We start from the raw sequence: 115,343 nt of genomic DNA on the forward strand, positions 1-115,343 counted from the left end.
CTCCCCCTCCACGCCCCCACCGACGCCTCCTTCCTCCTCCTCGGCGGCGAACCCTTCGCCGAGAAGCTCGTCATGTGGTGGAACTTCATCGGCCGCACCGGCGACGAGATCCTCCAGGCCCGCAACGACTGGGAGGCCGGCACCCGCTTCGGCACCGTCCACGGCTACGACGGCGCCCGGCTGCGGGCCCCAGAGCTCCCCGATATCCCGTTGAAGGCGCGCGGACGAGTGCGCTGACCTGCGACAATGCCTCGATGGCGGCCTCTGTGCCCGCCGCTGCCAGCAGGACTGAGCGGGCATCCAGAGGTCCCTGCTGATGGAGTTCCGCTCCGCGCGCCCTGCCCCCTCGGAAGAGTGGGGTGCGAGGACTGTCGATTCTCAGGTCTGGGTGTCGGCGGCAAGGTCTGCTCGTACAGATGCTGACCCATTGCTGACGCAAACCCCCGCAGGGCATGGAGGACTTCCAGGCTGGCCGCCGCCTCGGCACCCTCTCGGCCGACCGGTAGTTGCACGCGCGGTGCCCTCTGGCGCCCCTACGCCGCCCTGCGGCGCGCAGGTGGCCAGGGCGTGGGGTCGTCTACTGGCTTTCCGTAGTGGATAGTTCGAGCACGCGGCGATGGATCTCGCGCGCATTGTCCGCGCTGCTGCCGGAGACGGTCTCGGTGCCGTTCGGTGGGGACTGTCCCTCGGCTGCCACGGCAACGAACCGGGTGCGCGGATTGGCGCGTGACGCAGCTCCCAGTGCCTGGCCGAATGTCGGACCGATGGTGACCACGAGGTCGCAGCGCTGCGCGGAGAGTCCCGCGAGATACGGCAACGCCTGGTCGGCGGTGGGTGCGGGGACGAAGAACTGCTGGGCGTTCAAGTCGCCCTGCCGGGCCGCGTCCTGGAGGGCCGACCAGATGGCGCCGGCGTCGCTGCCGGTCGCCGCCTCGGTGGCATCGCCGGCGAGGCAGGCCGTCCGGCGCCCCGCGAGGTTGGACGGCGTGACGGTGGTCGGCCGGTCGCCGGTCGCCTCGTCAGGGCCGCCGGTGAACAGGATCGCGGCTCCGGCCACCGCGGCGGCGGTCAGCCCGAGTGCCCAGCGGCGCCGGGCTGTGGTGCGGAACGGCATGGCGACAGCTCCCCGGCTCAGTGGCGATGTGCCCAGTCTGGCCCGCTGGTTGCATCTCCAAGGTAAAGACATTCAAAAATCTCTGGAGATCATTTCCTGACATTGGGTGACTATATCCATCGAATCGTCCCTGGTTCGAGCGGAGTTGATCTGTACGGCCGGACTGATGGGCGATAGGAAGGGTGCGCACCAACGACTTTTTGGTAAGCAGTCATCACATCTGCTTCACGGGGGGACAGGCCGTGCGTCGGACGTTCGCGCTCATCACCACTCTGGTGTTGCTGTTGATGCCCGCCACTCAGGAGGCGAGCGCGTTCACCGCCGCCAATACCCCGAGTCCGACGGTCACGCCGAAGACCCCGCAGCAGCTCGGCGGTGATCCGAGCGGGGGAACCCACACGGTGCCGTCGGACCGGACCGACAAGGACGCCGCTGCCGGTGAGCAGCCGCCGCACCAGCCCGGTCAGGGCGAGCTCGCCGAGAGCCGACCGGTGCCGGGGGACACCACGCCGCACCGGTCCGCCGACACGCAGCCGCGATCGCCGGTGGAGGGCAAGGCCGTCACACCGCCACCCTTGCCGGGGCACCGCCCGGGGGAGCCCTCACCCGGTGGTGCGACGCAGGATCCCGCCGAGACGGGACGACCGGCCGGCGCCCAGAACTCCCCGTCCGCGGCGAACGCTCCGCCGGTCGGCGGCGACGCCCCGGGCACGGGCATCCCCGGTCTGCCGGTCGAGGGCGTCGAGGTGACCGGTGCCCGCACCGACACCACCGCGGTCTTCCGGAACCCGGACGGGACCAAGACCCTGCGGGTCTATCCGCGCCCCGTGCACTACCAGAAGGACGACGGGACCTGGGAGAACATCAACACCAACCTGACCCTCGACCAGGCCGGCCGCTGGAGTGAGCAGGCCAACAGCCAGCGTGCCACCTTCGCCGCCCGGGGTGACGATCCCGCGCTGGTCAGCTGGGTCCTGGACGCCGAGCACCTGGTCTCCTACGGACTCCGGGACGCGGCACCGGTCCTCGGCGTGGTCGACGGCGACAAGGTGACGTACCCGCTCGCACGACCCGCGAGCGACGTGGTCTACAACGGCCTCGCCCAGGGCATCAAGGAGTCCCTCGTCCTCCATGACGCGACCGCCCCGACGAGCTGGGTCTTCCCGCTGCGCACAACCGGGCTGACCGCGGCCATCGGTCCCGACGGTGAGGTGCGGTTCACGGACGCGGCCGGCGTCGTCCGCCTGTCCATTCCCCACGGGTACATGATGGACTCGAAGATCGACCCGGCCTCGGGGGACGGCGCTCTCAGCGACGGCGTCACCTACCAGCTGATCGACGTCGACGGTGCTCCCGCGCTGCGCATGGACCTGGACGAGGCCTGGCTGCACGACACCCGGCGCGTGTTCCCCGTCACGGTGGACCCGTCCACCACCACCGGCAGCGTCTCGGTGGGCCAGTCGACCTTCGTGCGGTCCGACGCGACCGCCAACTTCTCGACCGACCCCCTGCTGCGGATCGGCACGGCCGACGGCGGTGCTTCCAAGGTCAACAGCTACCTCTACTTCCCCGGCGTGGCCACGGCGTTGCCGCACAACTATCTGCACGCCGTCACCCTGAACCTCAACAACGTCCACTCCTACGAGTGCTCTCCCCACCCGGTCTACGTCAACCAGATCACCAGCTGGTGGAACCCGGCGACCATCAACCGGTATCCGGGCCTGGACATCGGCCAGCAGCTGGGCACCAACAGCTTCTCCGCCGGAGACACCTGCGGTGGCCCGATGTGGAAGAGCATCGACCTGGGCAGCGACCACAACGCCCCCGGTGTCCAACTGGTCGAGAGCTGGGCGCGGGGCGGCACCAACTACGGTCTCGCGCTGACCGCCAGCACCACCGACTCCTGGCACTGGAAGAAGTTCTCCAGCGCCAACACCAACTACCCGCCGTACCTGTCGATCGTCTTCAGCGACTGGGCGGCGACGTACTCGCCCTCCGGCTCGTACATGCCCCCGACCTACAACACCCCGGGCTACCAGCAGGTGTCGCTCACCAACATCGCGGCCAACTGGTGGAACGGCTACAGCATGCAGGTCAAGGCCCGCATCTTCGACGAGAACTGGAACGAGCAGTGGTTCAACGCGCCGCTGACCGGGGTGTCCGGGCTGGTGAAGACCTATGAGACGGTGACTGTCAACGGGGTGATCCCACCACTGCCGTTGGGCCGCTCCTACATCCTCTGCTGGGACGGATACGTCAACGGCACGGTCTCGCTGCACGACGGCTACGCGATCCCGTTCGGCACCTGTACCTGGGTCAGCGGAGTCAACACCGCACCGCAGATGGACATGCTCGCGCCGCTGTCCAACACCGTCGTCGGCAGCCTCACCCCGCAGCTCTACGGCACCGGACACGATCCGGACAACTATCCGGGTTGGGGACTGGACTACCTGTTCCGGGTGTACACCAACCCGTCGTCGGGCGATCCCCAGCTGATCGTGGACTCGGGCTGGCAGCCGAGTACCTCCTGGGCGGTGCCTCCGGGAAAGCTGGCCTGGAACACGAGCTACCTGTGGAACGTCAAGGTCGGCGACCACTCCGGCGAGAGTCCGCTGACCAGCAGCGCCTCGTTCTCCACCCAGGTCCAGCAGCCGGTCATCACGTCCCACCTCGGCGCGGCGGTCGGCGACGGCGCGGGCCGGCCGTTCGACGCCCAGGTCGGGAACTACACCACCGCCGCCACGGACGCGGAGGTCCGGAGCGTCGGCCCCGCCCTGGCTGTCAACCGCTCGTACAACTCCCTGGACCCGCGCACCTCGACGCTGTTCGGCAACGGGTGGACGTCGAACTTCGACATGCGGGTGCAGCCGGACAACGACGGAACCGAGTCGGTGGTCCTCACCACCGGGAGCGGACGGGCGGCCCGCTTCGGGGCCGACCCGAACAGCGGGGCGGTCTTCACCCCGCCGCCGGGGGAGTACCAGTCCCTCAGCCGGGTTCCGGCCGGCTTCGACCTGATGGCCAAGGGCGGAACGCGCTACGAGTTCCACGCCGTCTCGGGTTCCGGCTACGCCCTGTCCGCCGTGCGCGACGCGGTCGGGCGGCTCCAGGAACTGGGCTACGTCGACGGCCGGTTGGCGACCGTGACGGACGTGTCGTCCGGCCGGACGCTCCACTTCGAGTGGACCGCCGACCAGCGGCACGTGGCGAAGGTGTACACCGACCCGGTCACCGGGTCGGACTGGAGTACCTCGCTGACCTGGACCTACTCCTACAACGCCACCGACCCGGACCAGCTGGACCAGGTCTGCGCGCCCCCGACCGGCGGCAACACCGCCATGTCCTGCACGACGTACTCCTACATCCGCGGCTCGCACCTGCGGTCCGCGGTCCTGGACTCGGGCCCGGTCTCCTACTGGCGGCTCGGCGAGAGCCAGGGGAACGTCGCCGCCAGCGAGGTCGTCGAGAACCAGGGCAACGACAACGCGTGGTACTCCGGAACCGGGGTGACCCTCGGGACGCCCGGACCGACCGCCTCCGCCGCGACGGCCGCGACCTTCGACGGCTCGTCGGGCTACGTCTCCCTGCCCCAGAGCGTGCTGGACACCTCCTCCTACACGTCGGTCGGGCTCTGGTTCAAGACCACCGGGTGGGGCGTGCTGTTCAGCTACCAGGCCGACACCTTCCCGGGAACCGGGAGCACCCCGGCCAACTACACCCCGGCCCTCTTCGTCGGCCAGTCCGGCAAGCTGCACGGCAAGCTCTGGAACGGCCCGTCGAACACGATCGACTCGGCCAACCCGGTGAACGACGGCCAGTGGCATTTCGCGCTGCTCTCAGCGGCGGGCAGTACCCAGACGCTCTACCTCGACGGGGAGGCGCAGGGCACGCTGTCCGGAGCGGTCGTCGCACCCGGACAGCGCTCCGAGGCCGTCGGCGGCGGCTTCCTCAGCGCCGGGTGGCCCGACAACCCGTACGGCTGGCCCGGTCAGGCGAACTTCTTCTCCGGCAGCATCAGCGATGTCGTGTTCTACAACCGGACCCTGGGCGCCCCGGCGGTCTCCGCGCTCTGGCAGGCGGGCCACCGGTCCTCGGCCGAGCTCTCCGGGCTGAAGCTGCCCTCCGGCAAGACGAGCCTCGCCGTCACCTACGACACGGTCAAGGACCGGGCCGCCAAGGTGACCGACGAGAACGGCGGGACGTGGACGCTCAACGCGCCGACCGTGGCCGGCTCGGCCCAGGAGTACCGCGGCGAGGTCATGGCCTCCCGGCCGGCCGGTTACTGGAGGCTCTCCGAGGGCGCCGGAGTCCAGGCCAACAACCAGATCTTCACCCCGCGGCCCACGCCCAACAACGGCACCTACTCCAACGTCTCACTCGGCGCGGCCGGCCCGATGGCCGGATCGGCGGGGGCCGCGACGTTCGACGGCACCACCTCCTGGGCCGAGCTCCCGGCCTCCTTCGCGCCCCAGAGCGGTCCGGGTGCCATCGGCCTCTGGTTCCGCGCCGACCGGCCGGGAGCCCTGCTCTCCTACCAGTCGTTCCGCATCGGAGGGAGTCCGAACGGGACGACGGACCGTTGGAACCCCGCCCTGTACATCGGTGCCGACGGCAGACTGCGCGCCCAGCTCTGGATGGGTGACGCCGCGAAGACCATGGTCACCAGCGGAACCGTCACGGACGGGCAATGGCACTTCGCGGTGCTCTCCGCCGACAGCCAGACCTCACAGCGACTGTACCTCGACGGTGCGCAGGCCGCCGGGCCGCTCGAAGGCGCCATCACGCCGAACGGAACGGGCCACGTCTTCCTCGGCGCCGGCGCGGTGTTCGGCGGCTGGCCCGATCCGGCGGCCGACCCGGCGGGCCACTTCAAGGGGCAGATCGCCGACGTCGCCGTGTATCCGCACGGCTTGAGCGCCGCGGTGGTCGCCGCACAGCACCAGCTCGCGACCACTGCGGGTGCCGCCCAGTACGACGCTGCCGTCGTGGACGCCAACCCCACGGGGTACTGGCGACTCGGCGACGCGGCCGGCAACCAGGCGGCCGAGCTGATCTCCTCGGCCGCGCTCGCCGAGAACCGGGGCAGCTACCACGAGACCCAGTGCTGCCAACCCGGTCCGTGGGCCTCCGGAACCGGTACGGCGACGGGCTTCAACGGCAGCACGTCCCACGTCCGGCTGCCCGACAACACGGCCCCCAAGCACTGGGGAGCCGCGACCGTCGAGCTCTGGTTCAGGACCAGCGCCCCCGGCGTGCTGTACGGCTACCAGTCCTTCCCGGTCGGCGGCAGCCCGAACGGCTCGACGGACCGCTGGAACCCGGCACTGTACGTGGGATCCGACGGCCGGCTGTACGGCACCCTGTGGACCGGTTCGGCGGACTACGCGCTGGTCAGCCCCAGCACCGTGACGGACGGGGCCTGGCACCACGTCGCCCTCGCCGGTGACGGTTCCGGACAGTCGCTCTACCTGGACGGCGCCGAGGCCGCGACGGTCACGGCGGCGCGGCCCATCAGCTACAACGGATCGGCCTACGCCTACCTCGGGGCCGGCTTCACCGGCGGCGGCTGGCTCAACCGTCCCGCCGATGTACAGGGCCACTTCAACGGTGCCATCGCCGACTTCGCGATCTTCCAGTACCGGCTGGGCAAGGGCGCGATCACCGACCAGTACCGCCGCGCCACCAGCACCCCGGTCGGGGGCCTCGACGCGGCGTCCGCCTACCGCGCCTCCGTCGTCCAGGACAACGCCGTCGGCTACTGGCGCCTCGACGACCCGGCGGGCTCCGGCTACGCCGCGAGCCAACTGGGCTTCGCCAGACCGGACGTCACCGCCGGCGACCTCACGGACGTCACGCTGAACTCCAACGGGCCGTCCGGGGACCCCGCCCAGCGGGCCGCGGAGTTCAATGGCAGCACGTCCCGGATCCGACTGCCGGACGACGCCGCCCCGATCAGGGGGGCGGCGAGCATCGAGCTGTGGTTCAGGACCACCAGCGGCGGTCCGCTGTACAGCTACCAGGACTTCCCGGTCGGTTCGAGCGGCAACTCCTGGAACCCCGCGCTCTACGTCGGTTCCGACGGGAGGATCCACGGCGAGTTCTGGATGGGCCCGGGCGCCACCATGGTGTCCGACCGGACGGTGAACGACGGCCGGTGGCACCAGGTGGTCCTCACCGGGGACGACCAGGGGCAGACCATCTATCTCGACGGCCGGCCCAGCGCCTCCGACAACACCGGGCGGAAGATCACCTTCAACGGGACGCCGTACGTCTACCTGGGCGCCGGTACCACCACCAACTGGCCCGCGGCGGACCGCGACCACTTCAGCGGGGCCATCGCGGAGGTCTCCTACTACGCGTCCAGGCTCGACGCGGAGACGGTGGCCTCCCACTTCGAGTCCATGGGCGACGGCACCGGCGGCGTCCCCGTGACCACCGCAACGGTCGGTGACCCGTCCGGCTACAACCTCGTCTACCGCTACGACACCCGCTCCTCGCGGCTGATCTCGCGCGCCGACGGCTATGGCAACACGACCCGCTACAGCTACGACACGTCCGGCTTCCTCCACGCGGTCACCGATCCCAACGGGCACACCATCACCACCGGGCACGATGCCCGCGGCAACACCGTCTCGCGGACCACCTGCCGCAGCGCCGGAAGTTGCCAGACCAGCTACGCCACCTACTACCTGGATTCCGCGAACCCGTTCAATCCGGCCAACGACAAGCTCCTCAGCTCCAGCGACGGCCGGTCGCAGGCGCCCTGGGACACCACCTACACCACCCGCTACAGCTACGACGCCTACGGGCAGCTGGTCTCCACGACCACTCCCGCGACGCCGGACTTCCCGCAGGGCAGGATCGTCCACACGATCAGGACCGACGCCACCACCCAGGCCGAGGACGGCGGTTCGGTACCCGCCGGGCTGGTCAGGGCGCAGTCCGAGTCGCTGGACGCGGGGGCGTACCCGACCCCTGCCTCCGTCCCCGCCGACCGGCAGACCGTCTACACCTTCCGCCACAACGGCGACGTCGCCGCCGTGCAGTCGCCGCTCCGGCCGAAGACTGAGTACACCTATGACGGCCTGGGGCGCCCGGCCACCAGTTCCTCGGCCTGCGCCGACTGCCCGAACAGCGCGGTCTCCGTCGGCGTCGTCGGCCCCCGGGTCCTGACCACCACCTACGCCTGGGACGGACAGGGCAACCAGACGTCCGGCACGGAGCCCTACACCACGGACGCGATCACCGGGACCAAGCACACCCGGCGGACGGTGCTGGCCTACGACGTGGACGGGAACCCGACCAGCCAGACCGTCTCCGACCTCACCGGCGGGGACCCGCCGCGCACCTTCACCTGGACCTACGAAGCCGGTACCAGCCGGGTGAAGGAGGTCAAGGACGCCGGCGGCCACGTCACCGCGTACTCCTACGACCGCTACGGCAACGTCGTCACCAGGACCGACGCGGCCGGGACGACCTACAACTTCAGCTACTCGCCGATGGGCCAGCTCCAGCAGACCGCGATCGCCAACTACACGGGGAGCACGGCCACTCCGGTCAGCCCGCGGTGGCAGGTGATCGGCTCCCGGGCCTACGACCCGGCCGGCCGGCTCGCCACCGACACCGACGGCATGGGGCGGACCACCCACTCCTACTACTACGACGACAACACCCTCGCCGAGGTCGATCTCGACGGCTACCGCAATGCCGACGGCTCGGTGCGCAACGTGGTGCTCCAGCAGAACACCTACGACAACGCCGGCCACCTGGTCCAGCAGGTGACGGGCGGCGGCCGGACCACCGTCGTCACCGGTTACGACGCGGCCGACCGGGTCACCAGCTCGATCGTCGACCCGGGCGGCCTCAACCGCGGCACCGTCTACACCTACGACGCCTCCGACCGCCCTCTGCGCGTGGTCAGCACCGGCGGCACGGAGTCGGCCGAGGTCGAGTTCGTGTACGACGCCGGCGGGAACCTGGTGAAGGAGACGGCCCGCAACCAGCCCGCCGACTCCGTGACCGTCCACGGGTACAACAGCCGGGGCCTGCGGACCAGCACCGTCAGCCCCAACGGCAACGTCACCGGGGCCGACCCCACCGCCTTCACCAGCACCACGGCCTACGACGAGGCCGGCCGGCCCACCGTGGCCACCGGTCCGCTGGTGAGCGCCGAAACGTTCGATCAGGCTGCCGGGAGCAGTACGGCGCAGCAGGTCCGCCCGATCATGCGCAGCGGCTACAACACCTTCGGTGAGCTGACCGCGGCCACGGACGCGCTGGGTGGAACCGTCACCCACACCTACGACGCGGACGGGAACCGGGTGGGCGTGGCCGGTGTCCCCTACACGGACCCGCAGTCGGGCACCACGACGACGCCGACCGCGACCATGGGCTACGACGCGCTCGGTCGCATGGTGACCGCCACCGTGGACCCGGGCGGCCTGAACCTGACCCGCACCAACCGGTACGACCAGTTCGGCAACGTGGTTCAGAGCAGCTTGCCGAAGACGGGGACGACCGCTGCCCCGGTGATCACCCGCTCCTACGACCTCGCCGGCGAGCTGCTGTCCGCCACCGGCCCCACCGGTGCCTCCGTCCAGTCCACCTACGACGACCTCGGACGGCGCATCACCAGCACCCAGCTGGAGCGCTTCCCTACGCCCACCGCCCACACCACCACCTACACCTGGGACGACGCGGACAACCAGCTCAGCTCGACCTTGCCGAGCGGGGCGACCACCCGGTCCACCTACAACGCGGTCGGCCAGGTGCTCACCACCACCGACCCGGCCGGCCTGACGGTGCGGACCGACTACGACGGGCTCGGCCGCACCGGCCGGGTGACCGGGGCCGACGGCACGGCGACCGTCAGCAGCCACGACAGGCTGGGTCGGACGCTGAGCACGACGGACCTGGACACCACGGGGGCCGTCACGGGTGTGCAGTACTCCACGTTCGACCCCGAGGGCCAACTGCTCACCGCTACCGACAAGGTGACCAACGCCGCGGACGCCGCCGCCCACGCGACCCGGTTCGGCTACGACCCGGCCGGCCGACTGGTGCAGCAGGTCGAACCGGTGGCCGCCGGCCAGACGATCACGACGTCCTTCGGGTACGACGCCGGAGGCCGCAAGACCCGCTGGACCAACGGCAAGGGCGTCCCGGTCCACTACACCCACAACACGCTCGGACTCCAGGAGTCCACCATCGAGCCGGCGACCGCGGCGCATCCCGCGCAGGCCGACCGGCGGTTCACGGCGGGCTACGACGTGGCCGGTCGGGCCATCACCCTGACCGAGCCTGGTGGGGTGGTGCGCCACCGCGTCTTCGACGGCGTCGGAAACCTCCTCCGGGAGACGGCCACCGGCGCGGAGGCGGCGACGGCGGACCGTGTCCTCGGCTACGACGCGGCGGGCCGGCTGACCTCGGTCGGCACCCCGGGAGGCACGTCCGACACCTATACCTACAACGACCGCGACCAGCTGCTGACCTCCGCCGGGCCGGGAGGGTCGTCCGCGTACGGCTACGACGCGGACGGCCGCCTGACCGCTCGGACCGACGCGGCCGGGACCACCGCCTTCGGCTACAACACCGCCGGACAGCTGCGCAGCACCACCGATCCGCTGACCGCGACGACGGTCGGGTACGACTACGACGCGACGGGCAGGCTGACCACCGAGCGGTACGGCTCCGGTGGCGGCACCCGCTCGTACACCTACGACAACAGCGGCAGGCTGCGCGACGACATCGTCAGGAACTCCGGTGGCGGGACGGTCTCGTCGATCGGCTACGGGTACGACCCCAACGGCCGGGTCACCTCGAAGACGACCACCGGCACGGCCGGCGCGTCGGTGAACGCGTACACCTACGACCTGGCGGGCCGACTGACCTCCTGGAACAACGGCACCGCCGACACCGCCTACGGCTGGGACGCCGCCGGCAACAGGACGTCGGCCGGCGGTCGGACAGCCACCTACGACGAGCGCAACGAGCTCTTGACCGAAGGCACCACGAGCTACACCTACACGGCCCGGGGCACGTTGTCCGGCAGCACCGTCCAGGGTTCCCAGCCCAAGGAGGTCCGCTTCGACGGCTTCGGCCGGATGGTCAAGGAGGGCCCGTCCACCTTCACCTACGACGGGTTGGACCGGGTCGCCCAGGCAGGGGCGGCCTCCTTCTCCTACGACGGCGGCTCCAACGACCTGGTGTCGGACGGCGCCGCCGTCTACAGCCGCAGTCCGAGCGGGAGGCTGCTCGGCACCGCGGCGGTCGGTGCCGTCCCCGCCCCTCGACTGCTCGTCAGCGACCGGCACTCCGACGTGGTCGCCGCCCTCGACCCGTCGACGCAGGGTCTGACGGGCTCGACGGCCTACGACCCCTTCGGCAAGCCCGCCGCCTCGGCGGGCACCACCGGTCCGCTCGGCTACCAGGGGGGCTGGACGGACCCTGCCAGCGGTGACGTCAACATGGCCGCCCGCTGGTACCGGCCGGGCAGCGGCACGTTCGCCTCGCGTGACTCCTGGCAGATCGGCGCGACCCCGTCGGTCCAGGGCAACCGCTTCACCTACGGCAACGGGGACCCGGTCAACAGCACCGATCCGTCGGGCCATTGCGGGTGGTGCCATGCCGTCGCCGCGATCGTCGAGGCCATCGTCTTCGCTACGCCGGCGGCGGCACCGACCTGCTCGGCGAATCCCGAGAAGTGCTACGGCAGGCAGCAGACGGCGCAGGAGGCCTACTGCGAGTCGCACTCGTACCTGAGGAGCTGCGGCGGAGAGGGGTACTCCCCGCGTCCGCAGCCGGCCCCCCAGCCCCCGCCGGGACCGGTGGTCATCCCCGATCCGGCTCCGGCGCCCCCCGCCGGCGGGGGCGGCTCCAAGCCTCCCCGGACGAAGCCGGCACCGCCGCGCACGAAGCCGGCACCCCCGCGCAAGGGTCCCCCGCCGCGGAAGGCTCCTCCGGGGCCGCGGAAGGACCCCGGGCCGTACAAGCCCCCGGTCGGTCCGACCCTTCCCAAGCCCCAGCCCAAGCCACCCGTCAACCACCGCCCGATCAACGACAACGACCGGCCGTTCGCCCAGCCGAACCCGATCGACTTCTTCACCGACACCATCGTCGCGGTCGGCACGGCGGCCGTGAGCACGGTGGTGGTGGAGGGCGCCGCCGTCGTCGCCGGTACCGCCACCACGGTCGGCGCCGGGGTGGTGGCCGGCACCGCGGCACTCGTCGAGATCGCGGACGACCTGCTCACCGAACCGCAGGCCGAACCGGACCCGCGAGGAAAGCCGCTGCCGGGGACCGATACCAGCGGGGACTGCCGGAGCGGCTTCGGCGGGGGCTGGCGCCGCTACTCGCCGGTCGATGTGGCCAACGGCAGTCGTGCGACGGGAGCCGAGGCCTGCCTGACGAAGGAGTTTGTCGAGGCCAACAAGGGAGGGAAACCGGAGGTGCAGCCGCCTGCCTACATCTGGGCGGCGATCTACGCGTCCGACCTCGGCGACAGGCCGGCGAAGATCTGGCGGAACGCCTGTCACCTACTGGCGGCTTCGCTTGGTGGTGAGGGAACCGTGTATGAGAACCTTGCGACGTGTTCCCGTACAGCGAACGCCTGGCGGCTGGCCGGGCCGCCCCATCACACCGAGAACATGGAGGCCTACGAGAAACAGGTACGTGATGCGTTGAAGCCAGGAGTGGTCGTCCACTACACCGTGGAACCAAAGTACGACGGTCAGCGGGTGGTTCCGACGGAGTTCCACATGAAAGCAACGAAGTTCACCCCAGGCGTTGGTACGGAGCCGCTCTTTGACGCATCCGTCCCCAACGACATCTTCAGTCTCAAGGATCAGCAATGGCACAACATGGGCAAGGACGCCCCGACCGAGTGGGTGCCCTAGCGTGAATGACGAGAACGGCCAGATACCAGCCGGGCTGGCGGATCTGACGAAGGTGCTACGGTCCATCGGACCGACGCACGGGGATGTCGTCAACTGGAAAGCGGCCGAGGAAGTCTACGGTTGCCCGTTTCCCGCTGACTATCGATCCTTCGTAGCGCTGTTCGGACACGGGAGTATCGAGGGAGTGGTGGCTGTCAGGCTTCCCTCCGTCACACCCGGGGAACCGCAGTGGAACCGGGTCTCCCGGTTGGAGGATCACGCACTCGCGGACCCGTCGGTGAACAATTGGGATGCCGCCTCCAGCGGCGCCGGACACCGGCTGGAGGACCTGCTCCTCTGGGGCGAGACCGCTGCGGCTGATGCGTTCGCGTGGATCACGGTCAGCCCGGACCCGGACCGATGGCCGGTCGCGGTGTATTCGCGTGAGGCGGTCACCTGGTCCGTCTTCCCGTGCGGCATGGCCGAGTTCCTCCTCCGGTTGCTCGGTGACGACTTCGACGAGTGGCCGATCGGTGAGACCTCGCTCCGTGATGTCGCGCAACCGCGTTTCCTGCACGACCAGGACGAGGAGGCGGTATGGGCGTCGGGGACCGATCCCTGGGAGTGAGCGTGAGGTTCCTGGCAATGAACCTTGGTGCGGGGAACCGGCCGGCTGACGACAAGCCCGTCAGGGCGTCCGCACGTGTGGTGTGGGAGCACAAGCGTCTGCTGCTCCTACCCAGCGGGGCCTGGGTGCTTCAGGCGGCGCTGGTCGCGGTCGGGTCTGCGTTCTGGTCAGAGGCTGGCGCCGGTGCGGTGGATGTCGCGCTGGCCGTCGTCGGGGTTGTCCTGGTGACGCTGGTCGGGACGTACGCCAACGCCGCCCTGATCCTCGCGGCGGACCAGGCCTTGCAGGGGCGGCCCGTGAGGATTGGCCACAGTTGTGTCGCTGCCGCCGGGCGGCTGCCGGTGATCGCCCTGTGGGCCCTGGTGGGTGTGGTGGCGGTGTCGCTCGGGGCGCTGCTGGACCGGGTGCCGCTGGTCGGGCCGCTGCTGGAGCGGCTGTTCGGGATCGGCTGGGTCGTGGTGACCTACCTGACGCTGCCCGCGATGATGATCGACGGCCTCGGAGTGCGTGACGCGATGCGCCGTGCGCGGCAGCTCTGCGGCAGCGACGGCCGGCGGATCGTCCGGGGCTCGATCTGGATCTCGCTGCCAGGCCTGGTGGCGATCGCGCCGGTGCTCACGATCCTCATTCTGGGGCTGAGTTCCGACGACCATCTGACGGCCGTTCTCGCCGTCGTGTGCGCCGGCCTGCTGGCAACCGTCGCGGCCACGGTCAGCACGGGCCTGTCCGGGGTGTTCAGGACGCGCCTGTACCGGGAGGTCGAGGGGTGAACGCCGCTGGACCCGTGGGACGTACTGGTGTCGAAGCCGAGTCCCTTGGCACTTGCGCGGTTCGCTGATGGTCCTCTCGGAGGGCTCGGCTACGCGTCCCGCTCTCGCCTTCGCGGACCGGGGTAGGGCCTTCGTCTTCGCGATCGATCCAGGAAGCCGCCGTCCCTACGCCTGCAACGACCTTGCCGGGGAGGTCGTCCTCGACGAGTCGAGCTGGGCCCCGGCCCGAGGCCCGGTGGATCGCTGACCGAGGCGAGGGCGAGTGCTGCGTGTCAGTGGCAGGCCCTACTGTGCGTACAGGATCTTCGGGTGTGAGGGCGGGAGCGGGGCGTGGAGGACGAGTTCCAGGAGTTCGAGTTGCGGTTGCCCAACGGCGGGCCGGTCGCGCGCGGGCGGCTGCTGTCGGAGAAGGGGAGCAACGGCAGTCAGAAGTTCCTGGTGTACGCGGGGGCCCCGGCGCGGGGCACGGTCGTTCCGTCGTACTCGGAGCGCCGGGCGTCCTCCAGCCGTCTGCGGACGCAGCTTGTCGAGGAAGGCAGGCTGCGTCCTTCCGAGCGCTGGCCCGGGCATCTCGAACTGACCGAGGACGTGGAGTTCGGCTCTCCTTCGGCCGCTGCCGAGGTGATGATGGGCCGTTCGGCCAACGGCTGGACCCGGTGGCGGACGAAGGACGACCGGCCGCTGTCGGAGTTCATGCCGGGCGTCTGGGCCGGGCCCAACCGTGCCTGGTTGATCCGCGGTTCCAACGTCTCCGGCCTCGACCTCGTCCAGCACCTCTGGCTGCCCGAGGGCCGGGTCACTCTCGCGGCGTCCCGGCTGCGGCAGGGCGTGGGGCAGGGCACGAGCAAGGAGCAGCTGAGCGCGTTCGTCCGGGACGACTACGAGTCCACGGCGACGTACAGCCAGAAGCAGGATCTCGTCGAGGAACTGCACGCCTTCCTTTCCCGGATCAAGCCCGGCGACACCGTGTGCACCATCTCCGGTGGGCTGCTGTACGTCGGCGAGGTGACCGGGCCGGTGGGACAGACGTCCTCCGAGGACGGGCGCTCCAACCTGCGCCGTCCGGTGGACTGGCAGAGTGAGGGGCACTCCTACTCCGACCTTCCCGAGGAGCTTCAGCAGAAGCTCTCGGTTCAGCACGATGTCGTGGATCTGACCTCCGTGCAGACCCTGATCAAGGGACTCGGGCTGAGCGACCAGGAGTTGGAGGAGGAAGCCGAGGCCATAGAGCGTGATCCCGGCGCGGCGATCCTCGTGGCAAGGCGCGAACTGGCCCTGCCCGAGCCCACCTCCGAGCTCGCCGAGGACCTGCTGGTCCACGACGTGAAGTGGCTCCAGGAGGTCCGCGATCTGCTCTGGGACGAGCGCCAGTTGGTCCTCTACGGCCCTCCGGGGACCGGCAAGACGTACCTCGCGCAGAAGCTGGCGGAGTTCCTGGGCGGCGGTCCCGAGCAGGTCAAGCTCGTCCAGTTCCACCCCTCCTACGCCTACGAGGACTTCTTCGAGGGATTCCGCCCGAAGGAGGAGCCGGAGACCCGCGAGGTCGCCTTCCGTCTCACCGCAGGACCGTTGCGTGAACTCGCCGACCTGGCCTCCCGCGAGGGCAACCGGCACGTGCCGCACTTCCTGATCATCGACGAGATCAACCGGGCCAACCTGGCGAAGGTCTTCGGCGAGCTGTACTTCCTCCTGGAGTACCGCAACAAGGCCGTCCGGCTCACCTACTCCGGCGACGACTTCGCCCTCCCGCCGAACCTGTTCATCATCGGCACCATGAACACCGCGGACCGTTCCATCGCCCTGGTCGACGCGGCGATGCGGCGCCGGTTCGCGTTCGTGGAACTGTCGCCGCGGACGGAGCCGACCAGCGGTCTGCTGCGGCGCTGGCTCGAGGCGCAGGAGCGCGACGACGAACCGGCGGAGTTGCTGGACGCCCTCAACTCCCGGATCGACGAAGCGGACTTCCGGATCGGCCCGTCGTACCTGATGAAGCCGAGTGTCTACCGGGTGGGCGGTCTGGACCGCACCTGGCGGACCAAGATCCTTCCCCTGCTGGAGGAGCACCACTACGGCGAAGGCCTCGACATCGAGAAGCGCTACGGTCTCGAAGCGCTGCGGGCCGAAGTGGCCGCGAAACGATCCGGGTTCGTCCTGCAGCCGGGCGACATCGTGTGGGACGACGACCGGTCCCAGGCCGAGTCGTGACCGTCGTCCAGTTGACCGAGTACGCCGCGGCGGTGTCCGTTCCGCTCCCGGACGCCGCCGGCCGGGCCATCGCCGCTTCCCGCGTCCTCGACACCGCGGCCCCCGATCCGTACCGGTCGGGCCACTGGACACTGCGGGCCGGCAGCAAGGTCGGCGCGGTGAGCCTGGTGGTGCCGGGCGGCGATTCCGTCACCGTGCGGATCACCCCCAAGGTGCCGGTCGCCCGGCTCTTCTTCCTCATCGGGTACAGCCTGGACCCTCGCGGTTGGCGGGACGGAGACGTCGAGGTCGGCGACCACGACGACCTGCTGCCGGCCCTCGCCCACGCCGTCGAGCGCCAGGTCGACCGGGCCCTGCGTCAGGGACTCCTGCAGGGCTACCGGATGGTCGAGGACAGCGCCCTCGTGGTCCGCGGCCGTCTCCGCGAGGCCGAGCAGATTCGCCGCCGGTTCGGTGCGGCCCTGCCGGTGGAGATCACGTACGACGAGTTCACCACCGACATCGCGGAGAACCGCATCCTGCGGGCTGCGGTCGAACGCCTGCTCCGCCTGCCCGGAGTACCCCAGGACGTGCGCCGCCGCCTGCTCCACCAGCGGGTACGTCTCGCCGATGCCACCCCGCTCGTGAGCGGCCAGGAACTCCCGACCTGGCACGCCACCCGCCTCAACGCCCGCTATCAGCACGCACTCCGCCTGGCTCACGCCGTCCTCGACAGCACGTCGCCCGACCACACCGTCGGCGAACTGCGGATCGGAGGCTTCCTGTTCAACATGAACAAGCTCTTCGAGGACTTCGTGACGGCGGCCCTGCGCGAGGCGTTCCGCGGGACGGACCGCACGTGCCGGCTCCAGGACCCGCACCACCTCGACGAGGCGGGCGAGATCCGGATGAAGCCCGACTTCGTCCTCTACGGTCCGGAGGGGGCACCGCGGGCCGTTGCCGACGCCAAGTACAAGGCGGAGAAGTCCGGTGGCTACCCCGACGGCGACCTCTACCAGATGCTGGCCTACTGCACCGCCCTCGGCCTGCGGGAAGGACACCTCGTCTACGCCGAGGGAAGCGCGCCGCACGCCGCCCACCGGGTGCGGCACGCCGGCATCGTCATCCACCAGCACGCGCTGGACCTCGATCGGGAGCCGGCCGACCTGCTCGGTGAGATCCGCTCCCTGGCCCGGCGGGTGAGTCCGGGCGTGACGGTGTGATCACGGGCGGAACAGCCGCCAGGGGGTGGCGAGTCCGTGGGTCGGACAGGAACGCCGGAGGTGGTGGACCCGCGCGCATCGACGGGGCGCGCCCTACACGGTCTCGTCCGCCGTGCGCGCCGTGCCCGCCGTCACGGATGCGAGGTGCCTCCGTCGGAGCCGGTCGCGTTCGACGTCGGGGATCGTCATCGACTCGGCGAGCACGGCGGCGAGCGCGTCCACGTGGGCGATGTCCATGTCGGGGTGGAAGAGCCACCGGAGGTTGTCGTCGCGGGTGATGAGGTCGATCGCCGAGCGCCCGCCGCTGCCCTGTGCGGTTGCCACACGGACGTACCGTACCTGCTCGACCGGGATGTCCTGACGGATCTCGCCCTGCCCGAGGAAAGCGTTCGTCCTGGCGATGAGGATGCGGTGATTCGTGACGGCGACCAGGGACGTCGGCGCGGCCTTGTCCCTCGCGGCCGCCAGCTTCTCCTTGGCCCCGCCGAGAATCGCGGAGACCGGACCGCCGGGCCCCGGGCCGCCACCGCCGGGAAGTCCGAGGCGGCGCGGGGTCAGGGCTCGCCGGTGAGGTCGCGGACGAGGGTGGCGCTGGGCTGGGGGAGTTCGCCGTACTCGGGGTCGTCGCCGGCGACGGGGAGTTGGTGGATGACGGCGGCGAGGCGGGGCGGCAGTTTGACGTCGAGGCCGTAGTGGCAGCGGGCGAGGATGTCGGTGAGCACCTTGGCGGGCAGCAGGGCGCGGGTGGATCCCAGGACGCGCTGGGGGGCGCGGGGGGTGATGGCGAGGGCCTCGGCCTGCTGGCGCCAGACCTCCGCGTCCAGGAACTCCCCGAGGCTGCGGTGCAGCAGGCTCAGGAACGACGCGGAGGTGTAGGAGCCGCCGCCGGCCGCGAACTGCCACCAGAACTGGGCGCCGTCGCGGTGGCCCGCGACGTACAGCAGCGCGCCGAGGACGAGGGCGCCCTCGGGGTGGATCTGCTCGCCGTCGACGAGCAGGGTCAGGGAGGCCGCGGCGGACGGCATCGCGAGGACCAGGGAGACAGCGAGGTCGAGTTCGTGGGCGGCCTGCTGGTGGTCGGAGGAGAGCGGGTTCGGGGCGGTCAGCAGCCGGTCCCAGGAGACGCCGGCGCCGCCGGGCTGCGGCCGGGGGGCCCGGGCGGGCAGTTGGACGCCGGTCATGTTCGGGTGCAGGGCGCGGTCGTGTTCGGTGGTCACCGGCCCGCTCCCCGCCGTCCGCCGAGGGACGCGGCCAGCCGGTCGAGGGCCTGGCTCACGGTCGAGCGGACGTTGGCCTGGGTCGTCCCGAGGTAGTCGGCGATCTGCTCGTCCGACAGGTCGAGCAGGTACCGCAGCACGATGACGTCGTGGCGCCGCTCCGACAGCCGCCGCAGCGCGGCGTACAGCTGGTCGTTGCCGCCCTGGGTCTCCATCAGGTGCTGCGCCCGCTCGGCGGCGGTCCGCACCGAGTGGACCCACCCGGGGACGCTCGGCTGGGTGGGCAGCGGCTCACCGTTCATCATCATGCCCGCCAGGGAGGCGCCGATCTCCTCCTTGAGGATCGCCCAGGCGTGGGACGGCGGGATCTTCGCGCGAAGGATGCGGGTCCACTCCTCCCAGACGCGGACCTTGGCGAGCTCCACCACGGCGTGGGCGGCGGCGTCGTCGCGGAGGCGTGCGCGGGCGAACCCGATCCAGGCCTTCTCGTGCGTGTCGCAGAACGCGTCGAACGTCAGGCGGTCCCGGTCTCCGACCACCCAGTCGCTCTCAGTCACGTCCCATTCCTCCCCCGCGGCGCCCCTGTCGGTCGCCGCCCGGCGCAGGCCGCCGACTGCGGGGAGCCCGCGGTCGTGCGGCGGTCACAGCGGGAACTCGCGTCCCCGGTAGGAACATTAAGGCGTATTAGGTGCCGAGATGTTAAGGCGGGGCAAAGGGATTCAAGATCAGGCAGAACGAGTGGCGGATCGAGACGTGATTCTGCTCGAACACGGTCAGAGTCGGCTGCCATATGATCGGGTTCGGTCCCGCTTCTGCGCGGTCGCGCCGCTGCCGGTGGTGGCCCTTGATTGGCCGTTCAGGCGTGTGGGCATAGTGGACGGGGCCGCGCCAGGGGTTCGCCACCCGTTCGCCACGGCGGCGCGGACGCCGATCAGTCCTGTCCCGAGCGGGACGGGCCGATGACCTACCAGGGGGAGACACATGACGGACGGCAACGCCCGGAGCGACGACGTGGAGGTCAACCTCGACATCCACCTGGCGCACTCGGCGCGGATGTACGACTACTACCTCGGCGGCACGACCAACTTCCCCGCCGACCGCGAGGCCGCCGGCCGGGCCCTGGCGGTCTTCCCCTACGCCCCGACCGCCGCGCGGGCCAACCGCGCCTTCATGCGCCGGTCGACGCGCCTGCTCGCCGAGGCCGGGATCCGGCAGTTCCTCGACATCGGCACCGGCATCCCCACCTCGCCGAACCTGCACGAGGTCGCGCAGTCGGTCGCGCCGGACGCCAAGGTCGTCTACGCCGACAACGACCCGATCGTGCTGCTCCACGCCCAGGCCCTGCTGCGCGGCACCGAGGAGGGCCTGACCGCCTACGTCCAGGCCGATGTGCGCGAGCCCGGCGAGCTCCTGGACGCGGCCCGCTCCGTGCTGGACTTCGGCCGGCCGATCGCGCTCAGCATGAACGCCCTGCTGCACTTCGTGCCGACCGACGCCCACCGGATCACCGAGGGCCTCAAGGCGCAGCTGCCCAGCGGCTCCGCGCTGGTCATCAGCCACGTCACCCCCGACTTCGCGCCGGAGGAGACTGCCCGGCTGATCCAGGTCTACACCTCCGCCGGCACCCCCGTCGCCGCCTGCACCCGCGACGAGGTCGCCCGGTTCTTCACGGGCTGGGACCTCATGGAGCCGGGCGTCGTCGCCACTCCGCGCTGGCACCCGGAACCCGCCCAGGACGCCGAACAGATCACGGACGCGGAGGCCTCCTGCTACGGAGCCGTCGCCATCCGCCCCTGAGCCGTACCGCCAGTCTGGCAGGTCCGGCGCCCGGATGTTCAAGCGGATGGAAAGCACCCGACGGAAGAGGCCCGAAGAGGGCGCCCGAGGAAAGAGGAACGGATCGGATGACTGACCCGGTACGCGTCGGCCTGGTCGGGCTCGGCATCATCGCGGACACCCACCTCGCGGTCCTGACCGAACGCGACGATGTGGAACTGGAGTTCACCGTCGACCCGCGGCCGGTCGGGCCGGTCGCCTTCCGGGGCGCCGCGCCGCCGCACTACGACGGCCTCGCCCCGGCGCTCGACGTGCACCGGCCGGACCTGGTCGTGCTCGCCACGCCGACCGTGACGCACGCCGGGCTGGTGACCGAGGCCCTCCTCGGCTCCGGGGCCAGGGTGCTGGTGGAGAAGCCGCTCGTCCACGACCTCGCCTCGCTCGCGGCCCTGCGGGAGCTGGACGCGAAGGCCGACGTCCGGGGCCGGCTGTTCACCGCCCACCACTTCGCGTTCTCGCCGGAGGTCGACTGGGCGGCGGAGCTGCTCGCCGCCCACACCGAGTGGGGGCCGGTGACGGCCCTCACCTCGGCGTTCTACGACCCGTACGCCCAGCGGCTGCCCGCGGCCTTCGCCTCCTACGGGTCCAGCTGGACGGACTCGGGCGTCAACCAGCTGAGCATGATCACCCGCTTCGTCGACGACCTCACGGAACTCACCTCCGTCCAGCAGGCGGACGAGGGCGCGAGCGCCTGGTGCACCGTGGACTTCCGCTCGCGGGGCGCGGTGGGCACGGCGCGGCTGCGCAGCAGCTGGCTGACCGGTTCCAGCAGCAAGGAGAGCAGCCTGGTGTTCGGCCGGTCCGGGGTGGAGGTCTGGATCGACCACACGGCCATGACCGGATTCGCGGCCCGCGGCGGCGAGTTGCTCGCCGCCTTCGGCAACGACGGCCGTACCCCGCGCAAGGTGGCCCACTACCGCCCGCTCTACGCGAGCCTGCTGTCCGCCCGCCCCGACCGGGTCCTCGGCTTCGACGCGGCCGCGACGATCACCGCGATCCACCGGGCGGCCCCCGCGGCCGGGTAGCCGGGGGAAGAACTCTTGGGGGGCAGGGTGCGGCCAGGGCCGGATGCCTGCTGGTCGGAGGCGTGAACTCGGATGTGAACACGGCGGGTTGAAGGTCGAGCGGCGTTGCCGCGCGGTGGTCGGGTGGTGACGATGGGCGCACCTCCGGCCGGTGGGGCCGGGTGGGTGGATGCCCGGGAGGGATCTTCGATGCGTTCGACGGCTGCCCGTGTGATGACGGGTCTCGCGGCTGCGGTGTGTGCGGTGGGGGTGCTGGCGCCGGCGGCGGTGGCCGACCCGCCGTTCGGGGTGGTGCCGGCCGCCACCGACCTGGTGGGGGTCGGGGCGGACACCACGCAGGGCTTCATGAACCAGACGTCCAACGACTACGACGCCACCGTCACGCCGGGGCAGCCGCGGCTCTACAGCTGGGACGCGACCGGGCCCAGCCCGATCACCCCCAAGACCGGATCGACGTCCATCGCGCGCCCCGACGGCAGCCTGGCCGGGTTCAGCGCGCTGGGGCTCTACACCGCCTCGACCGTGGACTACCTCCGCTCCGCGCGGCAGCCGGTGGCCGACCTCAACCCCCAGCCGTACATCTTCGTGCCGTTCGCGCGCGACGCGGTCACCTGGGCGGCCAAGGCCGGCGGCCACGCGCCGGCGAACCTGAGCACCAACCAGCTCAGGAGCATCTACCAGTGCACCGCCACCGCCTGGAACCAGCTCGACCCGTCGTGGAGCAGCGCCACCATCAAGCCGGTGCTCCCGCAGTCGAACTCGGACACCCGGGCGGCGTTCCTGAAGGCGATCGGCGGGGGTACGGCGGTGACCCCGGGCGCCTGCGTGACCTCCGGTCCGCGCAACGACCGCGGCACCGACCCGCTGCTCAACGACGACGACGTGGTGTTCCCGTACTCGGTCGGCGTCTACGTCGACCAGGTGTACCGCGGCCACGGCACCGCGGTGGAGTCGCCCGGCCCGCTCACCGTCCGCGCCGTCAACGCAATCGCATCCGTCGACAGCGCGACGAACAGCATCAACCCCGCCTTCGCCGCTACCGTTTACGGCCGCGTGCTGTGGCACGGCTTCCGCACCGCCGACTACACCGCCACCACCCCTCGCGGCATCGCGCTGCGCAAGGTCTTCGGTCCGGCCTCCGCCACCGGCTGGATCTGCACCCACCCGGCCGTGATCACCGGCTACGGATTCCTCACGGTCCCCAACTGCGGCGCCACCGTCTACGCCACGGGCATCAGTCTCTGACACCGGCGGGCGCGCCGCCCGCGGGAGGACCGGGCCGGTGGGGGTCGGCTCGGTCCTCCCGCGGGAGGGCGCGGTCAGCGGCGGAGCGGACCCTCGCAGGTGTAGTCGGCGCTGCCGGCCTGGCCGGTGGGCCAGACGTCGACCTTGCCGAACCAGCAGTTCATGTCGGCGAGGTTGTTGGCGGCGGTACCGGCGCGGGTGAGCAGGTAGTAGTCGACGGTGTCGGCCATCGACTCGCGGATCCGGCCGGAGTCCAGGGAGTTGTTGAGGTTGGCGGTGATCCGGCCGATGCAGGTGAAGCGCATGGTGTTGTTCCAGTCCGCGTTGTCCTTGCAGACCGGGGTGTTCTGGGTGGCGCGGGCGAAGGCGTCCTGCACCTCGGAGGCGTAGGCGAAGCGGAGACTGCCGTTCGGGGTGAAGCCGGTGTCCGGCACGTAGAGGTCGTCGGCGCGCGGGATCTCGGCGCCGAGGTAGGCGGTGTACGCGAGCTGGAGGCCCTCGTCCTTGCCGAGGCGGTCGCGCCAGGCGTTGTAGCCGTCGAGGTCGTCGGCCCGCAGCAGGCGGTACATCTCGGCGAGCTGGTCGGGGCGCTGCTCGCCGAGCAGGTTGAAGAGGGTGGCCGCGTACGGGTAGACGCGGAAGCCCAGGGCGCGCTGGGCGTGCAGGATCTGGTCGACGGTCAGGCGCGGCTTGCCGTCGCGCTCGTCCCAGCCGATCTGGCGGACCATGTACTTGCGGGCCTTGACGCCGTCCTTGGCGGTGGCGCCGGCGAAGTACTCGGCAGTGCCCTCGTTCATGGCGAAGGTGGTGTCGGCCGGCCAGCGCTCGGTGTAGCCGCTCTCCGGGATGGCCCAGCGGGCGTTCAGGTAGTGGGTGTACTCGTGCCGGAAGAGCTCCTCCAGGCTGAAGTACGACTCGTCGGAGGTGCGCTGGTAGGTGTAGAAGGTGGAGTTCTCCTCGATGAACATGCCGCCGTTCTCGACGTCGCCGATCCCGAACAGCAGGTACTGCAGCCACTTGTAGTTGGTCTTGGTGTCGTACAGCTGCACGGTGAGGACGGGGTGGGTGTCGTCGGCGAGCGGCTGGTCGGTGCCGATGGTGCGGAAGAACTGGCCCTTGACCTGCTTGGTGGCGTAGTAGAGCTGGTCGGCGGTGGCCTTGTCGAGGGCGGTGCGGATGACCAGGGTGCCGTTGTCGTAGTTGAAGGTGTTCGGGAAGTAGTGCCGGATCAGGTCGGCCCGGCAGGCCTCGTACGGCTGGCAGAGGCCGAAGTCGTTCACCGGGACGGCCACGTTGAGCCACGGGCGGCTGAGCCGGCCGAAGTTGTTCCGGAGGGTGGTGATGATCCCGCCGACCTCGGCCTTCATCTCGGGCTTGAGCGCCTCGACGGTGGCGAGGCGGGCGTACTCGTTCATGGCGTCGCCGACGGCCCACTCGGTCTCGGTGCCCTTGAGGTGGGTGTAGGTGGCGAAGTCGCGGATGGCGTGGCGGTAGCCCGGGTTGTCGGCGGCGTCGGTCCGGAACTTGCCGCCGTCCTCGCTGACGTTGTTGACGCCCTGGAAGTTGATCTGGAGCGCGCTCTGCAGGGCCCAGTTCCAGCCGCGGCTGCCGATGTACGGGCTGGCGGCGTCGGTGTACTGGCGCAGCACCCGCTCGGTGAGCGCGAGGCGGCCGGGGCGCAGCTTGGGGGCGGTGGAGGTCTGGAGCAGCTCGCCCATGGCGTAGCCGGCGGCCTCGGTGGGGTCGAAGGCCCGGGGGTTGGCGGTGTGGGCCGCGATCGCGTCCTCGACCGCCGTCATGGTGGTGTCGTCGTTGATGTCGAGTTCGGTGTGGTCGAAGTCGAACAGGACGGCGACGTGCAGGAAGTACCAGAGCTCCTGCTGGTTGAGGTTGTTGGCGCTGTCGAAGCCCGGTGCGAGGGCGGTGATCCGCTCGGCGACGGAGCGCACGTGGGCCGGGGTGATGACCTTGGCGAGCTCGGGGCTCCAGTTGCGCAGCAGCGGGAGCAGGCAGCCCTCATAGGTGTGCGACCGGTCGGCGAGGAAGTCGGCCAGGGCGCTCGGGGAGAGGGCCGCGAATTCGGCGAGGGAGCAGGTCGCACCGGCGGCGAGCGGGGTCGGCGCCGTGGTCGCGGTGGTGAGGTCGGACGGGTCGGCGACCGGCTGCCCGGCGGTCGTCGTCGGCTGGCGGGTCTCGTTGCCCGGCGCGCCCTCCGGGCCGGGGAGGCCTGCGGTGGACGCCCCGTGGGCGACGTCGCCCGTCGGGCCGGCCGGGTGGCGGGCGGCCTCGCCGAAGGTGGACGAGGCGGCGGACGCCGCGGCGACGGGGCCCGGCGCGGCTGCCTGGGCGCTCTGTACGAGCGGGGCCGCGAGGGTGGCGGCGAGGGCCACCGAGAGCAGGACTGTGCGCAGACGTGGGGTTGCTGACACCAGTTCTCCAGTGAGGGTGTGGAGGTACGCGACACTGGGCGCGGTACGGGCCGAGGGCGTGGGGGAGTGCCAGGACCGCTGAGCCGCGCGGGAGTTGGGTGTGCGGCGGGAACGGCGTGGGTAGTCTCGATCCCGTCATCAGTAAAATAGTAATGTCAAATTGCATTACGCAAGAGGCCTTCGGTCGGACATCTGGTGGGCATCGAGGAGGTGTCGGCCGTGGATAACGAGAGGGTCTCGACCGGGCCGTTCCGGCCACAGAGGTCTTGACGCGGACTCGACCAGAGGCGTTTGCTGGCTCCCGCTCGTTCGGTGTTGATCGGTTCTGTTTGTTTGTGTGTGATTTGAACGTTCAAATCGCCCCAAGGGTGGGGGAGAGTCATGCGTGATTACCTGGCGCAGTTCGCCGAACCGTTCGGCTACCTGGACTTCGCCCGGTTCGGGCCGGTGTCGGAGGTGGTCCGCCGGGTGCTCGTCCGCGAGGCCGACCGGCTGCACCGCCGTGGCTGGGCCGCGCTCGACCGCCTCGACGCGGAGGCGGTGACGGCCGCCGCGACGGCGGGTGGGCTGCTCGGCTGCGCGCCCCGCGAGGTGGCCTTCGTGAGCTCCACCTCGCACGGGCTCTTCGCCGCCGCCCATGCGCTCGGCCGTGGGCCCGGTGGCGCGGACGGCACCGTGCTGGTGGCACGGACCGACTTCCCGGGCGCCCTCTACCCGTGGCTGCGCGCCTCCGGGAACGGCGGCCTGATGATGCGTCAGCTGGACGGGCCGCTCACCGTCGACGGCGTCCGCGCCCACCTCGACGACCGGGTGCGGGCCGTGGCGGTCTGCGCGGTGGACGCCGCCACCGGCTTCCGGGCGCCGCTGGCCGGCCTCAAGGAGCTGATCGGCCCGGACCGGGTGCTGGTGGTGGACGCGGTCCAGGCCCTGGGTGCCGTCGATCTCGACGCCGGGGCGGCCGACGTGCTCGCCGCCGGCGGCCAGAAGTGGCTGCGGGCCGGCTGGGGCGCGGCCGTGCTGATGGTCCGCGACCGGGTCGCCGAGCGGCTCGCGCCCGGACTCGGCGGCTGGTCCGGCGTCCTCGACCCGATCGACGCCCCCGACCACCCGTGCCCGCCCCGGCCCGGTGCCGTCGCCCACACCCTCACCAACCCGGACGGCCCCGCCGTCGCCGCCCTGGGCGCGGCGCTCGCCCTGGTGCGGGACACCGGCGCGGACCGGATCGAGGCCCGGATCGGCGAGGTGCTCGGCGGGCTGCTCGCCGCCGCCCGCACGGCCGGCGCCGAGACCGTCGGCGGGCCGGAGGGGGCGGAGGGGTCGGAGGGGTTGCGCGGGCCCGGTGCTGCGGCGGGCGGCAGCGGCATCGGCCGGCTGCGGCTGCCGGGCGCCGACCCCGCGGCCGTCCACGCCGCGCTCACCGCCGCCGGCCTCGCCACCACCCTGCGCGGCGGCTGGATCCGGCTGTCGCCGCATGCCAGTACCGACCCCGAGACCGCCGAGCCGCTCGCCGAGGCGCTCGGCCGCGTCCGCCGGGGCGTCCGCGCCGCCTGAGCGGACGCCCCGCGCCCTCCCGCACCGCCCGTACCGCCCGCACCGCCACGACGTCCCGTCGGCCCTTCACCCCCCTCGGAAAGGCATGCCATGTCACACCTCACCCGTCGCGATCTGCTGCGCGCCTCCGGCGCCGGCCTGCTGGCCATGGCCGCCGGCGGAGCCCTCTCCGCCTGCGGCGGCTCCGACGGCACCGGCTCCTCCGGCGGGGACGCCGCCACCGGCACCATCACCGTCTGGTCCTGGACCAACGCCGCCGAGGCGCTGCGCGGCGTGGTCCCCGCCTTCGAGAAGGACAACCCCGGCATCAAGGTCGACGTCCAGGACGTCGGCAACCCGGCCATCTGGGACAAGATCACCGTCGGCCTGGCGGCCGGCGGCCAGGGCCTCGCCGACGTGCTGCACATCGGCTGCGACTACCTGCCCGGCTACCTGGAGAAGTTCCCCAACGGCCTCGCCGACCTCTCCGCCCTCGGTGCCGACGCCCACAAGGACAAGTTCACCCCCGGCCTGTGGCCGGTCGTCACCGACAAGGCCGGACGAGCCCGAGCCCTGCCCTGGGAGGTCAACGCCCAGGGCTTCTTCTACCGCAAGGACATGTTCGACAAGGCCGGCCTCGACCCGACCACCTTCGCGACCTGGGACGACGTGATCGCCGCGGCCGACGCCTTCAAGGCCGCCAACCCCGGCGTCGGCCTGGTCGGCCTCAACCGCGCCGGCACCCCCGGCCCCGACGTGGACTTCCTGCAGGCCCTGATGCAGCAGCAGGGCGTGTTCTTCTTCGACCTCCAGGGCGACATCACCCTCACCGCGCCCGAGTGCGTCCGCGCCCTCACCATCGTCAAGCGCCTCAACGACGCCGGACTCGTCCTGGAGACCCCCGGCTCCACCGTCTGGCGCGCCCAGATGAAGGAGAGCAAGCTCGGCGCCGGCCCGCAGCCCTCCTGGGCGGCGCACTTCATCGAGACCAAGTTCCCCGACCTCAGCGGCAACTGGCGGCTCACCCGGCCCCCGGCCGTCACCCCCGGCGGCAAGCGCACCGCCCTGGTCAACTCCACCCACCTCGCCGTCGCCGCCTCCAGCCCGCGCCGCGCCGCCGCCTGGAAGTTCGTCGAGTACGCGCTCACCCGGCCCGACGCCGTCAACGCGATGTTCAAGGCCGGCAGCGTCTTCCCCGCGCTCACCGCCGCCTACCAGGACCCGGTCTACAGCGAGCCGAGCGCCTACTACGGCGGCCAGCCGGTCCTGAAGACCTTCACCGAACTGCTCGCCGAGGGCGGCGACGCCACCAACTACTCCGGCGACTTCGCCCGTGCGCTCAAGCTCGTCAGCGACGCCCAGAGCAAGGTGCTCACCAAGGGCACCGACCCGGCCGAGGCGCTCCAGGAGGCCGCCAAGCAGCTGGCCCAGCAGACCGGGCGCAAGCTCAAGTGACGTCCGCCGCCCCCTCGGTGGCCGACCGGGCCCCGCTCGCGAGCACCCCGCTCCCGAACGCCCGGATCCGCCGCGCCCGGCTGCGCCGCCGGGCCGTGCCCTACCTGCTGCTCGCGCCCGCGCTGCTGCTCTTCGGCGTCTTCAAGGCCTACCCCGTCGTCTCCTCGATGCTGCTGTCGCTGACCGGCGGCTCCGGGAACGCCACCCACAGCCCCGGACTCGCCAACTACCGGCGGCTGATGGACGATCCGCTGTTCTGGACGGCGCTGCGCAACACCGGCCGGATCCTCGTCGTGCAGGTCCCGGTGATGCTCGCGCTGGCCCTGCTGCTGGCGGTCGGCCTCAACGCGGCCCTGGTCCGCTGGCGCACCGTGTGGCGGCTCGGCGTCTTCATGCCCTCCGTCACCGGCCTGGTCGCCACCGGCGTGCTGTTCGCGTTCCTGCTCAACACCGACAACGGCGCCGTCAACAAGGCGCTCGCCGCGATCGGCCTGCCCGCCGTCAACTGGTTCGGCAGCGGCTTCTGGTCCCAGATGGCCATCGTCCTCGTCCTGACCTGGCACTACACCGGCTACAACGCCGTCATCTACCTGGCGGGGCTGCAGGGCGTTCCCAAGGAGCTGTACGAGGCCGCGATGGTCGACGGCGCCGGGCCGGTGCGCCGGTTCCTCTCGGTCACCCTGCCCGCGCTGCGGCCGGTGGTGCTGTTCACCGTGGTGCTCTCCACCATCGGCACCCTCCAGCTGTTCGACGAGCCGTACGTCCTGACCCGCGGCGGCCCCGACAACGCGACCCTCACCGTCTCCATGTACCTGTACGACAACGGCTTCCGGTACTTCGATTTCGGCTACGCCTCCGCCATCGCCTACGCGCTCACCCTGCTCGTCGCGGTGCTCGGAGCGGCCCAGATGCGCCTGATGGGAGAACGCGAATGACGACCGCCGCCCCCGCCGCGCCGGTCACGCCCGCCCCCGCCGCGGGCCGCCGCCGCCGGCTGCGCGGCTGGCCGACGACCCTGCTGCTCGCCGCCGTCGCCGGCCTGTCCGTCGCCCCGTTCTACTGGCTGGTGATCGCCGCCACCCACAGCGACACCGAGATCTTCGACTGGCCGCCCCACCTGCTGCCCGGTTCCCACCTCGGCGAGAACCTGCGGCACCTCCAGGACCGGGTGGGCATCGGCCGGGTCGTGCTCAACTCGATCCTGGTGTCCGGGATCCAGACCGTCGGCGCGCTCGTCGTGGCGCTGCTCGCCGGCTACGCCTTCGCCAAGTTCCGGTTCCGCGGCCGCACGGTGCTGTTCGCCGTGCTGCTCTCCACGCTGGTCGTACCGGACCAGGTGATGCTCGTCCCGCTGTTCAAGATGATGATGTCCTTCGGCCTGCTCGACAGCTACCAGGGCCTGATCCTGCCCGGCCTGTGCGTGCCGTTCGCCATCTTCCTGATGCGCCAGGCGCTGGCGAGCATGCCCGACGAACTGCTCGACGCCGCCCGGGTCGACGGCGCCGGGGAGCTCCGGGTGCTGTTCGGCGTCGTCGTGCCGGTCATGCGGCCGGTGCTGGCCGCGCTGGGGATCTTCCTGTTCCTCGGCTCCTGGAACAACTTCGTCTGGCCGCTGATCGCCCTGCGCACCCCCGAGATGCACACCCTGCCGGTCGCGCTCGCGACCCTCCAGGGCATGAAGGCCAACACCGACTACGGCCTGATCCTCGCCGGAACCGCGCTGTCCACCCTGCCGATGATGGTCCTCTTCCTGGTCCTCCAACGGCAGTTCATCTCCGGCCTGCTGGCCGGCGCCACGAAGGGCTGAACCGAACCATGACGGAGAACGCCGAAGGCACGGCGGCCGCGGAGATCTGGGAGCCGCACGCCGCCGCCACCACCGCCCGCCCGCGCCCGCTCGCCGTGCCCGGCCCCGCCGCCGGCCGGCTGGAACTGCTGGTCACGGGCATCGCGAGGGTGCACACCGTCGCCGCCGACGTCGTCGAGGTGACCGCCGAGGCCACCGCCGAGGACGCCGGCCACGACGGGCCGGGGGACGTCCGGATCGAATGGCGGGTCCCCTGCACCGACGTCACCTCCTTCTGGACCCCCGAACCGCGCGGCACCGGCTGGCTGCCCGCCGCCTGGAGCGCCCCGCGCCGCACCACCCTCACCCGCGGCGCCCCCGTCGCCGCCCTGGTCGGCACCGGCGACACCACCCGCTGCGCCTTCGCCGCCGACCGCGAGGACGCCCTGGCGAGCGCCGGCGTCGTCGAGGAGAGCGGGGAGTTCCGCTTCTGGGTCCAGGCCGCCGGACGGCTCACCGTCCGGATCGACACCTCCGGCCGGCACTTCGCCCGGAGCCTCGCCGACCTCGCCGACTGGTGGGCCGACTGGGACGACCGCCCGTCGCACGTCCCCGCCGCCGCCCGCCGGCCCGCCTACTCCACCTGGTACGCGCTGCACCAGAACATCACCCCCGAGGCCGTCGAACGGCAGGCCGCCCTCGGCAAGGACCTCGGCCTCGACACGATCATCGTCGACGACGGCTGGATGACCACCGACCGCACCCGCGGCTACGCCCACTGCGGCGACTGGGAACCCCGCTCGCTGCCCGACACCGCGGCCCACGTCGCCCGAGTCCACGACCTCGGCGTGCGCTACCTGCTCTGGTACGCCCTGCCGTTCATCGGCAAGGACAGCGCCGCCTGGGACGCTCTCTCCCCGTACGCGCTCGCCGACGCCGGCCACCTCGGTGCCGTCGTCGTCGACCCCCGCTACCCGCAGGTCCGCGCCCACCTCGCCGACCGGCTCGCCCGCGCCGTCGAGGAGTGGGGCATGGACGGGCTGAAGGTCGACTTCGTCGACTGGTTCGGCGTCCAGGACCCGCCCGCCCCCGGCCCCGAGGCCGACTGCGCCACCGTCGACGAGGGCGTGCGCCGGCTGCTCGGCGAGATCCGCCGCCGGGTCGACGCCGCGTGCCCCGAGGCGATGATCGAACACCGCCAGCCCTACGTCAGCCCCGGCCTGTGGCCCTACGCCACCATGGTCCGGGCCACCGACTGCCCGCTCAGCCCGCACGAGAACCGCCAGCGCATCATCGACACCCGGCTGGTCGCCGGGCCGCTCGCCGTCCACTCCGACATGCTGATGTGGCACCCGACCGAACCGGCCGAACAGGTCGCCTGCCACCTGATCAACGTCCTGTTCGGGGTGCCGCAGATCTCGGTCGACCTCGCCGCGCTGACCGCCGGGCAGCGGGAGGCGCTCGCCTTCTGGCTGGGCGTCGCCCGCACCCACCTCGACACCCTGCAACTCGGCGCCCTGCGCCCGGCCCGCCCGGACCTCGGCTACCCGATGGTGACGGCGGTCGGGGACGGCGAGGTGGTCACCGGCCGCTACGCGGCGCTGCCGGTGGCGGCCGCCGGCCGGTGGCGTAGCCTGCTGGTCGCCAACGCCGACGCCGACCCGGACGTCCTCCTGGCCGGCGGGCACGGCACGGCCGAGGCCACCGTCCAGGACGCCCGCGGCCGGACCGTCGGCACCTCGACCGTCGACCTCGACGGCGGGGCCACCGTCCACGTCCCCCGGGGCGGCCTGCTGACCCTCCGCCGGGTCTGAGCGGCCCCGCCCCCGTCCGAGGAGCGCCGATGACCACCCCGGCACCGCGTCCGGCCCGCCGCGCCACCACCGTCGCGGACGTCGCCCGCGCGGCCGGGGTGTCCCGGCAGACCGTCTCCAACACGCTCAACGCCCCGCACCGCGTCCACCCGGACACCCTCGCCCGGGTCGCCGCCGCCATCGACCGGCTGGGCTACCGGCCCGACCAGTCCGCCCGGTCGCTGCGCACCGGCGAGCGCCGCACCCTCGGCTACCTCGCCCCGGTCGACGACCCGCACGACCCCAACCCGCTGATGGCCGGCTTCCTCGAAGCCCTGGTCGACGCCGCCGGCGCCGAGGGCCACCACGTGCTGCTCCTCCGCCCGGCGACGGGGGAGCGGCACGTCCGGGCGGCGATCGACGCCGTGGTGGCGGCCCGCCAGGTCGACGGGCTCGTCCTCGCCGACGTGCTGCCCGACGACGCCCGCGCCGCGCACGCCGCCCGGCTCGGCATCCCCTTCGCCGCCTTCGGCCGCACGGGCCCCGAACTCCCCCCGTACTGGGTCGACATCGACAACGCGGCCGCCACCGCGGACGCCGCCCGCCACCTCGCCGAACGCGGCCACCGCCGGGTCGCCTTCGTCGGCGCCCCCGCGCCCCTGCCCTGGCTGGCCGCCCGCCGCGAGGGCTTCCACCGCGAGGCCGCCCGGCTCGGCCTCACCCTGGTCCCCCCGCCCGCCGACGGCGACCTCCGCGCCCTGCTGCGGTCCGCCGGCCGGCCCACCGCCCTGGCCGCCGACAACGACCTCGCCGCTCTCGACATCTACGAGGCCGCCCGCACCGAGGGCCTCCACATCGGCCGCGACCTCGCCGTCACCGGCTTCCACGACACCCCGCTCGCCCGCCACCTCCGCCCGCCCCTCACCTCCCTGCGCCTCCCCCTGCGCCCCATCGCCACCGCCCTGGTCACCCGCCTCCTCGCCCAGGTCCGCGGCGAAGGCGCTCCCGCGGAGGGGCTCGAACTGCGGGCGGAGCTGGTCGTCCGCCCGAGTTCGTCGGAGGGGCTGCGGCCTTTGTGACGGGGGGAGTGGCGGGGTGGGTGAGGTCGGGACTCGCCTCCTCGCCCGGGTTCGTGGCGGTCCCGTCCGCGCAAGGGGTGTGGGGCTGTGGACGGAGCCGATCGTCCGTGTCGGCTCGTCGCGCCGCTTGCCTCCTGTCCGAAGAAGGACGGCCGTGGGCGGTGGTTGGCCGTCCCGCGGTGTTCCGCCGCCCGTCGGCCGCCTGTGCGGCGGTTGGGCGGGGTGTGGTGGTCCGAGGGACGGCTCGGGGGTAGAACTGACCTTTCGTCAAATCCATGAGCGGAACCCGGAGGGTGTGCTGTGCGGCGGATCGCGGTGGTCGGGGCGGGGCAGGCGGGGTTGCAGGTGGCGCTGGGGCTGTTGGGGGCGGGCGGGTACGAGGTCACGGTGGTGGCGGCGCGGACGCCGGCGCAGGTGCGGGGCGGGGCGGTGACGTCGACGCAGGCGATGTTCGGGCCGGCGTTGCGGGTGGAGCGGGCGGCGGGGCTGGATCTGTGGGAGGGGGAGGCCCCGGGGGTGCGGTCGGTGGACGCGGTGCTGGTGCCCGAACCCGGGGTGCGAGCGCTGGAGTTCACCATGACGCTGGACGAGCCGGCGCAGTCGGTGGACCAGCGGCTCAAGATGGCGCGCTGGCTGGAGCTGGTGGAGGAGCGCGGCGGGCGGGTGGAGTACCGGGAGCTGGACCTCGCCGGGCTGCGGGAGCTGGCGGCGGCGAACGAGCTGACGGTGGTCGCGGCGGGGCGGGGCGAGCTGGCCGGGATCTTCGAACGGGACGCCGCCCGTTCGCCGTTCGAGGCGCCGCAGCGGCGGTTGGCGGCGCTGTACGCGCACGGGGTGGGGGCGCCCGATCCGGCGGCCGGGCCCCGGGCGCGGATGCACGCGGTGCCCGGGGTGGGGGAGTTGTACCTCCAGCCGGCGCTGACGCTGTCGGGGCCCTGCGACATCCTGCTCTGGGAGGCGGTGCCGGGCAGCCCGTTCGACTGCTTCGGGGACCGGCCCGGCGGCGCGGAGCAGCTGCGCAGGATGCGGGAGTCGATGGCCGCGTACCTGCCCTGGGAGGCGGAGCTGTGGGCCGGGGCCGAGCCCACCGACCCCGGCGGTTCGCTGTACGGCGCGCTGACGCCGGTGGTGCGGCGGCCGGTGGCGGACCTGGGCGGCGGGGTGGCCGTGTGGGGCATCGGGGACGCCGTCGTGGTGAACGACCCGATCACCGGGCAGGGCGCGAACGGTGCCGCGCGGGCGGCCGACGCGTATCTGCGGGCGATCGTCGAGCGCGGGGACGCGCCGTTCACCGCGGTGTGGATGACCGGGGTCTTCGAGGAGTTCTGGAAGCGGCACGCCCGCCACGGCGTGGAGCTGACGGCGGCGCTGCTGACGATGCCCGACCACCTCCAGGCGGTGTTCGCGGCCGCCGCCGCGCACGAGGCGGTGGCCCGGCGGCTCGCCAACACCTACGCCGAGCCCGCCGATCACGCGGCCTGGCTGGCCACCCCGGAGCTGGTCGGCGCGTACCTCGCCTCGATCGGCTGAGTCCGCGCGAGCGGCACCAGGCACCAGGCACCAGGCGCCGGACACCAGGCACCAGGCACCAGGCGCCGGACCCGCCGGGCGGCCGGTGGCCGGCCCGGCCGCCGTCAGGGTGCGTCGCCGACCCGGAGGTCGGTGGTGACCTGGCGGCGGCCGGTCAGCAGGGCTTCGGCGAGCACGCCGCCCGTGACCAGGGCGGTGAGCGCGAGGGCCGGCGGCAGGACGGCGGCGGGGCTCGGCGGCAGGCCCGGGGGTACGGGGGTGCCGATCAGGGCCGACAGGTCGAGCGCTGGGCCGAGCAGGGCGGCGGCGGCGAGGGCGGCGAGGCCGCCGCCGGCCGCCGCCAGGAGGGTCTGCGGCAGGGCCTCGACCAGGATGAGCGCCAGCCCCTGGCGCGGGCGCAGGCCCATGGTGCGCAACCGGGCGAGGGCGGCGGCGCGGTCGGGGGCGGCGCGCAGCAGCGTGAGCAGGGCGGCGATCAGGGCGAACACGCCCGCGCCGGTCGTGGTGGCCCGGAAGACCCGGAGGGCGGCCCGTTGGAGCGGGTCCTCGGCGAGGGCGGCGGTGAGGGCGTCGGAGGCGGTCAGCAGGTAGCCGTCCGGGATGTCCTCGGGGCGCGGTCCGACGACCGGGACGCCGGTGAGCCGGGCGGTGTCGGCGAGCAGCGGGTGCACCGGCAGGTCGTGCAGCAGCCGCCGGACGGCCGCCTCGTCGATGTCGCCGACGGCGAACCAGTGGCCGTGGTCGCGCAGTTCGGGCAGCCGGGCGGTGGCGGGGCCGGCCGGGAGGACGATGAACGGGTGGGTGGAGCCGCGCAGCGCGGGGGTGGCGTCGATCGTGCCCGCGTACTGGGCGCGCAGTTCGCCGGTGCTGGTGAGGTAGATCCGTTCGGCCCCGGCCCGGCCGCCGAGCTGTTCGAGGAGTCCGCGGGAGTAGAGGGCGGGGACGGGGACGTCGCGCCCGTCCGGCCAGGCCGGTCCGTCGGGGGCGGCGAGCCGCGCCGGGTCGAAGGCGCCGCGGCCGACGGAGCGGGAGATCTCGGCGTAGGCCGGCGGGTCGACGACGACCAGGCTGATGGTGAGGTGGCGTTCGCCGGGGCGCAGCACGGCCGCGTCGGTCAGCAGGGTGACGGCGGTGGCGGCCCGCACGCCCGGCAGCCGGCCGGCCGCCTCGGTGAAGGAGGCCGCCAGGCCGAAGCCCTTGGGGGCGCTCACCATGACGTCGCCGCCGGTGGCGAACGCGGACTCCCGGGTGCGGCCGGCGTCGACGGCGGCGGTCACCTCGGCGCCGAACCCGGCCGTGGTGACGGCGAGCAGCAGCGCGAGCATCGGCAGGACGGCCGGGCGCGGGCGGCCGCCGGCGCCCCGCGCGGCACCGGCGAGCCCGAGGAAGCCGACCGTGCCGCGCCGGCGGCCGACCGCCCGGGCGAGGGCGCCGAGCAGCGGCGGCTGGAGCCGGGCGAGCAGCAGGCCGGTGCCGAGGGCGGTCAGCAGCGGGGCGGCGACGAGCAGCGGGTCGATCCCGGCGCCGGGCGGGGCGGCGCCGCGGCGGCGGACCTCGGCCACGGCGGCGGCGGTGAGGGCGAGCACGGCGAGTTCGCCGACCACCCGGCGCGCGCCGCCCCGCGCGCCCCGGCGGGCCCCCGCGCGGGGGCCGAGCAGCAGGAGTGCCCGGGCCGGGAAGGCGAGCAGCGCGAACGCGGTGGCCGCGCTCCCGGCGAGCAGGGCGGCGCCCCAGCGCGGGGTGGGCAGCAGCAGGAGGGCGAGCAGGGTCCCGAGCGCGGCGCCGGGCAGCACCAGCGTCGCGCCCTCGCCGATCAGCCGTCGCAGCACGCCCCGGCGGGAGCCGCCGCGGGCCTGGAGCAGCAGGAGTTCGGGGCCGCGCCGGTCGGCGGCCAGCGCGGCCGCCAGGCACAGGACGACCACGACGACGCCGGCCAGCCCGGCCGGGCCGAGCGCCGCCAGTGGCGCGGCGGCGTCCCGGCGGGCGGTGGCCAGGGCGAACAGCTCGGGCAGCGAGGAGAAGGTGCGCAGGTCGGCGCGGCCGGTCTCGGTGGCGAGCCGGGCGGCGGTGGGGCCGGTCAGGTAGCTCGCGAGCTCCCGCTCGGCCTGCGGCAGCCGGTCGGCGCGCAGCGAGTCCGGGTCGACGGGCAGCCGCCAGGAGAGCTGTCCGCCGCCGGCCCAGGTGAGCAGTCGGGGCAGGTCGTCGCCGCTGGTCAGGCCGGTGGCCTCCCAGTGCCGCTTCCACTCGAAGGTGTCCGGGATCCTGAGGCAGGGCCGGGTGAGGCAGGCGATGTCCGTCCAGTACGGGTCGGCCTCGTCGAGGGGGCGGAAGGTGCCGACCAGCTCGGTCCCCGGGGTCGGGGCCAGCCGCAGCAGGGGGTCGGTGTCCTCGGGCAGCACGTCGCCGACCCGGAGGTCGAGCTTCTCGGCGGTGGCCTGCGACACCACGATCTGCAGCGGCCGGTCGGGGGCGGCGGGGGCGGGCCACCGGCCGTCGACGAGGGCGGCGTGCTCGGAGAGCCCGGCGAGGTGGCGCAGGGCCAGGTTCGGTGGCACGCCGTCGGGCCGGGACAGGTGTGGGGAGGTCAGGATCCGAGGCCGGTCGCCCCGCACCCCGTACACCGGTCCGCCCGGCGAGACGCGGAACTCCCCGCCGGTACGGGCCGTCAACCGCTCGGCGACGGCGTCCAGTCGGGCGGCGGTGTCGTCCGGGCGGAGCTCGGCGTGGGTGACCAGGCTGGTCGCGCCGATGCCGCGGTCGCGCAGGAAGCCGCGCAGGGCGGCGTCCTCGCCGCGGTCGACGCCCCGGGGCAGTCCGGTCGAGAGCAGCACGACGGCGAACACCAGGACGGCGTTCAGCAGCGCCGTCCAGGGCGCGGCCCGCAGCCGGGTGCGCACCCAGCGCGCGGGCCGGTGGCCGCGGGGCGCGGCAGGGGCGGCGGCTGGCGCCGGGTTCTGCATCCGTCGGCTCCCCCCGGTCCCCGGTGCCTGGCGACCGGACAGCGGACGATGCTGTCAGAGCGGATGCCCGCGGGGGAAGGTCCGTTCGGGCAGAGTGCGGCGCACCCCCGGCCCGGTCGGGCCGCTGTCGGTGCGGGCGGCTAGGTTCTGAGGTGTCGCCGGGCGCCTCGACGCGAATCCGCCCGCCGCGTCATCCCCACCACGTCACCGCCGTGCCCGGAAGGGGCCCACGCCATGTCAGCCACCGCCACCGACGAGCAGTCGACCTACCTGGAGCTGTCCGAGGACAGCGGCAGCGCGCACAAGTTCTACGAGGTCCGGGTCAGCGGGGTGGAAGTGACCATCACCTACGGGCGGATCGGCGAGGGCGGCCAGACCAAGACGACCAGCTACCCCTCGGTGGAGAAGGCCGCTTCGGCCGCGGCCAAGAAGATCGGTGAGAAGGTCCGCAAGGGCTACGCCCCGGCGGTGCGCGGGGTGCGGCAGCGCCGGGCGGTGACGCGCCGGGCGATCGTCAGCACCCGTTCGACGGCCCGGCAGGCGCCGGTGCTGTGGCGCTTCCGCTCGGGTGCGGCGGCCTTCGGCATCTTCGTCGGCGAGGAGCACGCCTGGGTCGGCAACGAGAGCGGCGACGTCTACACGCTCACCCACGACGGCGTGGTGACGGGCCGCTTCGGCCTGCCCGACGGCGTCAAGTGCATCGTCGCCGACGACTGGTGGATCTACGCGGGCTGCGACGACGGCAAGGTGTACGACCTGGGCGGCAAGGTGCCGCGGGTGGCGTACGAGATAGCCGAGGACGTCGACATCTACTGGCTGGACATCCACGACGGCGTGCTCGGCGTGGCCGACGAGCGCGGCGGGATCACCACCGTCGACCACGAGGACGAGTTCCAGTGGCGCCGCAAGGCCGAGGGCACCGACGGCTGGATGGTGCGCTGCGACGACGACGGCGTCTACCACGGCCACACCCGCGGCGTGGCCCGGTACGCGGCGCGCGGCGGCGCGCCGGTCTGGCACACCGCCACCGACGGCGCGGTGCTGTTCGGCTGGCAGGAGCGCGCGGAGGTGTTCGCCGGCACCTCGCGCGGCTCGGTGCACCGGCTGCGCAAGGCGGACGGCTCCGAGGTGGCCCGCTACCGCTGTGACGCCGCGGTGTTCTCCTGCGCGGCCTCGCCCGACGGCCGCTACGTGTTCGCGGGCGACAACCACTCCTCGGTGTACTGCTTCGCGGCCGACGGCACCCGGCTGTGGAAGCTCGGCACCGGCTGCGGCTCGGCGTACAGCATGCAGTACCGCGACGGCCGGCTCTACCTGGTGACCACGGACGGCTCGCTGGTCTGCCTGGACGCGAGCGAGGAGGCGGTGCGGGCGGCCGAGGAGGGCCGGCTGCCGCAGGCCGCCGAGGTGGACGGCAGCGGCTGGACGGCGGCGGTGGCGGGCGCCGAGATCGAGTCGGTGACCGTCGGCTCGGCGGGCGCGGCGGGCGGCATCGAGGTGGAGTGCGTGCAGGACGGCACCCGGCTGCGGGTGCGGGTGGTGTCGCCGGGCTTCGACGCGACCCGCCGGGTGCAGTTCCCGAAGGACATCCGGGTGCCGGGCGCGCGCTACCTGGTGGCGGAGGTCCTGGAGTCCGGCAGCGGCTCGTTCTACCGCGCGCGGGGGGACATCAAGCGGCTGCTCTGAGTTCCCCTGACGGACGCTCCGTCCACGTCTGATGACCGTTGACAGCCCGGAGCGGGCCTCGGTGTAATGCGGGGGCAATGCGCACGCACCGCACACCGACCGTTTCGGGCCGTTCCCGGGGAAGCAGGGCGTCATGAGCGTGGACACCGCGGCCGTCGCGGACTCCGGCGAGTCGGCGGGAGCCCCCGCCCCGCAGTCCCGGATGGCCGCGCTGTACGAGCGCGACCGGACCTGCCAGGGGCTCGGCATCGCGCTCGACGAGGTGTCCACCGGGCACGCGGTGATGCGGATGACGATCGGCCCGGCCATGGTGAACGGGCACGGCATCGCGCACGGCGGCTTCCTCTTCCTGCTCGCCGACGCGGCGTTCTCCTACGCCTGCAACAGCTACGGGCCGGTGACGGTCGCCCAGGCCGCGCAGGTGACCTTCCTGGCGCCGGCGGCGGTGGGGGACGAACTGACCGCCGAGGCGGTGGAGCGCACCCGCGCCGGGCGCACCGGCGTGTACGACGTGACGGTGCGCAACGCGGCCGGGAAGGCGATCGCGGAGTTCCGCGGCCAGAGCGTGATGCTGGCCGGGACGCCGGGCTGACCGACGACGCGGGGCCGACCGGCGCCACCGGGCCGACCGGCGGGACGGGGCCGACCGCCGCCGCCCGGGCAGGGGGACACCCCCGCCCGGGCGGCGCGCCGCGTCAGGCCGGCGGGCGCTCGTCGATGACCTGCTGGAGCTTGCCGGTGCGCGGGTTGGTGACCAGCTCCGAGCGCGGCACCCACTCCACCACCAGGTCGTGGATCACCCCGGCCGCCACGTCGTCCGGGTAGAGCGGCCGCGCCTTGTACACCGCCGCCACCAGCCGCCCGGCCAGCCCGGCCGGCGGCTCCTCGGTGTGGCCGAGCCGCAGGATCAGCCCGTCCTTGCCGTCCCAGCGCCGCTGCACCAGCTGCATCCCGGAGATGATCTGCTCCGGGTCGTGGGCGAGCAGCACGGCCCGGATCTCCTCGGTCGGCATCGCCACCGTGCCGACCCGGGCGCCCTCGGTGGACCGGCCGACCAGCCGGAACCGCCCGCGCTCCACGTCGACCCACTCGGCGCGGTCGCCGGTCGGGTAGCGCAGGATCGGCATCAGGGTGCGGAACAGGTTGGTGACCACGACCCGCCCGGGCACCCCGGCCGCGGTGATCGGCTCGCCGGTGTCGTCGTCGACCAGCTCCACCACGGTCCGGTGGGGGAAGGCCTCGTGCACCCGGACGTCGTCGCCGGGCACCGGGGCGCCGACCAGGCCGGCGTCGACCGAGGCGTAGCCGATCGAGGAGACCGCCGCGTTGGGGAACGCCCGGGAGAGGATCGGGCGCAGGTCGGCGAAGAGCAGGTCCCCGCCGAACAGCAGCAGCTCGACCCGCTCGGCGACCCTGCCCTCCTTGACCAGCTGCTCGGCGACGGAGCTGAGCTTCATCGGCTCGCCGGCCAGCACGTCCACGCCGAAGTCGTGGATCAGCCCGGCCACGTAGGCGTCGGGCGCGGCGCCGACGGGCAGCCGGACGTTCTCGACCGGGGCGTGGTGCAGGGCGTTCTCGATGTAGAGGAAGCCGCCGTACAGCTCGCCGGCCCAGAACAGGTTGGCGACCCGGTGGCCGGGCTTGAGGCCGGCCTGGACCAGGCCCGCGCCGAAGGCGGTGACCGAGTCGGCGTGCTCGGTGCGCGACCAGGGGGAGAACTTGGGGACTCCGCTGGTGCCGCCGGTCTTGTAGACGCCGGCGTCCGTCAGCGGGCCGGTGAGCAGGCGGTTGTCCGGCCAGGAGTTGGCGGCCCAGAAGGCGGTCTGCTCGATCAGCGGCAGCTGGGTGAGGTGCTCGACGCGCGGCGGCAGGTCCCGGTACAGCTCGGCGTAGAAGGGGGAGTTGCGGCGGGCGAAGTCGACCAGCTCGGGGAGGGGCTTGGCGGGCATGCGGACTGCTCCTGACGGGTGCTCGGCAATGGCTCGGCATTGGCTCGGCCATGGTTCGGCCATGGTTCGGTGATGCCGCGGCGGTGGCTCACCGGTGGTCGGCGCGGCCGATCCAGGTACGGGCGAGGGTCTGGACGGCGGAGCCGTCCGGGTCGGCGAGCTTCTGCGCCAGGTGGCCGGCGGCCCAGGCGTTGGTGGGGACGCGGAAGGCGGGCCGCTCGGCGCGCAGCGTCCGCACCACCACCTCGGCCACCTCGCGGGCCGGCTGGCCGGCGGCCTCCCAGCCCTGGCCGCCGACCCAGGCCAGGTAGTCGGCGAAGGTCGGCGCGTACGGGCCGGAGGCGGCCGCGATGGTGCGGCGGTCGATGTCCGGGAAGACCCCGAACTCCGTGTCGGGCACGAAGCCGGGGACGACGACGGAGACCCGCACGCCGTGCGCGCCGGCCACCGGGGCCAGGCTCTCCATGAAGCCCTCGACGGCGAACTTGGCGGCGCAGTACGCCTCGTTGAACGGCTGGCCGACCAGGCCGTGCACGCTGCCGATGGTGACCAGCCGCCCGCCGCGGGCGCGCAGCAGCGGCAGCGCGGCGCGGCTGACGGCGATCACGCCGAAGAAGTTCACCTCCAGGTTGGCGCGCAGCGCGGCGTCGGTCGACATCTCCAGGGTCGGGTCGAAGTTGGAGACCCCGGCGTTGTTGACCACCGCGTCCAGCCGCCCGTACGCGGCTGCCACGCCGTCGACGCAGGCGGTGACGGAGGCGGGGTCGGTGACGTCCAGCCGGCGGACGTCCAGCGTGACGCCGGCCTGCTCGGCGGCCTCCCGCAGGGCCCCGGCGCGGTCCGGGTCGCGCAGGGTGGCCACCGTGGTGAACCCCGCGCGAGCGGCGGCCACGGCGGTGGCCAGGCCGATGCCGGAGGAGCAGCCGGTGATCAGCAGGACGCCGGGCGCGCTCATGACGGGCTCTCCGACAACTCGGGCGCCGCATCGGAGGGTTGATCCTTCTCCGCGCGGGCGGCGGCGTCCAGCCGGGGCTGGATGCCGAGCGCGGGCAGGAAGGAGCAGGCCGCCAGCAGCGTGCCGCCGGCCATCACCCAGCGGGCCGCGTCCCGGATGCCCAGCGGCTCGGTGAGCACGGAGACGGCGAGCCCGCCGATCAGCGCGGCGAGCGGGATCACGCCCCAGGTGACGGTGCGGAACGCCGCGTGCATCACGCCCTGGTGCTCGGCGGACATCCGCGACTGCCGGGTGGGCGCGCTGCACACGTTGATGCAGGACATGAAGAAGCCGTAGCAGCCCATGGTCACCGCGATCACCGGCCCGGACGGCAGCGCGGGCGCGGCCAGCACGCCCAGCCCGACCAGGCAGTGCAGCAGCAGCGACCAGGCCAGGGTCCGCCCCAGGCCGAGGCGCGCGCTGATCCGCGGGGCGACCACGGCGCCGATCAGGGCGCCCACCGCGCCGACCGACATGGCCGCGCCGAGCACCCCGACCGACAGGCCGAGGCCCCGGTATGCGAGCACCGGCAGCACCGTGACGAAGATCGGCCCGCCGGAGTTGAGGGTGACGGCCGCCAGCACCACCCGGCGCAGCACCGGGTCGGCCCAGTTCATCCGGAAGCCCGCGGTCAGCCGCTCCCACACGGTGCCCTCGACGACGGTCCGCCCGCCCCACGGCGGCATGGACCGGAAACAGGCGGCGGACACCAGGTAGCTGGCCGCGTCCACCAGCAGCGCGCCCACGCCGAGCGCGCTGTACAGCCCGGCGGCGATCGACGGGCCGGCCACCTCGGAGACCGAGTTGCTGCCCTCCAGCCGGGAGTAGGCGCGCACCATCCGGTCCTCCGGCACCACGGCGGGGACGGCGATCAGATAGCCGACGTTGAAGAAGATGGTCGCGCCGCTGATCACCGCCACGCAGGTGAACAGCAGCGGGGTGGAGAGGAAGTCCAGCCAGTACGCGAGGGGGATCACCAGGACGGCGGCCAGCCGCAGCAGGTCGCAGACGAGCATCGTCAGGCGCTTGTCCCAGCGGTCGACCAGCACGCCCGCGACCGGGCCGAGCAGCGGGATGCCCAGGTACTGGGCCATCGCCACCACGCCGACCTGGAGGGCGGAGGCGTGCAGGACGAAGATCATCAGGGTGGGGACGACGAACACGGTGATCCGGTCGCCGACCACGCTGACCGTCTGGCCGGCCCAGAACAGGTTGAAGCCGCGCCCCAGGTCCTCCGGCCGCCGCGGCTTCACGAGGCCTCCCCGGGCGCCTGGGCGCCGGCCGCGGCCTCGCGCACCACGAAGGAGGCCGTCTTGCCGGTGCGGTCGTTGCTGACCAGCGCGTCCGCGACCCGGACCGCGACGTGCTCCGGGTCGTGCTGGAAGGCGGTGCTCAAGGTGAAGGTGGCGGAGAGGAGTTCGGCGCGCAGCGCCGCCGCGTCCACCGCCGCGCCGGGGTCGGCCAGCAGCAGGACGTCCACGCCGGTGGCCCGGCCGCCGTCCTCGGTGACCACCACCTGTGCCCGGGAGACGCCCGGTTCGCGCTCCGCCCGGGCGACCAGCTCGTCCACGTGCAGGCCGAGGCCGCGCACCTGGACGACGTTGTCCCGCCGCCCCAGCACCCGCATCGCCCGGCCCGGCCGCCCGCACGGGCAGTCGGTCAACCCGCCCGCGTCGCCGGTGCGGTAGCGCAGCACCGGATTGAGCATCTCCGGGTTCAGGGTGGTGAAGTCCAGCAGCCCGTCCGGGCCCGCGTGCACCAGCTGCTCGGGCAGCGGGTGGAAGGTGTCGGCGGGGCAGTCGGGGGTGTTGGTGCCGACCACCCAGGTCTCGGTGGAGCCGAACATGCCCCAGCGGCGGGCCCGCGGCGCGACGGCCGCGAGGTCCTCCTCCAGCTGCGGCTGCCAGGCCTCGCCGAGCCAGAGCACCTTGCGCAGGGCGGGCAGCTTCATCCCGGCGGCGCGGGCCTGCGCGAACCACAGGCGCAGCACGCTCGGGGTGCCGCCGATCGCGGTCACCCCGCGGTCGGCGAGGAAGGCCAGCCAGTCCGGGTACTCCTCGCGGGTGATCGAGCCGAGCGCGATCACCCGGCAGCCCGCCCGGTCGGCGAGCGCGGCGGCCAGGAAGTGCGCGCCCCACATCCGGCCCGCGCCCCAGGCGTTGGCGAAGACGTCCGCGCGGTCGAGCGCCTGCCAGTGGTCCTGGACGGCGGCCATGTAGAAGCCGGTCGGCGCGTAGCCGACCTTGGGCGCGCCGGTGGATCCGCCGCTCTGGAACAGCCAGGTGGCGGCGGTCTCCGAGCGCGGCTCCAGGTGGGCGAGGGCGGTGTTCAGGTCGTCCTTGAGCAGCGGTGGCAGGGCGGCCAGCTCGTCGAGGCCGCGCAGGCCCTCGGGCAGGCCGGCGTACCGCGGGGCGAGCGCGGGCACCGTCCGCAGCAGCGCCAAGGTCCGTGCGGCGACGGTCAGTCGGGCCTCGGCCGCCTCGGGCGGCAGGGAGAAGGCGTCGGTCATCGGGTGTCCGATCGGGGGGCGGGGGAGAGGGGGCGGTTCGCGAGCCACTTGGCGTGGGCGTCCCGGTAGGCGGTGAACCGGGCCCGGGTGATGTCCCGTTGCAGGGTGCGCCCGGGGTCGTCGAAGTCCGGGGCGATCACGCCGTCCGGCTCCAGCTCGGAGAACCAGTACCGCTCGCCGTCGTACAGGAAGTCCACGCAGAAGAACGGGATCGCCAGCTTCTCCGCGAAGTACGCGGTGGCCTCGGCCAGTTCGGGCGGCACCGGCGGGAACTCCATCGAGCCGCCGCGGCTGGCGTTGGCCACCGGCGACCCGGGCTCGGGCACCCGCCGCAGCGCCGCGTACGGCTTGCCGTCGATCACGTAGACCCGGTAGTCCACGGTGCCGTCGCCGAGGTAGGGCTGGGCGACCAGCGTGGTGTCGCCGCCCTGGGCGAGGCTGGCCAGGCCCCGGACGTCCTCCGGGCCGCGCGCCAGGTTGATCCCGCCGCCGCCGCACCAGCCGGCCGGTTTGACGATCGCCGGGTAGGTCAGCGAGCCGAGCGCCACCTCGTAGTGGTGCTTGGCGACGTCCCGGCCGGTGCCGATCCGGATCGAGGGGATCGGCGGCACCGGAGAGTCGGCGAGGTGCAGCACGGTGGCCAGCTTGTCGTTGCCGATCAGCGAGACCTGCGGCGGGAACGGCAGGTAGAAGCCCGCCTGCTCCAGCACCGCGTACAGCGCGTACTGGTTGAAGACGTCCATCGACTGGTACGGCAGCGAGTAGAGCGCGGTGATGAACAGGGTGTCCTGCGGGGTGACCGGCTCCTCGTCGACGTACACCAGCGGCCGGGCCGGGTCGGTGGCGTCCACGGTGACCGCGTCCGGCGCGTGCCGGCACCAGGCCAGGCCCAGTTCCCCGGCCACCTCGGCGTAGAGGTCCCAGAAGTAGTGGCGCCAGGTCGCGGCCGTCCGGGTGGACTCGCGGTCGGGGAAGATCCAGCACATCCGGCGCAGCGGGCCGGGATCGTCCTGGGCTGCCGGGTCCTGCGGGGCGGCGGGGTTCACCGTGCTGCTCCTTCCTGGGGTGCGGGGTGCCCGGCCCGCTCGGCCCACCAGCGGCGGCCGGCTTCGGGGAGGGTGTCCACCGGGTCGTAGTAGGGGTGGAGGCGGTCCAGCGCGTCGTGCCCGGCCGGGGCGTCGCCCGAGGCGCGGACCTCCGGGCCGGTGCGGTAGTTCTTCGTCCAGTACGAGATGCCGCGCTCGCGGTCGTACGCCACCACCTGGTGCACCCAGCGCTTGCCGAGCCGCGGCACGTCGCAGACCAGCCGCGGGGTGGCGTAGCCGGGCAGGTAGCCCATGATCGCCTCCTGGAGGCGCTGCGCCTGGTGGAGGCTGGTGCGCCAGTGCTCGGCGTTGGGGATCATGTCGCAGAGGTAGAAGTAGTACGGCAGGATGTTGGCCTCGCCCTGGAGGGCGAAGCAGAGGTCCAGCAGGTCCTCGGGGGTGTCGTTGACCCGCCGCATCAGCACGCCCTGGTTGCGGACGTCCCGCACGCCCGCGTCGAGCAGTGCCCGGGCCGCCTCGGCGACCAGCGGGGTGACCGAGCGGACGTGGTTGGCGTGGGTGTGCACGGCGAGGTTGACGGCCCGGCCGGCGGCGAGCGCCGCCACCCGGTGCACGCCCTCCAGCACCTGCGGCTGCAGCCAGTGCTGCGGCAGTCCGACGACCGCCTTGCTGGCGAGCCGGATGTCGCGCACCGACTCCAGCTCCAGCAGCCGGCGCAGGAACGTCTCCAGCTGCGGCCAGGGGACGTTGGCGAGGTCGCCGCCGGAGACCACCACGTCGCGCACGGTCGGGGTGCGCTTGAGGTAGTCGAGCATCTGCTCCTGGCGGTGCTCCGGACGCAGCGTCAGGCGGGTCTTGGCGACCTGGGGCGTGGAGGTGCCGACCAGGTCCATCCGGGTGCAGTGGCCGCAGTACTGCGGGCAGGTGGCGACCAGTTCGGCCAGCACCTTGGTGGGGTAGCGGTGGGTGAGGCCCTCGACCACCCACATCTCGGCCTCGTGCAGCGAGTCGCGCTCGGCCTTGGGGTGGCTGGGCCAGTGCGGCAGCCGGTCGGCGTGCACCGGAAGCATGTAGCGGCGCACCGGGTCGGCCAGGAACGCGGCGGTGAACGCCTCGGGGGTGGTCGGGGCGTGCGCGGCCATGGTGTTCAGCAGCTGCGGCGGAACCAGCAGCGGCATGGTCGCGAACTGCTCCTGGTCGGCCTCCAGTTGGGCGTAGAACCCGGGGGTGAGCAGGTCCCCGGCGACGGCCCGCAGCTGGCGGGTGTTCTTGACGCAGTGGGCGCGCTGCCACTGGGCGTCGCGCCACTGGGCCTCGGTCACGTCGCGCCAGCCCGGCAGCCGGCGCCAGTCCGGTTCCACCAGGGGCGTGCGGACGTACTGGTAGGGCTGCGCGGGCGCGGGGTGCGCGGCGGCAGCGTGCTGGTCGTCCATCGCGGGGCTACTGGCCGGTGAAGAGGGTGGCGAAGCGGGTGCGCAGTTCGCGCTTGAGCACCTTGCCGGTGGGCCCGAGCGGGAACTCCTCCGCGGTGCGGGCGATCCGGACGGCGGCGAGCACGGCCAGGCCCGCCCCGGCGAGCGCCTTGTTGGCGGCCTCCTGCACGTCCGCCTCCGCGGCGTCCGCCGCGTCCTGCTGCAACTGGACGACGGCGATCGGGCGTTGGCCCTCCCCGGCGGCCCCGGGCACGCCGACCACCGAGCAGTCGCGGACCAGCTCGGCGCAGTCCGCCAGCAGCACCTCCTCGATCGGCAGGCTGTAGACCGGGCCGGCCGCGGTGTCGATGACGTCCACCGTCCGGTCCAGGTGGTAGAACCGGCCTTCGGCGTCGCGCCGGGCGACGTCCCCGGTCAGCCAGTACCCGGCCAGCTCGAAGCTGCGGGTCAGCCGCTCGTCGTTCCAGTAGCCGGGTGTGCGCGAGGGCGAGTCGATCGCCAGCAGCCCGACCGTGCCGTCCGGCACCTCGGCGCCGTCCTGGTCCAGCACGGCGGCCCGGCGCACCACCTCCAGCGGTTTGCCGACGCACCGGTCGTCGCGCTCCGACTCCGGTGTGGTCACCTGGCCGAACAGCGCCATGCCCATCTCGGAGGAGCCCAGGCCGTCGACGAACTGCGAACCGGGAAGGGCGGGCTGCTCCGCCTTCTCCCGCGGCAGCAGCCAGGGCCGGACGAGTCCGGCCGGGCGCTCGCCGAGCCGGACGAGGCGGCGGATGTGCCCGTAGTGCGCGCTGTCGCCGGTGTTGAACCAGGAGTGCACCTTGGCGGCGGCCTCCACCGGTGCCTCGCCGGTGGCGAGTTCGACGAAGGTGCGCGGGAAGGAGGCCACCATGGTCGGCCGGAAGGCCTCCATCACCGGCTCGACCACCGCGCGGCGCCAGTCGGCCATCACCACGGTCGGCAGGCCGAGCAGGGTCGCGGTGAGGAAGTAGCTCAGGCCGCCGGCGTGGGTGTGCGGCATCAGCGACATCAGCCGGTCGTACGGCTCGGCCGGGAAGCGCACCATGCGCGGCTGCTTGCCGTCCCAGAACTGGCGGTGCCCGAGCATCGTGGACTTCGGGGTGCCGGTCGTCCCGGAGGAGTGGATCAGCGCGACCACGTCGTCCGGCGCGTGCCGGTAGGGGTACTCGGCGGGCAGGGCGCCGGAGGCCTCGGCGTCGAAGGCCTGGACCTCGGCGGCGAGCGCGAGGAACCGGGGCCGGCGCTGCGGGTCCTGGCGGTAGGCGGCGGCGAGCCGGGTGGTGTCGTCGGCGACCACGCCGACCACGCCGACGTGGTTCAGGTAGCGCACCATCACGTCGTGCCGCATGGCGTCGTTGACCAGCGCCGGGACGGCGCCCAGCGCGGAGAGCGCGAGGAAGTGCAGCAGCGGCTCCAGGCCCTCGGCGATCACCACGGCCACTGGCTCGCCGGGGCGCACGCCGTTGGCGTGGTACCAGGCGGCGTAGCGGTCGCGCAGCGCGGCCAGGTCGAGCAGGCTGTGGCCGCGCAGCACGACGGCGCCGCGGTGGTCGGTGTGGTGGCTGTAGGCGAACGGGACCGCGCGGTTCGGGTTCACCGCGAGGGCGTGGTCGAGGAAGTTGCCCGCCCCGAGGCCGGGTTCGGCCATCAGCCGCTCGCGGGCGGCGAGCGGTGCGATCGGGGTGGGCGGGGTGCTGCTCAGGGGGGAACTCGGGTCGCTCATGGCGTCTCCTGAGAGGGGGTGGCCCGCGGTTCTTGTGGAACGGAGCACGGGCGGCGGGGGGAACGGTGCCGGGTGGTGCTGGTGCCGGGGCCGCGGATCAGGCCTCGCGGTCGAGGATCTCCGCGACGACCCGGTGGCCGGAGCGGATCGCGCCCTCCAGCAGGCCGAAGAACTCCGTGCTGGTCTCGGTGCCGGCCCAGTGCACCCGGCCGTGCGGCGCGGTCAGCGTCGGGCCGAGCCGCAGCCAGTCGCCCGGACCGAACAGCGCCGCGTAACAGCCTTTGCTGTACGGCTCGTTGACCCAGTCGGTGAGATGGAAGCCGATCGGCTCGGGGAGCATCGGGAACAGCCGGGCGGCCTGGGCGACGGCGGTGGCGCGCTGCTCGGCCGGCTCCAGCGCGGCGTAGCGGTGTGCCTCGGCGCCGGTGACGAAGCCGGTCAGCACGCCGACCTCCGCGCCGGCCGGGGAGTCGTCCACCGTGGAGAGCAGCGGGCCCTCCGCGTTGACCGACCAGCCGGAGAGGCCGTGCTCGCGCCAGACCGGCGCGGGGTAGACGAGGTTGACCTTGACCGCGCAGCCGCGCCCGGTCCGCCCGCCCGCCCGGCGGGCCGGCGGTTCGGGGCCCAGGTCGAGGGCGTCGGCGAGCAGCGGTGGCAGTGCCACCACGGCGGCGTCGGCCCGGTAGGCCGCGCCGCGCCCGGTGTGCACGGTGACCCCGTCGGCGTCCTGCGTGATGGAGCGCACCTCCTCGCCGAGCCGGACGGTGCCGTGGTGCCGCTCGGTGATCCGGGCGGCGAGCCGCTCGCAGAGCAGGTGCGCGCCGCCCGCGATCCGGTCCTGCTGGGCGCCGCCCTCGAAGGCGTTGAGATAGCGCAGGCCGCCGCCCGAGCGCAGGTAGAAGGCCATGTGCAGGACGGAGATGTCGGCCGGGTCGGCGGCCATCATCTCGCCCAGGAAGAGCGGGAAGAACAGCCGGGCGTCCGGGTGGGTGAGGTACTGCTCGGCCCACTCGGCGGCGGTGAGGGTGTCCAGCCGCTCGGCGTCCGGGGTGCGCCAGGGCGCCTCGGGCCGGACGGCGGCGGTGAGTTCGGCGAGGTGGTCGAAGAGGTCGCCGAGCGCCACCGCGTTGAGCGGCGGGAAGCGGCCGTCCCGGGTGGCGTGTTCGGTCCCGCCGCCGCCGTCCCGGTGGCCCCCGAGGGCGAAGCGGCTCGCGCCGAGCATCGTGGTGGGGGCGGTGTGCAGGCCCAACGCCTTGATGAGGTCGAGGAGTTCGGTGTGCCGGGCGCCGAGGTAGGCGGCGCCGGCGTCGACCCAGGCGCCCGGGGCGACCTCGATCCCGTGGGTCCGCCCGCCGACCCGCTCCCGCGCCTCCAGCACGGTGACGTCCACCCCGCGGGCCGCCAGCCCCTCGGCGGCGGTCAACCCCGCCGGCCCGGCCCCGACGACGACGGCGGAGCGCGCTCTGCCGCCCGTCATCTCGTGCCCGCGATCAGCTCGGCGAGACCGGCCGGGGTCGGCGCGAGCACGAAGTCGTCGAAGGCCAGTTCGATGCCGTACGTCCGGGCGAGGGCGCTCAGCACGCGGGTGGCGATGAGGGAGTCACCGCCGAGGAGGAAGAAGTCCGAGTCCGCCGCGACCTCGTCCGTCTCCAGGACGCGGCGGAAGATCGCCGCCACGCCCTCGGCGTCGGCGGGGGTGGTGTCTACGCTGCTCAAGGGGGTTCTCCTAGAACCGTCGGGTGGTGCGGTGCGCCGGGGCGGCACCGGTGAGGGAGGGGGGAAGGTGTCAGGGGTGGGCCGGTGCCGGGGCGGGGGCCGAGTGGCGGCGGTGCGAGGCGGCGCGGTCGACCTTGCCGCTCGCCGTCAGCACCAGCTCGGGTACGACGGTGATCCGGCCGGGTACGAGATGGCCGGGCACCCGGTCGCGCAGGTACGCGCGGACCTCGGCATCCAGCGTCGCGGCCGCCGCCCCGGCGCGCGGGACCACGTACGCGACCAGCGCGGAGCGGCCGGCGACGGTCGCCCCCGTCACCGCCACCGCCTGCACGCCCGGGTGCCCGCCGATGTGCGCCTCCACCTCGGCCGGGTCGACCCGGATCCCGCGGATCTTGAACTCGCCGTCCAGGCGGCCCCGGTGGGTCAGCACGCCGTCCGGCGCACGGCTCACCCGGTCGCCGGTGCGGAACCAGCGCACGCCCTCGGCGTCCTCGCCGAAGCGGGCCGCGGTGGCCTCCGGCAGGCCCAGGTAGCCGAGCGCCACCGCGGGCCCGCCGATCAGCAACTCGCCGCTCTCGTCGATCCGTTCGTGCACATGGGGCAGGGCCCGGCCGATCGGCGCCCGGTCCCCGGGCGTCCAGGGCCGGTCCCGGGCGGCGGCCAGCGGTCCGTGCAGGTCGACGGCATGGGTGATCAGGGTGGTCTCGGTCGACCCGTAGGTGTTGAGCAGCCGGATCCGCCCGGTGTCGAGGGCGGCCCAGTCGCCCAGCCGCGCCGGGTTGGCGGCCTCGCCGCCGATCACCACCAGCCGGACGGAGCCGGGCAGCGCGGCGCCCTCCTCGGCGAGGTGGAGGACCAGTTCGTGCCAGAAGGCGGTGGGCAGGTCGAGCACGGTGATCCGCTCGCGCTCGATCATCCGCAGCAGGCGCGGGAAGGACCCGCTGTGGGCCTCGGGGTCCAGGACGAGGGCGGCGCCGGTGGTGAGCGTCGGCAGGATCTCCTCGAAGCAGGTGTCCCAGTTCAGCGAGGCGAACTGGAGGACCCGGTCCTCGGGGGTGAGGCCGAACAGGGTGCGCAGTGCGTCGACGGCGGCGGAGATCGCGCGCCGGGGGGTGACGACGGGTTTCGGCTGCCCGGTCGAACCCGACGTGAAGAGCAGGTAGGCCGGACGCTCCGAGGCGTCCTCGGGGGGTTCGACTAATCGCGGTAACCCGGCTGTTTCCGGGACGAGTTCGGGGTCCAGCCCGAGGGTCGTCCGGCAGCAGGCCGCCGCCAGCATGCCCTGTTGCCGCTGCCGGGGGAACGCCGGATCGACCGGGCAGTACGCCCCGCCGGCGGCCAGGATGCCGAGCAGCCCGACGACGGTGTCCGGCGCGTGTACCGCCGGAACCGCCACCACGCCCGGCGAGGCGCCGATCCGGTCGGCCAAAGACCGCGCCAATTCGTGCAGTTGGCGATAACTGAGGTCCTGTCCTTGGTGGACGATCGCCGGTCGTGCGGGATATCGGCGCACGGTTTCCGTGAACGCGTCAATCAGGTCGGAAGTGGCCCCGTGGATGTTGCGGTTATTTGTCATGCCCGCCCCAAAGAATGCCGTGCGAGCACGTGTTCGGTGCTCGGCGGACCGGGACTCTACCCGCCGAGCCTGCGGAGCCACAATGGTTGTTGAGGATGTCGCTTCAAGGATGTGTGGTTGACATGTGAACGGGGCTGCCGCTATCCCGGCGGCCTCCTGTGGCCCGAGTGACTGCGCGGGGTGTCGGTTCACTCACTCTGCGCCACGGGGCGGCGGCGCTCTTTCGCGCGGAGATCGTGCACCATCCAACTCCTTTGCGGGTTCCCTTGGTTCAGGGAAATCCCGGCGAATTCGGCGCGTCCCGGCGGGCCGGGCGCGCGGCGGCGGGGGTGTTCCCGCTGTTCGCGGCCCTGCCGCCCGGCCGCGCCGGGGCGTCCGGGATTCCGCGCCGCGCGGCCCGGAACCGGCCGATGGGGCGCCGACGGTTCGTCCGCACTCGATCACCGGCCGCCGCCGCGAGGGTGCGGCGGTCGATCCGGCCTTCGCGCCCGGCCTGAGCAGGCGTCACAATTGCGCCACCGCCGTCCGGTTCAGGCCGCCGAGCGCGACACTCGCGCCCCGCGCCGGCCGGGATCCGACGGCGGGCGCACCGCGGAACTCCTCGTCCGCTTCGGCCGCCGGGGCGAGCGGGCCCACCCGCGGCCCGGGCCGGCCGGGCCGCGGGCCCCGGGGCCTCAGGACAGCAGCGCGCCGGCGGCCGCCAGCAGGTCCTGGTTGTGGCCGAGGACGTCGCGCCTGGTCAGCCGGTGCAGCGGGTCCGCCGCGACGCCAAAGTCCTCCAGCGGGACGCCGGCGTTGCCCCCGGCCCGGGTGGCGCGGCGCAGGGCGACCCGGAAGCCGGCGCCGCGCGGCAGCGGGGCCGGCAGATCGGGCAGCCAGACGCCCAGCAGGTCGTACGTCCAGACGTTGGCGCCGCCCGCGCCGGTGGTCGCGGCGGTCCCGAGGACGGGGCCGAGCCCGTTGTCCGCGAAGCCGGCCGCGAAGATGTCGGCGGCCGAGTAGGTCAGCGCGTCGACGATCAGCACCTTGGGCCCCGGGTAGCGCGGCAGCCCGTCGGCGACCGCCTCCGGGTCGGTCAGCGGGAACGCCTGCGAGTACGGCTCGCCGCTCTCCACCGCGTCCCGGATCGAGTGCGCCCACGGGCGGAACGCCGGGTTGGCGCGGGCCAGGGCGAGCGCGGTGCGGGTGGTCGGTAGCGAGAACCGGACCGGCTCGACGGGGCCCGCGCCCAGCACCCGCAGGGCGGCCTCGGCGGCCAGGATGTTGCCGCCCGGGTTGCCGCGGACGTCGATGATCAGGCCGTCCGCCGGCGCGCCCGCCGCGATCGCCGCCACCTGCTCGGCGAACCGCCGCGCGCTCGCCACGTTGAACGAGAAGACGCGCAGGTACCCGTACGGGCGGCGGCCGCGTGTCCTGCGGTACGCGAGGACGTCCCGGGGCGTCCGGGCGGCCGAGCGGCGGGCCGGGGGTGGCGCGAACAGCGCCCGCTTGGCCTGGCGGGTCGCCTCGTTGCCCGCGTCGATGCCGAGGTGGGTGCCGAGCGTGGGCACCGGGTCCTGGTGCCGCCCCCGGCGCCGGTCGGCCGCGCGCACCCGCCACGGCACCCGGGTCTCGCCCGGCCGCCCGTCCGGGGTGCGGTAGGTGAGCAGGACCCAGCGCTCGTCGGGCGGGGGAGCGGTCCGCAGCGGGCGCAGCGTCAGCGACTCCAGACCGCGGGCGAGGCGCGCGTCCGGGCTGCAGCCCACCTGCGCGGCCGCACTGCGCTCGATGGCCCGCTCCACCGGGACCCCGTTCCACAGCTCCAGTTCGACCCCGGCGTCGAAGTCCGCGTGCCGCAGCGAGTCGTCGATCCGGGAGACCGGGTAGTGCGGCACGCCGTCCTCGTCCCGGTAGGTCTCCACCAGGAAGCCGAGCACGGCGACCTGCCCCCGGTACGGGTCGGGGAGCTGGTAGCCGGTGTGCAGATCGCGCAGGTCCCGGAAGACGGCGGCGAGTTCGCCGTGGAACTGGAGCTCGCTGAGGTCGGGCACCCGCCGCTCCAGCAGCCGCAGCCGCTGGACCGGGTCGGTGGCGTAGCGCGCCCGCTTGAGCGGGAGGTGGACGTACAGCTCCTCGATCAGCACCCGGGCGGCGGCCAGCAGCCGGTAGCGGTCGGCGGTCGGCAGCGGGTCGGCGGCGGCCCCGGCCAGGAAGGCGTCCAGCCCGGTGGAGTCCGGCAGCGCGCGGACCGGGGCGAGGACCCGCGCGCTCACGGGTAGCGCGCCTTCAGACGCTGCAGCTCGGGGATCCCGCTGCGGTCCAGGGCGGCGAAGAAGGCGGCGTCGTGGGTCAGCGCGTCCGGCTCCGGGACGACCAGCCCGGCCGGGAGGTCGTCGGTGCCGGCCAGCGCGGCCGCCTCGCCCTCGGGCATGTCGCCGAACAGGGCGAGCGGCGCGTCGGGGTCGTCGAGCGGGCCGCCCCAGGCCGCCAGCGCGTCCTGGGCGTCGCGCCAGGCGGCCTGCGGGTCCTGGCGGACCCTGGCCAGCGCCCGCTTGACCGCGGGCCAGTCCGGGCCGTCCAGGGCCACCCGGCGGCGCAGTCCGGGCGCGGGCTCGATCGCGCTGGTGGCCGCGGCACCGGCGGCCGTCATCAGCGCCCGCGTCCCGTAGCGCGGCCGGCCCCGGACGACGACCAGCAGGACGTTCCGCTCGGTCGCGTCGACGACGGCGCGGTACACGTCCTGGCCGGCCTGGCGGCGCTCCAGCACCAGCAGGTCGGCGGCGCTGCCGGCCGCCAGGCGCCCCACCTGCGGCCCCCAGGCGGTGGCCAGCGCGTCGCCGGGGTTGGCGGTGACGAGGTCGCACAGCGCGCGGTCGTCGAAGTGGCCGCCCAGCTCGTGCTGGTTGAGGCCGTCGGCCACCTTGAGCTCGCCCAGCACGTGCTTGGTCCCCGACGGCGACCAGTCGGAGCCGAGCGCGATCCGCAGCCCCTGCGCGGCCGCCGCGACCACGTCCGTCGTCTCGCGGTAGAGCCAGAGGTTGGAGAACGGCGACCACACCACGGTGCCCCGCTCGGCCGGGTCCACCGCCGTCACGGCGCCCTGCCAGGCGGCGAACTCGGCGGGCGTGAGCGCGGTGCCGTGCACGCAGACCAGGCCCGGCCGCAGGCACGGCGCGAGGTCCGCGAACTCGCGGTGCACGTGCGACACCGGCTTCGCCGGGTCCGGCTCCGCGGCGCGCCGCCCCTCCGCGACGTGGTAGATCAGCACCCGGGTGCCGTCGAGCTTCGACGCCGTCTCCGCGCGCAGCACCTCGGCGTCCTGCTGGAGCGCCGAGGTCAGCACCATGTCGCGCCCCGCCGGCAGCTTCTCGGTGTCGACGATCCGCACCGGCCCGCCGTCCAGCGGACGGGTCGAGCGCGGCGCGCCCTGGACCGAGGTCGTCCCGCCGACCAGCGCCTTGACCCCGACGTACGCGAGCAGCTCCGCGGGCGCGGCGTGGCCGAGCACCTTGGCGGGCCAGGTGACGGTGCTCGCGTAGTCGGGCGCGTGCCGCTCGTCCACCCAGCGGTCGTGGTGCAGGTACGGGACGCCGACCGCCTCCCAGAGCGGCAGCGTGTGGTAGGCGAGGTGGCCGTGCAGGTCGACCAGGCCGGGCAGGACGAGCGCGCCGGTCGCGGTGAGGTCGACCACGGGGGCGGCGGCGAACCCGGTCGGCGCCGGCTGCTCGGCGGGCTGGACGGCGGCCAGCCGGCCGTCGTCGCCCACGTACACCGCGCCGGGGTCCAGGACCCGGTGCTGCTCGTCGAAGGTGACGACGGTGCCGCGCAGGACGAGGGCCATCAGTCCGGCGCCTTCCAGACCAGGGTGTGTCCGTCGTCCGGAGTCGGGCGGCCGACCGAGTTCTGCAGCCCCGTGCCCTTGGCGCGCACCCACGCGTCGTCCCCCAGGAACGCCGGCGCGCCGAACGGCAGGTCGCGGCGGGGGATCGGACGGTAGTCGGCCTCCGCGAAGGCGTCACCGTAGTTCGGGCCGGTGTTGTCGCCGTCCTCGTCCGGCCCGACGGCGGCGCGCAGCGTCGTGACCGCCGCGCGCCAGCCGTCCAGCAGCGCCACCGGGTCGTGGCTGGACGGGTGCGGCACCTTCACCAGGACCGCCTGCTGCGGCCGGCCGTCCCACAGCCGCACCGCCTCCTGCGCCATGAACCCCATCGCCACCACGGCCTGCAGACCCGGGCCGACCGCCGAGCTGAACACCTCGTTGCGCCACTGAAGTTGGGCGGCGTCCGCGAGCCGGTCCTTCATCGCCTCGGCCCGCGAGGGGTGCACCGCGTACGCCCACCCGTTGAGGCAGACGTAGGAGCGGGTCAGGCCCAGCTTCCCCAGGAACCCCTGCACCCGCTGCCCGGCGTCGCCGACCAGGCTGCGCCCGGCGATCCGCTCGGTCGGCCCCGGATCCGAGGCCACCACCAGCACCCGCGCCGAGCCGTCCAGCCGTCCCCGGTAGAAGACCGGCCCCCAGTCGAACCAGAACGCCTGCGCGTCGGGCGGGTCGGGCACCCGCCCGAACAGCTCCGCGAACACGTCGGAAGGCCCCCGGTCGAACTCCGCCATCGCCCACCACCTCCTCAGCGGCGGCCACCCGGGCACCGGCGCTCACGGGGCACGTCGGCCGTTGCGGTGTCCCTCCCAATGCACCACACCACCCCCGCCCCCGCAAACGGGGCCCCGCCGCCGGGGGCGCCGGCTCAGGGCAGGTCGGTGCGCGGGTCGAGGGCCCAGTGGTTGGAGCGGAGGACCCGGTCGCCGAAGGGGGTGTCCTGCGTGCCCAGCAGGCGGAAGCCCAGGCTGCGGCAGATGCCGTTGGACGGGGCGTTGGTCGTCGCCGGGTAGGCGTGCACGAGGCCCCAGCGGCCGTCCCCGCGGGCCTGCTCCAGCAGTGCGCGCACCGCCCGCTTGCCGAGGCCCCGGCCCTGGAACTCCGGCAGGACCATCCACCCGATCTCGGAGTCCGGCTCGTCGCCCTCCCCGGCCGGCCACAGGTTGACGGTCCCGGCGACCACCTCGGGCCGCGCCGGGTCGGGCACGATCATCCTGATCCAGTCCGTGCCAGCCGCCACCCGCCCGATGTCGCGGCCGACCCTCGCGGCCATGCCCTCCCGGGGTTGCGGCCCGCCCAACTCGGCCATCATGACCGGGTCGCACCGCATCCGGACGTACGCGTCGACGTCGCCGTACCCGACATCGCGAAGCAGCATCTGTGATCACCCTTCACTCGTGGCCGCACAGGTGTTTCCTCCGATCATGGCCGATTCCGCGAGCGCGGGGCAGACGGCCGGGAGGCGGATCCCTACGCTGGGCGTCCATGTCCACCCCCACATCGGCGACCAGGCCTGCGCGCCTCGTCGCGGCACTGATGCTGTTCCTCGGCCTGATGGGCTTCGGCGGGCAGGCCTTCGCGGTGTCCGACCCCACGCCGCCGTACTTCGCGCTGAGCGTCGACGACACGACGCTCACCCCGGGCCAGGGCGCCACGCTGTCCGTGACCTTCACCAACCGCCAGGCCACCCCGGTGACCTTCCTCTACGCCACGGTGTTCGCCTCCGAGTGGGGCTCGCCGCCCTCCACGGCGGTCCACCGGGAGATCACCGGATGCTCCGGCGCGAGCTGGTGCGACTTCGGGCCCACGAGCGTCCGTTTCAACCTGGTCGCACCGTCGGTTCCCATCGCCCCCGGAGACAGCCGCACCGTGACCCTGCCCTTCCGGTTCACCGCGGATTCGGACTGCACCGCCGGGGCCCTCGTGGGCTTCCACGTCTACTACTTCTACTACGAGTACGCCCAGGGCACCTACCAGGGCGGCGAGGTCCCCAACCCGCCCGCCGTCAGCTCCCTGGTCTGCCCGCCCGCACCGTAGCGCCGCGGCCGTCGGGGGCGGGCGCGCCGGAAGGCCAGCGCACGCCCCCGTGCGGGTCGTTCAGCCAGGCGAACTGGCCCTCCCCGGTGACGGTGAGCCCGTAGGCGCCCGGCTCCGGGCGGCCGAGCGACTCCCACTGCGACCAGGCGAGCAGCACCTCGTCGCCGATCCGCCGCGCACCGCCCTGCCGGAGGACGGACCGGCCGCCGTCCACGGCCGAGAAGGACGCCCACGAGGCGGCGCCGTCGTGGAGCCAGGTGGTGGCCGCCCCGTGCTCGTCGTGCCCGGTGGCGAGCACCGCGTCGGGCACGGCCACCCGCAGCGCGAACCGCAGGTCCCGGTCGTCGTGCAGCGGGGCGGGGTCCCGGGCGACCAGCTCGCGCACGTCGGCCGGGACCCGCCGCTGGGCCGGGAGCGCCGCCGGCGAGGGGTCGTTGCGGTCCGCCATGAACCGGCCGAGGCCCAGCACCCGCCCGGACGCGCTGCGCCCGTCGGCGGCGACGGTGAGCGCGACGTGCCCGAGCCGCCCCCACGGGTGGACGATCCGTCCGCCCGGCCGGGTGGCCGCGATCCAGGTCCACGGCACGCGCTCGACGGCGTACCCGGCGATCACCCGGTCGAAGCGGCCGCCGTCGGGCGGGGTGGTGGTGGCGTCGGCGGTCAGGACCTCGACGCCCAGGCCGACGGTCGCCAGCCGGTCCCGGGCGAAGGCGGCGAGGCCGGGGTCGATCTCGGTGGACACCACCCGGCCCGGTCCGGCGCGCCAGGCGGCGAGTGCGGCGTTCCAGCCCTGCCCGCCGCCGACGTCCCAGACCCGGTGCCCGGGTTCCAGCCGCAGCGAGTCCAGCATGTCGACCACCACGCCCTGGGCGGAGAGGCTGGAGGAGGGCAGCCCGCCGGAGACCTGGGTGACGGCGGCCGCGTCCTGGCTCCCGTACAGCTCGTCGGCCCAGCCCTCCGGGTCCGTCCGCCGGTCCACGGGCGCGTACGCGCGGCCGTCCCAGCGCCACAGCCGCGTCGGCGCGAAGAGGTCCCGGGGCAGGTCGGACACGGCCTCGCGCAGCCACGGGGCCCGCTCGGGCCAGTCCCCGCGGACGTCCATCGCCTCGTCGAGCGACGCCCGCCGCTTCGCCAGATCCACGGGCCCATCCTCGCCGCCGGGCCCGGTGGGCGGCAGAGGAGTGCGGAAGCGCGCCCGGGGCGCGCGGGGAGTCGGCCGCCGTCCGGCGTGGGAAGTCGGCCGGTCCGACGTTCCGCTCCGGGCGGTGCTCACCGCGTGTCCTGCCCGTGGCCCTCGGGCAGCGCCGGGGTGGAGGTCCGGATGCGGAGGGGCCTCGGTGGGAGGACGGGGCCGGTCGGTCCGTACGGCAACGGATCGACCGGCCCCGCCGGCCGGGGCCGGGAGGTGTGCGCCTCCCGGCCCCGGGGTTCACGGGTTCACGCGTGCTCGGGTCAGCAGGGAACCGGGGTGCTGACGGAGACCGGGGACGGGAACCAACCGAACTTGGACACGCTGAAGGTGCCGCTGACGACGTTGTTGCACGGGACGGTGCTGCTCGGGCCGTTGACGGTGACCGTGCTGGCGAGGAAGTTCACGTTCTGGTTGACCGAGCCGAGCGAGGCGCCGCCGACGACCTGGCCGGAGATCGTGGTGGAGAGGGTCTGCCACTGCGGCGGGAAGTCGGGGGTGGGCGGGCCGGCCAGCGCGATGCGGCCGAGGAACTGGACGCTGGTGCCGGTGATCGCGGCGCAGACCTGGGTCATCAGACCGCTCTGCAGCGACCACGGGCTACAGGTCTCGGTGGTGGCGGTCGTGGTGGCGGTACTGGTGGTGGCGGCCTGGGCGGGGACGGCCATCAGCAGGCCGGCGGTGGCCGTGCCGGCCGCGATCAGGGTCAGCCCCTTGATCGAACGTCGGTTCATCGGGTGTGCTCCTTCACTCGGTGGTGACCCGGCGTGGGGACATCGCCGGGACGAGTCCTGCCATTGCATAAGTGATATTTCACATGTGCAATGGCATGAGTGTGCCTCAGGTTCGAGTGTCAGGTGAGGTTTTTGGGGTGGAACTGGTGAGTCGGGCCTGAATATGACATTGGATGGCGAGATCGCGTCGTGCCTGTCGGTGGCCGTGGGCGGCCGTGGGCGGCGGGGGGCCGGCTCGGCCGACCTCCCGCGCCGCCCGTGGGGGCCGGGCGGCGTCAGTCCCGGATGACCATCACGCCGCAGGCGGTCATGAACAGCCAGCCGAGGGCCGGGATGGCCAGGAGGGCGGCGACCGGCAGCTGCGCCGTCATGATGACGAGGCAGCCGAGCATCGCGGTGCCGGCGGTGAAGCCGCCCATGACGGTGGCGAAGGAGAGCACCACGGAGCCCTCCTGCACCCAGGTCAGGGCCGTGATCGTGAGGGCCGCTCCCAGTCCGGCCAGGAGGGCCACCTTGAGGGAGGAGAGCCAGGGCGTGCCGGGGTTCGGGCTGCGGTGCCCGCCGGAGGCGACCTCGACCACCCGCCCCCGGAAGGTCGTCACGGCCACGTCCGTGCCGACCTTCGCGGCGCGGTAGAAGTCCCGGTCGACCTCGTAGCGGTGTCCGGGGGCCGTCTCGCGCGCCACCGTCACGTAGTAGGTGGTTCCGTCGCCCTCCACGGTGTGCCGGTTCGTCACCTTGCCGGTCTCGCGCCGTGCGCAGTCCGTGCCGGGGGTGTGCTCCGCCGAGCCGCACACCGGCGCGGAGCGGTAGGCGTTCGCCACGTCGTTGGCGTCGAGGAACCAGCGGAAGCCGAGAACGGTGGTGGCCAGTCCGGCCGCGAGGAGCAGACCCGCCACCAGCAGGCGGGCGGCCCTCGCCCTGGTGGGCCGGGACCGGGCCGACGGCTTCGCGTCCATGATCAGAGCGTTCATCGCAACCCCCATCGATCGTGTCCACGGGCACCTCCCCGGTGCCCAGGAGGGATGGTTTCAGGCGGCGGCCGGGAGGGGCAGGGCGCGAACGCTCCTGTAGCGAAGTTGTGGATGTTCCGCCCGGAGGGGCGGCCGGCCCGCTCATGAGGGGCCCGCTCATGAGGGTCTGGTCACGCACCCGGCGGTGGTGCAGACTGGGCGTCGCTTCGTGCGCATCCCATTCCGGATGTGCACATTCTGTTGAGGGGGGCCTGATGGAACGTCGTACGGTTCTGCGTGGTCTGGTGGGTCTGCCGGTCGGGGCGATGGCGGTCGTCTCCGCCGCCCGGCCGGCCTGGGCGGACTTCACCACGACGGTGAAGCCCCAGACGCAGTGGGGGACTTGGGAGGGCTGGGGCACCTCGCTGTCCTGGTGGGCCAACCAGCTCGGCCCCCAGACGGACCTGGCCGATGTGCTGTTCAGCCGGAACACCGTCCAGTTCCTGGGGCAGGCGGTCCCGGGGCTGGGCATGAACGTGGTCCGCTACAACGCCGGCGGCTCGGGGACGAACAGCATCGGCGGCAGGACGATGCAGCCCGTGGCGACGCTGGACGGTTTCAAGCAGATCGAGGGCTACCAGCTCGACTGGTACTCGGCGGACCCGGGGTCGTCCAGCTGGAACTGGAACGCAGACGCGCACCAGCGGGACATGATGTGGCTGGCCCGGGACCGCGGCGCCGACAAGTTCGAGCTCTTCAGCAACTCGCCGATGTGGTGGATGCTGACCAACGACGATCCGCGCGGCGCGGCGAGCGGCGGCGTCTGCAACCTGCGGGCCGACAACTTCGGCCGCCATGCCGCCTACCTGGCGACGATCGCCCGGTACGCCCACGACCACTGGGGCATCGACTTCACCTCCGTCCAGCCGGTGAACGAGCCGGGCGCCCAGTGGGGCGGGTACGCGCCGGGGCAGCTCGGCGGGCAGGAGGGCTGCCACTACGACGCGGCCCAGGTGGCCGAGCTCATCCGGCTGACCCGGGGCCAGCTGGACGCGCGCGGCCTGCAGTGGATGATGGTGGCGGGCCTCGACGACTGGGGCGTCGGCGCCGCGGCCCACAACTGGAAGAACACCTCCGTCTTCGACGCCGCCACCCGGGCCGCCGTCGGCCGGGTGAACGTCCACGGCTACGACTTCGACGGCGACCGCGACGCGCTGTACCAGGCCGTGGCGGCGGACGGCAAGAACATCTGGATGTCCGAGTACGGCGACGGCGACATCAGCGGCCTGACGCTCGCCCGGAACCTCAACTACGACCTGCGCTGGCTGCACCCCACGGCGTGGGTCGCCTGGCAGATCCTCGACTGGGAGAGCTACGGGCCGATCACCCTCACCAGCGGGGTGATCAAGTCGGTCAACCCGAAGTACTACGTGCTGGCCCAGTACATGCGGCACATCCGCCCGGGCATGACGATCATCGACGCGGGCCACCCCGACGCCGTCGCGGCCTACGACCCGGTGAACCATAAGCTGGTCATCGTCGCCGTGAACTACGGCGAGGGGCAGTGGCTCAGGTTCGACCTGTCCCGCTTCACCAACCCCGGACAGGACGGGTCCCTGATCCCGCGGTGGGCCACCGGGACGGACGCCGGCGGCGAGCGCTACCAGCACCACCCCACGGACACCGTGCTGCACGGCAACGCGTTCTGGTCCTACTTCAACGCCCGCACCGTGCAGACCTTCGAGCTCTCCGGGATCTACCTGTAGGTCCGCCTCCGCTGACCTCCGCTGACCTCGGCCGGCCTCTCCCGGCCTCTCCCGACCCGACGCGGTGCCGGCGCGGCCCGTACAACCGGGCTCCGTCGGCAGCGCAGGGGGACTCCGGCCGACCCCGGAGTCGTCTGGGTGCCTCCGGTCAGAAGTCCCAGGTGATCGCCGTGGCGGCGGCGGTCGCGGTCAGCCAGAGGAGGATCGGGAGCACCAGGAGGAGGGCGGGCGGCATCGGCACCGACACGAAGGTGAGGGAGGAGATGAACGCGAGGGCGAGGACGGGTCCGCCGGCGCCCGCGAACCGGGTCAGTCCCGGGCCCAGCCGTGACCAGGTCAGGCCGTGGGTGACGAGTGCCGATCCCAGGGCGGTCAGGAAGGGGACTCCGAAGGAGACCAGGTAGGACACGTCCAGGTTGTCCTGGCGGTGCCCTTCGTAGGTGAGCGCGGCCACCCGCCCCCGGAAGACCGTCAGGTCCACGTCCGCGCCGATCCGCACCCTGTCGTAGAAGGCCTCGGCGACCTCGTAGCCCCGGGCCGGGGCCGCCCGCCGCGCCACCGTCACGGTGTGGCCGCCCTCCGGGTCGGCCGAGCCGGGCCCGGCTCCGGGGTGGACGTCCTTGGCCGTCACCCGACCCGTCTCGTGCCGCACGCAGTCCGTGCCGGGCCGGTGCGCCGCCGCACCGCACGCCGGGGCGTTGCGGTAGGCGTACACCCGGATGTCGGCCTGGGCGAACCACACGAAGCCCGCCACGGTGGCGGCCAGTCCCACCAGGACGAGCAGCGCCGGCGCCAGCCACGGGGCGCCCGCCCCGAGAAGCCGCACCCGGCCCGGCGGCATCGCCCTCGAACCCCGAGCGTTCATCGCAACCCCCTGCGAACGCCGTCCACGGACACCTCCCCGATGCCCAACGGAAATGCTCCCAGGGCGGCGACCGACGAGGGAGCAGGACGCACGAACCTGTCGCGAAGCCGTCGACGTTCCGGCCGGCCCAGTGGACCGGAACGCGCCGACGGCCCGGCGCGGGGGCGGCGGGCCGTCGGTGGGTGGGGGAGGGGGTCAGCGGACCTCGCGGTGGCGGATCAGGAGCCAGGTCGCGGCGACGAGGGTGAGGGCGAGGGCGGTGATGGCGAGGGTGGCGGGCCAGGGGGCGAGGATGGCGGAGGCGTCCTCGCAGAGGCCGTCGGGGGTGCACGTGGGCGGGGCGGGGGGCTTCAGCTCGGTCGCGGAGGGGAGCAGGACGGTCAGGGTCCAGGGCTGGAGGGCCTTCAGGCTGTTGCGGACGACGGCCTCCGCGAAGAGGACGTAGACGAACACCGTGGCGAAGGGGATGACGGCGCTCCGTGCGGCCCAGCCGAAGGAGGTGCCGAGCGCGCCGAGGGCGGCCACGACCAGGGTGCCGCGCAGTGCCGCCTGGAGCATGTCGGCGACCCAGGCGGCGGTGACGCCGTCGGCCGTTCCGCGGGTGAGTGCGGTGACGACCGCGGCGGTTCCCACGATCGCCATGACCGCGAGGGCGAGGAGGACGCCGGCCAGTGCGACCACGGAGACCCGGGCGAGCAGGAGCCGGTGCCGGCGCGGTTCGGCGAGGATCCAGACGTTCGCCGCCCGGCTCTGCCAGTCCGCGCCCCCGAGCGACGCGCCCAGGATGAACAGGATGCAGGCGGTCACCGAGGTCGCGACCGTCAGGTCGTCGGGCAGGGCGTCGGTCAGGAGGTAGCGCGGGTCCGTGTAGAACTGGCCCGCGTCGACGAGGGAGCCGTCCACGCCCATCCGGGCTATCAGGTCGGCGCGCCGGCGTTCCGCCGCCGCCTGCGCGGCTGCCAGGTCCGTGTTGTGCGTGAGCCAGAGGTGGACGCCGTAGCAGACGGCGAGGAGGGGCCCGACCGCGGCGGTGATCCTGAAGACCCTGGCGCTGCGCAGCCATTGGCCGGACACCGCGAGGAGTCGGCCTGCCGGCGGTGCGCCGCGGACGGTCGCCGGCGCGGGGGGGCTCGGGTGGGTCGTCATCATGCTCCGCTTTCCGGCTTCGTCCCGTCGCCCGAGACGCTGGCGAGGAACAGTTCTTCAAGGCTCGGGCGGTGCCGTTGGACTTCCAGCGGCGTCCGCCCGGCGTGGACGAGCACCTCGATGGCCTTGTTCACGGGAATCCCGCGAACCTCCAGGACGCCGTCCTCGGAGGCCTCGGCGGTCGCGCCGGCCTCGCGCAGGACGCCCGCGCTGCTGTCGGGGTCGAGGCAGCTGATCAGGGCCCGGTCGTGCTGCGGCGTGATGAGCTCGTCGACGCGGCCGGACAGCAGGGTCCGGCCGGCCTCCACGACGACGACGCTGTCGCACACGAGTTGTGCCTCGGAGAGCAGATGGGAGGAGAGGATCACGGTGCGGCCCTCGTCCCTGAGCTGCCCGAGCAGGGAGCGGAGCCAGCGGATGCCCTGGGGGTCGAGGCCGTTGGCGGGCTCGTCGAGGACGACCAGGGCGGGATCGTGGACGAGGGCGAGGGCGATGCCCAGCCGCTGGCGCATGCCCAGGGAGTAGCCCGTGATGGACTCGTCCGCGCGCCCGGCCAGGCCCACGCGTTCCAGGGTGTCGGACACGCGGTGGCCGGGCAGGCCGGCCAACGAGGCGACGTGGTGCAGGAAGTGCCGGGCGGTCAGCCCGCGCGGAACGGGGGAGGACTCGATCAGCGCCCCCACCGAGCAGGAGATCTCCGGTAGTTGCCGCGGCACCTCCCGGCCGAGCACCGTGATCGTCCCGCTGTCGGCGCGGGTCATCCCGAGCAGGCAGCGCAGGGCCGTGGTCTTGCCGCTGCCGTTCGGCCCCAGCAGTCCCAGGACCTCGCCCGCCCGCGCCGTCATGCTGAGCCCGTCGAGGGCCGCCCGGCGCCGCCCGCCGCGGCCGTAGAACTTGGTGAGCCCGTGGAGTTCGACCGTCATCCAGTCGCTCCGCCGCCCGCGGTCTGTCCCTGGGCGGCGAACAGCGGAGCCCCGAGCGGCCGGCGGTCCCCGCTGAAGACCGCGCAGACCACGCGCCGTTCGCCGGAGGCCCAGGCCTCCTCGCCGACGGGCGTGACAGGGAAGAGGCTCAGGCGCCCGGTGGGGCGCTTGTCCTTGAAGACGGCGTTGGCGAGCTTGTCGCTGCAGAAGGGCACGAGCGACTTGACCATGGTGTCCTGCTTGCCCGGATAGGCCCCGCCGGCCGCGGCGTACTCCAGGGCGGGCGAGAGGACCTCGTACATGTGGGGGCTGTCGCAGGGCACGGTGGCGACGTTCTTGCCGTCCTTGAGCTCCTCGCCCGAGAAGCACTGCCCGGGCGTGAGGTCGTACCAGGCGATCAGCTTCGGCTCCGCGGTGGCGGTGGTCGTCGCGTAGGGCATCGTGTCGGCCGCCGGCGGCTCGGACTGCTTCGTCTCCCCTCCCGAGCAGCCGGACACCGCCGCGACGAGCAGCCCCGTTGCACACAGGAGGCCTCGACGGTGGCTCTTTTTCAAAACCTTCACAACTCACCCCACTTGACGACCGGGTCACACGAAAAGAAGGTTCGGGACGCAGGGGTGGTCGTTTCGCCCCCGCGCCCCGAACCTTTCACACCTTAGGCGATTCGGGGCGCGGCGACAGTCGTTTCGTCGTCGAATCCCGAATCGGTCACGCTTTAGCGGAAACGGCTAGCACTGCTTGATGCCGTAGAAGGTGTCCCAGGTGTCCCCGTCGCTGCCGCCGTCGTTGTCGGCGTACCAGTACCAGACCTTGGCGGTGTCGATGGCGCCGACGTAGTGCCTGCCAGTGTTGTGGGAGTGGCCCTGGGCCTGGCTCGGGGCCTCGGCGCCGGAGCCCTTGTTGATGGTGATGGTGGTCGCGTTGCAGGCCGTGCTCGCCGACGCGGTGGGGGCCGCGGCGAGCACGCCGCCGGCCGCCATGCCGACGGCCAGGAGCACACCCGAGGCCTTGAGCTTCATTCCCATAGTTTCCCCTCGAATTGAGTCGGAACTCGTATCGCTGTCGCGACATCAGGAACGTTAACGATCGATGTCGCGGAAAGTAAAGCGATTACCAACTCTGGAATTTCGATCACGATCATGTTTTTCCGCAGATATCGGAACTGTGGTGATGAAGTGCCATGAGGCGGCATGTTTCGGGCGCGACAAAACGGTCAGCCGTCCCACCAGCCCCTTCGTCAACTCCGGGATGTAACCTTTCGGCCACCTGAGCGGTTTCCAGACTTTCCCTTGCCTTGGTTGAACCGGGGGGTGGGGGGTCGGGTCCGGCGCGGCATCGACGGGGGGCGTGCATTCGGGATCCCACGGCGGAACGCCGAAGGCCCGCCGCAGGGAAGCGGCGGGCCTTCGGTGGATGCCGTATTTGGATGTCGCGGCGCGCGGACGGGACTTCGCCGCCCCTGCGTCGTCCGAGTCCGTCGGTCAGTCGTTCCAGGTGGCCACAGTGAAGGCGGCGGTCGCGGTCAGCCAGAGGAAGGCGGGGAGGGCCAGGAGGAGGACGGGTGTCAGCGGAAGCCAGACGAGCGCGAAGCAGCCGAAGAAGGCGAAGACGACGGCGAGGGCGCCGACGGCGGCGAAGCGGGCCGCTGCCGGGCCCAGCCGGGGCCAGCTCAGGCCGTGGGAGGCGGTCGCCGAGCCCAGGCCGACCAGGAGGGCCACCCCGAGGAGGACGGGGAAGGACGCGTTCGGGTTGTCGGCGCGGTGTCCCTGGTAGGTGAGCGCGGCCACCCGCCCCCGGAAGATCGTCAGGTCCACTGTCGTGCCGATTTCCACGTCCTGGTGGAAGGCCGCGCCGACCTTGTAGCTCCGGGTGGGGGCCGCCTCGCGGGCCACGGTGACGGTGAGGCTGGCGGCCGGGTCGCCGGCGGCGGGACCGGCGCCGGCGTGGACGGCCTTGGCCGTCACGGTGCCCGTCTCGATCCGCACGCAGCCTGTGGCGGGCTGGTCGGCCTTCGCGCTGCACGGCGGGGCGGAGCGGTAGCCGTACACACGCAGGTCGGCACCGGCGAACCAGGTGAAGCCGAGCACGGTGGCGGCCAGTCCGGCGAGGATGAGTAGGGCCGGTATCAGCGCGCGGGCGACGGCCTTGGGGGGCCGGGGTCGGTTTGGCGGCCTCGCGTCCGTGATCCGAGCATTCATCCGGTGGATTTGGCGAAGTCGACGAAAGCCTGCCAGGCGGGAGCGTCGAAGGTGAGGTGGGGTCCGGTCTTGTTTTTGGAGTCGCGGACGTGGATCGTGCCGAGGGTCTTGGCGATCTCGACGCAGGCAACATCCTCGTTGGTGCTGTGGCTGCTCTTGAACCAGGTCAGCTCGGTCATGGGATCAGGATGCGCCGAGGGCCCGTCGCTGGGAAGCGGCGGGCCCTCGGGGTGGTGGTGTTTCAGACGTTGGCGTTCGCGGCGAACTTCACGAACGCGTGCCAGGCGGCCGGGTCGAAGGCCAGCTGGGGGCCGCTCTTGTCCTTGGAGTCACGGACGTGGACGGTGCCGGGGGTCTTGGCGATCTCGACGCACTGGGCGCCCTCGTTGCTGCTGTAGCTGCTCTTGAACCATGCGAGTTCGGCCATGCCTACCGCTCTCCCAGAATCTGCTCGATCAAGGCCAGGGACTCCCTCATGGTGAGCGCCTGCCCCCTGAGGGTGCCGTACCGTGCCGCCATCTTACGGATTTCATCCGGATCCGTGATCAGCCTGTTCACGTGCTGCACCTCGACGTAGGCGATCTGCGGGCGGCCGTTCGGCGTGAGGAGGGCGAACGAGCCACCCATGCCCGCGTTCTCGGTTCGGTCGAGCGGCATGATCTGCAACTCCAGGCCACGGATCTCGGCGACCTTGAGCAGGTGCTCCAGCTGGGCGCGGTGGACGTCCCACCCGCCCAGAGGTCGGCGCAGGGCGCTCTCGTCGATCACCCACGTCATGACCGGTAGCGGCCAGCGGCTGAGGATCTCCTGCCGCGCCATCCGCGCAGCCACCCACGAGTCGACCTGTTCGACGGAGAGCCACGGCCGACGCATGTCGTACAGTGCCCGAGCGTGCGCCTCGGTTTGGAGTAGTCCCGGAATGTGCAGGCTGCTGTACTCGTGGATCTCGATGGCCTTCGACTCCTCGGCCGTGAAGGCCTTGGAGAAAGCCGGGTGGCGCTCGCTGATCCGGATCTTCGCCTTCATCACGTCGTCCGCGACGACCTTCAGCGCCCCGCCTGCACCCACGGCGTCGTCGACCTTCGCCAGGATCTCGATCCTCGGCGTCCGCTTCCCCCGCTCGACCGCGCCGAGCATGTCCTCGCTGTAGCCGATGATGTCGGCCAGTTCGCGCTGCGTCAGCCCCGCCCGCTCGCGGAACATCTTCATCAACTTCCCCACGGCACTGTAGAACTCGGCCACCCCGTCCGAGTTCTCCGCCGTCTCCCCGTCGTCGAAGACCGTGCGCTCGACGCCACCCGCCATGGGAATCACCCCTGCTCATACGTGCTTGCGACCGAATGATCCGAGCCGCCCCGACCGGACGACCCTCCGCGTCCGCACAAGCACGCTCCGTGCCTGCCCGACTCGTGGTCAGCGTACGTCCGGGCCGCCAGGATTTTCCCCATGACGACCGAAATCCCGCTCGACAACCCCCGTCGGCACACCGTCACGCTCGCCGCCACGCCGAAGGGTGCCCGCCTCTGTCGGGGCATCGCCAGAAGCCAACTCACCGTCTGGGGAGTCGATTCCGCGTTCGGGGAACCGTTCCACTCCGCGCTGATCATCGTGGCGGAGCTGGCGTCGAACGCGATCCGGCACGGTCGCGTCGCGGGGCGCGGATTCGAGCTGCACCTCTGCCTCACCACCCTTGTGCGCCGGGGCGCCACCCTGCGGATCGAGATCTCCGACTGCCGGGGCGACCGCTTCCCCGTCCTCCCTACCCTCCCGCCGGCCCGCAGTTCGGACGCTCAGTCCGGCCGGGGGCTCGTCCTGATCGACGCCCTCGCCGACCGCTGGGGCGCGGTGCCCCGCCACCCCAGCGCCAAGACCGTCTGGGCCGAGCTCGACCTCGCAGATGCGCGCTGAACCTCGCCACAGCGGGCCGCCGCCGTCCGCCGTCGCCGGAAGCGCCGTGTTCGGCACCGTGCTCCCGTTCGTGCTGCTGCTCGCCCTGCTGGCGTGGGCCTACCCCCTCACCGCCCGCCACCACGGCCATCACCCGCACCCCGCGCCCCTCCCCGTCTCCACCGTGACCGCCGCCACGCCCCGTTGACTCCGGCCGACCGCGCACGGGCGCGTCAGTGGCTGGGAGGTGCTCACCCGATGGGGTGATCGGGGTGTGGAAGAGTGCGCCCCGGAGGGCGGGTTGGGGCAATCTCGTGGCGTCCTAACTATCTGCCTACAAAAGGAAGTTCATCATGCGTCGACGTCTTCGCAGAGCCTCGGTCGCAGCGGCCGCCGCAAGCGCGGTGATCGCCGCGACCGGGGCGGTGACAGCGCCCGCGGCCTACGCCGGGACCGCCGCTCCGGCGGCCGCGGAAACCAAGGTGTTCAGCTCTTCCGGCACGGTCGACTTCCCGGTTCCGCCCGGGGTCACGAAGATCGCGGTCGCCGCCCTCGGCGCGGGCGGTGGCGGTGGCGGTGGCGGCGGCGCGAACGTCGGCGAGTGGGGCCGCGCCGGAGGGGGCGGTGCGGGTGGGGGCGGTGGCGCCCTGGTGAGCTGCGTGCTGGACGTCAACAAGGCGAAGACCCTGAGGATCACCGTCGAGGCGGGCGGCCCCGGCCGGGGCGGCGGCAGGGGCGGGCTGTTCCCCACGGGCGGGACGAACGGCAAGGGCGGCGACCCGTCGACGGTCCGGGTCGATGGCTCCAAGAAGGTCTCCGCCGACTGGGGCGGCGGAGGCGGAGGCGGCTGGAACGGATTCACGGGCGGCGGGTCCGGCGGCTCTCCCGCCAACCCCGGGGTGAAGGCGGACAGTCGGTGTGACGGCGCCGGCGCGAGCCTCCAGGACGGCGGCCGGGGCGGCAGCGGCGAGGACGGTGCCTCGGCGAAGAAGGGCGGCCACGGCGGCCAGGGCGGCAACCCCGGATCCAGTCGGCCGCCCGCGGGCTGCCCCGGGACGGCGGGCCGGGGCGGACACGGAGGCAGTGGCGGCACTGTCGCCGACGGCAGCATCAACGACGGCAGGTCGGGACTCGCCGGTCACGCCGGCTGCGTCGTGCTGACCTACACCGCCGGTCCCTCCTGAGCGGTGGACCCCGGTGGAGCGGGAAGTCGGCCCCGCCGACTCCCGCGCTCGCTTGCCGGACGCAGGTCCCGCGCCCGACGTGCGCTGAACGGGGTAAGCCTCGGCTCCCAACCGGGTGACAGAACAGGCGAGTTGCGTTCTTCCCGTGGCGGTTCCGCTGTCGAATGGGCACGAAGCCCTACGCATACGAAAGGTGTTGCGGCAATGACGCAGCAGTACACCCTCCGGGTCAAGAACGGCAATCCGCACGCGACGGGTCAGATGTTCGGCATCTTCACACTGCCGGTGCTGGACTCCGGCCCCCAGGACCCCTTCGCCGTCGCGTGGATCGCGCAGCAGATCGAACCCACGCATGAGTACTCCTGGAACTGGGACCTCACCTGGGCACTGACCTTCGCCCAGACGGGATTCGAGAGCGGCGTGGCGTTCACCGGGGAGGGCAGTCAGGCCGTCGATCCCGACGACGACAAGAAGTGCCGCTGGGTGTTCGACACGGCCCCGCCCCCGCCCGGTGAAAACGCCCCGGACTACGAGTTCGCGGCCCAGCAGGGCCAGCACGACAAGAAGACGATCTGGGTCTCGGACACCGGGAACGTGCTGTACGACCCGGCGGTCTCCGTCGGCATCGGCCTGTCACTCAACAGCGCCGACCCCACCCCGGTGATCGCCGCGCAGGCCGGGCCGCACCTCTCCCAGACGTTCACGCTGACCCCCACCTACTACGTGAAGGCGGGCAACTACAAGCAAGGGGCGATGGCGAGCGTGGCGGACGTCACCACCGAGGCGGCCGTGGTCGACTTCGAGAAGCTCGGCTGCTACGACGCCACCGTCACCCTCAACCCCGACAACACGTGGACCGTCGAGTGCACCCAGGACATCATCACGTGAGCAGTCCGGGCCCCACAGGCAGCACGGTCCTCCAGTGGATGGTCTACGACGGCAGCTCGTGGAGTGATCCCCGGCCCGTTCCGGGAGTGACGAACCCGGGCTGCTACGCCCTGGCGGACTTCAACGCCATCGGACGGCTGGTGTGCGTCTACGCCGGTGAGGGCTCGGAACTCTCCTGGGTCCGGTACAGCGTGGTCGACCAGGAGTGGAGCAAGCCCCACACCGACCCTCGGCACGTGATCGGGTCGCACTGCGGGGCGGCGGAGTACCGGCAGAACCTCTACGTCTTCCATGACGGCGAGGGAGACTTCGCCCTCCAGGTGACCAGGACCTCCGACGGGCAGAGCTGGGGCCCGGACGAGCCGGTGGCCACGCACATCGGATTCGGGCCGGCGGCCACCGCCGTCGGCGATCGCCTGTACTGCGTGTACAGCAGTCCCTACGACGTCCAGTGGACCAGCTTCGACAACGCGTCCTGGTCCCCGGGCCAGTGGCTCGGCCAGGGGTACGACCTTGCCAACCCGCCCGCGCTCGCCCGGTTCCGGAACAAGCCGTACTGCGTGTTCGACACGACGGAGAGCAGTCTCTCCTGGGGCAGCTTCGAGAACGGCACGTGGAGTCCACCCCAGCAGATCCCCAACGGTCCCGACATCGCGGTTCCGGCCCTGGCCAGGACCTACGTCGGAGATCGGCTCGTCTGCGTCTACTACGAAAGCCCCGGAAAGCTCCAGCAGCTGGAGTTCGACGGCGCCGCGTGGAAAGGGCCCCTCGCGATCCCCGGCGTGACCGACGCCGGGGACCGGCCCGCGCTCGCGCTGCACGGCGACAAGATCTACTGCGTCTACCGGTCCTGGTAGTACTCCGCACTCGGTCGTCCGGCGTAGGTCCTGCGCCCCATGTGCACTGTGAGAGCGCTGGCTAGGGTCAGTTCTTATGCAAAGCACAGGAATTGTTGGCCGCGAGGTGACGGAGCGCAAGCGGGAAACTCTGGAGCGGCTCGTGGCCGAGCGGGACGTCTGGGTCTCGACCTCGCACCCCGACCACGGGCCGCACCAGGTGCCGCTGTGGTTCCTGTGGGACGGGCGCGCGGTGTGGATGTGCACCAGTGCCGGCTCCGCCACCGCGCGGAACGTGCGCGTCGAGCCGCGCGTGCGCCTGGCGCTGCCCCACACCCTCGACGTGGTGCTGATCCAGGGCGAGGCGGAGGGCTTCCAGGAGCAGGACGTGCCCGCCGAGGCGGCGGAGGCGTTCACCACCAAGTTCGGGTGGGACCCCCGGACGGAGGAGGGGTCCTTCGTCTACCTCCGCGTGGTGCCGACGGTCGTGCGCGCCTGGCGCGGCGAGCCGGAACTGAACGGCAGGCTCATCATGCGCGACGGGGTGTGGCTGGATCAGCGGCTGACGGTGCGCCAGGAAAGCTGAATCCCTACCTCCGCGAGGGGATGACAGCCGGGCGCGCCGTCCCTATGGTCCAGACCTATGTTGAAGAGATCACGCGTGACCGGCCCGTTGAGAACCGCCGGTGCCGCACTCGCCCTGGTGCTCGCGGGCACCGGGACCGCCCAGGCCGCACCGGCGCCGTCCGCCCAGCGCCTGGTCTGGGCGGACTGCCCTGCCGACCCGTCCGGGGCGCCGGTGGACCCGCGGCTGCGCTGCACCACGCTGCGCATGCCGCTGGACTACCGCGCCCCGCACGGGCGTTCCATCGAGATCGCGGTGTCGAAGCTCGCCACCGCCAAGCCCGGCCTGCGGCGCGGGATCCTGGTGCACAACGGCGGTGGGCCCGGGGTGGCCAGCCTGCACCTGCCCAGCGCGCAGGAGGCCGGCTATCCGCAGGACGTGCTGGACCAGTACGACCTGGTGAGCTTCGACCCGCGCGGCGTCGGCCGCAGCACCCCGCTCACCTGCGGGCGGACGGCCGCCGAGGTGCCCTACGAACTGGTCTTCCCCTTCCCCGCCGCGGACGGCTCGATCGCCCCCAACGCCCGCTACGCCCGCGACCTGGCGCGCGACTGCCTGGCCCGCAACGGCGAGCTGGTCCGCCACCTGACCACCGCCAACACGGCGCGCGACCTGGACCGGATCCGGGCCGCCCTCGGGGAGTCGAGGATCTCCTACCGCGCCGCCTCGTACGGCGGTTACCTGGGCGCCGTCTACGCCGAGCTGTTCCCGGGGCGGACGGACCGCTTCGTGCTGGACAGCAACACGGACCCGAACGTCACCTGGCAGGAGCGGCTGGCCACCTGGGACCGGGCGGGCGAGCTGCGCTTCGCGGACTTCGCCGCCTGGGCGGCCGAGCGGGACGCCGACCTGGGACTCGGCGCGACCCCGGCGGCCGTGCGGGCCAACTACCTCGCGCTGGCCGCGCAGTTGGACCGGACGCCGGTGACCCACCCGGTGGCCGGCCTGGTGAACGGCAACCTGTGGCGCACGCTCTACCGGCTGGACTCCTACCACAGCGCGCTGTTCCCGGAGATCGCCGACTGGTGGCGCTTCCTCGCCTCCGGCGGCGCCGGCCCGGTCCCGTACTGGTGGCTGTCCAAGGGCACCCCGGGCATCCCGGACGACAACGACGTGGTCGCCCTGACGGCCGTGCTCTGCGGGGACACCCCGGCGCCGCGCGACCTCGGCCGGTACCAGCGGAACGTCACCGAGAGCCGGCAGCGCAACCCGATCCTGAACGGGATGGGGGCCAATGTGTGGCCCTGCGCCTTCTGGCCGGCGCCCGTGGAGCCCGCCGTCCGGGTCACCGACCGGGGGCCCGCGAACATCCTGCTGCTGCAGACCGAGCGGGACCCGGCCACGCCGTTGGTCGGCGCGCTGGGCATGCGGGCGGCGCTCGGCAAGCGGGCCCGGATGGTGACCGTCGACGGCGGCAACCACGGCGCCTACGACCGGTGGACGCCGTCCTGCGCGGTCACCGCCGCCGACCGGTTCCTGAGCACCGGCGTGCTGCCCGCCCGGGACCTGTCCTGCCGCCCCGACCCCGTCCCCGTCGCGGACCCCGCCGCCCGGGCGGCGGCCGTCAGCGGACCAGCCGGACCTCAGGGTGTGCGGGGGACGGCGTGGTGAACAGCGGCGTGGGCCGGTGGCGCAGGTGGAGGTCGAAGAACGCGGCCAGATAGGCGCGTTGGGCCGCCAAGGCCCGGGCGGGGTCGATCGTGCCGAGCAGGTGGTCGACCTCGTCGGCCGGCCAGGGGATGACCGGCCGGGCGGCGGTGAGCAGGACCTCCAGGTCGGCGAAGCTGCCGTGGCCGGAGCCGTCCAGCCGGAGCTGGCGGCGCCAGGAGGTGAGGCGCGGCCAGAGCGCGTCCCACATGGCGTCGCGGGCCGGGCGCACGTCCGAGGCGCCGAACAGCAGCAGCGGGCGGTCCAGGCCGTCGGTGGCGACGGTGCCGAAGACCGGGCCGTCGAGGGAGGCGCCGGCCAGCACCCGCGGGTCGTCGTGCAGGGTCTGGACGGCGGTGGCGCCGCCCATCGAGTGCCCGGCCACGCCGACGGCACCCAGGTCGAGGGCCGCGCCGAGACCCGGCGGGAGGGGGCGGTGCTCGGCGTCGGGGTTGGTGCCCGCGGCGAGGTCGGTGAGGCGGTCGAGCACGAAGCGGGTGTCGGCGGTGCGGTAGGCGACGATCTCCTCGTCGGTCATGGCGAACACGGCGGGCTTGTTCCGGACCTCCAGGCGGCCGTCGGGGAAGGCGACCTCACCGGCGTCGAAGGTGTGGTCGAGGACGACCACCACGTAGCCGCGGGAGGCGAGGTCCTCGGCGGCGAGGGTGCCGAAGGAGCGGTCGGCGCGGGACCCGGGGGAGTAGAGGACCACCGGCCGGCGGGCCGTGCGGTCGACGGGCGCGTCCTCGCGGGAGTGGGTGGCCGGCCAGACGAGCCGGCCGGGGGCGACGCCCAGGTAGTCGGCCTCCAGCCGGGCCCGCTCGGCCGCCCCCGTCCACGGCGCGAGCCGGTGCGCGGGCGCTCCGCAGGCGGCGGCGGGGTACCAGAGCTGTGCCATCAGCTCGCGCGGACGCGGGGTGGGCGCCCAGCGGTCGGGGCGCCGCGGGTCGACGAGGTGGAGGGCGGTGGTGCCGACGGGCAGCGGGCCGGTCGGGGCCGGGAGGGTGATCGGGACCGGCGCGGTGGCGGTGGCGGTGGCGGCGGGTGCCTGAGCGTGGGCGTGGGCGGTGGCGGCGGTGCCGCCGGTGAGCGCGCCGGTGGCGAGCAGTACGGCGAGCGCGGCGACGGCCGGGCGGGAACGGTGGTGCGGCATAAGGGAGTGCCTCCGAGGAGCGGATCGGTCGGTGCGTGCCCACCCTGGCGACCGGACGGTGACCGGCGCGTCCCGCCGTGGGCATACGACCGTGGTCGGATGCCGGCCCGCCCGGCCGTGGCTAGCCTGGCCGGGTGCTGAACGACGAGCGGGTCGCGCCCGTCCCGTGGACCAAGCGGCTGGCGCCCGCGCACCGGCGGTGGACCGACCCGCTGGCCGCGCTGGCCGGCACGGCCGTGACCGCCGCCCGGGTGCTCGAAGCCGCCCGGCACTTCGATCCGCACGGGCGCGGCAACCCGCCGCCGGACGGCCCCGCCGCCGTGGCCGTCGCCCTGCTGGCCGCCGTGGTGCTCGGTATGGCGCTGGCCGCCCGGCGCCGCGACCCGGTCGGGGCCTGCGCGCTCGCGCTGTTCGCCTGGGCGGGGACGGTGGCGGGCTGCCGGCAGCCCGCGATCGGGGTGGTCGTCGGCTTCTGGGCGGTGCTGGTCGGGGTGCTGGTGGCGTACACGGCGGCGGCCCACGACCGGCGGGCCGCGCGGGTGGCGCTCGGCGCGGCCGCCGCCGGCTGGGCGGTCACCCTCGCGGCGCCCGCCGAGGTGGCCGGCAACGTGCTGCTCGCCGTGATCGGGCAGACGGTGGGCTGGGCGGTGGGGGACGCGGTGCGCCGCCACCGCGCGCACACCGCCGCGCTCGCCGCCCGGGCGGCGGCCCTGGAGCGCGCCGCCGCCTCGGAGGAACGGCTGAGGCTGGCGCGGGAGTTGCACGACGTGGTGGCGCACAGCCTGGGGGTGGTGAGCGTCCAGGCGGGCTACGGGCAGTACGCGCTGGAGCGTGCCGCGCAGCAGGACGGGCCGGCCGCGGCCGCGCTCGCGGCGATCCGGACGGTGAGCGCGGAGGCGCTGCGCGAGATCCGGGCGCTGCTGGCCGTGCTGCGCGAGGACGCGGAGCACGGGGCGCCGCCGGCCGCCCCGGCCCCCGGTCTGGCGGCGGCGGACCTGGCGCGGCTGGCGGAGCGGACGGGCGCCGCGGGGGTCGCCGTGCGGGTGCGGATCCACGGCCGGGCGCGCGAACTGCCGCCCGGCGTCGGCCTCTCCGGCTACCGGATCGTCCAGGAGGCGCTGGCCAACGTGGTCCGCCACTCGGGCGCGGCCGTGGCCCGGGTGGAGGTCGAGTACCGGGACGACGCGCTCTGGCTGGAGGTCACCGACGACGGTCCCGCTCCGGGGCGCGCCCGCCCGGCCGCGCCGCCCGGCGGCACCGGCCTGGCCGGAATGCGGGAGCGGGTGGCCCCGTACGGCGGCTGGTGCGCCGCCGGGCCGACCCCGGCGGGCGGGTTCCGGGTCGCGGCGGGGCTGCCCCTGGAGGCGGCGGAGGTCCCGCGGTGTGCGGCGGAGGCGGTCCGGCCGTGACGATCCGCGTCGTGGTGGCCGACGACCAGGCCCTGGTGCGGGCCGGGTTCGCCGGCATCCTGCGCCTCGCCCCCGGGTTCGCGGTGGCCGGCGAGGCGGCCGACGGTGCCCAGGCCGTCGAACTCGCCCACCGCGAACGGCCGGACGTCGTCCTGATGGACGTCCGGATGCCCGGCCTGGACGGCATCGAGGCCACCCGCCGGATCACCGCCGGGCCGTCCGGCAGCCGGGTGCTGATCCTGACCACCTTCGAACTCGACGAGTACGTGCGCGGTGCGCTGCACGCCGGGGCCGGCGGCTTCCTGCTCAAGGACGCCGAACCGGCCGAACTCCTCGCCGCCACCCGGGCGGTGGCCGCCGGCGAGGCCGCGCTCGCGCCCAGCGTCACCCGCCGGCTGATCGCCGCCCTGCTCGCCGGCGGCCCGCCCGCCGCCGCCGAGGACCCGGTCCGGGCGCGGGCCCGCGCGGCCGTCGCGGCCCTCACCGGCCGGGAGCGCGAAGTCCTGGCGCTGGTCGGCGACGGCCTCACCAACGCCGAGATCGCCGCCCGCCTGCACATCACCGAGGGCACCACCAAGACCCACATCGGCCGCCTGCTCCACAAGCTCGCCGCCCGGGACCGGGTCCGCCTCGCCATCCTCGCGCACCACGCGGGGCTGTCCCGGTGACCTCGCGGCGGCTTGACACGCTTCTTCGTATCGAGAATATTAGATGCGTCCTGAGGGGTTCGCGAGAGGAGTGGCGGTGGATCCGCTGGCCGTTCACAAGGCGCTCGCCAACCCCGCGCGGGCGGAGTTCCTGCGCTGGCTGAAGACGCCCGAGCGCTACTTCGACGAGGAGTACTACCGCGAGCGCGGTGTCGGCTTCCACATCGGCGTGTGCGTGACGGACATCCGGGAGCGCTCGGGGCTGGCCCAGTCGGTGGTCTCGGGCTACCTGCAGATCCTGCGGGACGCCGGGCTGCTGGTCTCGGAGCGGGTCGGCAAGTGGACCTTCTACCGCCGCGACGAGGAGACGATCGCCGCCTTCGCGGCGTACGTCCGCGACGAACTCTGACGCCCGTGCCGGGCTGCGCCCGGGTGGGCGCGGCCCGCTCGCGAGGGCGTTTTTTTGCGGGAAAATCCATCTAACTATCTAGATTTGTAGGTTGGTCTGCCATGGGAAAGACCGGTCCTGTCGTCCTGACCCTCTCCCTGGGGGTGTTCGGGATCATCACCACGGAGATGGGCGTCGTCGGCGTCCTGCCCAGGATCTCCGAGGAACTCGGCGTACCGCCGTCCACGGCCGGCTGGCTGGTCGGCGTCTTCGCGCTGGTGGTGGCCGTGGCAGGCCCGTTCGCCACGCTGCTGGCCTCCGGCGTACGGCGCAAGACGGTGCTGGCGACCGCGCTCGCCGTGTTCGCCGCCTCCAACGCGGTCTACGCGCTCACCGACCGGTTCTCGGTGATGCTCGTCTTCCGGATCGTGCCGGCCGTCTTCCACCCGGTGTTCTTCGCGGTGGCGCTCACCGCCGCCGCCCGGCTGGTGCCCCCGGAGAAGGCGACCCGGGCCGCCACCACCGTCTTCGCCGGGGTGACGCTCGGCTTCGCCTTCGGTGTGCCGATCACCTCCTACCTGGCCGAACACCTCTCCCTCGCCGCCGCGTTCTGGTTCGGGGCGGGCGCCAACCTGCTCGCGCTGCTCGGGATCCTGGTGCTCTTCCCGGCGATGCCCACCGAGCGGCGCCTCTCCTACGGCAGCCAGCTGGGGATCCTGCGCCGCCCCCGGCTCTGGCTCGCCCTGGCGGCCGTGGTGCTGGTCTTCGCCGCGATGTTCTCGGTCTACGGCTACTTCGCCGAGTACCTGGAGCGCGTCACCCGCCTCGACGGGTCCGTGGTCGGCGCCCTGCTGATGGCCTTCGGCATCGTGATGGTGCTCGGCAACCTGCTGTTCGGCCGGCTGCTGGAGCGCGACCCGGTCCGGACGGTGACCGTCTTCCCGGTGCTGTACGTGCTCGTCTACGCGCTGGTCCGGATCGTCGGCCCGTGGCCCGCGCCGATGGTCCTGGGGGTGCTGCTGTGGGGGGCGGTGCACTCGGGCGGGCTGGTGGTGAGCCAGACCTGGCTGGCCCGGGACGCCCGGGACGCGCCGGAGTTCGGCAACAGCCTCTTCATCTCCTTCTCCAACCTGGGCATCACCCTCGGCAGCGCGGTCGGCGGCCTCGTCGTGGCCACCGCCGGGACGCGGCAACTGCCCTGGGCCGGGGCGGCCTTCGCGCTGGCGGCGCTCGCCGCCGTGCTGCTGCGCCGCCGGCTCGGAGCGGGGCCGGGGCCCGAGCCAGAGTCAGAGAGGTTTTACCGAACGGTCGACCAATCGGACCGGGTGCTCGGGTAGCGTCCGGGACATCCCTTGCGAACACCACCGCGTGTCCCGACCGCCTTCCCGGCGGTGCGGGGCGCGCCGAGGAGGCCTGCGATGAACCCGGTCGATCTGTTCGAGGCGGCGTCCGCGCGGCCGGAGCCGTGGAGCTCCGCCGTGCTCGGGCGGGTGGGGACGGCCGCCCTGAAGGTCCTGCGGATGGACGGGCGGGAGCTGCCCGTCGAGGTGCACGAGGAGGCCGAGCTGCTGCTCGTGCTCGACGGCCGGCTCGAACTGCTGGTGGACGGCGCCGAGGTGACGGTCGGCCCGGGCGGACTGTACCGGGTGGCGGCGGGCGTGCGGCACGCCGTGCGGCCGGGCAGCACGGGGACGCTCGTCCTGGTGGAGGCGGCCGCCGAGGGCGATGTCAGTGGCGCGGAGTAGCGTGCCCGGTATGGACGATGCCGAACTCGCCTCCCTGCTGGCCGGACGCGCCGACTGCCCGTACCCGGGCACGTGGCCGGACACCCCGTTCGAGGAGCGTTCGGTCGACGGCGTCCGCTACGCCCTGGTCGCGGTCGACCCGGGGCTGAGCGTGCTCGGGGTGCGGCGTGACGACGGTTCGCTGTGGTGCCTGGCCGAGGACGGCCGGCGCGACCTGCTGAACAGCGGTGTGACGGCCTTCGTCGCGTTCACCCGCGCCTACGCGGAGGCCGTCACCGAGGCCGACGCGTACGACGGCCCCGGTGACGACCTGGACGACGAAGCCGCCCTGGAGGCGGAGGAGGAGGCGGCCGACGCGTTCACCGAACGGCTGCTGGTCCGCTTCCGCGGCCTCGACGCCGCCGCCGTGGCCGACGAGAACGCGTTCTGGAGCGTCGCCGCCGAGGAACTCGGTTACGGCCTGGGCGGCTGAGCGGCGGGCGGCCGGGCCGGAAGGACGTGCCTCACGGACGCCAGACCACCGTCAGGTGCGAGGGGTAGAGGCTGCCCGGCGAGCGGAGCAGGAGGAGGCCGACCACCAGGCCGGCGTTGTTGACGAACAGGGCGGTCCGGTCGGCGCCGGTGGGGTCGAGGCTGGTGACGGTGTTGTCGGGGGCCCAGATCCGGCCCGACTGGTACTGCCGCGCCGGGATGCCGTCCCAGGCGTAGCCGATCGCGGTGCCGGAGTCGTTGATCCCGACGGCGGACGAGTTGCCGCCGGACGCCGGGTTCCGGGTCAGCGGGGTGAGGGTGCCGTCCGCGCTCCAGCGGGCGGCGTGCGAGTTGAGCTGGCCCGGGTCCGGCTGGTAGGTGCCGACGACCGTGCCGGAGGCGTTGATCGCGGTCGGCGAGGTGTAGGCGCCCAGGTCGCGCAGGGTTCCGCCGGGCGAGCGGACCAGGCCGTGGCGGCTGCTGCCGATGCCCTGCGGCCGGTCGGCGACGCCTATCACCGTGCCGGCGTCGTTGACCGCCACCGGCCAGTCGCCGCTTCCGGCGGTCGGGCCGGTCTGGAACCGGACCGGGGTGCCGTCCGGGCGCCAGACGATGCCGTGGAAGGCGTCGATGCCGCTGGAGGAGCGGCCGATGACGAGGCCGGCGCTGTTGACGCCGATGACCTCGCTGCTGGTGTCGCCGGGCAGCGGGGCGAGGGTGACGGTGGTGCCGTCGGGGCGCCAGGCCACCGCGTGGGTGCCGGCGGAGTTGCTGTAGGAGGTCCCGACCACGATGCCGCTGCCGCTGACCGCCTTGGGCCTGCTGTACAGGTCGCCGGGCAGCGGGGGCAGTGCGGTGGGGGTGCCGTCGGCGGCCCAGCGGACGGCGGTGGACTCCCAGGCGGTGCGGCCGGTGGGCCAGGAGATGCCGATGGCGAGGTTCGCGTCGTTCACCCCCAGGGCCTGGGCGTAGGCCTGCCCGGGCAGCGGCGGGAGGGTGGCGGGGGTGCCGTCGGCGGCCCAGCGGATCGCGCTGGCCTCGGCGCCCTGGCTGTAGGCGTAGGCGTAGCCGACGACGACGCCGGCGCTGTTGACCCCGGTGGGGTCGCTGTACGACTTCCCGGGCACGCCGGTCGACAGCGTGGTCATGGTGGGCGGTGCGGAGACGGCGGAGGCGGTGGGGGCGGCGCCCAGGAGCGCCCCGGTGCTGAGCGCGGCGGCGACGACGGCGGTTGCCGCCCTCCGGCCGGGTCGGACGGTCATGGCACGGTTTCCCTGTCTGCTCGGCGGCATGTCGGCCCGTTCGCGGAGGTGTTCGTGGTGGACGGGCCGCTGGTGCGTGCGGGTGGTACGGGGTGCGCCGTGTGCTCCGCCGGCGGTCAGGGCGGCGGTCGTTACGGGCGCGACTCTAGCCGTGCCGCCTCGCCTTCGCAGGTGAATCGGGGACTCCGGATGCGTTCCGCAGGTGCCTGGGAGGCACCGCCGTGAGAGGTGAGGGAGACGGGGGAGCGGTTCAGCAACACTCGTCCAGATAGAGGAGGGTCCGGCCGTCGGCCGAGGCGAACTCGAAGGGGCGGTAGGTCGGGGACTCGCCCGCGTCCTCCAGCCGGTCCTTGACGGCCTGCCAGGTGTCGGCGCGGTCCGCCGGGGCGATGTGGCGGTAATCGAAACCGGCGCCGACACCGATGATCACCTCGTCGGCCGTGCTGAGCAGGCGCTTCGCCAGCCGCGGGTGGAGCGGTCCGCGGACCTTGCGCCAGCGCTGTCCCCGGTCGTCGACGAACTCGGCGCGGCCGGCGGACGACAGGACGCCCTCGCGGTAGGGGTGCTCGACCGGGGGCAGGGCGGCGGTGACGTCGGCCAGGGTGGCGGCGCGCGGGCGCTTCTTGCTCATGGCTCCAGCCTCTCAACCGTCCGGGGGCGGACGTGAGCCGGGGGAGGGGGCGGGGTGTCAGCGGAGCCAGGCGCGGTCGCGGACGACCGGGAGGGCGGCCCAGCGCCGGGCGAGGCCCCAGGTGCGGCCGGCGCCGGTGGCGGCGAGGGCGACGAGCAGGACGGCGTAGAGGACGTGGTCGTCCAGCAGTGGGTTGGTGGAGCCGCTGGCGGTGCCGTCGGCGAGGTGGCGGGCGGGCGGCCACTCGGCGGCCCACATCAGGGCGAGCAGGACGGTGCCGCCGGCGGCGGCGATCCGCAGGGCGACGCCGCCGACCAGGGCGAGGCCGATGCCGAGCAGGCCGAGCATGAACAGCCAGTCCGCCCAGGCCTGGCCGGCCATGGAGTGGAAGGTGTCCTGGAACGGGCCGGCGGCGACGTGGCTGAGGAAGCCCTTGGTGGGTGACGCGCCGTCGAGCCAGGCGCGGCCGTCGGCGGTGGAGTAGCCGAGCCCGAAGGTCTTGTCGGCGAAGGCCCAGAGGAACACCGCGCCGAGGGCGATCCGTGCGGTGGCGAGGGCGGCGCCGCTCGCGGTGAGGGCGGTGGGGACGGCGTCGGCGGTGTGGCGGGCGGCGGAGCGGCGGGTGCCGGTGCGGCGGAGGGCGGTGCCGGAGGTGTGGGCGGCGGCGTGCTGAACGGCCATGGCGGGGCTCCTCGTTGGGGGGTCCTCGGGCGGGACCGGTGCGGTTCATCTGCGGACAAGCCTGCCGTGCCGCGGGTGGCCGGTCTGCGGGCCGTTGGTCCCGGCCGGGGGGAGCGAGGGTCCCGGGCCCGGGCCGCGGCGGATCCGGACCGCGAGGTGCTCGCCCCGGGGGCCCGACACCCGCGTGGTTCAGGGGCCCCGCTCCTCCGGCCGGGGGAGCGGGGCCACTCGCGTCCTCGGGCCCTCCCCCGGCGGCCGGACGGGGCGGGTTCCGGCAGGCGATAACCTTGGGTGCCCGGACGCGGGCGGACCGACCCCAGAGGAAAGACGCGTGGCGCACGACAGGCAGGACCCGGCCCTGATCGGACGGCAGCGGGAGACCGGGTTGCTGGCCGGCGCCCTGGACCGGGCCCAGGGCGGCACCGGCGGCGCCACCGTCCTGCTGCGCGGCGACGCGGGCGTCGGCAAGAGCACCCTGCTCGCCTGGACCGAGCGCACCGCGCGCGGGCGCGGCTTCACCGTGCTGCGCGCCGTCGGCGCCGAGGCCGAGACCGACCTCGCGTTCGGCGCCCTGCACCAGGCCCTCTGGTCGCTCTGCCAGCGCTCCGACGCGCTCTCCGCCCACCAGCGGGACGCCCTGGAGAGCGCGTTCGGCGCCCGTTCCGGCACCCCCAGCGGCTTCGCCGTCGGCGCCGCCGCGCTCGCCCTGCTCGACGACGCGATGCGCGCCGCCCCGGTTCTGCTGGTCCTGGACGACCTGCACTGGATCGACTCCTCCAGCGCCACCGTCTTCGGCTTCCTGTACCGGCGCTGCGCCGAACTGCCACTGGTGATCGTCGGCGCCACCCGCCCGGACGGCCAGGCCGCCCAGGCCTGGGCGACCGAGCCCGTCGACGTCCGGGCACTGCCCCGGGCGGACGCCGCCGCGCTGCTCGGCAGCCGCTTCCCCGAGCTGGCCGACAGCACCCGCGACCGGGTGCTCGTCGAGGCGGACGGCAACCCGCTCGCCCTGGTGGAGCTGCCCCGGCAGCTCGCCGCCGCCCAGCAGCGCGGGGTCGCCCCGCTGCCCGACCGGCTGCCGCTGGGGCGCCGGCTGGAGCGGATGTTCGCCGAGCGGCTGGACGCGACGAGCCCGGAGGCCGCGCGGCTGCTGCTGCTCGGCGCCCTGGCCACCGGGCCGGACCTCAGCAGCGGCACCTGGCTGCGCGCCGTCCCTGACGGCCGGGTGCGGGAGAGCCTGGAGCGGGTCGAGGCGGACGGTCTGGCCCGGCTGGACGCCGCCGGGCAGCTGGTCTTCCGCCACCCGCTGGTCCGCACCGCCGTGGTCGCCGCGGCCTCCGACGCCGCGCTCCGGGAGGCCCACCAGGCCCTGGCCGACACCCTCGCGCCGAGCGACCCCCGGCGGCTGGCCCACGAGGCCGCCGCCGCGCTGCTGCCGGACGCCGATCTCGCGCGGCGCCTGGAGACGGCCGGCCGCGACCTCGCCCGGCGCGGCGGCGGCGCCGAGGGCGCGCTGCTGGTCGAACGCGCCGCCGTGCTCAGCCCCGACTCCTGCGACCGCGTCCGCCGGCTCACCGCGGCCGCCGTGATGGCGGCCCACGGCGGGCAGCTGCGGCACACCGCCGCCCTGGTGGAGGAGCTCAAGACCGCGAGCGTCCCGCCGGACGTCGCACCGCTGTTCGCCTACGCGGTGGTCTACGCCGACCAGAGCCACCACGTCGAGTTCACGTCCTCGGCCGCCCTGCTGCCGGCCGCCCTCGACACCCTGGCCGCCTCGGCCGCCTCGGGCGCCGACACCTTCGGCGGGCTGGTCCAGCAGGTCTTCTTCAAACTGCTGCTGGCCGCCACCTACACCGACGACCCCTGGGCCTGGCAGGCCCTGCAGCGGCACCGGGACGCCGTCTCCGAGGTCGGCCGGCTCTGCCTGCGCGCCTGGACGGAGCCGGGCCCCGGCGTCGCCGACGCGCTGCGCGCGGTGGCCGCGGGCATGACCGAGGAGCAGGAGGCCGGGTCGGCCTGGCTGCTGCTCTGGACCAACTCGGCCCTCGACTGCCCCGAGATCGACCTGTGGCGGCGCTTCACCGGGCTGCACGGCTACGCCAGCGAGGGCTCGGTGGCGAAGGCCAAGAGCCACCAGGACTTCCTGCTCGGCGACTGGGACCGGGCCGAGGACTGCCTGCGCGAGGCGGAGATCGCCGACGAACTCGGCTACCACACCAACGCCCTGCTGTTCCGCCAGTACCACGCGGCCTTCCTGGCCGGCCGCGGCGACGAGGCCGGGCTGGAGGCGGTCGACCGGGCCGTGCGGCCGGCCGCCACCCGGGCCCGGATGCGCTCGGTGCTCGACCGGCTGACCCATCTGCGCGGGCTGGCGGCGCTCGCCCACCAGCGCCACGAGGAGGCGTACGCGCACCTCTGCGAACTCCTGGAACCGGAACGGCTGCCCGGCGGCAGGCCCTGGCACCACGCGCTGGTGTTCGACCTGGTCGCCGCCGCCGTGCACGCCGGCCGCCGGGAGGAGGCGCTGGCCCACCTCGCGGCCGCCCGGACGGCCCGGACCGCGGAGATCTCCGGACGGCACGCCTTCCTGGTCGCGGCCGCCGCCGCGGTGGCCGCCGAGGACGACGACGCCGACGAGGCCTTCCGCGCCGCCGCCGAGCTGCCGGGCGCCGAGCGGTGGGCCTTCGACCTCGCCCGGCTGCGGCTCGCCCACGGCGCCTGGCTGCGCCGCCGCCACCGCTCCGGGGCCCGCGAGGTGCTGCGCGCGGCCCACCACGTCTTCCGCCGGCTGGAGGCCCGCCCCTGGGCGGCGCAGTGCGAGGAGGAGCTGCGGGCCGCGGGCGACGCCCTGGTCCCGCCGCAGCGCGGACCGGCCGAGGCGCCGTCCGCCCCGACCCTGCTGACCGGCCAGGAGCTGCGGATCGCCCGGCTGGCCGCGACCGGCCTGACCAACAAGGAGATCGGCCAGCGGCTCCAGCTGTCGCCGCGCACGGTAGCCGCGCACCTCTACAAGATCTTCCCCAAGCTGGGCATCACCTCGCGGGCCGCGCTGGCCCACGCGCTCAGCCACCCCGGCGCCCGCTGACCCGGCCGCTCCCGCCGCTCCCGCCCCCGCCGCCCCCGCCGCCCCCGCCTCAGCCTCCGGCCCGCAGGACGGCAGTCAGATGACCTAACCCACCGCTTGCCCCATCGGCCAGGCTGAAGGGGCAGGGATTCGACGGAAGGGCGGTCAGATGGGCGTACGGGTGTCGACCGCGTCGGTCCCGGACGGCGAGAAGGCGGCCTACCTGGGCGGGGCGGTGTCGCGGACGCTGGTGCCGCTCGAACTGCACCCGCTCGGCGGGCGGCCCTTCGACGGGCAGCTGGTCTCGCACCGGCTCGGCCACGTGCGGGTCTCCACGCTGGAGGCGGACGCCGCCCGGTTCTCCCGCACGGCGGCGCTGATCGCCCGGGCGCCGCGCAGCGAGCCGCAGGTCGGCGTCGGCGTCCAGGTGTCGGGCCGGGCCGTGCTGGAGCAGGACGGCCGCCGGGCGGAGGTGCCGGCCGGCGGGCTCGTGCTGTACGACACGGCGCGCCCGTACGCCTTCGACTACCCTGAGCGCTTCCGCACCCACCTGTTCCACCTGCCGCGCCGCCTGCTGGGCGTGCCGGAGCGGGACCTGCGGCAGGCCTCGGCGACGGCCGTCGGCCCCGCGGACGGGTGCGGACCGGTGCTGCTGCCGTTCCTCGACGGCCTCGCCGCCTCGGCGCACTCCTACCCCGCGCCGGTCGGCGACCGGCTGGCCGGAAGCCTCGCCGACCTGCTCAGCGCGCTGATCGCCCAGCTCACCCTGGACCGGGCGGCGGCGGAGCCGGACACCCCCAACGCGCACCTGGTCCGCGGGGTGCGGCGGTACATCGACCGGCACCTGGGCGATCCCGGACTCGCCCCGGAGCGGATCGCGCAGGCGCACCACATCTCCGTCCGGTACCTGCACCGGCTGTTCGAGGGCGAGGGAGTGACCGTGGGCAGGCTGATCCAGCAGCGCCGTCTGGAGGCCTGCGCCCGCGAGCTGGCCCGGCGCGGCGGTACGGCGCCGACGGTGTCGGCGGTCGCCCAGCGGTGGGGGTTCGTCAACCCGGCCCACTTCAGCCGGGCCTTCCGCGCCGCCTACGGCGTACCGCCGCGGGACTGGCGCGCCGGGCGCGGGTCGGGCCCGGACGTGAGCGGCTGACGGGCCGGCGCGCCCGCCGGATCCGGATCACCGTGCCGCCGGGCGGCGCCGCAGCGCACCACCGATCGAAGCCAGGAGCGAAGAGTTGTCCGACCCCATCCCCCTTCCCGACCACGGACCGGTGCTCGACCGGGCGCTCCAGGAGTTCCTGGCCGCCCGGGCCGCCGGGTCCGCGGCGGAACCGCCGGACCTCCTCGCGCTGCCGCCCGCCGCCGACGCGCCCGGCGGCGGCCCGGGCAGTGGTCCTGACGGCGGGTGCGGGCCGGAGGATCCCTACGGCACCACCACGGAGTGGCTCGCGCTGCCCTGCGGTCCCACCGGGCGGGTGGCCGTCCAGGTGACCAGGCCGGCCGGCGCCGCCGAGCCGTGCCCGGTGGTGCTGTTCCTGCCCGGCCTCGGCTGGTCGCCCGGCGACGCCGCCGGCCACCGCCGGCTGGTCCGGGAGCTCGCTCTGGGCACCGACGCCGCCGTGGTGTACGTCGACTACGCGCGCTCGCCCGGCGCGCGCTACCCGGTGGCCGTGGAGCAGTGCCACGCCGTGGCCCGGTGGATCCAGGCGCACGGCGGGGAGATCGGGCTGGCGGGGGAGCGCATCGCGGCCGTCGGCGACTCGGCGGGGGCCAACCTGGTGGCGGCCGTGACGCTGCTGGCCCGCGAGCGCGGGGACGTCCGGCTGGTCCAGCAGGTGCTGGTCTGCCCGGTGACGGACGCGGACTTCGACACCCCGTCCTACCGCCGCTTCGCGACCGGGTACTTCCTGCACCGCGACCACATGCGCCGGTACTGGGACCAGTACCTGCCGGACGAGCGGCGGCGCGGGGAGGCGACCGCCGCGCCGCTGCGGGCCACCCTGGAGCAGCTGGCCGGACTGCCCCCGGCGCTGGTGGTCACCGCCGAGGCGGATGTGCTGCGCGACGAGGGCGAGGCCTACGCGGCCCGGCTGCGGGCGGCCGGGGTGCCGGTGGTGGCGACCCGCTACCAGGGCACCGTGCACGGCTTCCTGCTGCTGGACGCGTGCTGTCCGACCGGGACCGCGCGGGCCGCGCTGATCCAGGTCGTCGACACCGTGCACGTAGCCCTGCACCGCCGTCCCTGGTAGCGGCGGCGGTGCAGGGCGGGCGGGCGCGGGGGGAGGAGCCGCCCCCGCGCCCGCCGGTCCGGTCGGGCCGCTCAGGCCGTCGGCGGTGCCCAGTGGGCGTCCGGGGCCGAGAGCCGGAGCGCCGTCACGGCGGTGGCCAGCAGCAGCAGCGCGGCCAGGGCCAGGGCGACGGCCAGGTGGCCGTGCAGGACCAGCACCGCCCCCGCGAGGCCGCCGAGCAGCATCGCGAGCGCCGACAGGATCCGGCGGCCCGTGCGGGGCCCCGGGCCCCCGGCCGCCGGGGAGTCGGCGGCCAGGCCGGTCAGCGTGAGGGTGAGCACGGTGGTGGTGAGGTCGGGTACGCCGAGCCGGCGGGCCACCGCGTTCTGCAGGCCCATGGCCAGGCCCAGCAGGACGATCAGCGGGTACTGGACGCCGCCGCCCCCGACGGCCGCGGCGACGACGGCCGCCGCGGCCGTGAGGACGGTCTGGACGCCGCCGGCCAGGGCCAGCAGCCGCCCGCGGTGGGCCGCCGTCAGCCCGGCCAGCCGCCCGCCGGCGAGCGCTCCGGCCAGGAACGCCCCCATCGAGACGAGCGAGGCGGTCGCGGACAGGCCCGGGGCGCCCGCGAGGGCGAACCCCAGGAAGACCACGTTGCCGGTCATGTTCGCCACGAACACGTGCCCGAGGGCGAGGTAGCTCACCGCGTCGACCACACCGGTGGTGACCGTCAGCAGCAGCATCAGCGGCGGCAGCGGTCCGTGCCGGTCGGTGCGGAGCGGGACGAGCGTCCGCAGCGCGTCAGTCAGCAGCGCGCGCACCGGTCGGCGCTCCCGCGATCGAGTCGGTGCGGTGCAGGACCACCCGCGTGAGCAGCCCGCTGACCGGGCCGAGCACCACGGTGGCGAGCACCAGCCAGAGCGGCCAGGAGGTCAGGCCGACGGCGTGGTCGAGGGAGAAGCGCCCCGCGCCGGTGAGCGCGAGCGAGCCCGTGACCACCACCAGCACCAGCGGGTACTCGTAGCCGTCGTTCTGAACCCAGAGGCCGTGCGGCACCTTGACGGTGATCGCCACCGTCATCACGCCCATGGCGACCATGGCCGCCAGCGGGGTGAGCGCGCCCAGGGCCAGGAACAGGCCCGAGCCGATCTGTCCGGCGCCCGCGGCGAGCGCGGTGAGCGTCCCGCCCCGGAAGCCGTCGTGCTGGAACTCCGCCGTTCCGCCGGTGAGGCCGTTGCCGCCGAGGTGGTAGCTGACCTTCTGTACGCCGTGGCCGGCGATGAGCAGTCCCACCACCACCCGGATGATCAGCAGTCCGGTATCCATCGTGTCCTGTTCCCGTCCCTGTTCCTGTTGTCCTGGCTGTTCTGGTCGTCCTGGCCGTCCTGGCCGTACGGGGCGGGCGTGTCCGCCCGCCGGGGCCGCGGCGGCCTCAGAGGACGAAGCACGGGTCGAACGGCAGCTCCCGCTCGACGTTCCGGCCGCGGGAGACGCGCCAGGCGCGGTGCAGCTCGGACTCGGCGACGACCTCGCCGAGCAGCTCCGCCTGCCGGGCGCCGGCGGACTGGTAGCCGCCGAAGCGGGCGACCGGGCTCCACTCGGGGCTGATCGGCGGGAGCTCCTCGTCCAGGCCCTCGTACTCGGCCGCGGCGTGCACGATCCGGCCGCCGACGACGGTCAGCACGGACTCGATGTCCGGGATGTCCTGCTCGGGCACGGTGAAGAAGTCGTCGGACAGCACCGCGAGGTCGCCGTAGCAGCCGGGGCGCAGCACGCCCTTGACGTCCTGCTCGCCGGTGAGCGCGGCACCCGCCGAGGTGTACATCGCGAGCGCGGTGGCCCGGTCCACCCGGTTCTGCGGCGGGCGCATCGCCAGGCCGCCGACCGTGCGGCCGGAGACCAGCCAGTGCAGGGCGACCCACGGGTTGTAGGAGGAGACCCGGGTGGCGTCGGTGCCGGCGGCGACGTTCAGGCCGCGGTCCAGCATCGCGCGGATCGGCGGGGCCTCGGCGGCGGCGCCGACGCCGTAGCGGCGGGTGAACGTCTCGCCCTGGAAGGAGAGGCGGTTCTGCACGGAGAGCGCGCCGCCGAGCCGGGCGATCCGGTCCAGGCTCTCCCCGGAGACGGTCTCGGCGTGGTCGAACAGCCAGCGGTTGCCCTGCGGGAAGAGGCCCTCGGCGGCGAGCTTCTCGAAGACGGCGAGGTCGCGCCGGATCGTCTCGTCGTACGTGGCGTGCAGCCGGAAGCCCCAGCCGTTCTCCATGAGCAGCCGGACGGCCTTCTCGAACTCGTCCTCGTAGGAGCCGAGTTCGGGGCGCGGCTCGGCGAAGTTCTCGAAGTCGGCGGCGGCCCAGGTGAGGTTCTCGCCGGCGCCGTTGAGCCGCAGCCACTCGTCGCCGTCCTCCGGGCGGACCATCTCGATCCAGCGCTTGAGGTCGTCCAGCTCCTGCCCGCCGGTCTGCGGGAACAGGTGGTAGGCGATGCGCAGCGAGAGCAGGCCCTCCTTGGCGAGCTCGGTGACCGTCGCGTAGTTCTCCGGGAAGTTCTGGAAGCCGCCGGCGGCGTCGATCGCGGAGGTCAGGCCGAAGCGGTTCAGCTCGCGCAGGAAGTGCCGGGTGGAGGACTTGCGGTCCTCCGGCGGCAGGGCGGGGGCCTTGGCGAGGGTGGAGTAGAGGACCAGCGCGCTGGGGGCGGCCAGCAGCATGCCGTTGGGCTCGCCGCCGCGGCCCCGGACGATCTGGCCGCCCTTCGGGTCGGGGGTGGTCGCGTCGTAGCCGACGGCCTTCAGCGCGGCGCGGTTGAGGATCGCCGACTGGTAGAGGTGGAGGACGAACACCGGGGTGTCCGGCGCGGCCTCGTTGAGCTCGGCGGGCGTCGGCAGCCGGCGCTCGGCGAACTGCTCGGCCGACCAGCCGCCGACCACGCGGACCCACTGGCCCTTGGGCGTGCGGGCGGCCTGCTCGCGCAGCATCGCCAGCGCCTGGCGGAGCGAGCGCACGCCGTCCCAGCGCAGCTCCAGGACGTAGCTGAGGCCGCCCCGGATGACGTGCAGGTGCGCGTCGTTGAGGCCGGGCACGACGCGCCGGCCGAGCGCGTCCACCACGGTGGTGGACGGGCCGACGAACGGGGCGACGTCGGCGTCGTCCCCGACGGCGGTGATCACGCCGTCCTTGATCGCGAGGGCGCCGGCCTGCGGGCGGCGGGCGTCCCCGGTGTGGATCTTCGCGTTGCGGACGACGACGTCGGCGACGTTTCCGGCGACATCGTCCCCCGTGCGGGGGACGATCCCGCCGACCGGCATAACAGACACCTCGAAAGCCTCCTGGACTGGGTTCCGGCCGCCGCCCGGCGCGGGTGGCGGAGAGCGTGCCGGCGGTCGAACGGGCCCGGAGAACGGGCCCGTTCCTCCACCGACGCCCCGACGGTAGGTCGGCGGCCCGGTGCCGAATGGGCCCACAGCGCACCGGTACCGGCCCGCCAGCGCACCCCGGTCGACGGCGCCCGGCCGGGGACGGCGAAAGCCCCGGCCCCCTCCGTCGGGGCGGGACGGAGGAGGCCGGGGCAGCGGTCGTCCGGACGGCGTCCGGAGGTCGGCCTCAGCCGGGGCGGACGGGGGTGCGGGCCGCGGTCCGGCGCTGGGCGGGGACCACGGCGACGGCCGGGCGCAGCGGGCGCAGCGCGAGCACGGCGCGGGCGATGGCGTCGGAGTCGCCGAGGATGACCGAGTTGACGCCCGGGCGGATGCCGGCCGCGGTGACCCAGTGCACGGACTCGGTGGGGATCCCGTAGGCGAAGCGGCGCGGGTGGGCCCGCCCGGCCCGGTCGAGCAGCCGGGACGGGCGCTCGGTGACCGCCAGCCCGCCCGTCTCGTAGCCGGGTCCGGCGGCGTCGGGGATCCGGTAGGCGCCGGCCTGGCCGTCGTCGACCAGCCCGCGCAGCAGCCGGTCGCCGGTGCGCCGCAGGTCCGGCTCGGGCAGCCGGGCCTCGACGAGGACGGCGGCGCGCACCGGCGGTGCGTCGATCGCGGGCGAGTGGGCGGTGAAGGCGGGCCGGTCGCCGCGCGGGTCGAGGGTGATCCGGACGTCCGGGCCGAGCAGGTCGACGACCCCGGCCTCGACCAGGGCGCGCAGTTCGTCGATCCGGGAGGCCGGCGGGCCGATGGACAGGAAGGCGTTCAGCGGGGTGTACCAGGACTCCAGGTCGTCGCGGTAGGAGGAGCCCTCGATGCCGCCGTGGTCGACCGCCAGCCGGATCTCGTTGCGCAGGTCGCGCAGCACGTCCAGGGCGGCCTTCAGCGGTCCGCTGAGGTTGCCCGCCCGGGCCTCCCGGACGTCGTGCTCCAGGCGGTCGACGATCCAGGCGCGGTGCTCCGCGCGGGAGGTGAAGCGCCGGCCCGCGTAGGGGCGGGCCAGCGCCTGCCAGTCCCAGCGCTGCCCGGCGGGGATCCCGTGCCGGTCGAGGACGGCCGCGGCGCGGTCGGTGCCGGGGGCGGCCAGGTACTGCTCGGCCAGCCGCTCGCCGTCCTCCGGCCGGCCGGCGGCCGTGAGCAGGGTGGCGTAGTAGACGGCCTCGACCTCGCGGGCGACCAGCGGCCACAGGTCGCGGACGAAGCGCACCGGCTCGCCGGCGGCGGCCCGTTCGCGCAGCCGGGCCGTGTACGCCTCGGTGAGCAGCCGGGGGTGGTAGCGGCCGTGCGCGCCCTTCTCGTTCTCGCCGCGCGCGTGGTACGGGACGCCGCGCCGTGAGCCGGCCAGGATCAGCGGCTCCTGCCCGGAGGGGTGGTAGACGAGCCGGCCGCCGCGTTCGGCGAACCGGCCGCCGCGGCCGCGGGTGAGCAGGGCGAGGTGGTCGAAGAAGTTGAGGCCGAGGCCGCGGACCAGGACCGGTCGGCCGGGCAGCAGGGCGGAGAGGTCGAGGTCGGCCGGGTTGGCGGGCGGCAGGTGGACGAGGCCGTGCGTGGCGGCGGCCCGGGTCAGGTTGCGTTCGGCGGTGGTCGGGCCGGTCGCCAGGTGGCCGAGCGCCAGCACCACCGCGTCCAGGTCGGCGATCCGGCGGCCGTTGGCGAGCACCAGCACCTGGGCGGCGCCGGGCAGCGGGTCGGCGTCGGTCAGCCGGACCGCGCGGGTGCGGTGCTCGACGATCCGGCAGTGCGCGGGGGCGCCGGCGCGCACCCGGCGGTGGACGTCGCGCAGGTAGCGGCCGTAGAAGGCGCGGGTCGGGTAGGTGTCGGGCGTGAGGGCGCGGGCCTCGGCCCGCACCTGGTCGTCGTAGTCGCCCGGACCGCCCTGCGGGACGGCCGACTTGGCCCACTCGTAGAGGCTGGGGCCCTCCTCGACCGGGCCGTCGATGGTGACGCTCGGGTCGGTGTAGGCGGTGACCTGGGAGGCCACCGTGTTCATCAGCAGCAGCCGGGACTGGTTGGTGCGCCAGACCCGGCCGGCGCCGGGCGGGTAGGGGTCGACGAGGTGGACGGTGAGGGCGGCGGCCGACGGGCGGGCGCGCTCGTTGGCCAGCAGGCGTTCCAGGACGGACAGGCCGCGCGGGCCGGCGCCGACCACGGCGATCCGGCGGTGGCGGGCGGTGGTCGGGCCGGGGGAGTGGGGCGCCATGGGTGATGTCCTCCCGTACTGGGCGTTCGGACCTGTCATCGGGGTGACGCCCCGCCGGCGAAGGCGGAGTCCGGCGGGGCGTCGGTCGGGTGCGGCGGCCGGGTCGGGCCGCCGCGGGTGCGTGCGGGTCGCTCCGAAGGCTGCCGGTGCTGCCGGGCGCTTCCGGCGGCTGCCGGGCGCCTACGGGTGGCGCAGCAGGATCTTGCCGAGGCTCTCGCGGCGCTCCAGCCGGGCGTGCGCGGCGGGGGCGTCGGCGAAGTCGTAGGTGCGGTCGATCCGGGCCCGCAGGGTGCCGTCGAGGAGTCCGGCGAAGAGGTCGCCGGTGCGTGCGGTGAACTCCTCCCGGGTGAGCACGTGGTGGGTGAGGCTGGGCCAGGTGAGCTTGAGCGAGCCCTTCTGGACCAGCGTGAACGGGTCGATCGGGTCGGGCTTGCCGCTCGCCCGGCCGTAGGCGACCAGGGTGCCGCGCGGGCGCAGCGAGTCGAGGCTGTCGAGGAAGGTGTCCTTGCCGACCGAGTCGTAGACGGCGTCGGCGCCCGCGCCGTCGGTGATCCGGCGGACCGCCTCGCGGAAGTTCTCCCGGTCGTAGCGGACGACGCTGTCGGCGCCGAGGCCGAAGACCAGCTCGGCCTTCTCGTCGGTGGAGACGGTGGCGATGACGTTCGCCCCGGCCCGCTTGGCGAACTGGACCAGGAACTGCCCGACCCCGCCGGCGGCGGCGTGCACCACGACCGTCTGGCCCTTGGCGATCGGGTGCGCGTCGTGCGCCAGGTAGTGCGCGGTGAGCCCCTGGAGCATCGCGGCGGCGGCCGTTCCGGAGTCCAGACCGTCCGGCACGGTGGTCGTCAGACGGACCGGGACGGTGACGAACTCGGCGTAGGAGCCCGGGAATTCGCCGTAGGCGACGCGCTCGCCGACGGCCACCTCGGTGACGCCGGGGCCGACGGCGTCGATCGTGCCGACGGCGTCCAGGCCCGGGACGAACGGCAGGGCGACGGGGAAGACGCCCTGGCGGTGGTAGACGTCGACGTAGTTGACGCCGATGACCTCGGTGCGGATGCGGACTTCGCCGGCCGCGGGCTCGGTCACCGGGACGTCGTCGATCTGGAGCTGCTCGGGGCCGCCGGGGGCGTGGACGCGGATCGCCTTCATGGGGTGGTACCTCGGCTGTTCTGGTAGGCGGGTCGGGGAGTGGTGGGAAGGGGCGGCGGCGGGTTGCCGCCGCCCGGGTCGTGGGGCGGCACCGGGGCCGGTCCGTCGGCCGCTGCCCGGTCGCGGGCCGGTTCCGGTGCTCGGTCGTGTTCTGGTGCTTCGTCGTGGGCCGGTGCCGGTGCCGGTGCCGGTTCGGGCCCGGGACGGTTGGTGAGCAGTCCGCCGCCGATCATCAGCACGCCGCCCAGCCATTGCAGCGGCGTCGGCGCGAGGCCGAGCGCCAGCAGGGCGACGAGTACCGTGAACGCCGGCTCCAGTTGGAGCACGCTCGCCGTCTCCCACGGCCGCAGCCGCTCCAGGGCCAGGTGCAGGGTGACGTAGGCGAGGCAGAAGTTGGTGACGGCCAGCAGGAGTTGGAGGCCGATCGTGCCGGCCGTCGGGTGCCGGCGCAGCTCGCCGGGCGCGAGCAGCAGGACCGGCAGCAGTACCACCGCCGCCGGGACCAGCCGCCACAGCGCCAGTTGCAGCGGTGGCACCTTGGCCATCAGGGACTTGGCGGGCAGGAAGGCGAGGCCGGCCAGCACCGCGCCCGCCAGCACCAGCGCGTCGCCGGCGCCGACGGCGGTGAAGCCCGCGCCGGGGTCGCGCAGCACCACCAGCACCCCGCCGCCCAGGGTGACCGCGAGACCGGCCGACTGCCACCCGCGCAGCCGGTCGCCGAGCAGCAGCACCGAGGCCAGGACGGCCGCCGGTCCCTGGAGTTGCATGAGGAAGCCGCCGTTGACCGGGCTGGTCCGGCTCAGCCCGCTGATCACCAGGACCAGCGAGAGGCCGGTGCCGACCACCGAGACGAAGCCCAGCCGGAGCCGGTCCCGGACCGTCAGACCGCGCGGGACCAGCGGTCGGCGCTGCGCCGCCAGCCAGGCGGCCAGCAGCACGGCACCGATCGACAGGTTGAGCTCGGTGGTCAGCAGCGGGTCGATCTCGCGGGTGACCCGGTTGGCCAGCACGGCGCCGGCGCCGAAGAAGGCGGCGGTCAGCAGTGCGAAGGCGTACCCCTGCGCGCGCACGCTGGACTCAGCGCGCCTTCACGCGGATCGCGTGCCCGCGCTCCACCCCGTACCGGGCGGCGAAGTCGCCCTGGTTGAGCGCGAGTCCGAGCTGGTCGCGGCTGGCGATGTAGGCCAGCGGCTCGCCCTCGCCGGTCTCGCCGAAGGTGCGGCGCAGCGGGGTGGTGAGCCGGGCGCCGCCGATCTCGATCTCCAGCTCGGTGTCGAAGGCGATGCCCCGGGCGTCCAGGAATTCCCGGGTGATGCTCGTCCAGACGTTCCCGTAGTTCTTGTCGAGAATCGCCACCTCGCCGATTATCCAGTCGCCCTCGACGACCGGTTCGGCGACCTCCAGGAGAGTGATGTCGGCGACCTCGATTTCCTCGCCGATTTCGCTGAACGGCACCCCGTTGGCAATGTGCGCGGCAGCCGAAATCACGATGTCGCGCCCGTAGAACGTCGGGTCGACGACGGGTCGGCGGACCTTCTCGGCGGTGATCCGGCGGACCTCGGCGACGCCCGCCTCCCGGACGATCCGGGTGAGCAGGCCGTTGTTGGGGGCGAAGTAGGTGTGCCCCTGCGGCGTGCGCACCCCGATCGCGTTGTCCTGGACGCCGGTGTGCGGGAAGGTGACGCAGGCGAAGACCGCGTCGGCCGGGAAGTAGCGGAACGAGTCGCGGATGTAGAGGCCGGCCTCGTAGATGTCGAACGGCGTGACGTCGTGCGTGACGTCGACGATGTTGGCGTGCGGGGCGATGCTGAGCACCATGCCCTTGCAGATGCCGACGGCGTCGTCGACGAGGCCGAAGTCGGTGAGCAGCCCGACGATCGGCCGGGGCGTGAGCAGGCCCGGGCCGGTCGAGGTGGCGGGGGCGCTGGCGGAAGCGGACATGCTGAACCCTTTCAGGATTACCGAAACGGGGTGGCGTGCATGGCGGTCCGGGATTTTCCGGCGGTGAATCGCCCGGGTAAAGGGCGTTCCAAGCGGCGCGAGATTGAAGTGAGGCTAGCACCCGATCGGTTGCGAAAAAAGCGTGTGCTGTTGCGGTCGTATGAAGTCGTTTTTAAGAAGCGGAACGATACCGCCCGTTTGCCGGAAAAGGTCCGCCCGTCCGGGTGTTCGCACGCGGGCGGAATCGGTGGGGTGTGAACCGCCGCGGACCGGGCCGGCCGCGGCTCCGTGCCGGGCCGACGGCGCGCCTCGTCGGTGTCGGCGCGGTGGAGGGCCGTGAAGTCCCCTGTGAAGGCAGCTTCATGATGGACCGTCGGGCAGTCGGGCGGCCGATTTGCGGCCCGGTGGTGCGGCGTGATTGGCTGCCGCCCGGTCGCTCTCGTGATCATCCTCCGGGATCCGCTCCAACTCGCCCCGCCCCGGCGGTGGGATGCCCTGACAGGGTCGGCGGGGGGCGCTACGGTGGGCGGTGACGAGAGGGCCGCGCGAGGCCACCGGTCACCGGGGCCCGAAGACCTGCTGGTCGGCGTCTGCACAGGCCGGAAGGCCGTGCTCGCAGACGGCCAACCCGCGCGCGGTGGAGGGACGGGCGGCGCTCGTCCGCCTTCGAGCGGGCGTGACCAGTGGGCCGAGTGGGGCGGGCGGGTCCGCGCCGGCCGCCCCATTCGGTTGGCCCCGCGCGCCGGTGCCCGCGAGCATGCCCGTGATCGGCCGAAACCGGGGACAACGCGGCTCCGGGCGGCTACCGTCGTCGGGCGGCCGGACAACCTGGGGGGCGGGGCGTTGCGATGAGTCTGTCCATGACGGTGAACGCCCGCCCCGACGCGGGAATGCCGGAGCCGGAGCCCTTCGCCCAGCGCCCCCAGAAGGCCTCGCCGGTGGTCGGCGGAGGCAACCCGCACACCGAGCAGCGGACGGTCGTCCTCACCCCCGAGGCGGAGGCGGCCGCCCGGAGCATCGCGGCCCCGCCCGGCTCGCACAACCTCCCGCCGAGTCCGACCGCCGAACTGGTCGGGCGCGCCGAGGCGTTGGAGGCGGTCGGGGACGCGCTGGCCGGCGGCGGGGGGCTGGTCACCCAGGCGACGACCCTGCACGGGCTGGGCGGCGTCGGAAAGACCGCCCTGGCCCTGCACTACGCCTATGCGCACCTGCCCGAGTACGACCTGGTGTGGTGGATCACCGCCGAATCACCGGAGCAGATCGCCGAGGCCTTCGCCGACCTCGCCGTCCACCTGAACCGGGACCGGGCGCTGGCCGAGTCGCCGAACCGGCAGGTCGAATGGGCGCTGGCCTGGCTCCGCGCCCACGAGCGCTGGCTGCTGGTCTTCGACAACGTCGAGGACCCGGTCCATCTGACGCCCTTTCTGGGCAGGCTGCTCGGTCGGGGACACCAGCTGGTGACCAGTCGGCGGGCCGACGGCTGGCACGAGGGCATCGACCCGATCCGCGTCGACGTGCTCGACGCGCCGCTCGCTGCCCGGCTGCTGCACCGGGCCGCCGGGCGGGCGGAGGAGGGCGACGAGGACGAACACGCCGAGGCCCGCGGCCTCGCCGACGAGCTCGGCCACCTGCCGATCGCCCTCGCCCAGGCCGGGGCCCACATCCGGCAGACCGGGACGAGCTTCCGGGCCTTCCGTGAACTGCTGCGCACCGTGGCGCCGTCGAGCTCCGGCGCCATGCCGAGCGCCCTGGACACGGTGTCCCGGCTCTGGCGGACCACCCTGCGCACCGTCCAGGAGACCGCCCCGTTCGCCGTCGAGCTGCTGCGGACGCTGGCCTGGTACGCCCCGGAGGCGCTGCCGCGCGAGGCGCTGCTGCCGTTCGGCTCCCGGCGCCCGGAGGAGGTGGACGCCGCCCTGGAGGTGCTGGCGGACTACAGCCTCGTCACCCTCGGCCCGCGCACGGTGGCCGTGCACCGGCTGCTGCGCAGCACCCTGCGGGCCGGGGACGAGGACGGCAAGGTGTGGGCGCGGGCGGAGCGCAACCTCGCGGGCGCGGTGGCGCGGCTCTGGCCGCAGGCGGACCAGGCCGTCCGCCGGGCGCTGCTGCCGCACGTCCGGGAGCTGACGACGGCCGGCCGCGGCTCGCCGGACCCCACCCGGGAGACCGTGGAGCTCTACCGGCTGGCGGCGGCGGAGCTCGCCGCACCGGAGCAGCGGGTCTTCGTGATCCCGCTGGTCACGGCGGTCATCATGTACTTCTGGTGCCACGGCCAGTTCGTCTCCACCGGGGCCGCCTACGCCCAGCTGACCGTCCGGCTCTCCGACCCGATGCACATCGACGCGGAGCTGGTCCGCCGGCTGCGCGAGGACCACCAGGACGTGCCCGAGGCCCTGTTCCGGCCCTTCGTGCTGCTGAACGCGTGCTTCGCCGGGCAGTCGGCCGAGGCCGAGCTGGAGCACCTCGGCCGGGCCCTGGTGGAGCTCGGCGCCAGCGGCGTGCTCGGCCCGCAGATCGAGATCCCGCAGGTGTTCGGGGCGGAGTACGCCTTCGCCTTCCTCGACCTGTACCTGGCGGGGCAGGCCACCGCGGGGGAGATCACCTGGCGGCTGGCCCGCGACTTCGCCGACGTCCACCGCAATCCGCTCGCCCTCACCTACTCCCTGCACTGCGGGATCGACAGCATGCTGGAGCTGACGCCGTGACCCATGCCGTGGTGGACCTCGACGAGAACGGGCGGCTGCTCGTACCGGGCACCCGGACGCCGGTGCCGCCGGCGCGGGTGGCCGAGCACCTGGCGCGCCACCTGAAGGTGCCGGAGCGGGCCACCGACCTGTACGTGTACGTGCACGGGTGGCAGACCGGTGCGCAGGCGGCCGAGCGGGCGGCGGAGGCGCTGATCGCGCGGGCCGTCGAGCTGCGGCGGACGGCGCCGACGGCGTACCCGGGGCTGGCGGGGCGCGGGTACCGGCCCTGGTGCGTGGTGGTGCGCTGGCCGTCGTCGAGCCTGCCCTCGCCGGCCGGGTACCGGCGGATCCGGGACCGGGCGCACGCGATGAGCGGACCCGGGCACGGGCAGGCGGGGCTGGTGATCGGGCACCTGCTCGGCTACCTGGACGCGGAGCGCGGGCACCCGGACGCCCCCGAGGTGCTGGCGAACCGCTCGGGCCAGTACCTGCACCTGGTGGGGCACTCGTTCGGCGGCCGGTTCCTGTGCGAGGCGGTGCAGTGGGCGGCGGAACGGCCGGCCGCGGAGCCGCGGGTGCTGGGGTGGAGCGGTCCGGCGGATCCGGCGCGGCCGTTCACCGTGGACAGCGCGCTGGTCTTCCAGATGGCCGCGCCGAGGGACGCCTTCGACCGGCTCTTCCCACGGCTGTTCCCGGCGCCGGGGCGGCCGGGGGCGCCGCTGCGCGGGCCGCTGGTGCTCACCCACTCGCGCTGGGACCGGGCCACCGGCTTCTGGCACCTGCGGGCCGAGGGTGCGCCGGGGATCGGGCACTCGGGGGTGGGGACGGCGCCGGTCGGGCAGTTCTCCACCGCGCTGCTGGCGACGGACACGCCGTACGCCAAGCAGACGCTGGACCACCCGATCGTCAACGTCGACGCGGGGCGGGTCTTCCGGGGGAGCGCGACCGGGCGCCGGCTGGCACCGGCGGGCGCCCACTCGGACTTCCAGCACCCGGAGTCGGCGCACCTGTTGCTGAGCCTGGCGGCCTTCTCCCGCTGAGCCGGAGGGGCGTTATCGTCCGATTGCCCGATTCGGCGGGTGTCCTCATCTGATGATCACTTGTCGGCCGGGGACGCGATGCCCCCCGTACCGCGCGGCCCAGTCCAATCCCCTCCGTACACGGCCGGTGTGCCCCGCCGGTCCAGCCCCAGCGTACGGAAGGCAGTCCAGACCATGGCTCGCACAGACGACCAGGCCTCGCACGACCAGCAGTTCCGGGAGGCCGCGAACCGGCTGGGGATCGGCCGCCGCCGCTTCCTGACCGTCACCTCGGCCGCCGCCGCGCTGGCGTTCACCACCAACCTGCCGAGCGCCCACGCCGCGGACGCCGAGATCGCGCCCCGGACGCTGACCGAGAACCCGTTCACCCTGGGCGTCGCCTCCGGCGACCCGCTGAGCGACGCCGTCGTGCTCTGGACCCGCCTCGCCCCCCGCCCGCTGGAGCCCGGCAACGGCCTGCCGCCCACCGGCGTGGTCAAGGTCGACTGGGAGATCGCCCGGGACGAGAAGTTCCGCAAGATCGCCCGCCGCGGCACCGCCAAGGCCCACGCCGAGTTCAACTACACGGTGCACGTCGACGTCGACGGCCTCGACGCCGACCGCGTCCACTGGTACCGCTTCAAGGTCGGCGGCTGGGTCAGCCCGGTCGGCCGGACCCGCACCTCCCCGGCGCGCGGCCGCAACATCGACGAGGTCCGCTTCGGCCTGGTCTCCTGCCAGGCCTACGAGGACGGCTACTTCACCGCCTACCGGCACCTCGCGAACGAGGACCTCGACGCCGTCTTCCACGTCGGCGACTACATCTACGAGTACGGCATCAACGCCGTCGGCGGCGACCGCAAGTACACCGACCGCACCCTGCCGTCGCTGTTCAACCACGAGACCACCACCCTGGAGGACTACCGGCTGCGGTACGCCCTCTACAAGGCCGACCCCGACCTCCAGGCCGCGCACGCCGCGCACGCCTGGTACGTCACCTGGGACGACCACGAGGTCGAGAACAACTACGCCGCCGGCATCCCCGAGAAGAACCAGTCGGTGGAGGCCTTCGTCGCCCGCCGCGCCGCCGCGACCCGCGCCTACTGGGAGAACATGCCGCTGCGTATGCCCAAGCCGGACGCCACCGACCTCAAGCTGTACCGCCGCCACCACTACGGGAAGCTGGCGCAGTTCGACATCCTCGACACCCGCCAGTACCGCTCCGACCAGGCCAACGGCGACGGCTGGCAGTACCCCACCGCGGAGTCGGCGGACCCGGCCCGCACGCTGATGGGCGCCACCCAGGAGCGCTGGCTGATGGACGGCTTCCGCAAGTCCAAGGCGGTGTGGAACGTCGTGCCGCAGCAGGTCGTCTTCTCCCGCCGCAAGAACACCACCGCGGCGGCCTCCAAGCTGTCCATGGACGCCTGGGACGGCTACCCGGCCGCGCGGGAGCGGTTCCTGGCCGGCGCCGAGGACATCGGCGTGGAGAACCTCGTCATCCTCACCGGTGACGTGCACGTCGCCTACGCGATGGACGTCAAGCGCGACTTCGACGACCCGGACTCGCGGACCGTCGGCGTCGAGATCGTCGGCACCTCGATCGCCAGCGACGGCGACGGCGAGGAGCACCCGGGCAACTGGGCGACCCTGACGGCGGCCAACCCGCACATGAAGTTCTACGACGGGCGGCGCGGCTACACCGCGATCACGCTCAACGAGGAGCACGCGCGGGCCGACTACCGGGTGGTCTCGCACATCACCCGCCCGGGCGGCACCGTCAGCACCGCCGCCTCCTTCGTCAGCGAGGCCTACAACCCGGGCATGCAGCGCGCCTGACGCCCCGCTCCCCGATCCCCGGCCCGGTCGTACCGTTCCCCGATGCGGTACGCCCGGGCCGGTCCATGTCCCCGTCCGGTCCATGTCCCGGGCCGGTTCCGGGAGGGTTCGTGGACGATGCGGAGGTGTCGTGAACCTGCGGTGATCGGCCGTTGATCGGCCGTAGAGCAGGGCCGTGGACCATCTGCGGCAGGGGAAACCCGGGGCGACGGTCACCACCGCTCGGCACCGCCCTCGGCGCGCCGCACGGCCGCCCGAGCCCCTGGTCCCCGGTAGTTGGCCAACCCACGGAAGGCGGACGGAGCATGGACGGCGTTCACACCCTGCAGTCGACGGCGGGCTTCGGAGAGCTGCTCAGGATCCGGCGCGAGCGCATCGGCCTGACCCAGCAGGTGCTGGCCGATCACGCGACCCTGAGCGTCAGGGCCATCCGCGACATGGAGAGCGGACGGGTGCAGCGCCCCCGGCAGGAGACGGTCCGGCTGCTGGCCGACGCACTGCGGCTGGAGGGACGCAGCCGCTCGGTGTTCGAGGCGGCCGCGCGCCGCCAGGCGCCCGCCGAGGAGCCGCGCGACGAACCGGCCGCCCCGCCGGTGGCCCGCGGCGCGATCGTCGGCCGGGAACCGGAGGTCGACGCGCTGACCGACGCCCTCGCCGTGCACGGCGACCGGCTGGTCACGGTGACCGGCCTCGGCGGGGTCGGCAAGACCAGACTGGTGCTGGAGGCCGCCCGCCGACTGCACCTGACGGCCCGCTGGTCGGTGCGCTGGACGGACTGGGCCCGCCAGCCCGGGATGGGCCCGGAGCGCCGCGCCGAGCTGGTCCGGACGATCGGCGGACGCCCCACCCTGCTGGTCCTGGACGGCGCCGACACCGGGGTGGAGCCCGCCCTGCTGGACGAGCTGTTCCAGCGCTGCCCCGGCCTGCGGGTGCTGATCACCGCCCGGGTCGCCCAGCCGCTGCCCGGCGGCCAGGTGGTCCCGCTCGCCCCGCTGCCCACCCCGGGTCCCGACCTCGACCACGACCCGGCCGCGCTCGCCGAGGTGGGCGCCGTCCGGCTGCTGCTGTCGCACCTGCGCCGGCTGCGCCCCGGCTACCGGCTGGAGCCCGAGGAGGCGCCGGCGGTGGCCGCGCTCTGCCGCCAGCTGGACGGTCTGCCCGGCGCGCTGGAGCTGGCGGCCGGCTGGTCGACGGTGCTCTCCCCGCGCCAGCTGGTGGCCCGGCTGGCCGAGGGGCCGTTCCAACTGGCGCCGCCCCCGGCCGGGTTCGGCGGCTGCGGCGGGGTCGGCGAGGCCCTGGACGCGGCGCTCGACCGGCTGACGCTGGGGCAGCGCGACCTGCTGGCGCGGCTGGCCGCCGAACCGGGGGACTGGTCGGGCGAGGACGCCGTCGAGCTGAGCGGCCGGCCCCCGCACGAGTCGCTGGCCGCCGTGCACGAGCTGCTGGCGAGCGGGCTGATCCGCAGCGTCCCGGCCCGCGACGGCGTGCGGTTCACCGTGCTGAACCTCTGCCGCCGGCTGTTCGGCGCCGCCGGGGCGTACCCGGCGCTGGCGGCGGCGAGCTGAGGCCCGGGCCCCGCCCTCGGCTCCCGTGCGGCCCGCGGTTCCCGCACCCCCGCGGTTCCCGCACCCCCGCGGTTCCCGCACCCCCGCGGTTCCCGCACCCCCGCGGCTCCGGCCCACTCCGTGGTTCCCGCGCCGCCGATACTGCCCGTCACTTGCCGGGCGAGCTGCCGGTCCGCCGGCCGGATCCTCCCTAGCGTTTCTGTTCAGCACTCACCGAACTCACCGACACAGAGGGTTTGCGCCGTGGACCAGTTGGAGCAGCAGCGCCAAGAGGCCGAACCGGCCGGGCTGGAGGTCGTCGTGACGACCATGGCCTCGGACTCGCACACCTGGAACCTGGTCTTCCTGCAGCTGCTGCTGGAGGAACTCGGCCACCGGGTCAGCAACCTGGGCGCCTGCGTGCCGGACGACCTGCTGGTCGCCGAGTGCCGCCGGATCGAGCCGGACCTCATCGTGCTCAGCAGCGTCAACGGGCACGGCCACCACGACGGCCTGCGGGTGATCCGCGCGCTGCGCGCCTGTCCCGAACTGGCCCGCACGCCCACGGTGATCGGCGGCAAGCTCACCATCGCCGGGCCCGGCGACCCGGACCGGCAGCACGCGCTGCTGGCCGCCGGGTTCGACGGGGTCTTCGAGGAGGGGCGCCCGGTCGCCGACTTCCGCTCCTTCGTGGGCTCGCTCCCGGCCCCGGTCCGGGCCGCCGCGCTGCCCGGGGTGCCGCGATGAGCGGCCTCGCCGCCGCGCCGGGCGGCCGGCTCCCCGCCGGATCCGGCTTCGGCGCCTTCGTCGCCCGGGCCCGGACGGCCGGCGCCCTGGTGGTCCAGCCCCGGATGGGCATGGCCGACCCGCTGCGGATGCGCGACGGCCTGCTCGCCACCCGGGGCGCGGACGCCGTCACCGTCGGCACCATCACCCTGGACAGCTACACCCGCACCGGCGACCTCGCCGCCGCCCGCCGCGCCCTGGCCGAGGGGGTCGGGCTGAACGGCTACCCGATCGCCGGCCACCCGGTCGACGTCACCCGGGCGGTGCTGCGCGGGGTCGCCGGAGCGGGCTTCCCGGTGCAGGTCCGGCACGGCTCGGCGCAGCCCGAGCACATCGTCCGCGCCCTGCTCGCGGTCGGCCTGGACGCCACCGAGGGCGGCCCGGTCTCGTACTGCCTGCCGTACAGCCGCACGCCGCTGCGCGAGGCGGTGGAGAGCTGGCGGCGCAGCTGCGAACTGCTCGCGTCCGCCGCCGAGTCCGGCGCCGAGCCGCACCTGGAGACGTTCGGCGGCTGCCTGATGGGCCAGCTCTGCCCGCCGAGCCTGCTGATCGCGGTGAGCGTGCTGGAGGCGCTGTTCTTCCGGCAGCACGGGCTGCGCAGCATCTCGCTCAGCTACGCCCAGCAGCCCGACCCGCGCCAGGACGAGGAGGCGCTGACCGTGCTCGGCCGGCTCGCCGACGAGCTGCTGCCGGACGTCGACCGCCACCTCGTGCTCTACGCCTACATGGGCGTCTTCCCCCGGACGCCCGGCGGTGCCCGGCTGCTGCTGGAGGACGCGGCCCGGCTGGCGGTGCGCACCGGGGCGGCCCGGCTGATCGTGAAGACGACGGCGGAGGCGCACCGGATCCCGACCGTCGCCGAGAACGTCCGGGCGCTGGAGACGGCCGCCTCGGCCGCGAGCGCCGAGCACGTCCGCCCGCCGCTCGCGGTGCCCGACACCGGCATCGAGGCGGAGGCCCGGGCGCTGATCGGCGCCGTGCTGGAGCTGGACGCGGACATCGGCCGGGCCCTGGTCCGGGCCTTCGCGGCCGGCTACCTGGACGTGCCCTACTGCCTGCACCCCGACAACGCCGGCCGGGCCCGCAGCTCGCTCGGGCCGGACGGGCGGCTGCACTGGTCGGACGTCGGCTCGCTGCCGATCGGCGGCCTGTCCGGCGGCCCGCGCCCGCCGATCCTCGGCTCCGCCGACCTCCTCGGCGCGCTCTCCCACGTCCAGTGGAGCTACGACGGCCGCGCCGCCGACACCCCGGACCTCGACCGAACACCCGCCGCACCACGAGAGTTGGGACTCACCACGCCATGACCACCGACGGGCCCACCCCCGCGGCCGCCGCCGCCCTGCTCCCCGACCCCGGCCGCCACCTGACCTCGCCGACCACCCGCGCCGCGCTGCGGATCCAGCACCAGCTGCTCTCCGCCGCCCGCGAGTACCTGCGCGGCGAGGGCTTCACCGAGCTGCTGCCGCCCATCATCGGCCCGGTCACCGACCCCGGCTCGCGCGGCTCCAAGCAGGTCGACGTCGACTTCTACGGCCACCGCTACAAGCTGATGACCAGCGCGATCCTCTACAAGCAGGCCTCGCTGCTGGCCTTCGACAAGATCTTCTGCATCGCGCCGAACGTCCGGCTGGAGCCGCTGGAGACCGCCGGGACCAACCGCCACCTGGCCGAGTTCCACCAGCTCGACGTCGAGGTGGCCGGGGCGAGCCGGGACGACGCCGTGCGGCTGGTCGAGGAGCTGGTGGTGCACATGGTCGGCAGCGTGGTGCGCGAGCTGCCCAAGGAGTTCGCCGAACTCGGCCGGGACACCGGGGCGTTCGCGGAGCTGCTGAAGGGCTCCTTCGGCCGGATGAGGCACGCCGAGGCGGTCGGCGAGCTCCAGGGGCTGGGCCACCCGCAGAGCCCGGACGCCGAACTCGACTGGGCCGGCGAGGCGCTGCTCTCGGGCCGGCGGGACCGGCCGTTCTTCGTCACCGACTACCCCAAGGGCTCGCGCGGCTTCTACGACCGCGAGAACCCCGAGGACCCGGGCCTGCTGCGGAACTTCGACCTCATCGCGGCCGAGGGCTACGGCGAGCTGTGCAGCGGCAGCCAGCGGACCAACGACTACGCCGAGATCGTCACCCGGATGCGTGAGACGGGGGAGAACCCGCAGAAGTACCGCTGGTACCTGGACCTGGTCCGCGAGGGGGTGCCCGGCAGCGCGGGCTTCGGCATCGGCGTCGAGCGGCTGACCCGGTACGTGGCCGGGCTGGACGCGGTCTGGCAGGCCAGCGCGTTCCCGAAGGTGGCGGGGGTGGTGACGCCGTGAGCGGGCGCAGGGAGCGAACCAGGAGGCGCGGCGCGCGTCGCGAGGCGACTGCCGGGCGAAGCGAGGTGGGAGCATGAGCGACCTGTCGGCGCCGGGGTTCCCGGAGGAGGAGGTCCGGCAGCGGGCCCGGGCCGGGACGGCGGCGGCCTTCCCGCCGCCGGGCAGCTACGGGCAGGTGCTGTTCGGTGCCGAGCGCCCGGCCGTCGGGCCCGGGGCGGCGGACGCCTCGGACGCCCTGGACGCGCTGCGGATCGTCCCGCCGGTGTTCGTGCCGCAGCGGCTCGCCAAACTGATCGACCTGGGCCGCGAGCCGGACTACCGGGACGTCGAACTCACCACCGCCATCGGCGGGTTCACCTCCGCGCTGCCGGTGTACGTGTCCGCGACCGGCTCCACCCGGGCGGCCGGCGGGGACCTCGGGCTGGCGCTCGGCGGGCAGGCGGGCGCGCTCGGCCTGCCGATGGTGATCGGCGAGAACGTCGTCCCGGTGAACGGCTACGGCCGGCTCGGCGAGGCCGCCGACCGCGCCCTGCTCGGCCGGCTGCGCGCCTACACCGAGCACCTCCCGGACGGGTTGGGCGGGGTGGCCGTCCAGCAGTCCACCGAGGACGCCGACGCCGAGGTGTGGAACCTCGTCTACAGCGACCCGGCGGCCCTGCCGCTGCTCGAATCGGGGCGGCTGGCCTTCGAGTTGAAGGTCGGGCAGGGCGCGAAGCCGGGGCTCGGCGGGATGACCGTGCTGGACGCCGCGGCCGCCGCCCGGCTCGGGGACCGCTACGGCCTCGACCCGGTCTTCGGCGAGGACGGCCGGGTGCTGCGCGCGAGCACCCCGGGCACCTTCACGGCCGAGATCCTGCGTCAGCAGGTCCGGCTGATGCGCAACAACTTCCCCCGGGCCCGGGTCTGGGTGAAGCTGCACCCCGGCCGGGACGTCGCCGAGGCCGCCCGGGTGGCCGCCGAGGCCGGTGCGGACGCCGTCACCGTGGACGGCGCGGAGGGCGGCACCGGCTGGGCGCCGGGCGTCTTCCCGGCGCAGGTCGGGCTGCCGCTGGCGGAGTGCCTGCGGCGGCTGGCGGCCGCCGGGCCGCCGCCCTGCCTGCTGGTCTCGGGGCGGATGTGGGAGGGCGGCCGGGCGGTCAAGAGCCTGGCGCTGGGCGCCCGCGCGGTGGGCCTGGGCCGGGCGGCCCTGCTGGCCGCGGCCGAGGACCCGGAGGCGGGCCTGATCCGGTTCGCCGACTGCCTGGCGCTGGAACTGCGGCTGCTGATCAGCGCGCTCGGGAAGTACACGCCGGCCGCCCTGGAGCGGGCCGACGTGTGGTCCCCGGAATTCCCCGGGTGATTTCCCGGTGATTCCCCTGCCGGTCTAGTCGAAGAGCGATATCAACCGAGCCCGTCGAGGCGCCTCCGTGCGCCCCGGCGGGCCGGTCGTGTTTCACCAACTCGCTTGGATGGGGCGGCAGTTGAAACTGCCGATGGTCTTCCGGAAATTCTGCCGATCGGCGCCGGAAAGCCGCCCTATCGTCGAGACCACTGCCCGCAGCGTCGTCAATTCATCGGGGTTGGATGATGGAATCTCGCGGTTTCCCCTTCATGTCCGTCGCGCGCCGGTTCCCGGACCGGCCGGCCGTACGGCTCGGCGCCCGGACCGTCCGCTTCCGGGAGCTGGACGAGCTGAGCGGCGCCCTCGCCGCCCGGATCGCCCCCGGGCGGACGGTGGCCGTCACCGGCCGCGACCGGCTGGACCACCTGGTCGGCCTGCTCGCCGCCCTCCGGGCCGGGGCCACCTACCTGCCGCTGGACCGGGAGGCCCCGGAGGAACGCAACCGCTGGATCCGCGAGGACGCCGGCGCCGTCCTCGCCCTCACCGACGGCGAGCTGACTGAGACCGCGCCCGCGCCGTCCGGCGACGGCGCCGCCGCCCCCGGCTACCTCATCTACACCTCCGGCACCACCGGCCGCCCCAAGGGCGTGCACGTCCCGCTGGACGCGCTGACCGGCCACCTGGCCGCCGCCGTCGACCGCTTCGGCCTCACCGCCGAGGACGTCGTCCTGCACCTCGCCCGCCCGACCGTGGACGTCGCCGTCGAGCAGGCCCTCACCACCCTCTCGGCAGGCGCCTGCCTACTGATCCCCGAGCGGCAACTGCTCGGCCCGGACGCCCTGCTGGACCTGCTGGACACCGAGGGCGCCACCGTCGCCAACCTCGCCGCCGGCTACTTCCAGGAGGTGGTGACGGCGCTGCGCGCCCGCGGCCGCGCCCCGCGCACCCTGCGCCTGATGATCTCCGGCAGCGACCGGCTCCACCCGGACACCGCCGCCGGCTGGTGGGCCGCCACCGGCGTGCCGCTGCTGAACGCCTACGGGCCCACCGAGACCGTGATCACCGCCACCGTCCACGAGCTGTCCGGCGCCACCGAGGCCGCGGTGGTCCCGATCGGCACCCCGCTGGGCGGGCGCCGCGCCTACGTCCTGGACGACCGGATGCGCCCGGTCGCCGGCCCCGGCGAGGCCGGCGAGCTCTACCTCGGCGGGCCGCTGCTCGCCTCCGGCTACCACGGCCGCCCCGGCCTGACGGCGGGCCGGTTCGTCGCGGACCCGTTCGCGCCCGAGCCGGGCGCCCGGATGTACCGGACCGGCGACATCGTGCGCCGCGAGGGCCCGGACGCCCCGCTGGAGTTCGTCGGCCGCGCCGACCACCAGGTGAAGATCCGCGGCTTCCGGGTCGAGCCCGGCGAGATCGAGCAACTGCTCGCCGCCCGTCCCGGCGTCTCCGCCGCCGTGGTCGTCGCCCACGAGGGCAGGCTCGCCGGATACGTCACCGGTGACGCCCCCGACCCCGCCGCGCTCCGCGCCCACCTGGCCGGGCGGCTGCCCGAGCACATGGTCCCGGCCACCCTCACCGTGCTGGACGCCTTCCCGCTGACCGCCGGCGGCAAGATCGACCGGGCCGCGCTGCCCGAACCGCAGTCCGCGCCCGCCGCCGCCCCGGCCGGCCGGCCGCTGCGCACCCCCGCCGAACAGCTGATCGCCACCGTCTGGGCGGACGTGCTGGGCGTGCCCGAGGTCGGCGCCGAGGACAACTTCTTCCACCTGGGCGGCGACTCGCTGACCGCCGTGCGCGTGGTCGGCCGGGTCTTCGACGTCTTCGGGATGATCTCCCCGTACACCATCTTCGACGCCCCGACCCTCGCCGAGTTCGCCGCCGCCGTCACCGCCGCCGCCGGTGGCGAGCGCCCGCCGCTGACCCGGGCCGGGGCCGCCTCGGCGCCGCTCTCCCCGTACCAGCGCGGCCTCTGGTTCCTCGACCAGTGGAACCCGGACGCGCCCACCTACATCGTGCCGTGGGTGTTCCGCTTCGCCGGCCCGGTCGACCCGGAGCTGCTGCGGAGGGCGCTGGAGGGCGTGGTGGCGCGGCACGAGGCGCTGCGCACCACCTTCGAGCTGACCGAGGACGGGCCCCGCCAGCTGATCCACCCCTCGGTGGAGGTGCCGTTCACCGTGGCGGACACCGCGGCCGGGCGCGTCGACGCGCTGGTCGCCGAGGCCGCGCTGGTCCCCTTCGACCTGGAGAACGGCCCGCTGCTGCGCGCCCACCTCTACCGCACCGGCGACACCGCCACGCTGCTGCTGCTCTGCCACCACATCGTCTGGGACGAGGGCTCGCTGCCCGTGCTGGAGGGCGAACTCGCCGCCCTGTACGAGGCGCTCGCGGCAGGCCGCCCGGCCGACCTGCCCGAGCCCGGCGTCCAGTACGCCGACTACAGCGCCTGGCAGTACCGGGACCCGTCCCATGCCGAGCGCCAACTCGCCCACTGGCGCGAGCACCTGGCCGACGCGCCGACCGAACCGGCGCTGCCCACCGACCACCCCCGTCCCGAGGTGCAGCGCTTCCGCGGCGACTTCCACCGCTTCGCGATGCCGCGCCCGGTCGCCGAGGCGGTCCGCGCACTGGCCCGCAGCGAGGACGCCACCCCGTTCATGGTGCTGCTGGCCGGCCTGGCGCTCACCCTGCACCGCCGCACCGGACAGCGCGACCTGGTGCTCGGATCCCCGGTGAGCGTTCGCGGCCGGGCCGAACTGGACGCCCTCGTCGGCTACTTCGTCAACCTGCTGCCGCTGCGGGTGCGCCTCGACGAGTCGGCGGACTTCCGCGAACTGGTCCGGCACGTCCGCGAGGTGGCGATCGCCGGCTACCGCCACCAGGAGGCGCCGTTCGACGACATCGCGGCGAGCGCCCTGGAGGACCGCCCGGACGACCGGGCCGAGAACCGCAACCCGCTCTGCCAGGTGCTGCTGGAGCTGCACCCGCTGGACACCCGCCCGCTGACCGTCGGCGGCGTCGAGGTGACCCGGGAGCTGTACTCCAACCCGGTCTCCCGCTTCGACCTGTCGATCTCCGTCGACGACCGGGGCACCGACTTCACCGGCCGCTTCGAGTACGACTCCGACCTGTTCGACGCCGCCACCATGGCCGAGCTGTGCGAGGCCTGGCTGGGCACCCTGGCCACCGCCGTCGAGGCGCCCGTGCACGCCCTGTTCGAGGCCCGCGCCGCCGGCGCCCCGGAGGCGCCCGCCCTCGTCTCCGGCGAGGAGCGGCTCTCCTACGGTGAGCTGAACACCCGGGCCAACCGGCTCGCGCACCACCTGGCCGAGGCCGGGACCGGCCGCGGCGACACCGTCGCGGTGCTGGTCGAGCGCGGCCCCGACCTGGTGGTCGCGCTGCTCGCGGCGCTCAAGACCGGTGCCGCCTACACCCTGCTGGACCCGGACTTCCCGGCCGAGCGGCTGGCCGGCGCGTTCGCCGACTGCGCGGCCGCGCTGCTGGTCACCCACCGCCGCGCGAGCCCGCCGTTCCCCGTCGGGCACCACCTCGACCTGGACGCGCAGGCCGCCGCGATCGCCGCCCGCCCCGGCCACGACCCGGGCGTGCCGGTCACCGGCGACGACCTCGCCTGCGTGATGTTCACCTCCGGCTCCACCGGCCGCCCCAAGGGCGCGGCCGTGCCGCACCGCGCGCTCACCACCACCTACCTCGGCCAGGACTACGCCCGCTTCGGCCCCGAGGAGGTCTGGCTGCAGTGCTCCCCGGTCTCCTGGGACGCCTTCGCCCTGGAGCTGTACGGCGCGCTCGCCTTCGGCGGGGTCTGCGTGCTGCAGCCCGGCCAGCGGCCCGACCCGCAGGCCGTCGCCGAGCTGACCCGGCGCCACGGCGTCACCCAGCTCCAGCTCTCCGCCAGCCTGTTCAACTTCCTGCTGGAGGAGTTCCCGGAGACCTACGACGACCTCAAGGTGGCCTTCACAGCCGGTGAGCGGGCCTCCGTCACCCACGTCGGCAAGGCGCTCGGCCAGTACCCGGACCTGGTGGTCGCCAACGGCTACGGCCCGGTGGAGAGCCTAGGCCTCACCACCTGCCACCGGGCCACCCCCGAGGACGCCGCGGGCAGCGCCATCCCGATCGGCCGCCCGCTGCACGGCAAGGCCGTGCACGTCCTGGACGAGCGGCTGGAGCCGGTGCCCGACGGCACCACCGGCGAGCTCTACGCGGCCGGCGGCGGCCTCGCCCACGGCTACGTCGGCCGGCCCGGGCTGACCGCCCAGCGCTTCGTCGCCTCCCCGTTCGGCGCCCCCGGCGAGCGGCTGTACCGCACCGGCGACCTCGGCCACCGGCGCCCGGACGGCCTGCTGGAGATCACCGGCCGGATCGACGACCAGATCAAGGTCCGCGGCTTCCGGGTCGAGCCCGGCGAGATCGAGGACGCGCTGACCCGCCACCCCGCCGTCCGCGAGGCCGCCGTCACCGTCCACGAGCCCGCCCCCGGCGACCACCGGCTCGCCGCCTACGTCACCCTCGACGCGGGCGCGGACGGGGCCGGCCCCGAGGCGCTGCTGGACCACCTCGCCAGGCTGCTGCCCGAGCACATGGTCCCCGCGACCCTCGACGTGCTGGACGCCCTGCCGCTCAACCCCAACGGCAAGGTCGACCGCAAGGCCCTGCCGGCCCCCGCCGGGCGCCGCGCCGCCGCGGCCGATCCGCTCACCCCGCGGCAGCGGCTGGTCGCCGACGCCGTGCGCGCCGTCCTGGACCTGCCGGAGGACCTCGGTCCGGACGCCAACTTCTTCCGCATCGGCGGCAATTCGCTGGCCGCCGTGCGGGTCGCCATGAAGCTCTCGCAGCAGACCGGCAGCCGCGTCCCGCCGCACGTGGTGTTCCGCGGCCGGACCGTGGGCGCCATCGCCGAACGGCTGGCCTCGTGATGGCGGGCCGCCCCGAATCCGCCCGCCCCGATTCCGCCCGCCCCGGGCTTCCCCACCTCGACCCCAGCCGCCCCGAGCCCGGCCGTCCCGAGCGCGGCCGGGCAGGAAGGAACGACGCCGTGAGCCCGTCCGCCGACCCCGTGGCCGAGCCGGCCCGCACCGCGCCCGTCTCGGGCCTCCAGCGCGGCCTCTGGTTCCTCGACCACCTGAACCCGGGAACCGTCACCTACACCACCCCCTGGACGTACCGGGTCACCGGCCCGCTCGACCTCGGGCTGCTGGCCCGCGCCCTGGACGCCGTCACCGCCCGGCACGAGGCACTGCGGACCACCTTCGCGCTGCACCCCGGCGGCCCGCGCCAGCACGTCCACGACGCCCTGGCCGTACCGCTCGCCGTCACCGACCTGCGCGGCCTGCCGGAGGGCGAACGGGAGGAGCGCGCGGAGGAGTTGGTCGCCGAACGGGCCGCCGAGCCGTTCGACCTCGCGGCCGGCCCGCTGCTGCGCGCCGAGGCGATCCGGCTCGCCGAGGAGCGCACCACCCTGCTGTTCGTCGTCCACCACATCATCTGGGACGGCTGGTCGGCCGACCTCTTCGAGCGCGAACTCACCGAGCACTACCGGGCGTTCGCCGAGCACCGGACGCCGGACCTGCCCGCCCTCGGCCTCCAGTACGCCGACTGGGCCGAGGAGGAGGAGCACGCCTCCTACGAGGAGCACCTCGCCTACTGGAAGGACCGCCTCGAAGGTGCCCCCGCCCTGCTCGACCTGCCCGGCGACCGCCCGCGCCCCGCCGAGCGCGGCGAGCGCGGCGCCACCGAGCACTTCGGCCTCGCCCCCGGCACCGCCGCCCGCGTCCGGGCGCTCGCCGAGGAGGAGGGCGCCACCCCGTTCACCGTCCAGCTCGCCGCCTTCGCCCTGCTGCTGAACCGCTGGACCGGCGCCGACGACCTGCTCGTCGGCACCCCGGTCACCACCCGAAACCGGCCCGAACTCGCCGACCTGCTGGGCTACTTCGTCAACCTGCTGCCGCTGCGCATCCGGCTCGCCCCGGGCGCGACCTTCCGGGGGCTGGTCGCCGACCTCCAGGACGGCGCCTTCGACGCCTTCGGCTACCTCGACGTGCCGTTCGACCAGCTGGTCGACCACCTCGGCACCGCCCGCACCCCGCAGCACCCGCCGCTGGTCCAGGTGGTGTTCGGCGCCCACGGCGAGGACCGCGCCCCGCTCGCACTGGGCGCGGCCACCGCCCGGCGCGCCGTCCGCTCCAACGGCACCAGCAAGTTCGACCTGACCTGGTCCGTCTTCGAGCCCGCCGGGGACGCGGCGGACGGCGGCGGCGAACTGCGCGGCGAGGCCGAGTACAGCACCGACCTCTTCGACCCCGGCACCGTCCGCCGCCTCGCCGCCGACTACGCGGCCCTGCTGGACGCCGCCCTCGCCGACCCGGACGCCACC

At 74.0% G+C, this 115,343-nt stretch carries 89 protein-coding genes (1 of these 89 running past the window's edge); 46 read left to right on the plus strand and 43 right to left on the minus strand.

The window, feature by feature from the left end:
• On the plus strand, window positions 1-237 hold a 237-nt coding region (locus tag ACFVFS_RS11220; protein WP_380622621.1), incomplete at its 5' end, for a pirin-like C-terminal cupin domain-containing protein.
• Window positions 238-577: 340 nt separating this feature from the next.
• Here ACFVFS_RS11220 and ACFVFS_RS11225 read toward each other — a convergent pair.
• On the minus strand, window positions 578-1,114 hold the full coding sequence (locus ACFVFS_RS11225; RefSeq protein WP_380622623.1) for a hypothetical protein: 537 nt from the start codon (window positions 1,112-1,114) through the stop codon (window positions 578-580).
• A 287-nt stretch (window positions 1,115-1,401) separates the two neighbouring features.
• On the opposite strand from ACFVFS_RS11225, the gene ACFVFS_RS11230 reads away from it, so the two are divergent.
• The 5 genes from ACFVFS_RS11230 (at window position 1,402) to ACFVFS_RS11250 (ending at window position 17,792) form a co-directional block, all read left to right on the plus strand.
• On the plus strand, window positions 1,402-13,008 hold the full coding sequence (locus tag ACFVFS_RS11230; protein ID WP_380622625.1) for a LamG-like jellyroll fold domain-containing protein: 11,607 nt from the start codon (window positions 1,402-1,404) through the stop codon (window positions 13,006-13,008).
• 1 nt (window position 13,009) lies between these two features.
• Complete coding sequence (locus ACFVFS_RS11235; RefSeq protein WP_380622627.1) at window positions 13,010-13,615, plus strand: hypothetical protein; 606 nt, start codon at window positions 13,010-13,012, stop codon at window positions 13,613-13,615.
• Between the two features lie 2 nt (window positions 13,616-13,617).
• Complete coding sequence (locus tag ACFVFS_RS11240) at window positions 13,618-14,385, plus strand: DUF6159 family protein (RefSeq protein WP_380622629.1); 768 nt, start codon at window positions 13,618-13,620, stop codon at window positions 14,383-14,385.
• 330 nt (window positions 14,386-14,715) lie between these two features.
• Window positions 14,716-16,590 (plus strand): DUF4357 domain-containing protein, encoded by a 1,875-nt coding sequence (locus tag ACFVFS_RS11245; RefSeq protein WP_380622631.1) that lies wholly within the window; start codon window positions 14,716-14,718, stop codon window positions 16,588-16,590.
• Window positions 16,591-16,601: 11 nt separating this feature from the next.
• Window positions 16,602-17,792 carry an McrC family protein gene (locus ACFVFS_RS11250; RefSeq protein ID WP_380622633.1) on the plus strand — a complete coding sequence of 397 codons (1,191 nt, stop codon included), beginning with the start codon at window positions 16,602-16,604 and terminating at the stop codon, window positions 17,790-17,792.
• A 93-nt stretch (window positions 17,793-17,885) separates the two neighbouring features.
• Here ACFVFS_RS11250 and ACFVFS_RS11255 read toward each other — a convergent pair whose 3' ends face one another.
• The 3 genes from ACFVFS_RS11255 to ACFVFS_RS11265 all read right to left on the minus strand — a co-directional run bounded on the left by ACFVFS_RS11255 (window position 17,886) and on the right by ACFVFS_RS11265 (window position 19,566).
• A complete protein-coding gene (locus ACFVFS_RS11255) occupies window positions 17,886-18,116 on the minus strand; it encodes a hypothetical protein (protein ID WP_380622635.1) in 231 nt (76 codons plus the stop codon).
• Between the two features lie 230 nt (window positions 18,117-18,346).
• A complete protein-coding gene (locus tag ACFVFS_RS11260; protein ID WP_380622637.1) occupies window positions 18,347-19,009 on the minus strand; it encodes a hypothetical protein in 663 nt (220 codons plus the stop codon).
• Window positions 19,006-19,566, minus strand: coding sequence for a sigma factor-like helix-turn-helix DNA-binding protein (locus ACFVFS_RS11265; protein WP_380622639.1), 561 nt, complete (start codon window positions 19,564-19,566; stop codon window positions 19,006-19,008). The genes ACFVFS_RS11260 and ACFVFS_RS11265 overlap by 4 nt, the downstream gene beginning before the upstream one ends.
• Window positions 19,567-19,990: 424 nt before the next feature.
• Between ACFVFS_RS11265 and ACFVFS_RS11270 the strand changes: the two genes are divergently transcribed.
• The 3 genes from ACFVFS_RS11270 (at window position 19,991) to ACFVFS_RS11280 (ending at window position 23,115) form a co-directional block, all read left to right on the plus strand.
• Window positions 19,991-20,806, plus strand: coding sequence for an SAM-dependent methyltransferase (locus ACFVFS_RS11270; RefSeq protein ID WP_380622641.1), 816 nt, complete (start codon window positions 19,991-19,993; stop codon window positions 20,804-20,806).
• 107 nt (window positions 20,807-20,913) lie between these two features.
• Window positions 20,914-21,870, plus strand: coding sequence for a Gfo/Idh/MocA family protein (locus tag ACFVFS_RS11275; protein ID WP_380622643.1), 957 nt, complete (start codon window positions 20,914-20,916; stop codon window positions 21,868-21,870).
• Window positions 21,871-22,059: 189 nt separating this feature from the next.
• A complete protein-coding gene (locus tag ACFVFS_RS11280; RefSeq protein WP_380622645.1) occupies window positions 22,060-23,115 on the plus strand; it encodes a substrate-binding domain-containing protein in 1,056 nt (351 codons plus the stop codon).
• A 74-nt stretch (window positions 23,116-23,189) separates the two neighbouring features.
• Here ACFVFS_RS11280 and ACFVFS_RS11285 read toward each other — a convergent pair whose 3' ends face one another.
• Entirely contained in the window at window positions 23,190-25,544 is a 2,355-nt protein-coding gene (locus tag ACFVFS_RS11285) for a collagenase (protein ID WP_380622647.1), read from the minus strand.
• A gap of 381 nt (window positions 25,545-25,925) precedes the next feature.
• Here ACFVFS_RS11285 and ACFVFS_RS11290 point away from each other — a divergent pair, with 381 nt between their 5' ends.
• The 7 genes from ACFVFS_RS11290 to ACFVFS_RS11320 all read left to right on the plus strand — a co-directional run bounded on the left by ACFVFS_RS11290 (window position 25,926) and on the right by ACFVFS_RS11320 (window position 34,717).
• Window positions 25,926-27,095 (plus strand): aminotransferase class V-fold PLP-dependent enzyme, encoded by a 1,170-nt coding sequence (locus ACFVFS_RS11290; protein WP_380622649.1) that lies wholly within the window; start codon window positions 25,926-25,928, stop codon window positions 27,093-27,095.
• A 90-nt stretch (window positions 27,096-27,185) separates the two neighbouring features.
• Window positions 27,186-28,529, plus strand: a complete 1,344-nt coding sequence (locus tag ACFVFS_RS11295; protein ID WP_380622651.1) for an ABC transporter substrate-binding protein — start codon at window positions 27,186-27,188, stop codon at window positions 28,527-28,529.
• Complete coding sequence (locus tag ACFVFS_RS11300; protein WP_380622653.1) at window positions 28,526-29,464, plus strand: carbohydrate ABC transporter permease; 939 nt, start codon at window positions 28,526-28,528, stop codon at window positions 29,462-29,464. The genes ACFVFS_RS11295 and ACFVFS_RS11300 overlap by 4 nt, the downstream gene beginning before the upstream one ends.
• Complete coding sequence (locus ACFVFS_RS11305) at window positions 29,461-30,336, plus strand: carbohydrate ABC transporter permease (RefSeq protein WP_380622655.1); 876 nt, start codon at window positions 29,461-29,463, stop codon at window positions 30,334-30,336. Before ACFVFS_RS11300 ends, ACFVFS_RS11305 begins: the two co-directional genes overlap by 4 nt.
• Before the next feature lie 8 nt (window positions 30,337-30,344).
• Window positions 30,345-32,129 carry a glycoside hydrolase family 36 protein gene (locus ACFVFS_RS11310; RefSeq protein WP_380622657.1) on the plus strand — a complete coding sequence of 595 codons (1,785 nt, stop codon included), beginning with the start codon at window positions 30,345-30,347 and terminating at the stop codon, window positions 32,127-32,129.
• Between the two features lie 29 nt (window positions 32,130-32,158).
• Complete coding sequence (locus tag ACFVFS_RS11315; RefSeq protein WP_380622659.1) at window positions 32,159-33,187, plus strand: LacI family DNA-binding transcriptional regulator; 1,029 nt, start codon at window positions 32,159-32,161, stop codon at window positions 33,185-33,187.
• Window positions 33,188-33,487: 300 nt separating this feature from the next.
• Window positions 33,488-34,717, plus strand: coding sequence for a styrene monooxygenase/indole monooxygenase family protein (locus tag ACFVFS_RS11320; RefSeq protein WP_380622661.1), 1,230 nt, complete (start codon window positions 33,488-33,490; stop codon window positions 34,715-34,717).
• A gap of 104 nt (window positions 34,718-34,821) precedes the next feature.
• Here the strand turns inward: ACFVFS_RS11320 and ACFVFS_RS11325 are convergent, their stop codons facing one another.
• Entirely contained in the window at window positions 34,822-37,677 is a 2,856-nt protein-coding gene (locus tag ACFVFS_RS11325) for a hypothetical protein (protein ID WP_380622663.1), read from the minus strand.
• A 234-nt stretch (window positions 37,678-37,911) separates the two neighbouring features.
• Here ACFVFS_RS11325 and ACFVFS_RS11330 point away from each other — a divergent pair, with 234 nt between their 5' ends.
• Together ACFVFS_RS11330 and paaI are read left to right on the plus strand one after the other, a co-directional pair.
• Window positions 37,912-39,363, plus strand: coding sequence for a WGR domain-containing protein (locus tag ACFVFS_RS11330; RefSeq protein ID WP_380622665.1), 1,452 nt, complete (start codon window positions 37,912-37,914; stop codon window positions 39,361-39,363).
• 133 nt (window positions 39,364-39,496) lie between these two features.
• Window positions 39,497-39,955 carry a hydroxyphenylacetyl-CoA thioesterase PaaI gene (paaI, locus tag ACFVFS_RS11335; RefSeq protein WP_380622667.1) on the plus strand — a complete coding sequence of 153 codons (459 nt, stop codon included), beginning with the start codon at window positions 39,497-39,499 and terminating at the stop codon, window positions 39,953-39,955.
• Window positions 39,956-40,058: 103 nt separating this feature from the next.
• On the opposite strand, the gene ACFVFS_RS11340 is transcribed toward paaI, so the two are convergent.
• The 14 genes from ACFVFS_RS11340 to ACFVFS_RS11405 all read right to left on the minus strand — a co-directional run bounded on the left by ACFVFS_RS11340 (window position 40,059) and on the right by ACFVFS_RS11405 (window position 57,564).
• On the minus strand, window positions 40,059-41,312 hold the full coding sequence (locus tag ACFVFS_RS11340) for a phenylacetate--CoA ligase family protein (protein WP_380622669.1): 1,254 nt from the start codon (window positions 41,310-41,312) through the stop codon (window positions 40,059-40,061).
• An 88-nt stretch (window positions 41,313-41,400) separates the two neighbouring features.
• Entirely contained in the window at window positions 41,401-42,267 is an 867-nt protein-coding gene (locus ACFVFS_RS11345; RefSeq protein ID WP_380622671.1) for an SDR family NAD(P)-dependent oxidoreductase, read from the minus strand.
• A complete protein-coding gene (locus tag ACFVFS_RS11350; RefSeq protein ID WP_380622673.1) occupies window positions 42,264-43,559 on the minus strand; it encodes an MFS transporter in 1,296 nt (431 codons plus the stop codon). The genes ACFVFS_RS11345 and ACFVFS_RS11350 overlap by 4 nt, the downstream gene beginning before the upstream one ends.
• Window positions 43,556-44,815 (minus strand): phenylacetate--CoA ligase family protein, encoded by a 1,260-nt coding sequence (locus ACFVFS_RS11355; protein ID WP_380622675.1) that lies wholly within the window; start codon window positions 44,813-44,815, stop codon window positions 43,556-43,558. Before ACFVFS_RS11355 ends, ACFVFS_RS11350 begins: the two co-directional genes overlap by 4 nt.
• The gene (locus ACFVFS_RS11360) at window positions 44,812-45,861 is read right to left on the minus strand and encodes a RimK family alpha-L-glutamate ligase (RefSeq protein ID WP_380622677.1); all 1,050 of its coding nucleotides are present in this window, start codon (window positions 45,859-45,861) and stop codon (window positions 44,812-44,814) included. The genes ACFVFS_RS11355 and ACFVFS_RS11360 overlap by 4 nt, the downstream gene beginning before the upstream one ends.
• Complete coding sequence (locus ACFVFS_RS11365; RefSeq protein ID WP_380622679.1) at window positions 45,858-47,294, minus strand: KamA family radical SAM protein; 1,437 nt, start codon at window positions 47,292-47,294, stop codon at window positions 45,858-45,860. Before ACFVFS_RS11365 ends, ACFVFS_RS11360 begins: the two co-directional genes overlap by 4 nt.
• Window positions 47,295-47,301: 7 nt before the next feature.
• The gene (locus tag ACFVFS_RS11370; protein ID WP_380622681.1) at window positions 47,302-49,038 is read right to left on the minus strand and encodes a class I adenylate-forming enzyme family protein; all 1,737 of its coding nucleotides are present in this window, start codon (window positions 49,036-49,038) and stop codon (window positions 47,302-47,304) included.
• Window positions 49,039-49,135: 97 nt separating this feature from the next.
• On the minus strand, window positions 49,136-50,515 hold the full coding sequence (locus tag ACFVFS_RS11375) for a flavin monoamine oxidase family protein (protein WP_380622683.1): 1,380 nt from the start codon (window positions 50,513-50,515) through the stop codon (window positions 49,136-49,138).
• On the minus strand, window positions 50,512-50,754 hold the full coding sequence (locus ACFVFS_RS11380; protein ID WP_380622685.1) for a phosphopantetheine-binding protein: 243 nt from the start codon (window positions 50,752-50,754) through the stop codon (window positions 50,512-50,514). The genes ACFVFS_RS11375 and ACFVFS_RS11380 overlap by 4 nt, the downstream gene beginning before the upstream one ends.
• A gap of 70 nt (window positions 50,755-50,824) precedes the next feature.
• Complete coding sequence (locus ACFVFS_RS11385) at window positions 50,825-52,330, minus strand: amino acid adenylation domain-containing protein (RefSeq protein WP_380622687.1); 1,506 nt, start codon at window positions 52,328-52,330, stop codon at window positions 50,825-50,827.
• A gap of 674 nt (window positions 52,331-53,004) precedes the next feature.
• Window positions 53,005-54,582: a S41 family peptidase gene (locus ACFVFS_RS11390; RefSeq protein WP_380622689.1), complete on the minus strand. Its 1,578-nt coding sequence runs from the start codon at window positions 54,580-54,582 to the stop codon at window positions 53,005-53,007.
• Complete coding sequence (locus tag ACFVFS_RS11395) at window positions 54,579-56,150, minus strand: amidohydrolase family protein (RefSeq protein WP_380622691.1); 1,572 nt, start codon at window positions 56,148-56,150, stop codon at window positions 54,579-54,581. Before ACFVFS_RS11395 ends, ACFVFS_RS11390 begins: the two co-directional genes overlap by 4 nt.
• Window positions 56,150-56,920 (minus strand): hypothetical protein, encoded by a 771-nt coding sequence (locus ACFVFS_RS11400; RefSeq protein WP_380622693.1) that lies wholly within the window; start codon window positions 56,918-56,920, stop codon window positions 56,150-56,152. The genes ACFVFS_RS11395 and ACFVFS_RS11400 overlap by 1 nt, the downstream gene beginning before the upstream one ends.
• A gap of 134 nt (window positions 56,921-57,054) precedes the next feature.
• The gene (locus tag ACFVFS_RS11405) at window positions 57,055-57,564 is read right to left on the minus strand and encodes a GNAT family N-acetyltransferase (protein WP_380622695.1); all 510 of its coding nucleotides are present in this window, start codon (window positions 57,562-57,564) and stop codon (window positions 57,055-57,057) included.
• A gap of 107 nt (window positions 57,565-57,671) precedes the next feature.
• On the opposite strand from ACFVFS_RS11405, the gene ACFVFS_RS11410 reads away from it, so the two are divergent.
• Window positions 57,672-58,223, plus strand: coding sequence for a hypothetical protein (locus ACFVFS_RS11410; protein WP_380622697.1), 552 nt, complete (start codon window positions 57,672-57,674; stop codon window positions 58,221-58,223).
• On the opposite strand, the gene ACFVFS_RS11415 is transcribed toward ACFVFS_RS11410, so the two are convergent.
• From ACFVFS_RS11415 to ACFVFS_RS11425, 3 genes are all read right to left on the minus strand, one after another.
• The gene (locus tag ACFVFS_RS11415) at window positions 58,192-59,364 is read right to left on the minus strand and encodes a methyltransferase domain-containing protein (RefSeq protein ID WP_380622699.1); all 1,173 of its coding nucleotides are present in this window, start codon (window positions 59,362-59,364) and stop codon (window positions 58,192-58,194) included. The genes ACFVFS_RS11410 and ACFVFS_RS11415 overlap by 32 nt on opposite strands.
• A 311-nt stretch (window positions 59,365-59,675) precedes the next feature.
• Window positions 59,676-60,146, minus strand: a complete 471-nt coding sequence (locus ACFVFS_RS11420; protein ID WP_380622701.1) for a hypothetical protein — start codon at window positions 60,144-60,146, stop codon at window positions 59,676-59,678.
• A gap of 275 nt (window positions 60,147-60,421) precedes the next feature.
• A complete protein-coding gene (locus ACFVFS_RS11425; protein ID WP_380622703.1) occupies window positions 60,422-61,120 on the minus strand; it encodes a hypothetical protein in 699 nt (232 codons plus the stop codon).
• A 254-nt stretch (window positions 61,121-61,374) separates the two neighbouring features.
• On the opposite strand from ACFVFS_RS11425, the gene ACFVFS_RS11430 reads away from it, so the two are divergent.
• Window positions 61,375-62,865: a glycoside hydrolase gene (locus ACFVFS_RS11430; RefSeq protein WP_380622705.1), complete on the plus strand. Its 1,491-nt coding sequence runs from the start codon at window positions 61,375-61,377 to the stop codon at window positions 62,863-62,865.
• Between the two features lie 148 nt (window positions 62,866-63,013).
• Here ACFVFS_RS11430 and ACFVFS_RS11435 read toward each other — a convergent pair whose 3' ends face one another.
• The 9 genes from ACFVFS_RS11435 to ACFVFS_RS11475 all read right to left on the minus strand — a co-directional run bounded on the left by ACFVFS_RS11435 (window position 63,014) and on the right by ACFVFS_RS11475 (window position 69,302).
• Complete coding sequence (locus ACFVFS_RS11435; RefSeq protein ID WP_380622707.1) at window positions 63,014-63,730, minus strand: hypothetical protein; 717 nt, start codon at window positions 63,728-63,730, stop codon at window positions 63,014-63,016.
• Window positions 63,731-63,925: 195 nt separating this feature from the next.
• Window positions 63,926-64,804 carry a hypothetical protein gene (locus tag ACFVFS_RS11440; RefSeq protein WP_380622709.1) on the minus strand — a complete coding sequence of 293 codons (879 nt, stop codon included), beginning with the start codon at window positions 64,802-64,804 and terminating at the stop codon, window positions 63,926-63,928.
• Window positions 64,805-64,875: 71 nt separating this feature from the next.
• Window positions 64,876-65,799, minus strand: a complete 924-nt coding sequence (locus ACFVFS_RS11445) for an ABC transporter ATP-binding protein (protein WP_380622711.1) — start codon at window positions 65,797-65,799, stop codon at window positions 64,876-64,878.
• Window positions 65,796-66,239 (minus strand): septum formation family protein, encoded by a 444-nt coding sequence (locus ACFVFS_RS11450; RefSeq protein WP_380622713.1) that lies wholly within the window; start codon window positions 66,237-66,239, stop codon window positions 65,796-65,798. Before ACFVFS_RS11450 ends, ACFVFS_RS11445 begins: the two co-directional genes overlap by 4 nt.
• A gap of 288 nt (window positions 66,240-66,527) precedes the next feature.
• Complete coding sequence (locus ACFVFS_RS11455) at window positions 66,528-66,818, minus strand: hypothetical protein (RefSeq protein WP_380622715.1); 291 nt, start codon at window positions 66,816-66,818, stop codon at window positions 66,528-66,530.
• Between the two features lie 462 nt (window positions 66,819-67,280).
• On the minus strand, window positions 67,281-67,997 hold the full coding sequence (locus ACFVFS_RS11460; protein ID WP_380622717.1) for a hypothetical protein: 717 nt from the start codon (window positions 67,995-67,997) through the stop codon (window positions 67,281-67,283).
• Window positions 67,994-68,176 (minus strand): DUF397 domain-containing protein, encoded by a 183-nt coding sequence (locus ACFVFS_RS11465; protein WP_380622719.1) that lies wholly within the window; start codon window positions 68,174-68,176, stop codon window positions 67,994-67,996. Before ACFVFS_RS11465 ends, ACFVFS_RS11460 begins: the two co-directional genes overlap by 4 nt.
• 62 nt (window positions 68,177-68,238) lie before the next feature.
• Entirely contained in the window at window positions 68,239-68,424 is a 186-nt protein-coding gene (locus ACFVFS_RS11470; protein WP_380622721.1) for a DUF397 domain-containing protein, read from the minus strand.
• A gap of 2 nt (window positions 68,425-68,426) precedes the next feature.
• The gene (locus ACFVFS_RS11475) at window positions 68,427-69,302 is read right to left on the minus strand and encodes a helix-turn-helix domain-containing protein (RefSeq protein ID WP_380622723.1); all 876 of its coding nucleotides are present in this window, start codon (window positions 69,300-69,302) and stop codon (window positions 68,427-68,429) included.
• Between the two features lie 141 nt (window positions 69,303-69,443).
• On the opposite strand from ACFVFS_RS11475, the gene ACFVFS_RS11480 reads away from it, so the two are divergent.
• From ACFVFS_RS11480 to ACFVFS_RS11510, 7 genes are all read left to right on the plus strand, one after another.
• Window positions 69,444-69,905, plus strand: a complete 462-nt coding sequence (locus ACFVFS_RS11480) for an ATP-binding protein (protein WP_380622725.1) — start codon at window positions 69,444-69,446, stop codon at window positions 69,903-69,905.
• Complete coding sequence (locus ACFVFS_RS11485; protein ID WP_380622727.1) at window positions 69,895-70,092, plus strand: hypothetical protein; 198 nt, start codon at window positions 69,895-69,897, stop codon at window positions 70,090-70,092. The genes ACFVFS_RS11480 and ACFVFS_RS11485 overlap by 11 nt, the downstream gene beginning before the upstream one ends.
• Before the next feature lie 145 nt (window positions 70,093-70,237).
• On the plus strand, window positions 70,238-71,068 hold the full coding sequence (locus ACFVFS_RS11490; RefSeq protein ID WP_380622729.1) for a hypothetical protein: 831 nt from the start codon (window positions 70,238-70,240) through the stop codon (window positions 71,066-71,068).
• 204 nt (window positions 71,069-71,272) lie between these two features.
• The gene (locus tag ACFVFS_RS11495; protein ID WP_380622731.1) at window positions 71,273-71,956 is read left to right on the plus strand and encodes a hypothetical protein; all 684 of its coding nucleotides are present in this window, start codon (window positions 71,273-71,275) and stop codon (window positions 71,954-71,956) included.
• The gene (locus ACFVFS_RS11500) at window positions 71,953-72,813 is read left to right on the plus strand and encodes a hypothetical protein (protein WP_380622733.1); all 861 of its coding nucleotides are present in this window, start codon (window positions 71,953-71,955) and stop codon (window positions 72,811-72,813) included. Before ACFVFS_RS11495 ends, ACFVFS_RS11500 begins: the two co-directional genes overlap by 4 nt.
• Window positions 72,814-72,889: 76 nt before the next feature.
• Window positions 72,890-73,378 carry a pyridoxamine 5'-phosphate oxidase family protein gene (locus ACFVFS_RS11505; protein ID WP_380622735.1) on the plus strand — a complete coding sequence of 163 codons (489 nt, stop codon included), beginning with the start codon at window positions 72,890-72,892 and terminating at the stop codon, window positions 73,376-73,378.
• 75 nt (window positions 73,379-73,453) lie between these two features.
• Window positions 73,454-75,028: an alpha/beta hydrolase gene (locus ACFVFS_RS11510; protein WP_380622737.1), complete on the plus strand. Its 1,575-nt coding sequence runs from the start codon at window positions 73,454-73,456 to the stop codon at window positions 75,026-75,028.
• Here ACFVFS_RS11510 and ACFVFS_RS11515 read toward each other — a convergent pair.
• Entirely contained in the window at window positions 74,982-76,217 is a 1,236-nt protein-coding gene (locus tag ACFVFS_RS11515; RefSeq protein WP_380622739.1) for an alpha/beta hydrolase family protein, read from the minus strand. The two genes, ACFVFS_RS11510 and ACFVFS_RS11515, sit on opposite strands and share 47 nt — an antisense overlap.
• 134 nt (window positions 76,218-76,351) lie before the next feature.
• On the opposite strand from ACFVFS_RS11515, the gene ACFVFS_RS11520 reads away from it, so the two are divergent.
• The 6 genes from ACFVFS_RS11520 to ACFVFS_RS11545 all read left to right on the plus strand — a co-directional run bounded on the left by ACFVFS_RS11520 (window position 76,352) and on the right by ACFVFS_RS11545 (window position 80,878).
• A complete protein-coding gene (locus tag ACFVFS_RS11520) occupies window positions 76,352-77,626 on the plus strand; it encodes a sensor histidine kinase (protein ID WP_380622741.1) in 1,275 nt (424 codons plus the stop codon).
• Window positions 77,623-78,294 (plus strand): response regulator, encoded by a 672-nt coding sequence (locus ACFVFS_RS11525; RefSeq protein ID WP_380622743.1) that lies wholly within the window; start codon window positions 77,623-77,625, stop codon window positions 78,292-78,294. Before ACFVFS_RS11520 ends, ACFVFS_RS11525 begins: the two co-directional genes overlap by 4 nt.
• A gap of 43 nt (window positions 78,295-78,337) precedes the next feature.
• Window positions 78,338-78,682: an ArsR/SmtB family transcription factor gene (locus ACFVFS_RS11530; RefSeq protein ID WP_380622745.1), complete on the plus strand. Its 345-nt coding sequence runs from the start codon at window positions 78,338-78,340 to the stop codon at window positions 78,680-78,682.
• A 101-nt stretch (window positions 78,683-78,783) separates the two neighbouring features.
• Complete coding sequence (locus tag ACFVFS_RS11535) at window positions 78,784-79,998, plus strand: MFS transporter (RefSeq protein WP_380622747.1); 1,215 nt, start codon at window positions 78,784-78,786, stop codon at window positions 79,996-79,998.
• 81 nt (window positions 79,999-80,079) lie between these two features.
• Window positions 80,080-80,406 carry a cupin domain-containing protein gene (locus tag ACFVFS_RS11540; protein WP_380622751.1) on the plus strand — a complete coding sequence of 109 codons (327 nt, stop codon included), beginning with the start codon at window positions 80,080-80,082 and terminating at the stop codon, window positions 80,404-80,406.
• Window positions 80,407-80,416: 10 nt separating this feature from the next.
• Window positions 80,417-80,878: an SUKH-4 family immunity protein gene (locus ACFVFS_RS11545; protein ID WP_380622753.1), complete on the plus strand. Its 462-nt coding sequence runs from the start codon at window positions 80,417-80,419 to the stop codon at window positions 80,876-80,878.
• Between the two features lie 31 nt (window positions 80,879-80,909).
• Here ACFVFS_RS11545 and ACFVFS_RS11550 read toward each other — a convergent pair whose 3' ends face one another.
• From ACFVFS_RS11550 to ACFVFS_RS11560, 3 genes are all read right to left on the minus strand, one after another.
• Window positions 80,910-82,139 (minus strand): hypothetical protein, encoded by a 1,230-nt coding sequence (locus ACFVFS_RS11550; RefSeq protein WP_380622755.1) that lies wholly within the window; start codon window positions 82,137-82,139, stop codon window positions 80,910-80,912.
• Window positions 82,140-82,389: 250 nt separating this feature from the next.
• On the minus strand, window positions 82,390-82,770 hold the full coding sequence (locus ACFVFS_RS11555) for a hypothetical protein (protein WP_380622757.1): 381 nt from the start codon (window positions 82,768-82,770) through the stop codon (window positions 82,390-82,392).
• Window positions 82,771-82,827: 57 nt separating this feature from the next.
• On the minus strand, window positions 82,828-83,451 hold the full coding sequence (locus tag ACFVFS_RS11560) for a hypothetical protein (RefSeq protein ID WP_380622759.1): 624 nt from the start codon (window positions 83,449-83,451) through the stop codon (window positions 82,828-82,830).
• 331 nt (window positions 83,452-83,782) lie between these two features.
• Here ACFVFS_RS11560 and ACFVFS_RS11565 point away from each other — a divergent pair, with 331 nt between their 5' ends.
• The 3 genes from ACFVFS_RS11565 (at window position 83,783) to ACFVFS_RS11575 (ending at window position 88,764) form a co-directional block, all read left to right on the plus strand.
• Window positions 83,783-86,536: an AAA family ATPase gene (locus tag ACFVFS_RS11565; protein WP_380622761.1), complete on the plus strand. Its 2,754-nt coding sequence runs from the start codon at window positions 83,783-83,785 to the stop codon at window positions 86,534-86,536.
• Between the two features lie 148 nt (window positions 86,537-86,684).
• On the plus strand, window positions 86,685-87,665 hold the full coding sequence (locus tag ACFVFS_RS11570) for a helix-turn-helix domain-containing protein (protein WP_380622763.1): 981 nt from the start codon (window positions 86,685-86,687) through the stop codon (window positions 87,663-87,665).
• Window positions 87,666-87,750: 85 nt separating this feature from the next.
• Window positions 87,751-88,764 (plus strand): alpha/beta hydrolase, encoded by a 1,014-nt coding sequence (locus tag ACFVFS_RS11575; protein WP_380622765.1) that lies wholly within the window; start codon window positions 87,751-87,753, stop codon window positions 88,762-88,764.
• Between the two features lie 71 nt (window positions 88,765-88,835).
• Here the strand turns inward: ACFVFS_RS11575 and ACFVFS_RS11580 are convergent, their stop codons facing one another.
• From ACFVFS_RS11580 to ACFVFS_RS11610, 7 genes are all read right to left on the minus strand, one after another.
• On the minus strand, window positions 88,836-89,564 hold the full coding sequence (locus ACFVFS_RS11580; protein ID WP_380622767.1) for a YoaK family protein: 729 nt from the start codon (window positions 89,562-89,564) through the stop codon (window positions 88,836-88,838).
• On the minus strand, window positions 89,545-90,069 hold the full coding sequence (locus ACFVFS_RS11585) for a DoxX family protein (protein ID WP_380622769.1): 525 nt from the start codon (window positions 90,067-90,069) through the stop codon (window positions 89,545-89,547). Before ACFVFS_RS11585 ends, ACFVFS_RS11580 begins: the two co-directional genes overlap by 20 nt.
• A 106-nt stretch (window positions 90,070-90,175) precedes the next feature.
• Entirely contained in the window at window positions 90,176-92,044 is a 1,869-nt protein-coding gene (locus ACFVFS_RS11590; RefSeq protein WP_380622809.1) for an amidohydrolase, read from the minus strand.
• A 295-nt stretch (window positions 92,045-92,339) separates the two neighbouring features.
• On the minus strand, window positions 92,340-94,352 hold the full coding sequence (locus ACFVFS_RS11595) for an FAD/NAD(P)-binding protein (RefSeq protein ID WP_380622771.1): 2,013 nt from the start codon (window positions 94,350-94,352) through the stop codon (window positions 92,340-92,342).
• A 180-nt stretch (window positions 94,353-94,532) separates the two neighbouring features.
• A complete protein-coding gene (locus ACFVFS_RS11600; RefSeq protein ID WP_380622773.1) occupies window positions 94,533-95,504 on the minus strand; it encodes a quinone oxidoreductase family protein in 972 nt (323 codons plus the stop codon).
• Window positions 95,501-96,574 carry a DMT family transporter gene (locus ACFVFS_RS11605; RefSeq protein ID WP_380622775.1) on the minus strand — a complete coding sequence of 358 codons (1,074 nt, stop codon included), beginning with the start codon at window positions 96,572-96,574 and terminating at the stop codon, window positions 95,501-95,503. Before ACFVFS_RS11605 ends, ACFVFS_RS11600 begins: the two co-directional genes overlap by 4 nt.
• Window positions 96,575-96,581: 7 nt before the next feature.
• A complete protein-coding gene (locus tag ACFVFS_RS11610; protein ID WP_380622777.1) occupies window positions 96,582-97,445 on the minus strand; it encodes an S-adenosyl-l-methionine hydroxide adenosyltransferase family protein in 864 nt (287 codons plus the stop codon).
• An 860-nt stretch (window positions 97,446-98,305) separates the two neighbouring features.
• On the opposite strand from ACFVFS_RS11610, the gene ACFVFS_RS11615 reads away from it, so the two are divergent.
• The 10 genes from ACFVFS_RS11615 to ACFVFS_RS11660 all read left to right on the plus strand — a co-directional run.
• Window positions 98,306-100,150: an NB-ARC domain-containing protein gene (locus tag ACFVFS_RS11615; RefSeq protein WP_380622779.1), complete on the plus strand. Its 1,845-nt coding sequence runs from the start codon at window positions 98,306-98,308 to the stop codon at window positions 100,148-100,150.
• Window positions 100,147-101,172: a hypothetical protein gene (locus tag ACFVFS_RS11620; RefSeq protein ID WP_380622781.1), complete on the plus strand. Its 1,026-nt coding sequence runs from the start codon at window positions 100,147-100,149 to the stop codon at window positions 101,170-101,172. Before ACFVFS_RS11615 ends, ACFVFS_RS11620 begins: the two co-directional genes overlap by 4 nt.
• Window positions 101,173-101,346: 174 nt before the next feature.
• Window positions 101,347-102,990, plus strand: coding sequence for an alkaline phosphatase D family protein (locus ACFVFS_RS11625; RefSeq protein WP_380622783.1), 1,644 nt, complete (start codon window positions 101,347-101,349; stop codon window positions 102,988-102,990).
• 305 nt (window positions 102,991-103,295) lie between these two features.
• Window positions 103,296-104,555, plus strand: coding sequence for a helix-turn-helix domain-containing protein (locus ACFVFS_RS11630; RefSeq protein WP_380622785.1), 1,260 nt, complete (start codon window positions 103,296-103,298; stop codon window positions 104,553-104,555).
• A gap of 309 nt (window positions 104,556-104,864) precedes the next feature.
• Entirely contained in the window at window positions 104,865-105,281 is a 417-nt protein-coding gene (locus ACFVFS_RS11635) for a cobalamin B12-binding domain-containing protein (RefSeq protein WP_380622811.1), read from the plus strand.
• Window positions 105,278-106,624 carry a methylaspartate mutase gene (locus ACFVFS_RS11640; RefSeq protein WP_380622787.1) on the plus strand — a complete coding sequence of 449 codons (1,347 nt, stop codon included), beginning with the start codon at window positions 105,278-105,280 and terminating at the stop codon, window positions 106,622-106,624. Before ACFVFS_RS11635 ends, ACFVFS_RS11640 begins: the two co-directional genes overlap by 4 nt.
• A complete protein-coding gene (locus tag ACFVFS_RS11645) occupies window positions 106,621-107,631 on the plus strand; it encodes an asparagine synthetase A (RefSeq protein ID WP_380622789.1) in 1,011 nt (336 codons plus the stop codon). Before ACFVFS_RS11640 ends, ACFVFS_RS11645 begins: the two co-directional genes overlap by 4 nt.
• 73 nt (window positions 107,632-107,704) lie before the next feature.
• Complete coding sequence (locus ACFVFS_RS11650; RefSeq protein ID WP_380622791.1) at window positions 107,705-108,970, plus strand: glutamate synthase-related protein; 1,266 nt, start codon at window positions 107,705-107,707, stop codon at window positions 108,968-108,970.
• Window positions 108,971-109,221: 251 nt separating this feature from the next.
• The gene (locus tag ACFVFS_RS11655; RefSeq protein ID WP_380622793.1) at window positions 109,222-113,886 is read left to right on the plus strand and encodes an amino acid adenylation domain-containing protein; all 4,665 of its coding nucleotides are present in this window, start codon (window positions 109,222-109,224) and stop codon (window positions 113,884-113,886) included.
• A gap of 119 nt (window positions 113,887-114,005) precedes the next feature.
• On the plus strand, window positions 114,006-115,343 hold the start of the coding sequence (locus ACFVFS_RS11660) for an amino acid adenylation domain-containing protein (RefSeq protein WP_380622795.1). Its footprint extends 3,138 nt past the window's final position; 1,338 of the gene's 4,476 nt are visible here — the first part of the coding sequence; it begins with the start codon at window positions 114,006-114,008; its stop codon lies off the right edge, out of view.

The sequence above is a fragment of the Kitasatospora sp. NPDC057692 genome (assembly GCF_042799475.1).
Taxonomy (GTDB): domain Bacteria; phylum Actinomycetota; class Actinomycetes; order Streptomycetales; family Streptomycetaceae; genus Kitasatospora.

What these genes read in the sequence shown, in the direction of transcription:
- ACFVFS_RS11370 (WP_380622681.1), bottom strand. Translation starts at nt 49,038, where the DNA reads ATGAGCGACCCGAGTTCCCCCCTGAGCAGCACCCCGCCCACCCCGATC.
- ACFVFS_RS11295 (WP_380622651.1), top strand. Translation starts at nt 27,186, where the DNA reads ATGTCACACCTCACCCGTCGCGATCTGCTGCGCGCCTCCGGCGCCGGC.
- ACFVFS_RS11470 (WP_380622721.1), bottom strand. Translation starts at nt 68,424, where the DNA reads ATGGCCGAACTCGCATGGTTCAAGAGCAGCTACAGCAGCAACGAGGGC.
- ACFVFS_RS11485 (WP_380622727.1), top strand. Translation starts at nt 69,895, where the DNA reads ATGCGCGCTGAACCTCGCCACAGCGGGCCGCCGCCGTCCGCCGTCGCC.
- ACFVFS_RS11615 (WP_380622779.1), top strand. Translation starts at nt 98,306, where the DNA reads ATGACGGTGAACGCCCGCCCCGACGCGGGAATGCCGGAGCCGGAGCCC.
- ACFVFS_RS11570 (WP_380622763.1), top strand. Translation starts at nt 86,685, where the DNA reads ATGGGCGTACGGGTGTCGACCGCGTCGGTCCCGGACGGCGAGAAGGCG.
- ACFVFS_RS11625 (WP_380622783.1), top strand. Translation starts at nt 101,347, where the DNA reads ATGGCTCGCACAGACGACCAGGCCTCGCACGACCAGCAGTTCCGGGAG.
- ACFVFS_RS11655 (WP_380622793.1), top strand. Translation starts at nt 109,222, where the DNA reads ATGTCCGTCGCGCGCCGGTTCCCGGACCGGCCGGCCGTACGGCTCGGC.
- ACFVFS_RS11530 (WP_380622745.1), top strand. Translation starts at nt 78,338, where the DNA reads ATGCGTCCTGAGGGGTTCGCGAGAGGAGTGGCGGTGGATCCGCTGGCC.
- ACFVFS_RS11405 (WP_380622695.1), bottom strand. Translation starts at nt 57,564, where the DNA reads ATGCTGCTTCGCGATGTCGGGTACGGCGACGTCGACGCGTACGTCCGG.
- ACFVFS_RS11400 (WP_380622693.1), bottom strand. Translation starts at nt 56,920, where the DNA reads ATGGCGGAGTTCGACCGGGGGCCTTCCGACGTGTTCGCGGAGCTGTTC.
- ACFVFS_RS11480 (WP_380622725.1), top strand. Translation starts at nt 69,444, where the DNA reads ATGACGACCGAAATCCCGCTCGACAACCCCCGTCGGCACACCGTCACG.
- ACFVFS_RS11635 (WP_380622811.1), top strand. Translation starts at nt 104,865, where the DNA reads ATGGCCTCGGACTCGCACACCTGGAACCTGGTCTTCCTGCAGCTGCTG.
- ACFVFS_RS11455 (WP_380622715.1), bottom strand. Translation starts at nt 66,818, where the DNA reads ATGAAGCTCAAGGCCTCGGGTGTGCTCCTGGCCGTCGGCATGGCGGCC.
- ACFVFS_RS11595 (WP_380622771.1), bottom strand. Translation starts at nt 94,352, where the DNA reads ATGGCGCCCCACTCCCCCGGCCCGACCACCGCCCGCCACCGCCGGATC.
- ACFVFS_RS11310 (WP_380622657.1), top strand. Translation starts at nt 30,345, where the DNA reads ATGACGGAGAACGCCGAAGGCACGGCGGCCGCGGAGATCTGGGAGCCG.
- ACFVFS_RS11345 (WP_380622671.1), bottom strand. Translation starts at nt 42,267, where the DNA reads ATGAGCGCGCCCGGCGTCCTGCTGATCACCGGCTGCTCCTCCGGCATC.
- ACFVFS_RS11445 (WP_380622711.1), bottom strand. Translation starts at nt 65,799, where the DNA reads ATGACGGTCGAACTCCACGGGCTCACCAAGTTCTACGGCCGCGGCGGG.
- ACFVFS_RS11505 (WP_380622735.1), top strand. Translation starts at nt 72,890, where the DNA reads ATGCAAAGCACAGGAATTGTTGGCCGCGAGGTGACGGAGCGCAAGCGG.
- ACFVFS_RS11610 (WP_380622777.1), bottom strand. Translation starts at nt 97,445, where the DNA reads ATGTCCGCTTCCGCCAGCGCCCCCGCCACCTCGACCGGCCCGGGCCTG.
- ACFVFS_RS11450 (WP_380622713.1), bottom strand. Translation starts at nt 66,239, where the DNA reads ATGCCCTACGCGACGACCACCGCCACCGCGGAGCCGAAGCTGATCGCC.
- ACFVFS_RS11590 (WP_380622809.1), bottom strand. Translation starts at nt 92,044, where the DNA reads ATGCCGGTCGGCGGGATCGTCCCCCGCACGGGGGACGATGTCGCCGGA.
- ACFVFS_RS11600 (WP_380622773.1), bottom strand. Translation starts at nt 95,504, where the DNA reads ATGAAGGCGATCCGCGTCCACGCCCCCGGCGGCCCCGAGCAGCTCCAG.
- ACFVFS_RS11650 (WP_380622791.1), top strand. Translation starts at nt 107,705, where the DNA reads ATGAGCGACCTGTCGGCGCCGGGGTTCCCGGAGGAGGAGGTCCGGCAG.
- ACFVFS_RS11290 (WP_380622649.1), top strand. Translation starts at nt 25,926, where the DNA reads ATGCGTGATTACCTGGCGCAGTTCGCCGAACCGTTCGGCTACCTGGAC.
- ACFVFS_RS11275 (WP_380622643.1), top strand. Translation starts at nt 20,914, where the DNA reads ATGACTGACCCGGTACGCGTCGGCCTGGTCGGGCTCGGCATCATCGCG.
- ACFVFS_RS11420 (WP_380622701.1), bottom strand. Translation starts at nt 60,146, where the DNA reads ATGAACCGACGTTCGATCAAGGGGCTGACCCTGATCGCGGCCGGCACG.
- ACFVFS_RS11515 (WP_380622739.1), bottom strand. Translation starts at nt 76,217, where the DNA reads ATGCCGCACCACCGTTCCCGCCCGGCCGTCGCCGCGCTCGCCGTACTG.
- ACFVFS_RS11585 (WP_380622769.1), bottom strand. Translation starts at nt 90,069, where the DNA reads ATGGATACCGGACTGCTGATCATCCGGGTGGTGGTGGGACTGCTCATC.
- ACFVFS_RS11555 (WP_380622757.1), bottom strand. Translation starts at nt 82,770, where the DNA reads ATGAGCAAGAAGCGCCCGCGCGCCGCCACCCTGGCCGACGTCACCGCC.
- ACFVFS_RS11410 (WP_380622697.1), top strand. Translation starts at nt 57,672, where the DNA reads ATGTCCACCCCCACATCGGCGACCAGGCCTGCGCGCCTCGTCGCGGCA.
- ACFVFS_RS11280 (WP_380622645.1), top strand. Translation starts at nt 22,060, where the DNA reads ATGCGTTCGACGGCTGCCCGTGTGATGACGGGTCTCGCGGCTGCGGTG.
- ACFVFS_RS11315 (WP_380622659.1), top strand. Translation starts at nt 32,159, where the DNA reads ATGACCACCCCGGCACCGCGTCCGGCCCGCCGCGCCACCACCGTCGCG.
- ACFVFS_RS11540 (WP_380622751.1), top strand. Translation starts at nt 80,080, where the DNA reads ATGAACCCGGTCGATCTGTTCGAGGCGGCGTCCGCGCGGCCGGAGCCG.
- ACFVFS_RS11640 (WP_380622787.1), top strand. Translation starts at nt 105,278, where the DNA reads ATGAGCGGCCTCGCCGCCGCGCCGGGCGGCCGGCTCCCCGCCGGATCC.
- ACFVFS_RS11225 (WP_380622623.1), bottom strand. Translation starts at nt 1,114, where the DNA reads ATGCCGTTCCGCACCACAGCCCGGCGCCGCTGGGCACTCGGGCTGACC.
- ACFVFS_RS11355 (WP_380622675.1), bottom strand. Translation starts at nt 44,815, where the DNA reads ATGACCGACGCCTTCTCCCTGCCGCCCGAGGCGGCCGAGGCCCGACTG.
- ACFVFS_RS11230 (WP_380622625.1), top strand. Translation starts at nt 1,402, where the DNA reads ATGCCCGCCACTCAGGAGGCGAGCGCGTTCACCGCCGCCAATACCCCG.
- ACFVFS_RS11490 (WP_380622729.1), top strand. Translation starts at nt 70,238, where the DNA reads ATGCGTCGACGTCTTCGCAGAGCCTCGGTCGCAGCGGCCGCCGCAAGC.
- ACFVFS_RS11560 (WP_380622759.1), bottom strand. Translation starts at nt 83,451, where the DNA reads ATGGCCGTTCAGCACGCCGCCGCCCACACCTCCGGCACCGCCCTCCGC.
- ACFVFS_RS11645 (WP_380622789.1), top strand. Translation starts at nt 106,621, where the DNA reads ATGACCACCGACGGGCCCACCCCCGCGGCCGCCGCCGCCCTGCTCCCC.
- ACFVFS_RS11460 (WP_380622717.1), bottom strand. Translation starts at nt 67,997, where the DNA reads ATGAATGCTCGGATCACGGACGCGAGGCCGCCAAACCGACCCCGGCCC.
- ACFVFS_RS11475 (WP_380622723.1), bottom strand. Translation starts at nt 69,302, where the DNA reads ATGGCGGGTGGCGTCGAGCGCACGGTCTTCGACGACGGGGAGACGGCG.
- ACFVFS_RS11375 (WP_380622683.1), bottom strand. Translation starts at nt 50,515, where the DNA reads ATGACGGGCGGCAGAGCGCGCTCCGCCGTCGTCGTCGGGGCCGGGCCG.
- ACFVFS_RS11365 (WP_380622679.1), bottom strand. Translation starts at nt 47,294, where the DNA reads ATGGACGACCAGCACGCTGCCGCCGCGCACCCCGCGCCCGCGCAGCCC.
- ACFVFS_RS11545 (WP_380622753.1), top strand. Translation starts at nt 80,417, where the DNA reads ATGGACGATGCCGAACTCGCCTCCCTGCTGGCCGGACGCGCCGACTGC.
- ACFVFS_RS11535 (WP_380622747.1), top strand. Translation starts at nt 78,784, where the DNA reads ATGGGAAAGACCGGTCCTGTCGTCCTGACCCTCTCCCTGGGGGTGTTC.
- ACFVFS_RS11495 (WP_380622731.1), top strand. Translation starts at nt 71,273, where the DNA reads ATGACGCAGCAGTACACCCTCCGGGTCAAGAACGGCAATCCGCACGCG.
- ACFVFS_RS11395 (WP_380622691.1), bottom strand. Translation starts at nt 56,150, where the DNA reads ATGGCCCTCGTCCTGCGCGGCACCGTCGTCACCTTCGACGAGCAGCAC.
- ACFVFS_RS11550 (WP_380622755.1), bottom strand. Translation starts at nt 82,139, where the DNA reads ATGACCGTCCGACCCGGCCGGAGGGCGGCAACCGCCGTCGTCGCCGCC.
- ACFVFS_RS11430 (WP_380622705.1), top strand. Translation starts at nt 61,375, where the DNA reads ATGGAACGTCGTACGGTTCTGCGTGGTCTGGTGGGTCTGCCGGTCGGG.
- ACFVFS_RS11325 (WP_380622663.1), bottom strand. Translation starts at nt 37,677, where the DNA reads ATGCAGAACCCGGCGCCAGCCGCCGCCCCTGCCGCGCCCCGCGGCCAC.
- ACFVFS_RS11630 (WP_380622785.1), top strand. Translation starts at nt 103,296, where the DNA reads ATGGACGGCGTTCACACCCTGCAGTCGACGGCGGGCTTCGGAGAGCTG.
- ACFVFS_RS11330 (WP_380622665.1), top strand. Translation starts at nt 37,912, where the DNA reads ATGTCAGCCACCGCCACCGACGAGCAGTCGACCTACCTGGAGCTGTCC.
- paaI (WP_380622667.1), top strand. Translation starts at nt 39,497, where the DNA reads ATGAGCGTGGACACCGCGGCCGTCGCGGACTCCGGCGAGTCGGCGGGA.
- ACFVFS_RS11425 (WP_380622703.1), bottom strand. Translation starts at nt 61,120, where the DNA reads ATGAACGCTCTGATCATGGACGCGAAGCCGTCGGCCCGGTCCCGGCCC.
- ACFVFS_RS11385 (WP_380622687.1), bottom strand. Translation starts at nt 52,330, where the DNA reads ATGACAAATAACCGCAACATCCACGGGGCCACTTCCGACCTGATTGAC.
- ACFVFS_RS11270 (WP_380622641.1), top strand. Translation starts at nt 19,991, where the DNA reads ATGACGGACGGCAACGCCCGGAGCGACGACGTGGAGGTCAACCTCGAC.
- ACFVFS_RS11465 (WP_380622719.1), bottom strand. Translation starts at nt 68,176, where the DNA reads ATGACCGAGCTGACCTGGTTCAAGAGCAGCCACAGCACCAACGAGGAT.
- ACFVFS_RS11305 (WP_380622655.1), top strand. Translation starts at nt 29,461, where the DNA reads ATGACGACCGCCGCCCCCGCCGCGCCGGTCACGCCCGCCCCCGCCGCG.
- ACFVFS_RS11435 (WP_380622707.1), bottom strand. Translation starts at nt 63,730, where the DNA reads ATGAACGCTCGGGGTTCGAGGGCGATGCCGCCGGGCCGGGTGCGGCTT.
- ACFVFS_RS11340 (WP_380622669.1), bottom strand. Translation starts at nt 41,312, where the DNA reads ATGCCCGCCAAGCCCCTCCCCGAGCTGGTCGACTTCGCCCGCCGCAAC.